Genomic DNA, 115,343 nt, shown 5'->3' on the forward strand with positions numbered 1-115,343 from the left:
AAAGCTTCACAGGAAGCCTTCGACCTCGACAAAGAAGATGCCAAAGTTCGTGACGCCTACGGCCGCAACCAGGCTGGTGCCCGCATGCTGCTGTCCCGTCGTCTGGTTGAGGCAGGTGCCCGTTTTGTCACCATGACTTATGGTGGCTGGGACATGCATGACCGGATCCAGACCGGAATCGAACGGAACCTGCCTTCCTTCGACCAGGCATTCTCCACACTGATTACAGACCTTTACGACCGCGGACTGCTGGACAGCACTCTGGTCTGCGTCTGCAGTGAATTTGGTCGTACTCCGAAAATCAATGGTACTGCCGGCCGCGACCACTGGCCGAAAGTATTCAGTCTGGTCATGGCTGGTGGCGGTATCAAAGGCGGTCAGGTATATGGTTCGTCTGATGCCATCGCCAGTGAACCGGAAGACAAACCACTGTCCGTTATGGACTGGGCTTCCACCATTTACCACTGCATGGGGATTGTCTCAGACAAAGAACTGATGGCTCCCGGCGATCGTCCCATCGAAATCGTTGATGGCGGCAAAGTCGTTAAAGAGCTGCTCGTCTGAGAGCAATCTAACCGGAATTAAAAGAACAGTCTGTTAGCACGGGTCTGACCCGTGCTAACATTCTCGTTCCAGCGGAAATAAAAACTGATTCTCGAACATTCACATTCCAAGGGGGGAACCGTGATGCTGCAGAATTTCAAGTCTGTCTGCACCGGCATTTTGACACTCGCACTCAGCGTACTACTCGTAGACTCCGCCTGGGCCACAGATCCCAGTCTGAACTATGTCCGTCCCCGAGGAGGACAACGGGGTACCGAGTTGGAACTCACCTTCATTGGTGCCCGTCTCTCTGATGCGGTCGAAATTCTGTCCTATAAAAAAGGATTCGAATTCAAAGACATCAAAGCGAATCCCAAAAACGCGAATGTCTGTACCGCGATCGTCAAAATCGCCCCTGACTGTGCCTTGGGTGAGCATACCTTTCAGGTTCGCACGAAAACGGGTGTCTCCGAATACAAAACATTCTGGGTCGGACCGTTCCCCGAAATCGCCGAAAAAGAACCTAACAGCGAATTCGAAACGCCTCAGCCCATTGAAATGAATCACACCGTGAGTGGTGTCGTTCAAAATGAAGACGTTGATCACTATGTCGTCACAGCCAAAAAAGGCGATCGTATCTCTGCAGAAATCGAGGGCATTCGTCTGGCGACCACACTTTTCGACCCTTACATCGCCATCCTGGACGAAAAACGTTTTGAACTCAAAGCCGAAGACGATCTCCCCCTGCTGAGAAATGATGCTGCGGTCTCGGTAATTGCCCCCGCTGATGGCAAATACACGATCCTGGTTCGTGACAGTTCATACGGCGGAAACGGTGCTGCATTCTACCGTCTGCACGTCGGTACTTATCCTCGTCCGACAGCCGTTTATCCCGCTGGCGGACAACTGGGAACCAAACAGAAAGTCACCTTCAAAGGTAATACCGTCGATAACCTGGTTCAGGAATTCCAGCTCCCTGATAAGCCCGATGCTGAGTTCGAACTGTTCGCCACCGATGCCGGGGGAACCGCTCCTTCCGGAAACGTATTCCGCCTGTTCCCTCATGGTAACTCCATGGAACAGGAGCCCAACAATGACTTCAAAACGGCATCTGCAGCAGCACTGCCCAATGCATTTAACGGGATCATCGAAACCGACGGCGATATTGATTACTTCAAATTTCAGGGCAAGAAAGACCAGACCCTGGAAATCGAATGCTACGCCCGTCGCATCCGTTCTCCACTGGATGCGGTTGTGAACCTTTATAACGCCAAATTCGGTCGCGTTGCCGGCAACGACGACTCACGTGGTCCCGACAGTTACTTCCGTTACAAGTTCCCCGCTGATGGAGATTACTACATCTCCATTACGGACCATCTTTCGCGTGGTGGAGCTGATTTTGTCTACCGCATTGAAATGCTGCCGGTCTCACCCAGCCTCGAACTGGGCATTCCCCGCAATGCCCGTTACTCCCAGGAGCGACAGCAGATTGTAGTCCCTCGGGGCAACCGTTTTGCAGCAGTCATCAGTGCCAGCCGTTCTAACTTTGGTGGCGAAATCGCTCTCGATTCTTCGAACTTCCCTAAGGGAGTTAAAGTTGTCGCCGAACCAATGGCAGCAAATCTGACAACAATGCCCGTGGTATTCGAGGCAGCCGCAGATGCTCCTGTTGAAGGAGAACTCATCGAACTCAAGGGACATCATGTTGATCCTAAGCAGAATATCTCGGGGTCTTCACCAACCGGGCCGACCTGGTTCGCGTGCGGAACAACCAGCTGTTGTGGATGAAAGACGTTGCACAGATTCCAGTCGCGGTTGTCGAGGAAGTGCCTTTCAAACTCGATATCGTTGAACCCAAAGCCCCGCTGGCACGCAACGGCTCGTTGCAACTTAAAGTTGTCGCTACTCGAAAAGAAGGTTTCGACGAAGCGATCACCCTCCAGTTCCCCTTCCGTCCGCCGGGAGTGGGTGCTTCCAGCCGGGTTACGATCCCTAAAGGTAAAAATGAAGCCTTCTACCCGATCAATGCCAACAGCAAGGCCGAGATTAAAAAATGGAAGGTCTTCGTCATTGGCTCTGCCAATCTGGGTGGTAATGCCTGGGTTTCCTCACAGCTGGCAAATCTGGAAGTTGCAGATTCCTACGTTGATCTGGATCTCGCTCGTACGGCCGTCGAACAGGGAAAAGAGACTGAGATCATCTGCAAGGTTGACCTCAAGACTCCCTTCGATGGAGATGCCAAAGTCAAACTGGTCGGTCTGCCCCCGAAAGTGACCACCGAAGACATCACTTTCAACAAAGAGAGCAAGGAACTGATCTTCAAAGTGAAAACGGATCCAGCTTCTCCTCAGGGACGACATAAGAGCCTGTTCTGTCAGGTCGAAGTTCCTGTGAACGGCGAAACCGTCGTACATACCGCCGGCCGCACCGAGTTGCGGATTGACAAGCCGCTTCCACCTAAAAAAGACGAACCGGCCAAGCCCCAGGCTGTAGCGAAAAAGGAAGAACCCAAAAAGGAAGAACCCAAGCGTTTGACTCGACTGGAGCAGCTCCGTCTCGAGGCTAAAAAACGACTGGAAGAAGGTACCAAGTAGTCTTCAACTTCAATCACTCAAACTCTGAATCAGATTCAGAGAATTATGTTTATATCACCTTGATCAACTAAGTCCTGTTGACCAGAAAAGGTTTTCGATTATGTGGCGTCATCAAACAATCACTCGCAGTTTTCTTGCCCTGGCCTTCCTGGCGGGTGGAATCTCTCTCGCAACTGCTGCAGACAAAACGGAACCGGTCAAAGCAGAGCCACCCAAGCCTGCTGAAGCAAAACCGACTCCGACTCCAGCACCGAAAGCTGAGGCAGCCAAGCCAGCGGAAACAAAGCCCGCAGAAACAAAGCCGGCCCCCGCGCAACCTGCCGCTCCTAAACCGGCTCCCCCAAAACCGGCCCCCAAGATGGTTCAACTGAATGTCTATCCTCAGGACATCCAGCTGACAACCAGCCGGGACCGGCAGTCGGTGATTGGACAGGCAGTCTATGACAACGGTCTGACCGAAGACGTCACGACGAAACTTCAGTTCAAACCAGTCCAAGAAGGCATCGTGCGTATCGAAAACAATATGATTTACCCAGCCGGCGATGGTGAGACCGATGTAGTTGCCACTTTCGGCGGTGCGAGTGTCAATCTGCACTCCAAGGTTACTAAAGCGAAAGAAGATCGTCCCATCAGTTTCACACTGGACGTTATGCCTACATTCATGCGGGCTGGCTGCAACACCGGTAGTTGTCACGGTGCAGCTCGCGGTAAAGATGGCTTCCGCCTCTCACTGTTCGGCTTTGATCCCAAGGGAGACTATCATCGTCTAACCCGTGAACTCAGCGGTCGTCGAATTAACCTGAGTATGCCTCAGGAAAGCCTGCTGCTTGAAAAAGCCATCGGCGCTGTCCCTCACACCGGCGGTAAACTCTACGAAAAAGACTCGGAATATTATAACGCGTCTTTACGCTGGCTGCAGGCAGGTGCTCCTTACGACGCGGGCGCAATCCCCACTGTTGATAAGGTTGAAATCTATCCCAAAGGTGGGGTAATGGACGGGAAAGGCACCACACAACAGGTGTCCGTTCTGGCCTACTATTCTGATGGCACGACCCGTGACGTAACGACTCTGTCTGCCTTCTCATCCAACAACGATAACTCAGCCACCATTACCAAAGATGGTAAGATCACCGCGAACAATCGGGGCGAAGCCTTTATTATGGCCCGCTTCGACACACACACCGTCGGATCTCACTTTGTGGTACTCCCCAAGGGCCTGGACTTCGAATGGCCCAATGTTCCGGAATACAACTATGTAGATACCCTGATCCACAACAAGCTGAAAAAACTGCGGGTTGTTCCCTCTGAAGTCTGTTCCGATGCAGAATTCCTGCGTCGTGCCAGCCTGGATATCTGTGGCGTGATGCCCACCATTGAAGAATTCAACACTTTCGTCGCTGACAAAGATCCCAAGAAACGGGAGAAACTGGTTGATCAGTTACTCAACCGTAAAGAGTTTGTCGAGATGTGGGTGATGAAATGGTCTGAGCTTCTGCAGATCCGCACAGTCAATAACCGCATCAGTTACAAGTCAGCATTACTGTATTACAACTGGCTGCAGGAACGGATCGCCAGCAACGTGCCCCTCGATAAAATGGTACAGGAACTACTCGGTTCGACCGGCGGTACTTTTGCTAACGCTGCGACCAACTATTACGAAAATGAACGTGACACTCTCAAAGTCGCTGAGAACGTGGCCCAGGTATTCATGGGCATGCGAATTCAATGTGCCCAGTGTCACAACCATCCGTTCGACCGCTGGACGATGGACGATTACTACAGCTTCGCTGCATTCTTCTCACAGGTGGGACGTAAAGGCAGTGAAGACCCCCGCGAATCCATTATCTACAACCGGGGCAGCGGCGAAGTTCGCCATCTGGTTGATAACCGGGTCATGCAGCCCAAATTCCTGGGTGGTGCGCAACCTGAAGTCAAAGGTAAAGACCGTCGCGTCGTGCTGGCCAACTGGCTCGCCTCCAATGAAAACCCATACTTTGCAACGAACCTGAGTAACATCGTCTGGGCACACTTCTTCGGTAAAGGCATTATCAATGAAGTGGATGACGTCCGCATCAGTAATCCTCCGGTCAACCCGGAACTGCTGGATGAACTCGCCAAACGGTTCACCGATTACAACTACGACTTCAAGAAGCTGGTTCGCGATATCTGTACTTCGAGAACTTACCAGCTTTCCACACAGACTAATCCATCCAATGAAAACGATCTGACAAACTTCTCACATGCACATCCACGTCGTTTGCGTGCTGAGGTTCTGCTGGACTGTATTTCCCAGGTCACGAGTGCTCCCAATAAATTCCGCGGCTTACCGCTGGGAGCTCGGGCGGTGCAGATCGCCGACGGAAACACAACCAACTACTTCCTGACCACCTTTGGTCGCGCCAAGCGTGACACTGTCTGTTCATGTGAAGTCCGGATGGAACCCAGTCTGTCACAGGCACTCCACCTGCTCAACGGCGATACCGTCAACAGTAAGATCGTGCAGGGTAAATTTGTAGAATCCCGAATCAAAGCCGGCAAGAAGCCACTGGAAATTGTGGATGAAATGTATATTTCCTGCCTGACACGTAAACCGACTGACAAGGAATATTCCACCCTGGTTCAGGTCCTGGATGAAAACAAAAAAGACGAACAGAACGCGTTGAATGACATCTTCTGGTCATTGTTGAATTCGCGTGAATTTATCTTTAACCACTAAATCCCTCCCGATTCCAGACTGAGACCATTAAGCCCGATTTTATATATGGCTGATATTATGAAAAACTTAATCACTGCATTCCGGTACCACCAGATCTGTAAAACTCTGCTTGCAGCCGGATTGACTGTCACCCTGATGTCATCTCCCCTGTCTGCGGAAGACAAAAAGAAGGATGACAAGGACAAGAAGCCGAAAGTCACCTATGACGAACACATCAAACCGATTTTTCGGGCGAAGTGTTTTGCCTGTCATAACACCGACAAGAAAGCTTCCGGCCTCGATCTGACCAACTATACCGGTCTGATGCAGGGTGGTGCCGCAGGTGAATCGATTGCGCCCGGCGACGCCGAAGGCAGCTATCTTTACATGCTGGTCACCCACGATTCCGAACCCTTCATGCCTCCCAAATCGGACAAGCTCCCCGATAAAGAACTGGCATTGATTCAGGAATGGATCAACATCGGTGCTCCGGAAAATGCCGGCAGTAAGGTCAGCATCAAAAAACCAAAGTTTGATTTCTCATTGCAGGGCGCATCTTCCGGGAAACCGGATGGACCGCCTCCCATGCCTCCACACTTGAACCTGGATCCGGTCGTGCACAGCAGTCTGCCTACCGCCATCACGGCTATGGCCACCAACCCCTGGTCCCCCCTGGCCGCTGTTGCCGGTCAGAAACAGGTTCTGCTCTACAACACCAAAACCCTGGAACTTCTGGGGGTACTCCCCTTCCCTGAAGGCGTACCTCATGTCCTGAAATTCAGCCGTAACGGCAGTCTCTTACTGGCCGGCGGCGGACATGCTGCTGCCAGTGGCCGCGTTGTGGTCTGGGATGTCAAAACCGGAAAGCGTCTCTTTGAAGTAGGCGACGAACTAGACTCTGTACTCTGTGCTGACATCAGCTCGGATCAGCGTTTTATCGCCCTGGGCAGCCCCAGCAAAGTCATTCGCGTTTATTCCACCAGCACAGGTGAACTCGCTTACGAAATCCGTAAACACACCGACTGGATGACCTCCCTGGCCTTCAGCCCCGATTCCGTCCTGCTCTGTTCCGGAGACCGGAACGGCGGCGCGTTTGTCTGGGAAGCAGCAACGGGAAATGAGTATCTGACACTCAAGGGACATAAAGGTGGAATCACCGGGATCACCTGGCGATCTGACTCCAACCTGGTCGCCACCAGTAGTGAAGATCAGTCTGTCAAACTCTGGGAAGTTCAAAACGGGAATAACATTAAATCCTGGAACGCCCATGGTGGCGGAACTTCCAGTGTGGAATTCGCCCGTGATGGCCGTCTGGCAACCACCGGCCGTGATAAGGTTACTAAACTCTGGGATCAGGCTGGAAAGCAGCTGCGTGCCTTCCCCGCTTTCGGAGATATTGGCGTCTGTGTCACAATCTGTGATGAAACCAATCAGGTCATCTCTTCTGACTGGACCGGTAAGATCAAAGTCTGGAACGCCGCCGATGGAAAAGAAGCAGGTGAATTGACAGCCAATCCTCTTCCATTATCAGAACGACTGTCGAAAGCCACAGCCAGCCTCAGTGCAGCGCAAGCCAATCATCAGAAGCTGGCAGCGGCCGCCCAGGCAGACCAGGCTGCAGTGACTAAGATTAACGCGGACATCGCTGCTTCTCAAAAACAGCAGACCGATCTACAGAATCAGTTAAATAGCCTGAACGGTAACCTGGCAGCCGCCCAGAAAGCCCTGGCAGGTGCACAGGCCGGTGCGACTGCTTCCACAAACAAGATTACCGAAATTGGAAAATCACTGCCGGCAATCAAGGAAGCACATGCAAAGGCTGACGCTGTGAGCAAACAGGCTGCTGGCGACAAAGAGCTTGCCGAAGCTGCTGCCAAACTGAAAGCGGCCGTCGATAATCGCACCGCAGCCATCGCAGCCGAGCAGAAAACACTGGCTACGCACCAGGCAGCTGTGAAAGATAATCAGCAGAAGGTTGCTCAGTACACGCCGCAAATCAAACAGACAACAGATGCTCTGAATGCGGCCAAGGCAAAAGTAGTTGCCCTGCAGAATTCATTGAAACCGGCGACTGATAAAGCGACCGCTTCTCAGAATGCAGCGAACTCCGCTGCCAGTGCTTTGGCTGCTGCTCAGAATGAAGTCAAACACTGGCAGGCAGAAATTGAGTTCTCCAAGAAACTCAATAACGCCCAGGCCAGTGCTGCCAAGTAAAATCCGGATTTGATCCCAGCCCTTCAATCCAGAGGTTGAAGGGCTTTTTTTACGTCAGTCCGATTGGAACTCCCTCACAGGTTCTGTTATTTTGGTCAGTCAATAGCATAGTGACTGAACTTCCAGCAGAACACGAGGAGCATCCCGGTATGGCTCAAAGTAATTCCCGATTCGCGGTTGTCGCCGCCCTGACAGGAAACGCACTGATCACGATCGCCAAAGGAACGACGTTTCTGATCACTGGTTCGGGAGCCATGCTGTCCGAGACGATTCACTCAGTGGCTGACTTTCTGAATCAGTTACTGCTGCTCATCGGTCTGGTTCGCGCTGACCGGGTACCCGACCGTCGTTATGAGTATGGCTACGCCGGTGAACGGTATGTATGGGCATTGATTTCTGCAGTCGGGATTTTTTTCCTGGGCTGTGGCGTGACGCTGTACCACGGTGTGCAGTCGCTGTTTCATCCACCGGAACTCGACTTTGGCGAAATGAAATGGGCCATCGCGGCGCTTCTGTTTGCCCTGGTCATCGACGGTGTCGTTTTCTTTCTTGCGCTCAAGACTGAGTGGAAAAACGCTCAGAAGGAGAAAAAGGCGTTTCATCAGTATCTGCGCAAGGAAGCAGACCCGGCCTCCGTCGCCGTCATTCTCGAAGATGGTGCTGCCTGCCTGGGGGTGATGATCGCCCTGATTTCAATCCTGCTTACCAAGATGACCGGGTCCCCCTACTGGGATGCCATCGGCTCTATCGGGATTGGTGTGCTACTGGGCGGCATTGCCGTCTGGTTGATTATCCGAAATCAGGAACTACTGGTCGGTCCCAGCATCCCACAAGAGACGAAAGAACAGGTACAACGCATCCTGAAGAACAATCCGTTGATTGATGATGTGCTGGACCTGCGATCCAGAATCCTCTCTATCGATAACTACCGCATTAAGGTCGATCTGAGTTTTGATCCCAAAGAATTGTCGAAACGTCTGAAGAAGAAAGCACTTGCCGCCTATCCTCAAATTCAGAGCGAACAGGACTTCGAAGAGTTTTGTCAGAAGTATACACGGGATATCCTCGATACCCTGGCTGAGGAAATCGACAAGATCGAAGCAGAAATCCAGCGACAGGTTCCTGAGGCCAAGCACCTCGATCTGGAAGCCAATTAAGCAGCCCGCCTCCCGTTCATGACGGAGGGATGCCAGTAAATCGCGTTTTGTCGGCAGCGAGGCAGAAAAACCTCCGATTTCGGGCGATTTCATCCCTCGGCCTGAGTCCCAAGCCTGTGATCAGTTTCAGAGGCGCCTATAATAGGTCTGTTACCCCTTTTTTCGTCTGAATTTTTGTTTGAGTATTGATTGATGTCTGAGCGTGTTGTCCTGGCGATGAGTGGTGGAGTCGACAGCTCCGCAGCCGCCCATCTTTTACTGGAACAGGGTTATGAGGTGATCGGTCTGTTCATGCGGTCCGGTGCCACCGAAGAGACGGCCTGCGCGATTGAGGATCCCCATAGTCTTCCGGTTCTGAACACGAAAGCACACAAGCAGGGCTGCTGTTCCGCCAGTGATGCCGCAGATGCCCGCCGGGTGGCTGATATGCTCGACATTCCGTTTCATGCGCTGAACTTCAAAGATGCGTTTGGGCGCATCAAAGATTACTTCGCTGATGAATACCTGGCCGGCCGCACTCCCAATCCATGTGTGATGTGCAACAACTGGCTCAAGTTCGGCAAACTCTGGGAATTCGCAGAATCAGTGGGCGCCTCCTACATCTCAACCGGGCATTATGCCCAGTTGAAGTCTGTCCCGGGAGAAGAACAGCCGGCCCTGGTGCGCGGCCTCGACCGCTCGAAAGATCAGTCCTACGTTCTGTTCGGTATCAATCGTGATCTACTCGACAAAATCATTTTTCCCGTAGGCGGCTTCGTCAAACCGGAAATCCGGGAGATGGCGGGTGAAGCAGGTCTGAGGACAGCCAATAAGCCCGACAGTCAGGAAATCTGTTTCATTCCCGACAACGATTATTTCGGCTTCCTGAACCGGTACCGTGGCAAGCAGGAAACGGCCGGCGAAATGGTTGACACCGCGGGGAATGTAGTCGGCCAGCATACCGGCTATGAAAATTACACCATCGGTCAGCGGAAGCGTTTGGGCGTCGCCTTTGGTTCGCCCCGTTATGTCATCAAAATCGAACCTGAGACGAAACGAGTCGTAATCGGTACGCGCGACGACCTGGCACGGAAATCACTGGAAGCCAATCGCAGTAACTGGTTGATTGACAGTCCCGGTTCCGAGCTTCGCTGTCAGGCCCAGATTCGCTATCAGCATAAAGAAGCTGACTGCACGGTACAGATTCTGGATGAAGAACGGTTTCGGGTCACCTTCGATAACCCGGAATACGGTGTCGCCCCGGGTCAGGCGGTTGTGCTGTATGATGCAGACCGCGTGATTGGTGGCGGCTGGATCATGTAACCCGGATCAGGCAGCGGCTTCCGCTTCCATCCGCTCACGGTTCTGACGCTTTTTCTTCCGGCTGCTGGAATGTTCGTCGGAATCTTCCATGCTGACGGAATCAGCCGCCTCTTCTCGATTGGAAATCCAGGTCAGCAGAGCAGGCAGAGTTACCAGGGAAATGAACAGGCAGCAGCCCACACCAATTACCAATACCAGACCGACGCTGTAAAGCCCACGGTGCGTGGCCACCATCATACTGCCGAAACCGATCATCGAAGTCAATGAGGTCATCACAATCGCGTTGATTGTACTGGGAGATGTTTTATAGGGGCCCTGTTTCATCCGGAAATCATGGACCACATGCACGCCGTCATCAACACCAATCCCGAGAATCAGAGGCAGCACGATCAGGTTGGCCGGATTCAGGTCGATTGAAGTCATCGCCAGAATCCCGAACATGACAAGGCCACCGACGACCGGGGGAATCATGGTCAACAGCATATGCAGCACACTGCTGCGTTCCAGCACAAAGGCCACACAGAAGCACATAATCAGAAACATGCCGATGGCAGCTTCAACACTGACCGGTGTCCCACGGTTATAAAGAATGAACCAGGTACAGACAGCCAGAATCGCCGGAGGCACCAGCGCCATTGTGGCATGACGACGGCTCAGATAATCGATCAGTAAAACGACACAGATGACTGCCAGAGCGTAAATCGAAGCGGTTTTATAACTGACTTTAATCTGTTGAGCCGCTTCGTAATTCTGCAGCGGGGTTCCCGTCACATCCGGATCGACAGAGCGTACCTCTTTAACAAACTCCTCCAGCGGTTCGATTTCCCAGATGTGATCGCGGGGATAAATCTGGATCAGCCATTTTCCTTCCGGACTCACGAAGCGTGAAGTCAACGAACGGGGCAGATCGGAAAAACGTACCGGCGAAGAATCGGAAGCACCACGGATGGCGCGGAACTGACCGAGAAGTGACGCAGTAGTCCGGTACTGAAATTCATCCAGGAAGCGGGACTGCTGGGCCAGCGTCAAAGATTCAAAGCGGTTGAGAAACTGATCCAGCATGCGGGCAGTCTGCTGCGCTGTTGGGCTCTGGTAGTTTGAGAGTAACACATAAAACTGTTCGAGTTTCCGCCCGATCGTCGAAGGATTGAGACGATTCACGGGAGGCACATTATTCGGCAGTCGTGACAGCTGTGCCCGATAGGACTGCACCAGCAGATTGGTTTCCTGTGAAGAATGTGCAGGCACGCGTGAGGCCAGTTCTTCCACATGATGCACGGAGGGCAGAGCTTCGAACTTCTTACGCAGCTCCCGTGCCTCTTCTGGACTGTTCGCTACGGAGACAGCGAACAGCAGCGAGTTCTGAGCATCGTTGAAAATCCGCTTTTGGACTTCGACTGACTCCAGCCCCGCTGCCTGCAGGTTCAACAGGTTGTAGTCATAAACAACGCGCGATTCCCATCCCTGATCTGATTTTTGAACCAGTTGGCTGGCACAGAAGGCCACCAGGGCCAGGGAGCTTAAAGCCACCATGCGGGGAAACCGCGTAATCATTTTCTGTAACCACTTCCCCTGGAAGGGAGTGGGCATCTGTTTGACTTCTACATTTTTATCTGCCTGTGAAAGCAGTGCCGGCAGCACCAGGAAGGTGGCGATTGCACATAAGATAATTCCACCACCACCGATGAAACCGAGTTCCGCAATTCCCAGGAAGGGAGTCAGTCCAGCACAGTAGAAAGCCAGAGCCGTCGTCACAGCAGCAGCCACAATCCCGGTCCCCACCGTGCGCGATGTTTTGAGCAGAGCCGGTTCCAGGTCTTCCCCTTTATGCCGCAATTCAATGTAGCGGGCGAGGTAATGGATACCAAAATCGATCCCCAGCCCGATCAGAATCACGGCAAAGGAAACCGAGAGAATATTCAGATGACCGATGGTGAGCGTCGTATAACCGAAGGCCCAGGCCATCCCGGCTGCCAGCATGAGCAGAGTCAGCAGGGGATGACGGATTCCACGAAAACCGAAGAATAGCAGCAGTCCTACCCCGAAACAGGAAATGATTGATGCATTGATCATATCCGACTGCGACTTACGCATTTCGTCATTTTCCAGAACCGGAATTCCAGTCAGACTGATTTTGGCTTCCGGATTCTCAGCAGCGACTTCGCCGATAATGGTCCGCATCTGTTCGATGGCCTGCGTGGCGCCGTCAAAGCCTGCTTCCTGATGCACTGGAAAGACCTTGAGAAAGCCCATCGTGCCGGATTCATTCAACAGGTAAATGATTTCACGAGACCGTTCGCGCATCCGTTCGTTCACAGCGACAATCGAAGGCCAGGGAGACTGAAAGTCATTCTGGTCTGACAGATAGCGTGCCATGCTGGATGTCAGAATCGCAGCGTGGGTAAACAGAGGCTCCAGGGATTGATCGCGTTCGGTGCCTCGATAGCTGGCAGACCGGGATTGGATCTGGTAACGCAGGCGATCATATAGCAGATCGACCTGGGTCAGATCCCAGCGACCATTGCGGTAAATCGGACCATATTCATCCAGCCGATTCAAACCAGCCTGCAACTGTCGCGGAGTTAAATATTGCAGTCCTTTAGAAGGTAAATCGCCTGGGTTAATCTGATAGAGCGGATTCTCAAACAGTTCGGGATGCTGCTCGATTCGCTGGCCCAGCGTCCGCAGGACAAATTTAATCGATTCCGGATTCTCTGCTTCGACGACACAGACCAGATCCGATGAACTGCCGAAACTCTCGGTGTAATTCATCCATTTCTGATGGAAGGCTGCCGTCGGATCGATCAGATCAGCCCGGTCGGTTTTGAATTCCAACCTGAAGACCGTCAGCAGAATACAGCCGACGGACACAACCAGTGCCAAAGCCAGACTGAGCCGGGCGTGCGTCACCACAAACTGGGTTGTCGCAGCCAGCGCCTCGCCGAGGAATGAGCGTTCCTGATTTTCAGGGGAGAGATTATCCACAGAACACTTCCGTGTGCACCTAAGTCGATCTCTCGTTCGATCTAAACAACCGGGCAGAAGTGAAGGGATCGATTAATTGAGAGCGTTGATCGTATTATGAAGCTATCGATTTTACAGCAATCTCCGTATTGCCGACAACCTGAATATATCCTGATTTGAGGTTGTAAGTTAATAGATAACCAAACTTTAATCCCATCAGGAATTCGGGTCGCAATAATGTGGATCAGGGAGGGACCTCCCGGTTTGAACACGATATTTTGCCCGATAACAGGAAGTTCATCGGCAATCTGGACTTTCAAAGATCAACATTCTCGGCGAATCCGAGGCTTCCCGGCTGATTTTTTCACAAGATCTGGAAACCCAGAAAAAGAAACAAAAAGCGCAAGTCTAATAAAAATGGTGAATTAGCTGCGGTCTCTTGAATCTGGGGAGCAGGCTTATCGGCATTTTGCTGAATCCCACTTGACCCCATTTTCGATTTTTCATAAAAAACCTGCCCCATCGCAATGGTCTGGCGGCTCGCCTTAGCTGTCAGACGTTGTTCACTTCAATGACTCTTTCCAATACCCCTCTCAAAGACTCTCTTTGTAGGACAAGCTCATGTTAAAACGCGTTATTCGTTCAATTCCCGTTGTGGGAGTTACATTGTTCTCGATGGCCGCTGGTTCCGCCCAGGCGCAATGGCTGCCTTTCAACAATTGTAATTCTTGTGCACCGCCGCCGGTGGTTCAGAACTGCTGTCCACAGCCTGTGGTCCAGTGTCCGATCCCGGTGACCCAGACCACCTACCGTCAGGTTCCTGTGACAGAGTATCGACCTGTTCAGCAGACCGTGATGAAACCTGTGGTCGAAACCAAGTACGTGGATCAGCAGGTCACCGCCTATCGCCAGGTTCTGGAACCTCGGACGGTCGATGTACCTTACACGTCTTATCAAAATGTCACTGAGTGCCAGCAGGTACAAAAAGACATGGGTCGCTGGGTGACTCAGCGTCAGTGTATCCCCAAAGTCGCTCCCTGCGAGTACGACAACCGCCCCAACCTACTGGGCTGGATGAACCGTACCGGGTATTCCATGCGAATGGCATTCACACCCCAATATCGAACCACCCGTCATTACGTACCAAACGTCGTGACTCAAAATGTACCGGTCACCCGTCAGGTTGCCGTACAGCAGACTCGGAAAGTCACTTACAATGTCGCTCGAATGGTGCCTTACACAACGACCCGGAAAGTCGCTGTGAACTCCACTCGCTACGTGAAAACCACTGTGACTGCAATGAAACCAGTGACCGTAATGCGATCCATCCCAACCACTCGGACGGCTTATGTCTATCCATCCAGCGATGGATTTGGTGGCACTGCGACCGCGCTGCTGCCCAGTGCCGATCCTTACATCTCTGCAGAAGCACCACAGACGATTCACCAGCGTTCTGCCGAGAACAAAAAGAAGTACGATGATTCGTTCAAAGCGAACGGAGACAAGTACGAGCGTGATCCCGCTTCCGATCCTCGCCGGTCGAGCCTGGACAACGATTCGTCCTTACGTCGCTCTTCTTACCAGGTACCACAGGAATCTACTGCCCCGGCATTCCCCCCCACACGCCGGGCTGGTTATGAACCTGATACTTCCGACAGACCACTGCCTTCGATCGTGCGTGCCAGCGGCTGGACCCGCCGGGTCGCTCGTCCCGAGCAGACTGCTCCTGTAGCATCAGGCAGCGACATCTCTGTCGCACAGCGGACACCCTAACTCAAAGTTGGAAAGACATGAGCACTTTGAAGTGCATGGGCTCACTCGTCGAACTTCGTTCGACGAGTGTTTTTTTATGCGCCCAGCAGAAGTTCGCTTACTTCTGCTTCCCGACTTTGGCCCATGTATCACGCAGAGTGACGGTACGATTGAAGACGGGATTTCCTGTTGTCGAATCTTTTGTATCGACACAGAAATATCCCAGTCGTTCAAACTGGAAACGACTTCCCGGTTCAGCTTCTTTCAGCCCCGGTTCGAGTTTACAACCTGACAGGACCTGCAATGAGCGTGGATTCAGGTTCGATTTGTAGTCGACTCCTTCGGGCAGATCTTCCGGATCGGGCTGATCGAACAGGTGGTCATACAGTCTGACTTCTGCATCCAGGGCATGCGCTTCTGAGACCCAGTGAATCGTCGCTTTGACTTTCCGGCCGTCAGGAGCATCGCCGCCTCTGGTTTTCGGATCATAGGTACAACGAAGTTCAACCACTTCACCATCGTCATCTTTGATGACATCAGTGCAGGTCACAAAGTAGGCGTATCGCAGGCGAACCTCTTTACCCGGTGACAGGCGGAAGAACTTCTTCGGCGGGTCTTCCATAAAGTCGTCACGCTCGATGTAAATCACCTTCGAGAAGGGTACTTTGCGGGTTCCCGCTGATTCATCATTCGGATTGTTGATCGCATCCAGTTCTTCGGAAGTATCATCCGGATAATTGTCGATCACAACGCGCAAAGGTTTCAAGACTCCCATCACACGGGGGGCGACCTGATTCAGGTGATCCCGCATGCAGTTTTCCAGAACGACCTTATCGGTCATCGAGTTGTACTTGGTTACCCCGATTGTTTTACAGAACTCACGCAACGCTTCGGGGGTGACGCCGCGACGCCGCATCCCGCAAATAGTGGGCATCCGAGGGTCATCCCATCCGGAAACGTATTTGCCCTGTACCAGTTCGAGCAGTTTGCGTTTGCTCATCACGGTATAGGTCATGTTGAGGCGGGCGAACTCGATCTGCTGTGGATGAAAGACTTCCAGTTCATCCAGGATCCAGTCATAGAGCGGACGGTGATCTTCAAACTCGAGCGTACAGATCGAATGTGTGATCTTCTCGATTGAATCCGAAATACAGTGCGTATAGTCGTACATCGGATAAATACACCATTTATCCCCGGTCCGATGATGGTGCACATGACGAACCCGGTAAATCACGGGGTCCCGCATGTGAAAGTTCGGCGAAGCGAGATCAATTTTCGCACGGAGTACATACTCGCCTTCTTTGAACTCGCCATTCTTCATCCGTTCGAACAGATCCAGATTTTCTTCAACGGAGCGGGAACGTCCGGGACTGGGCTTGCCGGGCTCGGTCGCGGTTCCGCGATATTCGCGCATCTTATCTGCAGGCAGATCACAGGCGTAGGCCTTCCCCTTCTTGATCAGGGTGACTGCAAAATCATAAAGCTGATCGAAGTAATCAGAGGCGTAAAATTCGCGATCGTCCCAGTCGAAGCCGAGCCAGCGCACGTCTTCCTTGATCGAGTCGACGTATTCCACATCCTCTTTCTCAGGGTTCGTATCATCAAACCGCAGGTTGCATTTACCGCCCGGGTTTTCATTGGCGATACCGAAGTTAAGACAAATCGACTTGGCATGCCCAATATGCAGGTAGCCGTTCGGCTCGGGGGGGAATCGCGTATGGACGCGACCATCGTGCTTGCCCGATTTGTTATCTTCCTGAATGATCGTACGAATAAAATCCGTTGGCGTTTTTTCTTCGGGAGTTGACATCCCCTACTCCTTAAATGATTGCATCAATCACAGGACCAGCCTGTTACTATTTTCAGCTGTTTTTATTCACTTTGAACTTTGTGTATTGTGAATAAAATACGCTTGATACAACTCTGTTTTCCCAGAATTGACAAGCAGTCAAACATGCCGATCCCGGTTGCTTTTCCACTCACCGAAACCCGTAAAGCATGAATAATCTGTCCTATACCGATCCCCTCATCTTCTACAAAATTGTGCAGCAGTTTGTCCAAAGCATTAGAACTAAAATCATTTGTTTGTACTAATTTTCGACAGAACTTTAGCAATAATGGAATTATCTCTTTAGAGTTCTCAACTAAATCTAAAAGAGGCTTAACTAACAGAGGATTTTCCGGTGTCTCCAAGCGAGCCACACATGAAACATCGTTGATTATTTTATTTAACTCTTTTAATTCTTTATCACTATATCCATGAATTAATACAGCGTCCCCCTGACGGTAGAAAATAGGAATTCCAAGCAACATTGAGGATGTATAAGAATCAAATTTTTTAATCCGCTTTTTGAGTGCTTTGGAATCATATTCCATTTGATCATCGGCGACAAAGAACTCATCAAAATCCAGAATATCGCTGGCAATTTTGAGGCGGTCTTCCATACCGGTAATGACCTGACCAATTTTTTGTTTTGTTGTCTCGTCGTCCGCATCCTGTACCAGCCCGGCTTTCACCAGGTAGGGACTGCACATCGAAACTTTTTCATCCAGAGTCAGCTGATTCATCCAGTGTGACTGAAAGCTGAGCAGCTTATCCGGATCGAGTCCAGCCGACGCCTTGACCACCCGGTCCAGAGTGAAGTTCTCTACAATCGTATCGAGAGACATGATCTCTGTTTTATCATCCAAAGACCAGCCAAGTCGGGCCAGTGCGTTCAGGATTGCTTCCGGCAGGTAGCCGATCTTTTCGTAATACTCGACCATCACAGGATCCAGCCCTTCCGCATTGGCCAGACCGATGCGGGGAAAGACTGCGTCTGCTTTGTCGAACATCTTTTTGAACTGGGGACTCTTACGATATTTGTCCAGTTTGCGTTTGCTGAGTTTCTCTTTTCCACCAGGCGCCGCTACGAACGGAATGTGTGCGAACTGAGGCCGTTCATAACCCAGCGCCTGGTAAATCAACACCTGCACCGGCGTGTTGGAGAGATGCTCCTCGGCGCGAATCACATGTGTGATCTGCATCTGGGCATCATCGACCACCGTTGCCAGGTTATACAGGGGTGTACCATTGGCTCGCAGAATGACCGGGTCGGGCATCAGGCCGGCGTCGAATTCAACATGTCCACGAACTGCATCATCAATCTGGATTTTCTGATCCCGGGGAACCAGCAGGCGTACAACAGCAGGACGCCCTTCAGCGGCAAACTGTTCCTTCTGGCTGTCTGTCAGTTCCAGTGATCTGCGGATATTCAGATAGTTGCGTTTTTCACTCTGTGCGGCTTCCCGATCGGCCTGAATCTGCTCCGGCGTGTCGTAGCAGTAGTAAGCCTTTCCGTCGGCCAGCAACTGATCGACGGCAGCCCGATACAGGTCATTTCGCTCGGACTGGAAGTAAGGACCAAAGTCACCACCGACTTCCGGACCTTCATCCCAGTTGAGACCCAGCCACTTGAACGCCTGCAGAATTGGATCCAGGGCGGCTGCGATGTTGCGCTCCTGGTCGGTATCGTCAATTCGTAGAATAAACTGACCGCCGTTATGCCGGGCCCAGAGCCAGTTGAACAGGGCCGTACGCATCCCACCAATGTGCATATAACCGGTGGGACTGGGTGCAAAACGGGTTCGAACGGTACTCATAAACGGGCTCTTATTTCTCTATCAAACTGACGGGCTGACCGACGGGAATTCCAGCGTTCCCGCTGCTGGACAAGGACACAGCCGGAAGATGGCAGGTAACAGTCCTGACCGGGTCCGGCTGATCATAAAACACCCACATGCATTCGACAAGTATATTCGAAGAGACAACTTAGCGCAATTTCACGTTTTCTGGCGATTCCGGGTTCCTTGAACGGTCTTGACGGTACTTCCCCGGCGACCTAGCATTTCTGCATGAAACGCTTTCTGCTCTTCCTTTTATTGCTGCTGCTGATCCTGGGTGGGACCGCCGGGGGCCTGTATTGGTCCTCTGCTCAGGTACCGGAGTTCTACCAGGCGGCTCTTCAGCAACAGGTGGCCCCGGAAATCCGGCAGCAGGAAGCCAAGGATTTTGTCCAGCACTCGATGCAGATTGTCAACGACGTCCGCAACCAGGAACCACTCTGGTCGCAGGAGTTCAGCGAACAGGAAGTCAACGCCTGGCTGGCCGAAGAACTGCATCAGAAATACAACGAATGGGTGCCGGAAGGCATCACCGATCCACGGGTCCACTTCGAACAGGACCAGGTCATCGTTGGCTTTCATCTGACCTTAAAAAAATGGTCTGGAATTATCAGTCTCAAATTCAAACCCTGGCTGATGAAGGAAAACCGTCTGGTACTCGAACTGGAACAGGCCCGGGCGGGTCTGCTGCCGATCCCCATCGATGAAGCGATTACCAAACTGACTCAGGAAGCCCGTGCCGAAGGCTGGCAGATTGAATGGAGCCAGATGAACGAGCATGACGTTTTGATCGTACATCTGGACCGCCAGGATTCCGATCTCCCCGACCTGACGTCTCTCAAAGTTGAACCGGGGCTGTTTCAAATCGCCGGTAAAGCAAACCACGCACAGCAGCAATGAGCGTGTGAGCCGTTAGAGCTTCGCGATCAAAAGAATGCCGTATAATTGAGACTCCACCTGTTTTCCGAATCCTGCTTTTTTAAAGTGAGCCGTCCTGCCAGTTCCTCACCGGTGAGCAATGCCACCAACTGATCTTCGCTCCGTTCCAGCAGAGTGAAAGTTCCCCGATCCCAGCGGCTGACCTCCCCGCGATCGCCACTGACGGGCCCCTCGTATTCCAGATAAACCAGTCGATGATCGGGTAACGCCTCCGCAGTCAAATCAAGTGACGTTTCATCCGACGCCGGGTCGATCTCCGGCGGCTGGGGGAGACGCCAGGTTTTGAGCACATCCCCTTCTTCCAGCATCAGATCCCAGTGCAGTTCGGGATGATTGTGTCTGAGAATCACGTACTGCTGCATTATTTCTCACTTCCGGTCAGAGACTCTTTGATTAGCTGATCCCACGATTCAAAATAGCGGGTGATGGAAAATTTCTCACTTGCCTGAAGACTCATAAGAGCAAGCTCCTTTAGCGATTTTTCATCCGCCATGAGCGATCTCATCAGATCTTCGAGCGCGTGAATGGAAGTCAATTCATGTTGATTTTTCGTAGGTAAAAGTAACGCTTTTAGTTCACGCATGGAAAGATCAGCCAGACTTCCCTGACAGTCGAATCCGATGCAGGGTAACCCGCGTGACATTGCCTGCAACAGTGCATTGGGAAAACCTTCATAACGGGAAGGGAGCACAAACAGATCCCCCTGATCGAGGGCCAGTTCGGGATCGGCCACCCAGCCGGGTAGTTCGATCTGCTCCTGCAGCCCCCGCTGATCAATCGTGGCTTGCAGTGTCTCACGCAGGGGGCCTTCTCCCAGAATGCGTAATTTCCAATCCGGAAAATCATCTGCCAGATTAGAAAAGGCATCGATCAACATATCAAAGCCTTTTTCATGAGAGAGCCGGCCCATGCCCAGTACCACATGTGAAGCAGGCCGTGCTTTGACAATCTCTTCCGTCACCTTGGGAATTCCCGCCGAGCGCGGTGCAGGCACTGCGTTCGGAATGACTTCGATACGGGTTGAAGGGAACCAGGGGCGACAAAAGTCGGCCACCCCCTGCGTCTGCACTACGACGGCTGCTGCACGGGGATATGTTTTCTTACGCAGGAATGACCAGACGCGGCCCATCAGATGATAGCGCGGGTCCGAGCGTTCGGAGACAATCACGGGATAAGCTGCTTTCCCGACTGCCAACAGCGTCAGCACATTCATCCGATCCGTCAGGCTGATGACCACGTCGGGTCTGGAACGGGCAATTTCAGCGCGAAGTTTTCGAACCCGTTGCCGGTTATTCACCACTGCCTGCAGGAGATTTCCCGAATCACGCATCAGTCCCAGCGCAATGCGCTGAACTTCCGGTGCGAGCTGAAAGGTATCGGTCTCTGCGGAATCGAGGGTCAACAGTGTGACCTGATCTCCCTCTGCAGCCCAATAATTGGCCATCATCGCAGCCACCCCCTCTGCACCGCCCAGACTGAGCGAAGGAATCGTGATGGTGATCCGTCGAGACAATGCAGAATTCGCCTTTCATCTAAGGTACTGGCAGACAGTAAGATACGAAAGAAAACGACAATGGAAATCAGCGTGTACTGCAGACTATCGCATCTCTTCAGTTGCGGCAAGCGGCACTTATGCTCCCAATCCAGTCTACACGGAATTGATCTACACCTGATAGCCGATATCTGCTAAATTTCGGCTCCTCTCTGCCCCCGAGGCTCTGCTTCGCAACGGCACTCTCCTTTCTCCCTTCGATTTCCCGTCATACGCAATACCACGGATGGTACTATGGCTTCCAAATCCAAAAAGAAAACTTCGTTCGTCAAATCCTGGAAATTACGTGGCCTGGCTTTACTGCTGATCGGTCTGCTCGGCGGCGGTGCATTTCACTTCGACGTCGTCAAGCCTGCCCAGCTGACAAAGTGGGTCAAACAGATCATCTCAACCACGGCTTCCAGCTCCACACCGGCTGACTGGAATTCAACTGAGATTGATCTGCCCCGTTCGAATGACACGATTCGGATTGCCAGTTTCAATATTCAGGTTTTTGGCGTCAGTAAGATGTCAAAACCCGAGGTCCCCCAGATCCTGGCCCGGATCATTCAGCAGTTCGATGTCGTGGCGGTTCAGGAAATCCGATCCAAGGATCTCTCCTTTCTGGATGAATTCCTGGCGATTCTGAATTCGGGAGAGCGGCGCTATGCTTATATTATTGGCGCGCCGCAGGGAAGAACCATCAGCAAAGAACAGTACGCCTACTTTTACGATACCGCCCGGGTCATGGTGAATCACAAATGGACGTACACCGTGATCGATAAATATGACAAACTGCATCGTCCTCCGTATGTAGCCCACTTCCAGACTCTGAGCCCATCAAGCGAAAATCCTTTTACCTTTACCTTGATCAACATTCATACCGATCCGGATGAAACCGACCAGGAACTGAATGTTCTCGACGATGTGTACCGGGTCGTCGCCAACGATGGCAGCCAGGAGGACGATGTAATCCTGCTGGGAGACCTGAATGTGGATGATCAGAACCTGGGCGAATTGGGACGGGTCGGAGACCTGATGTGGACCGTCTCGAAAACTCCCACCAATACTCGCCAGTCAAAGCAGTATGACAATATCCTGTTCAGCCAGCACCGCTCGCAGGAATTCACCGGCATTTCGGGGGTGTATGATTTCAAAACCCGCTTCAAACTCACCGAGGAAGAAGCACTGCTGGTCTCCGACCATCTCCCGGTCTGGGCCGAGTTCCAGATCACCGAAAATGGGGGAATCCGTCAGGCTGGTGTTCAGGGTACGCAGCCTCGTTAAACGGAAGCAGCACGCTCCGCCGGTGCCTGCAGAGTTAACAGGCTGATCTCGGGGCGGCAGAACCAGCGCAAGGGGTGTATGCCCGAAACGCCGCGACTGACATGCAGGAGCGTTGAACCACGAAAAAAAGTTCCACTCGTGTAGCGGGTTCCGTGCAGACTGGGCGCAAAGATTGGACCGAGAGGTGGGATGCGAACCTGACCCCCATGTGTGTGCCCCGAGAGCACCAGATCGTATCCCTGGCGGGCTGCCCAGTGATAATTGTCGGGCGTGTGACTGACCAGCAGTGTAAAGTCGGACTCGACGTCGATGCCTGCTCCATCAGCAGACCGCTTTAAAGCAGGCAATCCCCCCATCCAGGGAGCTTCGGTTCCCGTCATATAAAGCGAATGCCCCGCGTGCTCCAGACACACCGGTTCGAGAGTCAAATCAATCCAGCCCAGTTCCGTTAATGACTGTCGAATCTGCTGACTGTCCTGATTCCAGTCATGATTTCCAAGAATGAAGAAACAACCCAGAGGTGCCTGCAGGGAACCCAGCGTCTCCTGCAGCCAGTCGAGACAGATCATTTCATCCAGCAGATCGCCGGAAAAAATAATCAGATCGGGTTGGGCTTCCTGGCCGATATGGCAGAGCTCGATAAAGTATTCGTGTTTCAATGTGCCTGAATAATGCAAATCACTGAGATGCAGGATCTTCAATCCATCCCACGATGGGGGCAGACGGGGCAACTGAAATGTTTTCCGCGTGAATTCCACACTGAAGATTTCATTGAATGGTAGTCCCGCCAGGTAATGATAAGGCCCCTCACCGATCAGATCGTCCTGCAGACGCTCGCGCATCTGAATCAGTTCCGCTGACTGGGCTGTCTGTTGTCGGGGTGGCCGATAGCACTGGTGGCGGACCGCGGAATACATCAGGCCTGCGAACCCCAGAGCACAGGGAATCAATATGGGCTTCCACCAGCCAGGCAACTGATTCCATTCTCCTCCGGTCAAGACACCGGGATCTGAAAGTCCCACTGTGAAAAACAGGACTATCGGGAACAGGACGATGAGCAGTTCCAGCACGTGCCGCAAGCGTTTGAGATGAACCTCATGTATCTTCATCGCATGCGTGCGATTGATGACCGAAGTCCAGAGCTCAGCATGTCCGATCGACAGCATCAGCAAGATCAGTCCATTAGTGATTACGTCCATGTTGCGTTCACTGTTCGCTCAAAGCGGGCCCCAAAATAAATACGTATGCGCAAGCGAATCATAGAGAATCGATACCGGAATGCAAATGCTTACGGAACAGCAATCCAGTGTTCCGGTGTGTTAAGCGTGGTATAATTCACCGTCAACCGTTAATCTGCTGACTGGAATCTGAACAAGCTTTAATACTGGATGATTGGAAACGTGCCCCGATGGGATACCGCGGACTGCGTGAATGCGTCACTGACCTCGAACGGACGGGGCAACTGATTCGAATCGAGCAGGAAATCGATGCTAACCTGGAAGCAGCGGAAATCCAGCGCCGCGTTTACCAGGCAGGTGGACCTGCGGTTTACTTTGCAAATGTACGCGGATGTCGTTTTCCAATGGTCAGCAATCTGTTTGGTACCATTGAGCGCACCCGCTATATTTTTCGCGATGCGCTCCGCGCCGTGAATCATCTGGTAGAACTCAAGGTCGATCCGACCCAGTTCTGGAAACAACCCTGGCGGTATCGTGACGTTCCCTTTTCCTTGCTGCATATGCTGCCTCGCAGTTGTTCGCGAGGCCCGATCATGCAGAACCGGATTCAACTTGAAGACCTGCCGCAACTCAAAAGCTGGCCCGATGACGGCGGCCCGTTTGTCACTCTGCCCCAGGTATATACAGAATCCCCACATCGCGGCGGACTGATGAATTCCAACCTCGGCATGTACCGTATTCAACTGGCCGGGAATGACTATCAACCGAACCGTCAGATCGGCCTGCATTACCAGATTCATCGCAGCATCGGCGTGCATCATGCGGAAGCGATCGAGAAAGGTGAGCCCCTCAAAGTGAATGTGTTTGTCGGCGGTGCTCCTGCAATGACTCTCTCTGCTGTCATGCCTTTACCGGAAGGACTCTCCGAGCTCACCTTTGCCGGCGTCCTGAGTAAACGGGCGATTCGCATGGTCCGTAATCCGGGGGGACTACCGATTTACGCGGACGCTGATTTCTGTATTTCCGGCTGGGTCGATCCCGAACAACTACTGCCCGAAGGTCCGTTTGGAGACCACCTGGGTTACTACAGCCTCAAGCATCCTTTTCCGGTGATGAATGTAGAAGCGGTCTATCATCGTAATGACGCGATCTGGCCTTTCACTGTGGTGGGTCGTCCTCCCCAGGAAGATACTGCTTTTGGGGCGATCATTCATGAAATCACCGGGCCAGCGATCCCGTCGGTAATTCCGGGTGTGCATCAGGTACACGCTGTAGATGCGGCCGGCGTGCATCCCCTGTTACTTGCGGTCGGCAGCGAACGCTATACCCCCTACGATCAACAGCGCAAACCCCAGGAAATTCTGACGAACGCCAATGCGATCCTGGGACAGGGGCAATTGAGCCTGGCGAAATACCTGATGATCGTCGCCCGTGAGGACAATCCGGAACTGGATGCGGAAGAGATTGACGACTTCCTCTCGCATCTGCTTGAGCGGATTGACTGGCGGCGGGATCTGCATTTCCAGACCTGCACGACGATCGACACGCTCGATTATTCCGGCACCGGCTTTAACATGGGATCGAAGGTCGTCATGGCTGCGGCAGGACCTGTGACTCGTGAACTGGCTACCGAAATTCCCGGAGACTTCTCACTGCCGGACGGGTTTACCGCACCGCGTGTGTGTCATCCCGGAATCCTGGCGGTTCATGCCCCCCGTTTTGTAAAGGGGAATCAGGACCTGCGACAGTTCTGTGCAGTTCTGGACACCTCTCATCCGCTGAATCGCTTCCCGCTGGTGGTGCTTGTTGATGACAGCGATTTCACTGCAGCCAGTCTGAATAACTTTCTGTGGACCGTCTTCACCCGCTCCAATCCGGCATCTGATATTGATGGTATTGACGCCTTCACCGAGCAGAAGCACTGGGGATGCCGAGGTGCTCTCGTCATTGATGCCCGCATTAAACCGCATCATGCCCCTCCCCTGATCGAAGATCCCGAGATCACCCGGCGCGTCGATCAGTTGGGAGCGCCCGGCGGTCCGCTGCACGGAATCATCTAAAGGTTTCCGGAAAAATATTGCTGTGGGAATCGGAAACGGTTTCGACAGGAACACAAGCGAACGTTTACAATTTCTGATCAGTCCTTTGACTCACCAGTTTCCTGCACCGGAGTGAACCAGTTCCATGATGTACCCGAACCATATTCTGCGCGCCAGCCTGGCAGCCCTTGTTTCCGTTCTCCTGTTCTCGGTTCCCGTCCAGGGACAAAAACAGAAAAAGAAACAAAAGCCCTTCCAATGGGTGAACGAACTGAAACAGGAAATCCCCGGTGTCAAGCATGCCACGTTTCGCAGTCCGTCGATGAATGTGGATGTCGGCTACTGCATTTACCTGCCTCCGCAGTACCGGAACGCCGAATATAAAACGAAACGTTTTCCCGTAGTCTACTATCTGCACGGTGGTCGTCCCGGCAGCGAAACCAAAAGCGTGAAACTGGCTCAGTATATCGATAAGCAAATCTCTACAGGCAAGGTAGACCCCATGATCTATGTCTTCGTAAACGGGGGACCGGTGAGTCATTACAACCTGCCGGACCGCAAGCACGCCATGGGGGCAGACGTCTTCGTCAAAGAACTGATACCGCATATCGATGCCACCTATCGCACCATTGCCGATCGCAAAGGCCGTGCGATTGAAGGATTTTCCCAGGGAGGCCGGGGAACGACGCGTATCATGTTCAAACATCCGGAACTCTTCTGTTCCGCGGCACCGGGTGGTGCTGGCCAGGCGACGGAAAAACGTATCTCAGAGAACAATGGACGCGAAAATGAGAACCTGGTCTTTGTCCCTGGGGATAACACTTATGATCTGGCCCGTAAATATGCGAAGGATTCTCAACCCCCACTGCGTATTTTGATTCACGTTGGTACGAAGGGCTTCAATTACGAGAATAATCTTGCCTACATGGAGTTTCTAAAATCACTCAAGATCCCCTTCGAGGCATTGATTGTCCCTGATGTTCCACACAGTGCGCAGCAGATCTACCAGAAGGAAGGACTGAAACTGATGCAGTTCCATGCGAAGAATTTTCGTCAGGCGGCGCAGTAGAAGTCCTGAACGGGAACTGGCTGCAGTCAGATTTCAAGACCGCGGCAGGCGTTTGAGCAGGCGGCGGGCCTTACTTTTCCAGCGGACAAATTTCCGTGCGATACCGCGGGGGCTGGCGTTAATATCCAGCAGCATGCCCTGCAGTGTCTTGCGGGCGGCCTGATGATCGCCGGCTTCTGCTTCGAGTGTAGCCAGCAGATAAAGTGCCTCAGGCTGACGCCAGCGTTTGGCATGACGGGCCAGTTCCTCACGTGCCTGCTCTGCAGAGTCCAGCTCACAAACAGTTTTACAGTACATGAGCGAGACATCGCCGAACTTGTATTCGGGGTCCGCTTCCAGAATCTGTTTACAGCGCTGCTGGGCTGTTTCGAAGTCTTTGAACTTCATCTCGATTTGTGCTGCGCCCCACAAGGCCTGCAGGTTATCGGGTTCTTTCGCGAGTGCCTGTTGATAGGCTTCCAGACTTTTCTGATTGACGCCGGCGTCTTTCAGAGCGTCCCCCCAGCGGACAAACTGGTACGGATTCCCAATCTGCATAGCAGCCGTTTCCAGTTCATTCAGCCGTCGTTGCCGAAAAAAAGGCCGGGCAAATTCCGGCAGCTGAAACTGATTGGAGGGTAACCAGCGCAGGAAGAAATAGATCAGTGCGCCAAAAGGGGGAAAAAACAGGATCACCCAGAACCACAAGAACCGATCCGGATCTTTGCGCAGACAGTCGATCAGCATCCAGACCCAGAACACCATTACAACGATGCCAATCACGCTCTCCATGAATGACCAGAGAGGCGAAGGAGCTCCATACAATGCCGGATCATTTAGATAGGGATCCGGTGGAGGCGTTGATACAGGTTCTTGTTGGGCAAACATCAGCACGCTTTATTTTAAGTTCGATCTTTTGAAATCCGGTTTACTGCAGCCCCGGTACATCTCCGAGCCAGGAGGTATAATACATCGCCCGGGGTACGGTGGATTCGAGCAGCGCCTGTTTACGGTTTTCCACCTGCCCCGCTTCAGCAGTGCTGAGCAGAATATCTGCCAGCGAAGCCGGATGCGTGTATCGTATCACACGAACTTTCTCGAGTCCCGTTTTTTTCTGCAAATGGGCAATCGCATCTTCCTGATAGCCGATTTCATCGATCAGGCCATTCGCTTTGGCATCGGTGGCGGTATAAATCTGTCCGGTCGCCAGTTTCTTGACCTGCTCATAATCCAGATCTTTGCGGTTGTCGGCAATGATGTTGATGAATCGCTGATACGACTCATCCAGAATATGGTCCCAGACATCTCGTTCCCGTTTGGTCATGTTCCGAAACGGATTCAACGCATCTTTGAACTCTCCCGTTTTCAGCGGATCGGAAACGATGCCGACCTTATCTGCCAGGCCACTTAAATCGAAGCGGGGGATGATCACACCTAAAGATCCCGTCCACGTAGTCGGCTCGGCAAAAATCACTCCGTCGGTTCCGGCCCCCATTGAGACATAGTATCCACCCGAAGCAGCCATCCGTTTCATCGAAACTGCAATCGGCTTTTTTTCGCGCAGTTCGACCAGGCGATGATAAATCTGATGGCTGTCTGCGACCAGACCGCCGGGGCTGTCGACTTCAAGCAGCACGGCTTTGACCTGGTCATCTTTGTCAGCCTGCTCGATTGCTCTGAGAATCCGTTCCGTGAACGGCGGCATGATCGTTCCTGAAATGGTTACGATGGCGATTTTCTGCTCAGCGAACTGATCGCCACTCTCAAACTGCTCAGAAGGTCCATCGCTGGAGGCGAAGAACTCCTGGTACATGGCGTAGAAACCCAGGTTAAACAGGACGGACACCAGTAACAGCAGCAATAGAATCCGAGCGAGCCAGTTCCTGCGGGGAGGTTTAGGCGGTGGTGGAGGTCCCTGATGCGGATCGGATTCGAGCCGGGGAGCCTCTCCTGCGGGCTTTGGGTCTGTCATTTGATCTAACTCCTTGATTTCATGTGGTTTGCTGCCGAGACACAGTACAGAATCCTCGCTGAATTACTCTGTATTCAGGTGAAAATCACTGAATTGCCCCGCTGTCAAAATAGCAAACCTGCAGACCATGGCAAGACTGCAATGAGCTTGTCGATAAAAACGGTCATCCGGGTTGTCGCGAAGATCCCGCCAGAATCTGATTCTACAATCGCCATAGGCATCAAAACCGGAGCAGCTTAACGACGATAGAAACACGCAGCAGGGATTATTCTGCATGATTGTGTCGATTATGCGGAACCAACCATTTGAAAGCAATATTCCGATTAATGAAGTCTTGTCGATACAGGAATTCATTCAACCGGGAACTTTATTGAACACCCGCCAGCGACCTTAGTCGCCCCGGAGTTCAAAACTCAGGAACCAGGAGATTTCAGGAGATGAAAGCAGGAACTCGCTTCTCCGCTCGCGTATTGATTTTCAGCGCGATTTCTGGCTTAGTGCTGACGAATTCGAATTTACTGACTGCGGACGACACCGCCGTTCAGATCAATTCTTTTAAGCCGCGCAGCGCCAGAACAGAGCGGAACCCACAAAATACACTCAAAAATGCGATTCAACGTGAAATGCACTCTGCACGTCACGTGAGCGAGCCACGGGTTCGTTTTCCGCAGAAGAACACTAAAATTCAACAGGTGAATCACCAGCCTGGTGAAATTCAACAGGTCGGATTCACTTTGGATCCTCGTTCGTTATTCCAGAAAAAGAGTAGCAGCAAGGAACAGCAGAAGCCCGAACAGAAACGACAGATCGTTGTGCCTGGCAGCGGACAACCTTCCGCTCCTCAGTACAAGACAGCCGTTCCACAGACCACAGCGAAACCGGGACAGAGTGAGATCCAGCGTCAGCTGGAAGCTTTGTACCGTCGTGACGGTCGACAGATGCCTCCGATGTCGGTGCAGTCTCTTCCCAAAACCGCAAACGGCGGATCTGCAGCAGGTCGTGGAACCGTCAATCAGCAGCCTGCCGCTCAGGCTCAGAGCACACCAGCTCGGACATCTGCCGCACCTCAGAACGTAGTCGTAATGCCTCAACAGCAGGTACCACCGGCTCCCGAAGAGCGGAAATGGTATGACAAGTTTCTGCCTGGCAAAACCAAGCAGACTCCCAAACGACTGCCTCAATCGAATCAGGTTGCTAAAAAAGCACCCGTCGATTCACCGGCTGTCGAAGAAGTTCAAACCTCAGCAGCTCCTGAGCTGCCTCCCGCACCGGCTCCTGAGTCTGTCGTAACCACGCCGATTGCAGACGATGAAGCGAAGTTCACGAAATCCATGGTTCCTTCACAGGAAGAACTGGATGAAGAAGCTCGCGAGGAGCTGGAAGAAGCAGCAGAGGAAGCAGCCGAACGCCTGGAAGAGCAGAAAATTGCTGCTGAAAAGGCAGAAAAGATGCTGAAAGAAAAAGCCGCTGAACTGCCCCTCATCGTAGAAGAGAAAACGGTAGAAGTGGTAGAAGAAAAAGTTGCTAAAAACCCGGAAGATGATTTCAACAATCTGTTTCCCGAAATGTCGGAAGAAGAAGCAGACGGTATGAAGAAACCGGTTGAGAAAACTTCTACACCACAGACCCCATTCAGTGGTCTGGTTCTCGAAGAAAACAATAAAGAAGTGGCTCCGGAAAAGGCTGAAACCAAGACCGAGCCTGTGATGGAGAAAGCAGCTGAAGTGGCCCAGGAAACACCAGCTAAAGAGGTGAATCCCTTCGAGCCTCAACCACAGCCTGCTGCTCCGGAAACGAAAACTGAAGAGAAGAATCCGTTTGCAGTGCCTGCTCCCCAGATCGCAGAGACTGAAAAAGCAGCACAGCCGAAGACTCCTCAGGTAGAAGACAATCCCTTTAAAGCAGAACCAGAACCCAAACTGGAAACTCCTGCTCCGCAACCTGAAAAACAGGTCGCCAAGACTGAGCAGGACAGCACTGTCGAAAAGAAAATGGCTATGATCGCCAGCCGGGGAAATATCAAAGGGTTGAAAGGCTTCTGTCCAGTCGCCCTGCGAGACAACCGACTGCTCGTCGATGCCCGTCCGGAATTCAGTTCCTCATACAAATCCATGAACTATCAGTTCGCCTCACTCGAGAACAAACTGAAGTTCGACCGGGAGCCTGCTAAATACGCACCGGCTGCCGGCGGAAGCGACATTGTTCTCCTGGTCGACAATCAGGATGACAAAGAGGGAACACTGGATTTTGCATCCTGGTACAAGGGCCGACTCTACCTCTTCAGTAGCCAGAAGAATATGGATGTGTTTATGAAAACACCAGCCCTGTATGTTGGTGTCGAATAAAAAGTGAGCTTTGTTCCTGCTGCTCCTGGTAAGCCTCCGATAATCTTTCCGATTATCGGGGGCTTTCTTTGTTGAGCGGCCAGACAATTCAGCGGGCCGCGCGTCCGGAAAACCAGCGGGACGCGATCAGTGCTTCGCCGGCGATCAGCAGCTTCCTCCAGCGGGGAAGCCCGGCCCGGGTGGTATAGACCTGATAATCCAGTCTCTCAATCTCGTTCAGAATACCGCCGTAGATCTGATGCATGGCTTTGAGGATGCGTCGTCCTTCGGGTGAAATGTATTCAAACAGCCGTTCTGAATTCTGATAATAGACGCGGGCCCGATCCACCTCGAACTGCATCAGCTCGCGAAAACGCTGGTCATACACACGGGCCTGAATATCAGACTGACGGTAATCGAAGCGGTGCAGATCTTCCTGAGGCAGATAGACACGCCCCAGGTCAGCATCTTCCGCCAGGTCTCTGAGAATATTGGTCAACTGAAATGCCAGGCCACATTCGATGCTGGCCTCCACAGCACGATCATCGTGAAATCCCCAGATGTGAATACAGCACAATCCTACGACTCCCGCCACGTGATAACAGTAATCCGCCAGATCATCAAAGGTCTGGAAAGTAACGGGCTGCAGATCGGATTCCACGCCTGTGATCACGTCAAAAAAATAGTGGACGGGAATCTCATACTGCTGGATCATGTCAACGACAGCCGGCAGGCAGGGATGAAACTCCTCACTCTGATCCAGTGGCTGCTGGTCCAATGCACGCTGTAATTCCTGACGCCAGCGTCTCAGTGCGGCTCCTCGTTCTTCAAGCGAGAGTTCCGGACTGTCGCCCAGATCATCGACCAGTCGCATGTAAGCATACAAGACACACATCGCACGGAACTGTTCTTTGCGAAGTGCCAGAAACGAGTAATAGAAATTCCCCGCGGTCTGTTTTGCCAGTTGCTGGCAGTAGGCATAGGAATTTTCCAGGTTAGTCGTCATGACACCTCGGCGACCGCTATCTTGATTTCAGGGAGTTCAGGGTGGAATCGACATCATAACCGCCACCTCGTCAAATTCAAATCGGCAACGCCCCGGTGCAAGTTTGTGTGATACACCAGAATTAAACAGTTTGAGATTGTCAGCCGGAGAAACAGAAAACGGGGAAAATCAGCAGCCATCCCCGCCCCCCCGGTTCTCAGTCTTTCCCTGAAGAAATCCTCTTGATTTTACCGTAGCTCCGCGAAAAATAGACAAACAGAGCCCGCGGCCCCCTCTTACTCCCGAGCATCCGCCTGGTAGCTTCTGTTCAGTCATTTTTGATACGAAGTGATGCACACAGAAAGTTAATGCAATTTACTTGCATTTAACATTGACTTCTGCAAAACATTTGCAACAATGATCGTATTGTTTCATCAAGTGTTATCTTTATATTACGCTCTGGAGTCCTCACATGCGAAAAGCCAGTAACACCCGCCGCGGCTTTACCTTGATTGAACTGCTGGTGGTGATCGCCATTATTGCCATCCTGATCGCCCTGCTCCTCCCTGCCGTGCAACAGGCCCGCGAAGCGGCCCGCCGCAGCCAGTGTAAGAATAATCTCAAGCAGATCGGACTGGCCCTGCATAATTATCACGAAACGCATGGACTGTTCCCTTCCGGCTGGATTGGAGTTCAGCCCGGTGTGGGTCCCAATGTCGAATACGGCAGTGGCTGGGGCTGGGGCACCATGATCCTGCCTTATCTCGATCAAAGCCCGCTGTATAATCAGATCAACTTTAATCTGGCGATTAACGATCCCGCTCAAACTCCCGGCATCATTGATGTCTCCCTATCGGTTTATCGCTGCCCCTCTGATCCCTCCTCACAAACTTTCGAACTGGAGGAAGAAGGCAGCCCCGGGACCGTGCTCGCGACACTCGCCACCGGAAACTACGTCGGTGTCTTTGGTGATGAAGAACTCGACAGCTGCGAATTAGTCCCTCCCGGTTCCACCTGTAAAAGTACCGGCGTATTCTATCAGAACAGTAATACCCGTTTCCGCGACATCACTGACGGAACCTCACAGACCGTTTTTGTGGGCGAACGCAAAACGGATGCCGATCAGGGCTGGCACTCGACCTGGGTGGGCGTCGTTCCCGAGGGTGAAGAGACCTTTGCCCGGCCGCTGGGAGCCACCGACCATCCCCCGAATGATCCTGCAGCCCACTTTGACGATTTCAGCAGCCATCATACAGGCGGAGCCCAGTTCCTGTTTGGAGACGGCCGCGTACGCTTCATCTCAGAAAATATCGATGAAGGCGTCTATCGATCACTCTCCAGCATCCGCGGTGGTGAGATCACCAACTTCGAATAAAACTTATTGAAACCATACATGACAGTGTGCGAACTGAACGGTCTGACAGGGCTTTCCCTGTCAGACCGTTTTTTATTCTGATGATCAAGCCAGTCTCCTTTGCAGTGAACGTGTCTCCCGGCTACCCTTGAGAAGTCAGATACAGACTACGAGCCAAGACTTCTCCCCGGGAGGATTACGTGATGCGACTGCTTCAAACCCCGCTTGTGTGCACTCTAATCCTGTTGCTCTCTTGGTGGAGCAGCCCCGCGAATGCGGATCTGGCCCTGCTGCAGATTCCGGATAAACCAGCTTCCGCTGCATCAGCAACCGAGAACTCAGAACTCTGCCAGATCATACTCAAGCTTGCCGAAAACCAGTCAGACCAGCAGCAGGTCGTACCGGGCATGCTGCGAATTCGGGACGCTCAGGGAAATCTGATCCCACTTCCGGAACTGCTGAATCGGGGAACCGGAGTGAACTCTCGCCCGGAATCTGAACGAGCCGGGATTCACAGCTGGTTCGTGATCCCCGGCGAAGTTCAGTTATCCGTCCCTCGTTCCCGACTGACGCTGGAAACCTTCTCCGGTCTCGCCACAGAACTCACTCGAACAGAAATCGATCTCACAGGGGAGTCCTCCGCGGAAATCACTCTCAAATTGAAACGATTCGCAGATCTCTCACCGGAATGGAAAACGGCCAACACCCATCTGCACCTGATGAAGCTCAGCCGCGAGGAGTGTGACCGCTATCTACAGCAGATCCCCGCTGCGGATCGACTGGACCTCGTATTTGTCTCCTATCTGGAACGCGCGATTGCCGACAAGACCTACATTTCGAATCGCTACTCCCAGCAGGATCTGCAGGAATTATCCCGGTCGGCCGGAGTGCAGTTTGGCTGGGGAGAGGAGCATCGTCACAACAGCACCGGCTACGACGAGGGATACGGGCACGTGATGCTGCTCGATATCCAGCGGTTGATTCAGCCCGTGAGTATTGGTCCCGGGATTATGAAACAGGGGACGGATGGCATTCCGCTGGCACGGGGAATTCGCTCGGCACTGGCTGACCAGGAGACCGTTGTCTGGTGCCATAATGCCTGGGGTCTGGAATCGACGCCGAATTTCCTGGCAGGTCGCGTGCATGCACTCAACATCTATGATGGAGGGACACGCAGTACCTACGAAGACAGCTTCTATCGCTATCTGAACACAGGCTGTCAGGTTCCTTTTTCCACCGGCACCGACTGGTTCCAATATGATTTCTCACGCGTCTACGCCCGCCTTCAGCAGCCGCTCACTCCGTCCTCGTGGCTGGAGAGCCTGAGGTCAGGGCGAACCTTCATTACCAATGGTCCCCTGCTCGATCTGCATATCAACGGGAAAACGGTCGGCGATCAGCTTGAACTCTCACCGGGAAAGAATCGCGTGACAATTCAGGCTACGGGACGGGGACGGATTGATTTCCAGAAGCTGGAACTGATTCACAACGGCAAAGTCATCCAGACCCAGAGTACAAAACCCGTCGAAAAACACTTCGAGGCACGCCTCGACTTGAATCTGGAAATTGACGAACCGGGCTGGATCGCGGTTCGTACACCTTCCCCTTCTGTTCCCCAGGATCCCCAGCGGCAACAACAGACGCCGCTCAATGAATATGGGCGTGAGCTGTTTGCCCATAGCAGCCCGATTTATCTGAAATGGAACGGACAAGTACACTTTGATCTGACACAGGCCAGAGCGCTTCTGACAGAGATGCAGCAGAACCGGAAAAAGATCGCCAATCAGTTTCTTTTCGCTGATCCGCAGGAACGGGCGGCTGTGCTGGATGTGTATTCGGACGCCATCGAGGGACTGCAAAACAGACTCAATTCCCCCTAAACTCATCCCCAACATCGCTTGAGCCAGCCAGCTGTTTTTTTAGAATAGGCAATCTGGCAGGAATCGTACTCTCACCTGCTGCTTCAGCTTTAGAAAGTGTTTTAGATATGAATCGATTCAATCTCGCTCTGGCGATGATCATTACCGTGGCTCACAGTTCTCAGGTTTTTGCACATCCGGGCCATGGCACCAGCCAGCCTGCCAATCCGCATGGCATTCTGCATTACCTCACAGAGCCGGTTCACCTGGTCCCCTTTGCAGCGATCGCTCTGTTCGCCGCCGCTGTGGTGATTGGTAAAAAAGTAGTGCAGCGTTCACGCATCCAAAAGCAGAAGGCTGTTCGCTCTACTGACCTGTCTAAGTAAGTCAGATCGATTCCGCTTCACTGGACCGCTTCCTGCGCCCGCTTGAGATAACTCTGAATGGCCCGCTGATAGGTTTCTTCGGCTGCGGGCCGTTCGCGCTCTGCGATTTTCTGATGACGGTTCTTCCAGAGTAATTTGATTGTCTCCGCACACCAGAGTGCGCTTTCCCTTGAAGCGCGAATCGGACGTTGATCCACAATCACATTCACCGGATTGGTATGCAACTGGGGAAACTGACGCAACGCAATCCAGCTACTCTGTGACACGGGAACCGTGAACTTCAGGTCATGCACCTGACCATCGGCGGGAACTTTCTTTCGCGCGACCACCTCGCCGTTCCTCACGATTTCCACCAGCCGCTCGCCCCCGGTGACGTATTCGGAATTACGCGGTGCGTGCAGGACACGCGTGTCTCCCACAGCCCGTTTTCCCTCGGGTGGATCCAGCAGACCATAGGCGACCGCTCGAGGAGTCTCTGCGGCAAACGCGACCTTCGCAGTGATTTCTACCGGTCCCGGTTCTTTCAACTGGACTTCCTCAAAGTCGGGGGATTGGCCACCAACCTGAAATTCCAGTGCGTGCGCATAGCCGTCTGAGACATAGGACCGCCCCTGTTGAATTCCCCGACACCACTCCGTGAAATCGACTTCGTCGACATCTCCCATATTTACATAGACGCGTCCCTGACCGACCCGACGACTGCTCATACAGGGAAAGTCGGTTTCTCCGCTGACTTTGAGGGATAGCCGCAATTCAAAATGTGGTACCAGGTATTCCACTCCGGAATCCGTTCGGTATCCATGGCACTCACAAAATCGCAGACACCTTCAGCGGTGCTGACACAGATTTCCATGGCACCTCCGCCGTTCATCTCGGGTACTGCCAGATTCGGTAATTCATCGGCAGCCTGTTCCAGTGCGCGTGTCAGCTCCGGTCTATTAAGCTGGCCATCACCGTCTTCGTCAATCGACGCGAACGTTTTTGGTAACAGACCAAGGCTGGCCTCCTCTGCGTTGATCGATTCAGACTGATCCCGATCCAGTTCATTAATCATTCTGATCGCCGCCTGGGGTGGGTTCACCCGCAGTGCCGAATGGGGGTAGCCGGTGACGCCCCCCTGCTCCTTACACCATCTTAAGACAGGCACCGTCCAGCTGGGCCAGCCTTTGACCGTTCCCAGGGTGCCGGGATAGGTCTGATTCTGCAGATTCAAGAGACAGACATGACCCAGGGCGGCCGATCCGAAGCCGCTGATCTCCAGGTCGTATTTCAAAATCGTCAATGGTTCACTGACACGATCGGCTGAGGAAGAAAAAAACTGTCTTTGCACATCAAAGCAAGGCCCCCAGGTCAGCACGCAGCCGACGTTCAACCCTTCCCCTTTGACCTGCTTGAACATATCCAGCGGAGTGACGCCCTTGGTCGGATTATCGTAGTGGGCACAACCAGCCGCGTGAATATGGTGGTCTCCGGAATAGAATCCATAATCGCGCGGATTCAACCAGCGCTGCAGATTGACTTTTACGGTCTGCGGTTCTGAGGCAGAAACAGTAATCTTTCGAGTCAGTCGCTGGTATTCGGGACCGCGGCTATATTCCATTTCCAGTTCACCCGCTGGCAAGAGAACCGTTTCGCCGTCCTGACGGTAAATCTGAGGCTGAAAAAGAAATCGGGAGCCAGTCGTTTGGCCTGCAGTGGGTAAACCCGCTTCTGTTGATCGCGGAACTGCAGTCGCGCCGCAGTCGGTTTGCCATCGAAATCCCGGATCGCGAGTTTCACGGGAATCGCCTTTTTTACGGTAAACAAAATCGGAACTTCCCCGCGAAATCCGATGTCCTGAGTGCCGGCCCCGACATCAAAGCCAAGGGTTGCTTCCCGTTTGCCCGATTCATGGCAATAAATCAAAGCGAGTACATATTCGCATTCCAGCCCACTCAGACGAACCGTCATGGGACTGGCCTGGAACAGTTCGACTTCCAGAAAGCGATCCGAGGCCGACTGTTTATTCTCGTTCTGATTGAGTTCGGTTTGCGCCTGCCGTTTCAAACTGTTCAACGCGGCTCCCGAATAGACGGCACCTGCCTGCGGACTGGAAATCTGCAACTGACGGGTCACCGTACTCTGATTGATCACCTTGATCAGAAAAGGCGTAAAGCCCCCCTGCTGGAGCACTGCTTGTGCAGGCCCCCGGGCGACTTTGGTTCGGACTTCGGGATTCAGCGAGACCACACATAGGACTTCGGGGTCAAGCAGTTTCTGAATCTGTCGTGCGTCGCGCTGTTCGCTGGCGGCAGTCAGTTTTTGCACCAGTTCGTCAGACAGCGGGGCTCCCAGATAATCCAGGGCAGAGATCAGTCGTTTAACATTGGCCCCCAGCGGCTGACCTTCGACATCAATCACCTCCACGGATTCGGCTGCCAGCAGGGAATCCTTGCCTGGTACAACCAGCAACAAAACAGTCAGCAGCGCAGCAGGCAGCAATCGCAAAACCATGATGGCCCTTTCTCGAGTTTGAAAGTCCGCTCTCGAAGCTTATTCGACTGAGAATTTATGGATGGTCGTCTGTTCGTAGACTTCACCTGGCTTGAGGATCGTATTGGGAAACTCAGGCTGATTCGGAGAGTTCGGGAAATGCTGTGCTTCCAGACAGAAGCCGCCATGTTTGGGAAACCCGCCGCTGGCCGGAGTGCCGTCCAGAAAATTACCGGTGTAAAACTGCACGCCAGGTTCTGTCGTATAGACTTCCATCACGCGTCCCGATACTGGATCTTTTGCCCGGGCGGTCAGAGCAGGCTGTTTTTCGGCCGGATTAACGACCCAGCAATGGTCATAGCCCCCCTCGACCTGGTCAATGCGTTCGCCGATCTTGTGAGTGGAAGTAAAGTCCATCGGCGTCCCTTTGACCGGAGCCAGTTCGCCGGTGGGAATCGCTTCGTCTGATACCGGGAGATATTTGTCACAGTTTAACAACAGTTCGTGATCCAGAACCGTTCCGTCACCGGCTCCCGACAGATTCCAGTAGCAGTGATTGGTCACATTAATAGGAGTGGCTTTGTCTGTCGTCGCCGTGTAGTCGATCTTGAGCTCATTTTCGTTGTTGAGGGTATAGACGACTTTCAGAGTCAGTTTGCCCGGATACCCCTCTTCACCATCCGGACTGACCAGGCTCAGACGAACGCCTACTACGTCTTTCTCGGAAAATTTTTCTGCCGCCCAGACCTTTTTATCGAATCCTGATTCGCCACCGTGCAGGTGACTGGGTGGGTTGTTCTGGGCGAGCTGATATGTTTTGCCATCCAGTTCGAATTTGCCGTCTTTAATCCGGTTCGCATAACGGCCACAGATGGCGCCGAAGTAAGGACCTTTCTTTTCATATCCGGCCAGGGAATCAAAGCCGAGTGTGATGTTTTCCGTTTTACCGTCCCGGTCCGGCAGATAGATGGCGGTCACAATCGCACCAAGGTTGATGATGCTGACACTCGTCCCTTTCTTATTGGAGAGCAGAAACTGGGTAATATCCTGTCCGTCGGCGGTGGTCCCGTAAGGTTCACTTTGTACGGCCAGCTGAAATTCACTTCCGGCATTCATTTCGGCATCCTTAGCTTGTTCTTGATCTGCAGCAGTTTGAGAAGGGTCAGCAGGCGGAGTTTTCTCCCCGGCACAACCTGCCAGCAGAATCAGGGCACTCAACAGTCCGCTGCAGCATTTCCATCGATTCATCACTGTGTTCTCTCCTCAGACCCGGTTATCTGGACCAGTTTAATCCTGCTCAATTACTTCAGACCAGAATAACAAATCCATGCGTAAATGTAATGCAGAAACAGGATTTGTTCGTCTGGTCCCTGATTGACTGAATCGAGTTCAGATGGATGAAGGGCGACTCGCAAAGGAGAGTCAGCAGCACAACAGTTGCTGCCTACCTGTCAGGCCTGAGCCTTCCCTTTCAAAGGTGCCTCGGACCTGGGATGTCCTGGGGAAAAATATTGTTGATTCCCGCTCAATAGACAGCGGAATTTTAAAGAATGTTATGTATTGGCAACTGGACACTAAAATTAGGTTAATAATTCAAGACACTAGAGTTAACGGGCACTATAAACCAATATCATTTAACTACTTAGGGAATAATCCCCTGAAAGATCTGATTCCTCCCCAAAATGGGGATTTGACAGGTATAATTAAAGACAGGCGCGTTGTTCTGGGAAAACTTTGGATTCCGTTACAAAATCTTTAGTAAATTCCATCAATCCTCCTCCCTCTGACGTAATAAGAACAAAGCGTGTCATTTAACGCGGAGAGGGGAGGTAGACATGCAGTTACAAATGGTCGATAAGAAAATAGAGCAACGAGAATCTCTGGCTTCGGGCGGTGTCACCAGTGACGCACGCCTCGTAGAAGCTGCTCGTAAAGGCGATGACAGCGCATTCGGCGAACTGGTCCTGCGCTATGAACGCCGACTGATTCGTGTACTGATTCAGTTTGTCAAAAGCCCCGAGCTGGCTGAAGATCTGGCTCAAGATACGTTTCTGAAGAGCTACGAGCGGCTTGATCAGTTCGATACATCCAGGAGATTTGGTCCCTGGTTGTTCCGGATTGGAGTTAATCAGGCATTGGACTATCTGCGTAAACAAAAACGAAGAGGCTGGTGGTTGTTATTCAGTGACAGCCCCTCGGATACTCCGTTCGATCCTTCTGTTCCTGACCCCAGGAACAAGATCGACATCAATCAGGAAGTTCAAGCCATCCTGGAAGAGATTCCCGAAAAGTACCGTACCGTGCTCGTACTACGAGATCTGGAGAATTTCTCCACTTCTGAGATTGCTGCCATTCTGGATCGGAAAGAAGCAACCATCCGCTGGCGGCTGGCAGAAGCCAGAAATCGTTTTCAGAAATTATGGTCTCATCGGCAAAACGTTGAAAATTCCATGTCGGGCAAGGAATAATAAGACATGTATTGCACACAATGTAACGGTCTGAAATCGCGCGTCGCTCTGGCAGTCGGCAACGACCTGTCGGGCGAAGAGCTAGAGCTACTGGAAAAGCAGCTGAAAAACTGTGACCAGTGCCGCGCACAATATGAAGAGCTACAGAAAAGTTATTCTGCACTGCAGCAACAGTTAGACAGTGCACCAGTCCCTTCACTCCAGGACAGTGTCTGGCCCCAGGTTTCGGCCAAGATTGCAGCACGACGGAGGAGAAACCGACCAACCCGGTTTAACTTTCTACTTCCGACGCTGACAACCGTAGCCTGCTGTCTGGCGCTGCTGCTGGTCACGGGACAACCCCGTTATGATCTCGGTCCGCACGATGCTGCAGAATCGATTCATCCGTCAGCACCGGTAGGGTGGATGGGTAACGACTCGCACTTAAGCCCGGTCGATAACCCGATCCGTGATTTCCACGATCAACAGTGGGGCGCGTCGAATCAGACCATCGACAACAGCAACAATCCCTACGGTTATAATTTACCACGGCTGAAACACGACAGCTCGAGTCCTTATCAGCTGCACTCCGTGAAATTCTAACTTCGACTCATCTTTACTGAACTCAGGCTGGTCAATCGACCAGCCTTTTTTTTATGATATCCAGACTAGCCGCTGAACTGCGGCTGACGAGTGACTTCAATCAGTTTCGGATATCTACGCCTCCCATGTCGATCACGGTCTCACTTGCCTCAGCGGAAGAGCTTCCCGAAGCCTCCGCCTTTATCTTTGCCGATGCTCCGGAGACCGAGCGTGAAATACAAATCCAGGAGTTTCAGAAAACCATCTCGGCTGGGCAGGAAGGACAGAACCAGGTCCTACTGGCCCATGAAGCTGGACTGCTGCTCGGGGTCGGAATCCTGGTCTTTTCCGATCCCGCCACTGCCTGTCTCTGGCCCCCCTTTACTTCACGGAAGGACTGTGCCGATGAGATCCTGAAGGAAATGGCCCGGCGAATCGATGATTCCGGGGTCAGTATCGGCCAGGTGCTGATCGACCCGGCACAACTTCACACCCGTCGCCTGCTGACACGAAACGGGTTTCCGCACCTCACGAATCTTCAGTTCATGCGGCACCCGCTGAGCAACCTGCCGTCGACAGAGTCGCTGAAAGAGAAACAGATTGAACCGGTCCGTTTCGATGCCGTGCAGAACCGTCAGCGATTTCTCGATATGCTGGAATTGACGCACCAGGAATCTCACGACTGCCCTGCCCTGAATCAGGTACGCACGGCTGAGGAATCGCTGGAATCGCACCGCAGTTCAGGGGACTCGGACCAGGCCCACTGGTACCTGTTTCAAAGGGGAGAAACCGACCTGGGCATTTTACTCCTGTCTGAACATCAGTCCGATTTGAGTTGGGAAGTCGTTTACATGGGGGTCGCTCCGAACCAGCGGGGACAGGGTACAGGTTCCGCGATGATCCAATTCGGACTGGAGCAGGCACGAGCTCACAATCAGTCTGCGTTAACTCTCGCCGTGGATCACAAAAATTCCTATGCGATAAAGATTTATGAAGAGTTGGGTTTTGTCAGACAAAACACATTAAGCGTCCACGCGCGACTTCGTTCCCAATTCCCGGGAAAAAAACCAAAATTTAATTAACACGTTTTCGACAGCGTGAAGCGGGGCTTCCAAAAATATTTTCTCCGCGGGATGTCATTTTCTACTGGTAAAACAGTGTTTGATTTCGGTCTGAAAATTCTCAAAAAATTCCGCGCTGTTTCCGTTTGACTCTCCAGCAATTCAGGCTAGTATCAGAACCACTGAATGAGTAAACGCAGTGTCGCCGAAGTCAATGCCTGAGAACTTTACGATGCTGTTAACAATGGAGCTTTATAGCGCATCATTTCCAAATAAACCTCACTACCATACACGACTTTGAGAGAGCAGGATTTGGCTCTTTCTACCATTATGGACGGAGACGGTGCGCGCGGGGGGGAGGGTGCAAGATGCAACCCACGTCTTTGGCAGTGGAGGGTACGTTTTGCGATTCTGCAAATCGACCAACGGAAGCCAAGCTGGGGCCAGCAACAACCGGGTCAGAGGAGCAATCAATTTATCGGTTGCTCGCACAACAAGTCGGTGAACGTGGTTTCCAGAACTGGTTCGCAGGAAAAGTCAGACTCAAACTGGATGGCAATCTGCTGATTGTCGGCGTTGCCAGTCCGTTTCTGCTCACCTGGATGCAGAAAAAATTCGCCTCGAAAATCTATGCCACCGCGATTGCCTGCGTGGGACCTTCTGCTGAATACCGTCTGGAAGTCGATCCGGAACTGGCTGCCGTGACCAGTTCTTCTGAAGAGAGCCAGCAGAAATCTGGCAGCATGTCGGCTTCGTCTGGTAACGTTCCATTTGTTGAGCGGAAGGCATCTGCTCCATCCGTGAGTTCCCAGAACTCGCACTCAGTGGCGCGGCAGTCAAACCCGTTTCGTGGCAGACGCTTCGCGGACCTGTCTACCTTCGTCAAAGGTAAGTCGAACCAACTGGCTTACATTGCAGCGACCCAGGCCAGCGATGAACCGGGCGCACTTTACAACCCGCTGTTCATTCATGGCGGCGTCGGCATTGGAAAAACGCATCTGCTGGAAGGCTTCTACCGCAGAGTTCGTCAGCTGTATCCCGCGCTGAATGTGGTTTACCTGACGGCGGAAGCGTTCGGTAACTATTTCTCCAAGGCACTGCAGGAACGCTCGCTGCCCGGCTTTCGTCAGCGGTTCCGTAATGTCGATGTTTTGATTATCGATGACATCGACTTCTTCGAATCAAAGCGCAACTTCCAGGAAGAGTTGCTGCACACGATCAAACATCTGGAAAGCCATGGACGACAACTGGTCTTCTCTTCAGACCGTCACCCTCGACTGCTGACCAAGATGAGTGAAGAATTGACGACTCGCTTCCTGTCCGGCCTGGTCTGTCGCATTGAAGCTCCCGAGAAGGAACTCCGTCTGGAAATCGCCCGTCAGCGGGCTCATAAATTGAAGACACCAATTACCGAAGGGGCACTTGCTTACGTAGCCCGCCGCTTTACCAGCAACGTTCGGGAACTCGAAGGTGCGGTCAACTGCCTGCAGACCTGCCACCTGATGACTGGTCAGAAAGTGACCACCAGCATGGCCCGTCAGGTTCTGGCGGACCTGGAACGGGATTGCATTCGCATCATCAAGCTGGATGACATCAACCAGATTGTCTGTTCCACATTTGGTGTTTCTGAGGCAGACCTGAAATCGTCACGTCGCGCCCGAAATATCAGCCAGCCCCGGATGCTGGCCATGTTCCTGGCACGCAAACTGACACAGGCGGCTTACAGCGAAATCGGTGACTACTTCGGCGGACGCAATCACAGCACTGTCATGTCCGCCGAGAAGCAGGTTCGCAAATGGCTGGAGAGCCACTCTTCCATTCAGGTTGCTCTCCAGGAATGGCCAACCGAAGAGATCATCGAATCTCTGGAACAACAGTTACTCGCCAGCTGATTCAGCGATACTGATTCAGAGCGAACTTAATATTGTCTCTGTGGATCTGAGAACTGATATTGAGAGTTTGTCGGCTGACTTCCCCACTGGAAAGGCGAAGCCGACTGCTGATTGAAATTTTGTGTTCCGTTCAAGTTACCCTGATAGCCGGATCGCAAATCAGCGGCCGTTTCTGATGCATTCTGGAGACGCACGTTTGCCGGAGCCGCCACCGGGTTGTTGGAGAACATCTCCGATTGAGGCAAAGCCGAGGACATCGGCTGTCCCTGTGCAGGAAAGCGTTGCGGCATCGAGGCATGATAAACATTGCCCTTCCCGGCAGGCTGACCCGAGTATTCATAGCCGGCCTGTCTGACACCTCCCTGTGACATGCCCTGCCCCATTTGTGGCTGGAGGCCGTTCGGGCCATTCGTTCCATAGGCATTCTGGAAAGGAACCTGGGCTGAAGCAGGAATGACGCCTCCAGATCCCATCTGAGAACTCATCAGGGGCGAGTTATTTCCCTGCAGCTGTCCCGGAGCGGCATCACTCATGGGAAACATCTGACCGGGGCCCATATTCATGCCAGTGCGGGCCACTTCCCGCATCAGGTCCTGATCGTTCTGTGGAGGATTCTGTCCGGCTTCCGGAGCGCCGCTCTGTGTCGAACGGTAATCGGGAAACTGGCCTGGAGTCGACTGATACTGATTTCCGTACAGCTGTTGTCCCGGCTGGGGACCACGAACGGGCATCATCTGTTGAGGCGCTGACTGCATTGGCTGATAGCCGGGTGGTACATTCCGGTACTGTCCCTGCAACTGATTTGGAGGATACCCCTGATAGTTCTGTTGAGGCAAGGACTGATTGGAGTATGGTCTGGCAGCCATCTGCTGCTGTGGCTGTTGACGATTCTGAAGTTGCTGCTCTTTATCGGCCCAGTACTGTGAGGCTTCTGCTGCCTGGCTCAAAGCCGGATCATTGGCGGGGGGCCATGCCTGAATCTGCCCTGGTTCGACGGCTGGCTGATTTGCATACTGGTTGACCGGCTGAGGTGCATCAACGGGTTGCTGCTGCGGCATCTGAGATTGTGCGGCCTGGAACTGTGGTGACTGCATCTGGGGCATCTGCAGCTGAGAGTTCTGCAGAGGAGCTGCTGGTGCATGCGATCCCGTTACCTGACGCATCTGTGTCATCGCAGGATTCGGACTGATCGCAGGCAGCTGCTGGGTAGACTGTCGTGCCTGAATCGCCTTTTCGCGTTCGCGTCGCATCATCTCTGCAATCTGTTGTGTGGGATTCATCGCTGCGGCATCGGGGGAGTTCAAAGGCTGCTGTTCCGGATTGCCATTGTTCGCATATTGGACGGGCTGCCCGGGAGCGGACTGCATCTGTCCGACCGGTTGAATTCCTGCGTGATTACGTTCTGCACTCTGCTGATTACCGGGATACTGCGAAAGTTGATCTGGATACTGTGGGACTGGATTTTGTCCGCCGGTGGCTGATCCTGGATTCACCCCGGGGAACAAGCGGGCAAATTTCTCCCGCGCCTGGGCTTCTCCACTGGTCTTACGAAACATGGCCAGTGCCTGATCGTAGCGTCCGGTGCGTCCGTAATACCAGCCCAGGTGATCGAGTGACCGGGCATGTGCTGGCTGATACTTCAGCGCTTCTTCCAGATACTTTTCGCCATAATCGTCGCGTCCCTGCAGCATATAGGAATAGCCGATATCGCTCAGCAGGTCTGCGTTGGAGGGATCCAGCTTCAAAGCCTGCAGGTAGTAGGCTTCGGCCGCAGGAAAGTTCTGTTTTTTGTCTTCGATGATCGCCAGTCGATGCAGGGCTTCAAAATGCTCGGGATTCATGGCCAGGACACGTTGGTAATAGCCTTGCGCCTTTTCCAGGTTGCCAGAACGATCTGCTTCATAGGCCTGATTCAATTCCCGCTGCAGACTCGATGCATCGGTTTGCGGTGCTGCGGACTGAGAAGCTGCAGCCTGCAGATCGCTGAGTGGTAATGCCTGGGCCTCTACTTTGGCGGCGGTCTGTACGATCTGCTGCTCCGAACCTTTCAGCGCAGCCAGTTGTTCCGGTGTCACTCCCGAATTCAGTTCATCACGCAGTCGATGTCTCCGTGCCTTGGAACGTTCTTGCGCCATCGCTTCTCTCAGCTTCTTCTGCATGGCAGATTCTTCTTCCTTTTCCGGAGAGCGTTCAACGAGCGCTTTACGAGGAGAATCTGAACGACTGGCGAACGGACCAGACTGGCAGCCCGTCCACAGGAAGCCCATGCACGTAAGTGTGAGAATCTGTTGAAACATTCGAGTTTTCATCGGAGATCAACCTTGTTTCCGCGAGTGCAGATCGCTTTGTCTCGTTCAATTCAAGATAGAATGAAAATAGACTGCGATTCACCAGATCTCCTCTTCGGCATTGAGTGAGTTCAATCATCCGAAACAATGCGCTGACTGAAGCCAGGCACCAGAGACTGGTGGAACAGTTATGAAATGAGTATTTGTGACAGGGAGGTCAAGAATGAGAGAAAGGACTCTATTGGAGTATCAGGCGCGGATTCTAAAAGGAAACCAGAAACATGTCGATACGAATATCCACACATTTTCGAAATCGAGGACAGGAATAACAACAGAAAACGGCTTCACTTAAAGCACTGTGATATAAATAGTTAAAACGCCACAAACCAGATTGATCTGTGGCGTTTAAACAAGTGTGTATAAGATTTCAGGATTCTCAGCAGGCGTGGATTTTAGAAACCACCGAGACCACCGCCGCCGCCACCAAAACCGCCACCGCCGCCGAATCCACCACCGCCACCAAATCCTCCACCAAAACCACCGCGAGTGGAGATGAAGCGATAGTAGTCGATTTCCGCTTCACGAGAGTTCAGCGAACGGGAATAAGGAGTGGCGACAACCGTACGTTGGTCGGCGTCTTGATTTCCAAGATCGGTCAGGATCCGCGCGACCAGTTGCCGACGATACGCGTCCAGCTCTGGCGCGTAGTTGTTATCACTGCGTTCCACAATGACCGGGTAAGGGGTGCTTCGCATGCGGGCACCAATTTCCAGAATATGATCCTTACCATTCGTGGTCAGCTCGGCACTGTTTTCGACGAATTCGTTCCGGTTGATGATGAAGTCAACCGCTTCGGCATTCGATTCCATGGTGTGATAATGCGCACGGTTGACACTTCCCAGAGGATAGACCTCCGGAATTGCCAGGGAGCGCTTATGGAATCCCCAGTTGCCGCCTCCACCCCAGCGGCAGCAACCAGCTACCAGCATCAGACAGCTGGCAGTAAGGATCCATTTTTGTATTATCGTGAAACGGGCCATCATGTCCCTCGGTACTTACGACTTAATATCTGGTGATGAACGACAGCGGTGAATGCTGACGGTCCATCATTATGTTGCAGGCTGATTTGCTACTGGTAAATGTGCCTGCCCATTCACCTCAAATTTATTTTCCCTGACCAATCCAGGGAAATCCGGATCGGCTGTCCTGCGGTTCTGCGGACTGTTGTCTCATGCGGGTATCAATGTAACCGGTCGGCTGAATCTGGCTGTCCATCTCGGGAGCCGAATTCTGGAAGCGATCCTTGATCATCTGAGTGAACCGACGCTGTCCCGGTTGTTGACCCTGGTTTCTTCGTAAAAACCCAGGCGACTGTGCCTGTGGTCCGCTGACACCGGGAGCCGGTGGTGGCGGTAAGGGCTGATGCGACTGGATCGGACTCGGTGACTGAGCCGGCTGCTGAGGCTGGGTGGGAAAACCACCGCCCTGCTGCGGAATCGGTTGTGTCACAGGTCCCTGCTGATAAGTGCCTGTCTGTTCCGGCGGATAGTAAGGAGAAGCAGGAGACGGATTGAACGGCTGGTACCCCACTTCAATTCCCTGTCCGGCCCCTCGACCGTAGGGCTGCAACTGATAGACGGCACGATCGGGAGCACCTTCGGTCATGTTATATTTATAGAATTCTTTGTCGTGGGGAACGGTAACTTCATGCCCGGGATAAGGGGGAACTTCATCCTCTTCCATCGGATGCACCAGTTGTGGCGTTACGGTGATCAGGAGCTCAGACTCACCCTGAGTCGATTTCTTGGAACTGAACAGGTACGCTCCGACCAGAGGAATTTCTCCCAGCCAGGGAATTCGTGTCACCCCCGTAGAAGTGTCGTGACCGAACAGACCAGCCAGTACGATGGTCTGACCTTCACGGAGTTCAACCGTGGTCTGTGCACGCCGTGAGTTCAGTCCCGGGATCCCCTGTACCGAGTTGTTATCATTCACCTGGCTGTATTCAGGGACAATCCGCATGCGGATCAGGTCCTTATCGAGCACGATCGGTGTCACGACGATTGAAGTACCAAAACCGCGGAAGGTAGTTGATGTTCCCTGTGCTCCTCCGACTCCAACAATGGTCGGCACTGCAAATTCACCCCCAGCCAGGAAGCTGGCCGAGTGACCGCTTAATACAGTCAGCGTCGGTCGGGCCATAATCTTGGTGGTACCGTTCTCGGCCAGAGCGTTGATCAATACATTGACTTCGCCGGCTTCGAAGATACCGGTCAGCGTTGAAGGGACACCGCCCATCGTTGATCCCAGAAACTGACGACCGCCGTCGAACAGTACGCTCAAGTCAACTCCCAGCTGACGCATCATCGTGCGATTGATCTGGGCAATGGTCACATGAATCATGACCTGGAACTCACCGGGAATCTCCAGCATGTTCACAATCAGCGAAGATCCATAGAGGTTATTTCCGTAGCTGTTAAGCGCGTCGCCGTAACCCCCTCCCCCATAATAACCGGGCCCGACACCGGAAGGCTGTGGTCCGCCCAGGTTTCCTTCGTAGTTGATAACTTCACCACGGATCACATTCATAATGTTCGCCGCTTCGGTGGGATCAGAAGCCTGACCTTTCACGATGATCTTACGTGACAGGGGAATCAGATAAACCTTACTATTGGGAAACAGCACGGCGATTTTGCGTTCGAGCTTACCGTAATCGATCCGTCGCTGCCCTTCCAGGCTGGGATCTTGAATCGTGTGAACCAGGTAAGTGATCGGTGTTTCATCATTTTCGAACCAGAGAGTCAGAGTGGTTGTTCCCAACTCCAGACCCACGATCGAAACTTCGGTCGGGGAATAAGTCACGAATTCAATGATCGAAGGATCAGCAATTGCGTAACGACGAATGCGAGAATTTGTGATAACCAGTTGGCTGCGACGAATGATGATTTCCATCTCGTCGAAGATGCCGGGAGTGGAACGAATCTGAGTCGGCAGCGGCTTGCGGGTAATCCGCCCGGTATCCTGCACCATCTGAATCTGTGGTCCCGCATTAGGTGCATGCGCATCCTGAATCGGAATCACACCCTGCGGTTGATGGGCAACGGGTACCTGTTGTGGGTACGACGGTTGTTGATACGATTGAGCAGGGGGAGCGGAAACCTGCATGGGAGCAGGAGCATATTGATTCGCAGGCTGATACTGGTTTGCGGGAGCATACTGGTTTACGGGCTGCCTGGGTGGCAGCGGGCGCATGGATGGCCCCTGGGCAAACGCAGTATGAGCGATCGACGAAAAAGTGATGAAGAACAACGCAGCCCAGTTCATGACAAGCTGAGCACGTCGCTTTTCATCATTTCGAAATGCCGATCCATGGCAATTCTGTTTGTACATCCGCAGTCGCTCCCCTATTGCCTGCAAAGAGGAAAAAGGTATTTGCGTTTTACGTGACTTCTCGGCCCGGAATTAATTACCTGCGAGTTCTTGTAACCAGGTTGAAGAATCAGTAAGAACTTTATCTTTATCCAGCAAGTTATCCTTAACTTACTTTCTGCTTATGATTTACTCTCTATTCCACCGTCTCACGTACTTCCGAGGATACGCGACTTCGGTCTGCCAATCGACGTAACAGCAGACGTAATTCGGGTGGATAGAGTCCATATTGTATTGTTTGTATCGGCTGATCACGAAATTGGGATTAGAACGGTTCCTGTTAAATTTCCTGATCTCACAGAAAGTTTGAGTGAAAACCCTTAGATCACAGTCCATAAAAAAAGGCCCGGGATTCGCCACCCGGGCCTGATATCAAAACATAATCAGTTACTCTAAGTTGTCGTTTTGTCGAGACTTACCAACGGTAATTGGTATCGCGGTTGTAAGTGGGTGCTCCCGGATTGTACCAGGGACGACGGTAGCTGTATGACGGAAAGTAGTAGTGGCCGTATTCATTAGAGCGGTAGAAACCGGGGCCAAAGTGCCGTGTATACGGATCCCCCCCACTTCCCATCAATGCCTGATTCTGTTGCCCCGTATTGACTTCGCCATGACCGCCATACCACGTCTGGCCGGCCTGAATCCCTACCTGAGGGCTTGTCATCCCGTAGGTTCCGCCGGCTCCCTGTGTCGCACTATAGTAATAAGGACTCCCCACCTGAGGTACCTGGTTGTTGGGCAACCAGTACTGATTGCCTCCTTTAACATAAGGGCCTCCCGAATATCCTGGCACGGGATGAGTCAACGCATCCGGATCCGCGGGGGGATAATTCCCCTGCTGTTGCTGCTGTACCTGGGGAGGTACCTGAGGCTGCTGCTGTTGTGGCAGATTGTGATAAGGAGCAGGCGTATTATAAGGTGAAGGCACATTCGCAGCCGGATCGGGCTGCGGAGCGACTCCCCGCGGTGGGGGAGGTGGGGGCAATGTCCCTGCTTTCCCCAGATCGGCGCCGGGAATAAGTGAATCATCTGCAAATAAGGGGCTGGCGCAAATGCAGATCATCAATATCAGAGATGATATTTTCGCATGTGGTTTCATAAGTCTCTTCTACCTCATGTATCTAGTTAAAAACACCATCAATGATGATGATCGCTCGTCAGCAGGCACGTCCGTAAAGAGACGTGCCTGAAAGATCTATGTTCAATTTATGAATGAGCGCCAAAAACTCCAGTTCATTCCCAGACTTCCCGGTTGAGAAATACACTCTGGAACTGAACAGCATTCCGAGTCCGCTGAATTGATCATGGCGCATCACACCAGCGGGGAGCTTTTCGCGATGACACTCAAACCTACACCATTTTTTGAAGCCTGAACGGGAATCTCTATAAATCGAGGCGTTCCCGCCCCGGTTTCGGCAGAATCTGCCGGTTCAGTTTGACTGGATACTCTAACCCGATTTGAAAATATTCAGGTTGTAGCGCGCGTATGTGATCTACCCGCTGTGAATTTTGGGATGAACCTGAAGGTACGGCCGCTACGAAATCCGATAAAGTAAATACCAGCGCCATCAGTTTGCGCTGACGAAATCACCCAATTATTACGGTTTCAGATAAACAGGGACTCTGTTTTTCATACAGAGGAATTTCAGCTATGTCGACCACTTTTCTCGCTCTGGCAATCGCGGCCGCTGTCGGCGGTGACCCATCGCTCCCCAACCAGACCTATGGTGCTTACGGTATGACTGAAGTTCCCTACGATGCGGGTACCCCTATGACCAGCGCCGGAGTCACGGGCGGCATCTTCGGGGATCCACTTTACCCGTTCGATTCGCAATACCCCTGGCAGCACGGCTATTTCCAGGAAATATCCCCTTATAGTGGCTATCACTACTTCAAGCCATATAACTACCGGCACGTACTGTCTCAGACCCAGACTGCCAACGGCTGGGGAATTACACCACAGCTGGCTTACTCGCAGCACTTCTGGAATCGATACCACGAACAGGCAACCTGGAAGAACTACGCTCTGCCTCCCCGCGAGGAAGACATCGAAGAAATCCAGAAACGCAAACGGGAGTTCCAGGAAAAGCGTATCGATGAGAAGAGCTCTACCTCTTACTATCAACCACAGCGGGGCATGGTGCCGGTGCAGTACCAGCAGCAAAGTAACAACTACCAGCCACAGAATAATTACCAGCCCCAGAGCGGATATCAGCCTCAACCGCGCAACTTCCCGCAGTCGTCTTCTCAGTATCAGCAGCCACAGTACGAGCAATCTCAGTACCCACAGCAGCAGTACCAGCAACAGCAATATCAGCAACAACCTCAGCAGATGCAGCCGAAGTATCCTGCAAATGCTCCCGGCTACAACCAGAACCCGGTTTACATTAACCGCTGATCAGAGGCTTCAACCCCGGGTTCAACTCTGTACCGGTTCTGAATTGAGAACACGCAGCACCTGCTCCGTCGTGACAGGCTGAATCAGTCCCCGTTCGGTTATGATGCCCCGAATGAACTTTGCCGGTGTCACATCAAACGCAGGGTTGTATACATCAACTCCTTCTGGCGCAGTCTGTTTGCCAAATCCGTTGGTGATCTCTTCCGGCTGCCGTTCCTCAATCGGAATCTCGGCACCGCTTTCCAGGCTTAAGTCGAACGTACTTGACGGCGCGGCGATATAAAAAGGAATATCGTGCAGGCTTGCCAGCAGCGCGACGGAATACGTGCCAATCTTATTCGCGGAATCACCATTAGCGGCGATCCGGTCTGCTCCGGTCACCACGGCCTGGATCTTGCCTTCTTTCATGACCCAGCCCGCCATCGAGTCACTGATGAGAGTCACGGGGACATTCCGCTGCATCAGTTCCCAGGTCGTCAGTCGCGCGCCCTGTAATAACGGACGGGTCTCGTCAGCGTAAACGTGAATCCCCTTCCCCTGCCTGGCCGCTTCGAAGAAGACCGCCAGGGCCGTCCCTCCACCCGAAGTTGCCAGACCGCCGGCATTGCAGTGTGTCAGCACACCATCACCGGGAGAGAGCAGCGCCGCTCCTACTTCACCGATTTTATGACACATCTCCAGGTCTTCGACTTCAATCCGCCGTGCTTCTTCCAGCAGCAACGCATGCATTTCACCGCTGTCCAGATCCGCTGAATCCGCAGCCAGCTTCTGCAATCGATCAAGTGCCCAGAACAGGTTCACCGCCGTCGGCCGGCTCCCAGCCAGATACTCGGCAACGATTTTCAGTCGTTGATCAAATTCCGCACGCGAGGTGCCTGCTTCCGTTTGCAAACCCACGACGACACCATAGGCGGCTGCGATCCCGATCGCTGGTGCACCGCGTACGCGCAACTTCTTGATCGCTTCCCAAACCGTTTCGACATCTCGACATTCAATTTCTTTATACTCGGTCGGCAGCAGGGTCTGATCGATCATCTTCAGATATCCATCTGTCCCACCCACCCAGTAAAGTGTGGCGACATCGGAAGCGGCCTCGTGCTCGGTATTCATATTCATTCGTCTTCTATTTGATGTGAGAAATCAATTGGCTTAAGGATGCGTCTGAAGTGCATTCTAATCGAAATCACCTCAAACAAAAAACCCTGTGGTTTCACGAGCTTTTCCATTGATTCTGGTAATCTGTGTCTGGTATGCTCAAAACACTCTCCTTTTTAAAGATCCTTAAATATCACAGGATTTTTCCTTCCTGCCTAACTGAATAACAGCTGAATTCAAGGAATCAACGCTATGCTTCTGACTGCCCGTAAAATCTTTACCCTCTCTCTGCTGACCATCGCCGGTCTGATGGTTTCCGTGACTGCACCTCTGAGCGCTGAAGAACACTGCGAAAGCGATTTCGTCAGCATCTTCAATGGTAAGAATCTGGATGGCTGGCAAGGTGCGACCGACGGGTACTTCGTCAAAGATGGCATGCTGATCAGCAAGAAAGAAAGTGGCGGAAATCTCTTCACCGATAAAGAATACTCCAACTTCGTGCTGCGTTTTGACTTCAAACTCGACGCCGGTGCCAACAACGGGATCGGTTTCCACGTTCCTCTGAAACCGAAAACCAGCCCTGCTTATGCCGGTAAAGAACTTCAGATCCTGGATAACACCGCTGAAAAATATGCCAAGCTGCAGGACTATCAGTACCACGGTTCGCTCTACGGAACAGCTGCTGCCAAGCGTGGCTATTTGAATCCTGTAGGAGAATGGAACACCCAGGAAGTTCTCGTGAATGGCAACCATGTCAAAGTGACCCTCAACGGCACTGTTATTCTGGACTACGACATGGGAGACGCCAAGAAGAATGGCACGATCGATCACAAAGATCACCCCGGTCTCAAACGGGACAAAGGCTATATCTGTCTGTGCGGCCATGGCGCCGAAATCGAGTTCAAAGATTTCCGTATCAAAGAACTGAAATAGTCGCTCTCCAGACGGAATCAGATCCTTCACACAACGACAACAGGAAAAGTACGTATGAGCTCTGAACAGCAACCGGCTTCCAGCGAAGTCACGCGCAGAAGTTTCCTCCGCACCGGCGGTGCCGCAGCCGCCGGTCTGGCCTGGACCGCAAAAAGTTATGCCAGCATCCTGGGCGCCAACGATCGAATTCGCATCGGCTTTCTCGGTGCGGGTGGCATGGCCAACGCCCACATGAATACGTTCAACGCGATCAAAGATAAGAATAATCTCGAAGCGATCGCCGTTGCCGACTGCTGGCAGACCCGCGCAGAAGAAGGCAAAACCAAAACCGGCGCACAACACGCATTCGGTGACTACCAGAAAGTGCTCGAGATCAAGGACATCGACTATGTCACGATCGCAACGCCGGAACACTGGCACTCCCAGATGACCATTGATGCCCTCGACGCCGGCAAAGCCGTCTACTGTGAAAAACCGATGACGCACAGCATCCCCGAAGCTCAGGCTGTCATCAAAAAGCAGAAAGAGACGAAGCTGCCGATTCAGGTTGGTGTGCAGGGCATGTCTGACGATTCTTACTCTTCCGCGGCTAAGGCCATCGAAGAGGGAGTACTCGGTCAGGTGGTGCAGGCCCAGATCGAATACGTGCGTCGTTACGGCGAACAGGGTCCCTGGCGTCGTCCCGGTCTGAAAGACAATGAACCCAAACCGGCCGATCTTGACTGGAACGCCTGGCTCGGTAAAGCACCGAAGATCGACTGGAACCCGCACCACTACTTCGAGTGGCGGAACTATGGACAGTATTCGGGCGGGATCTGCACCGACCTGTTCATTCACCGTATCACCCGCATCATGAAGGCCTGTAACCTTCTCTATCCACGACGTGTCGTTGGGATGGGCGGAATCTGGCAGTGGAATGATGGTCGCAACCTGCCGGACAACTTCGAGATGATCTGCGAGTACCCGCGGGGCATGACCGTTTACGTGCTGGGTACCATGAGTAACCGGGTGGGCATCGATCACCTGATCCGTGGTTATCGCGGCACGCTCTACTTCACCCGTGAAGGCTGGGTTGCCAAAGACAAAGACGGCAAAGTGCTTGCGGAACACAAAAAGTCGGGTGCAGAAGATACGAAGCTGCATCATACAAACCTGCAAAATCATCTGCGGAATGGCGAACCACTCAACTGCCCGACTGAACTCGGACTGGCTGGTGTTGTCGCCGTCAACATGGCCAACGAATCATGGCGGTCCGGACAGATGATGGGCTGGGATACCGAAAACGAGAAGATGGCTCCTGCCAATACTCTGGAACTCAGCCACTTCCCGGAAACCACCTGATCGCTAACCCAGCGACACTGGATTTCACCCACGCCCTGGCAACAGGGCGTTTTTTATTTGCTGAATGCCGCATCACCATTTTTAAAACGCATCGCATTCTACGCGAAGGCACCAGCGGCTCAAGCTGAAGTTGTTGCACTGTTCAGTTAGAAAACAGGGTAAAGATCCGGTACTCAGCACGAATTTATTGGGAGTTGAAACGACAATTCATTAAAATCAAGGGAGTTCTATTGAAAGCAGATCGGCATGTTTCGCTTCAAAACCATGATCTCTCTCTGCATTCTTCTCGGCACCGGACTGGGCTGTTTTCATGCGCACGAGTACTGGATTGCGCATGTCCGTTACTGGGAATTTTCAAAGGTCATCAGCGGCAGTGAGAACACCATCTGCTTCTGGATGATTTTCGGCAGCGCGCTGTCCGCCGCCCTGATTGCCAGTTGGAAAGAGCGTACCTCCCTCTGGCTGGCACTTTCTGGAATTACAGTCGGATGGATGTTCGCAGCATGTACCGGTCCGATGTTTCGATTCAAAAAAGGAGAATACCTGGACCTGCTCCCAGCCGATATTGTCTGGGAACAATTGAGTCGACAGGCCCTGGGAATGCTCCTCGGTGCGTTCCTCTTCCTCTACTGGCCTGAAATTGGTCGATTCCTGAATTCCCTGAATGGAAAACATTCCGACGCGCTTACAGCGCCCCGCTCCCCGTCAGAATCACACGGATCGTCTTGAAGAGGATCTTAATGTCATTCCAGATGCAGCAGTTCTGTAGATACATCAGGTCCAGAGAGACCTTTCTGCGGAAGCTCTCCACGTTGTTGTCGTAGCCGTTGACGATCTGAGCAACTCCGGTCAACCCGGGCTTCAGCCCCAGCCGATCGATGTAGCCTGGAATTTCTTTGTTTAAGCCTTCGATGAACTCTGGCCGTTCCGGCCGTGGCCCCACCAGTGACATCTCGCCTTTGAGTACGTTCCAGAGTTGCGGCAGTTCATCGAGTCGCGTCTTTCGCATGAAGCGTCCCAGCTTCGTCACGCGTGGATCTCCTTTAACAGCGAACTGTGCGCCGTTCTTTTCTGCATCCACACTCATCGTACGGAACTTGTACAACGTGAACGGCATTCCGTAACCGCGCTCATCGCGACGGTCATTGCCGGCAACACGACGATCCCGGGACAGGTTCAGATCTGCCAGATCAACCTGTTCCTGACGTCGATCGTTTCGATTTTTCTTCCGGTAATTCAGACCAACGCGAGTCTGTTTGAAGATGGCGGGGCCGGGTGACGAGAGCTTGACCAGTACGATCAGCGTGAGCAGTAACGGCGACAGGATCACCAGCATCGTCGCTGATACGATGATATCCATCAACCGCTTGACCAGTCGGGTCCGCTCTGTGAGACACCGTACATCCACGCGCGGCTCTTCCAGATGCAGCCGGGTCAGCCATCCCGTGGAACGCCACAGTTCCACATCCAGATAGCCCTTCACCAGATCCGAAAGTTCTCCGGGTGGGATCGTACCTTTGACCGGAGTTTTTGATTGATTTGCCAGCACTGAACTCATGGGGAAACGCTTTCTGCTACCGGGAGATTTTGAGCAGGCCGTGACTTGTTACCTCATAAGCAACTGGCTGGCTTTAACTTCCTGCCCGTGCTTTCGCCGTCGGCCCGTTCGCGAATAACTACGTTCACTTAAAAATTAGCTCCCGATTGTCCCCCATGTTTCCCGGGAAGCACAGAATTTACGAGTCCATCCCCTTTCGCTTTCAGCTTTGTCAGATCCTAATAAAAAAACGGTCACAGGAGAAATAATGATCATCTCTCCTGTGACCGTTGTAGCGATTTTTATGACTGTGGAATTGATCAGTTCCGTCTACAGAGAGGAATCTCCCTTGATCTGGCTGGACAGACCACCGGCGGCGGGCAGATACATTTTCTCTGCATAGTCCATCACCATCCGGTCCGCATTGAACCGCCAGCCCAGTGTCCGGATCGCCCGTTTCATGCGGTGAATCCAGCCTAAAGGCAGGTCATCGTAGTTTCGATCGTAGTACAACGGAATGACTTCATCACGCAGCACCCGCATCAGGTTCACACCATCGCGGTCATCCTGAATCTCCTGATTGACGTGTGTCCGACCTTCGCCGATCGCAAAACCGTTGCTGCCATCGAAGGCTTCCGCCCACCAGCCATCCAGGATGGAACAGTTTAAGCCACCGTTCAACACCACCTTCTGACCACTGGTACCCGATGCTTCCAGAGGACGCCGCGGGTTATTCAACCAGACGTCAACACCCTGTACCAGGTGACGTCCCAGGTTGATGTCATAATCTTCCAGCAGCACGATCTTCCCACGGAACGGCGGTTCCTGGGTCAGCTTGAAGATCCGCTGAATAATCTGCTTACCCCGCTCATCAGCCGGGTGTGCTTTACCGGCAAAGATGAACTGCACGGGCCGCTCGGAATCTTCGATGATCTTCAGGAAGTTTTCCATGTCCTTCATCACCAGGTCCGCACGTTTATAAGGCGCGAACCGACGGGCAAAACCGATCAGCAGCGCGTCCGGGTTCAGTGCATTTCGCAGATGGCCAACTTCTTCTTCCGAAGTCCCACGCCGCCGTGCCTGGATTTCCAGCTGATCGCGGGCGTAAATGATCAGACGATTTTTCAACGCCTGATGTGTCTCCCACAAATCCCCGGGGGTAATCTCTTCAATACCCGCCCAGACGCTGGCTTCACCGGTTCGATAGTACCACTTGGTCGGCAAGACACGGTCGTAAATCACACGCATGGGAGCTGCCAGCCAGGTCGGCATGTGCACCCCGTTGGTGATATGTCCGATGGGAATTTCTTCTTCACTCCGCCACGGCCAGAGTGATGCCCACATCCGGCGGCTCACAACTCCGTGCAGGTTCGAAACCGCATTCGCCAGTCGGCTTAGCTTGAATGCGAGCACGGTCATACAGAAGGTCTCACCTTCATTCTGTGGATCGACGCGTCCCAGTCCCATCAACGCATGATGGTCGAGACCTAGCTGATCTCCCAGCGGTCCCACATGTTCTTCCACCAGGCCTGCATCAAACCGGTCGTGTCCGGCTGGTACGGGGGTATGTGTGGTGAAGACACAAGATGCCGCCACATCACGCAGAGCGTCGTCGAACGAGAAACCATCTTCGTGCATCCGACCACGGATCCGCTCCAGCGGTGCAAAAGCGGAGTGACCTTCATTCATGTGAATCACACTCGGACTGATTCCAATCGCCGCCAGGGCCCGCACACCGCCGATGCCCAGCATGATTTCCTGACGGATACGCGTCCGCTGATCGCCGCCATACAGACGCGCGGTCAGGTTTCGATCTTCTTCACTGTTTTCCGGCACATCGGTATCGAGCAGGTACAGCTTGATACGACCGACGTCAATTCGCCAGACCTTCGCAAAAATCTCACCCGAACGGGTCGCCACGGAAATCATCACCGGTTTACCATCAGGAGTGTAAGCGGGAGAGATCGGCAGATTTTTGGTCTTGGCTTCCGTGTACGATTCCTGCTGCCAGCCCTCTTTGTCGATGTGCTGTGAAAAATAACCTTCGCCGTAGAACAAACCGACGGCAACCAGGGGAAGTCCCAGGTCAGAGCAGCTTTTCAGATGGTCACCCGCGAGCACCCCCAGACCGCCGGAATAGATATGCAGCGATTCATGTATCCCGAATTCCGCGGAAAAATAAGCCGCACAGCGGTGCCCCAGAATGGTCGCGTTGGTCGACCCCCAGGTCTCCGAACGCTCCATATACTCCCGCCAGCGACGATAAGCCACGTTCACGCGGGAGTGCAGACTCAGGCTGCTCAGTTTCTTTTCCAGTTGTTCAGGGCTGTATTCTTCCAGCAGCAGCACCGGATTATGGTTTAAATCCGCCCATCGATCCGGGTCAATCAGATGAAAAATCTGAGTAACGTCAGGCTGCCAACTCCACCACAGGTTACCGGCCAGGTCACATAGCTTCTCATACACAGTTTTCTTGCTTGGCATTGAAGATCCATCCAATCGATTTCGATTTATGCGAGTCCGTCATCCTCCAGAACGATCCCGGGACTGATTGACTGCTGCCCCCGGAGTCATCGCGTAACTGCGATCTCTGGATTATGATAGAAAAAGTAGTCCGTTCAAAAAAGGTATTCAAAGTATAATGATCTCAACGTCGTCTGGGAGCCTTAACAACCAATCTTTCAACAGGTTAACGCGATCTGAAAATGAAGGACCTCAACCTGTCTCTCCCAGCCAACCCAGACTAACCCCTGCACCCCGATTTCCGGTTTGCTACAATGCTTTCAATATCAGCCCTGGATCATATTTCGATTCGCTTCAGGCTGATGAAAAGCGAACACATTGTAATCAGGTCCGCCGGATTTGAAAGATTTTAATATGAATATTCAGCGCATCTCAGACCTGCCTTCCCTTCCCCAACGCACGACCGACTCGCATAAAGGAACCTTCGGCAAAGTTCTGATCATCGCCGGCAGTCCCGGCATGACTGGCGCCGCCTGTCTGTCCGGCATGGCTGCGCTGCGGGGCGGCTCGGGGCTGGTCTTCATCGCGACTCCTGTTTCGGTTCAATCCATTGTGGCCTCAGTCAATCCCTGCTACCTCACTATTCCGCTCAAGATGGACTCCGAAGATCAGCTCACTCCCGAGTCCCGCTCAAATCTGCTCGACCAGTTGTCCGGTTTCGACGCCGTCGCCATCGGTCCCGGCTGTGGTCAACGTCCCTGGGTCCGCGATCTGACGCTGCACCTGTATGAGAAACTCACAGAACCATTAATTGTCGATGCCGACGGCTTGAACTCACTCGCCGCAGCAGACTCACCTCTCCCCGATCCGGCCGGCCCCCGAATTCTGACGCCACACCCCGGCGAATTTTCGCGACTCACCAACGTCAGTATCAAAGAGATTACTGCTAACCGGGAAACTCATGCGCTGGAATTCGCCCGGCAGCGCAAGGTCATCCTACTCCTCAAAGGCGCAGGCACCATCATCACCGATGGCTCCCGCATCGCCGTTAATCCAACCGGTAACGCAGGCATGGCGACCGGAGGCACAGGCGATGTCCTCACCGGATTGACCACATCCCTTGCCGGTCAGGGACTTCCCCCTTTTGACGCCGCCCAACTGGGAGCGTACCTGCACGGCCTCGCCGGTGACCTGGCTGCTGACGATCTGACGCAACCCGCCATGATCGCCGCTGACCTGATCGACTACCTCCCCGATGCCTGGCACGAAATCCTCGCCAATCAGACGAGTGAGTGAGCGATTGCCGTCGGCCACCGCGCATCATACAGATCGCCACGCAACCGAAAAGCGAAACATCGGACACCAGTAAACACGCACCGGGCCTATTTTGTCTTCTGCGAGACTTCCTGTGCCACAGGCATCGGATACTGGGGCGAATTCGCGTCCGGCTTCCGTTTCAGCAGTTCCGATAACTGGAAGCTGAAATACTTCTGATTCGCAGCCGGCTGACCGTCGGTGCTGGCATTCGCGACCCACAGCTTCGTCGATTTCGGCTCAAACAAAACGTTGTGCAGGTTCGACTTCATCGCCACCGGACGGCTCATCAGCTCGATTGCAGACTCAGCGGTGAAATTGCCATAGCCATTCTTCACCCGCTTCGAGAGTTCCTGGTAGCGGTCTCCCGCAGACAGCAGTGCCGCATCTTTGACGGGGTTCGGCAGCAGCGGATGAAATTCGCCAGGTTGAATCACCTGCATCTTTTCCCAGCTGGTCGCCATCCCGACCGAGCGATTCGTTTTGCCGTCCGCGATCACGTAATAATATTCACACGTGCGATAGTTGTCTTTGAAGACCGCAATCGCTTCGTCCAGATCTTTAGCTGTCTCCAGAACTTCACGAACCAGAAACGCCATCGGTACTCCGGCCCAGTGCCCGAGTCCGCGGCCGCCCATCTCACCAATCGAAACTGACTTCATATTCATTCCGGTGACCGAACCGATGAATCCCGCATAGGTCACATTCACAAATGGAATGCCTCCTTTCGGCTCTGCGACGACCAGCACCGCATGATCCTGCAGTCCCCAGTCACACGCATAGTCCAGCACACGACCGTGATACAGGGTGCCATCCTTCGTCGCAGTGTTCGCCAGTGAAAATCCGCTGCAGTGGAACATCTCCGGGATGAAGTTCGTCGCCCGTACATCCTCGTAAGCGATTTCCGCCCCCGCTGCCAGCCCCTGCATTTCGTCGACATACTTCTGAGGCGTATATGGTTTCTGGATCTGAATCACCGTTTCAATCGCCTGGCGGGGCTTAAGTTTCACCAGACCGAAATCCACAAGCGTCGTATCCCCCTTCTCATTCAACAGGTTATACATGTTCTTGCGGATGTGCTCCTTCAGCAGAACTCCCTGCTGGTAACCCATTTCGTAATGCGTCCCTTTGAGATGCAACACCAGGTAGCCATCCACTTTTTCCAGCCAGCCATCACCACAGCGGGCAATCGTCTGAGCCGCAGCGGGTCGTGCTGACAGACAGATCAGGGCCAGAAACAGAAGAAAACTGATACCTGTTAAATGGCGCGGATTACGAAGCATGAGAAGATCCTTTGTTCTTGTCACAATGATCGGAAGTGGTTGATGAGAAGTGAATTCCGGTCTGCCTCATTATGCCAGAATCACTCAGTCTTACAAAATCTATTTTCTCAAACTCAATTAAAAAATGAACATAAACTCAGTTTTCAGGCCTTGATCACAAATCAAAGCCCCTTGGACTTGCAAACGGCTACCGGAATGTGTGAAGATTAACCCACACAAAGCCCTGTAAGTTACCGTTGATACCTTACAGTTCAGGCTGGGGTTTCAAAAACTCCTCAGCAACAGCTGAGTCGCTGTCGGGCTTGATTTACGTCTCATCCTAAGCTCCCTTGTTAGCAATCCCTATGTTTCGAGTTCTGGGTAACACCGTTGTCCGCTACTGGCAAGTCTTTCTTGTCTTCTGGATTCTGGCAGTCGCCGGTGTCTCTTACGTTGCGCCCGAGTGGTCCAGTGTTGTGCAAAACGGGGAATTTGCCTTCATGCCCGCCGACTCGCCCAGTCTGCAGGGTGAGAAACTCTTTAAACGCGCCTTTCCCGATGACCTGCTGGCCAGCAGCATCGTGCTCGTTGTCCGTCGCGAACATGGCGACCAGGGACTCCGCCCCAAAGACCTGAAATTCATTGAGGATACCCTCAAACCCCGGCTTGAAGAAATTGCGGAAGAACAGGGCGGTTTTGCAACCGAACGCAAAGACAACAACAGTCAGACCCTGACATCGAACATCTCCCGCATCCGCACTTATACCGATAAATCGATCGGCGACCTGCTGCAGAGTGAAGACAACAAAGCGTCGCTGGTCATCGTGGAACTCTCGACCGAATTTCTCGATCAGAGCAACGCGCAGACCGTCGAGAGTATCGAAAACCTGATTCAGAATGACGAAGCATTCAAACAGACGATCGAGCCCGGACTGGATATCTCGTTGAGCGGTATCGCCACCGTTGGACGCGATATGATCCGCGCTGCCAACCAGAGCGCCGAAGCCACCGAACTCTGGACCGTGTTGCTCGTGATCCTGCTCCTGATCATCATCTATCGCGCACCGATCCTGGCACTCATCCCGCTGTTTACCGTCTTTGTTTCCGTACAGATTGCCCTCTCCGTACTGGCGATCCTGGGAGACTGGGGCTGGGTCGGACTCTTCTCCGGCATTGAAGTTTACGTGACCGTCATCCTCTACGGGGCCGGCGTCGATTACTGTCTGTTCCTCATTGCCCGCCATCGCGAGGAACTCGAAAAAGAATGTACATTTAAAGAAGCGATTTCCAACTCGATCGCCACCGTCGGTGCGGCTCTCGCCGCCAGTGCAGGTACCACCATGTGCGGTATCGGCATGATGGTCTTCGCCCAGTTCGGTAAATTTCAGCAGGCCGGTGTCGCCATGGCCCTCAGCCTGTCCTTCGTTCTGATGGCCTCCCTGACCCTCACGCCTGCCCTGCTCTGCCTGGCGGGACGCTTCGCTTACTGGCCTCAAAGCTTCAATGAACGTGTCGCCATTTCCGCAGGCTGGCTCACCCCGTCCAGCGTCATGGCCCGCCTCATGCAGCGCAACTGGGCCGGCTCTGTCTGGGAAACGGTCTCGCAGGGACTGCTCAAGAACCCCGGTAAAATCTGGCTCACCACCTTCCTGGTCCTGTTCCCCTTCGCATTGATCAGCCTCGCCTGTTATGGCAACCTGAGCTACGGTCTGCTTTCGGAATTGCCCAGTGAAGACCCCAGCGTCATCGGCACCAAGGCCGTCCAGGGACACTATCCTGCCGGTGCCACCGGACCTTTGACCCTGCTGTTCGAGAATCCCGACATCAACTTCTCCGACGCGGAAGGCCGCGATGCCATCGAGAAACTCACCGCTTCCCTGCTCGACCAGAAAGACGAGCTCGGCATCGCTGACATCCGCAACATGACCAAGCCGTTCGGCATCGGTGCCGCCGACGAAATGGAGAAGGCCAGAAACCTCACCGGCCTCAAAAAGATTGGCGCCCTGAGCCGGATCAAGCTCATCAAAAATTATTACGTCAGTTCGGAACCCGAACTCGAAAATCATGTCACCCGCATGGACCTGATCCTCGAGAAAGATCCCTTCTCGCACGACAGCATGAAACAGCTCGAACGCGTGAAGACCGCCGTCAACAAAGGTCTGCCCGATAAACTCAAAGGAAACACCGACCTGTATTACATCGGTGCCACCGCCAGTATCAGCGACCTGAAAAATGTGACCGACCAGGACCAGGCCCGCATCGATGTCCTCGTGCTCGCCAGCGTCTTTATCATCCTGGTCATCCTGCTGAGACGACCTGCAATCTCCGCGTACCTCATCGTGAGTGTCTTCTTCAGTTACCTCGTCACACTCGGCATCACCTTCGCCGTCTTCTGGGCACTCGACCCGCAGAACTTTGCCGGCCTCGACTGGAAAGTGCCCATGTTCCTCTTCACGATCCTCATCGCGGTCGGCGAAGACTATAATATCTACCTCATCACCCGCATCGATGAAGAACAGAAACGCCTCGCCCCCGTTGAAGGCGTCATCTCCGCCCTCAAGAGTACCGGCGGAATCATCTCCAGTTGCGGGATCATCATGGCTGGAACCTTCTCCTCGCTGATGGCAGGTACCCTGGTCGGTATGCAGCAGCTGGGCTTCGCCCTCGCCTTCGGCGTTCTGCTCGATACTTTCATCATCCGCCCCATCATTGTTCCCGCTTACCTGATCATGCTCTATCGTGGCTACTTCGGCTCCTGGGGCAAGTACCTCGGCGCCGCCCAGTTCCTGGAAACCAATCCCCGCCCCGAACTCGATACCTCCCACACCAAATAATTCCGCCTGGCGATAATCCAAACAAGATAACCCGTGACGGCGTTTCAAATGAAACATCCCCCTGAGCGGCAAGGCGCTAGCCGCCGGTAACCACGGTTGACTAAGATCCAGAAACCGCTCCCAAAACCGGGAGATCCCGAATACAATCCGAACCGCACGCAGCGACCTGGAATCCGTCAGCATAAAATCATGAGCGTTTCCCACAACCTCGCCCTCCCTGACCTGACAATATCACCACTGAACCTCCCGCACTCACCGCTGAACAGACTCCCCTTGATTCGCCTCTCCCGAATCGTATGCTACTCCCTCTGGCTCGCGCGCGAGGCAGGTCGGCGAGCACCGGAACACGCAACACCAGTGCCCCGTTTCCACCTGAATCAACGCTGCTTTTCACTCTGTCTCCACTGGAACAATTGGAACCCATGCGAAATGTTCTCCCCACTTTGTTCACGGCACACCAGGACAAACCCCGGCCACACCAGGACAAAATCTACGACACAAGAGGACAAAATCCGGCCACATCGGGACAAAATTCTGTCTTGACTTCCCGCCGCCGTTCAACACAATCAGCCTCACGATCAAAACAAAATGCAGCGGCAGTACCTGTGTGCCAACCCGCCTCGCGAAACGCCATTCGCTTCAACATCCAATGGACCTCCATAAACGGTGACTCCTCAGCGGCAAGGTGCCAGGTAGCGTTTATTTAATAGTTTTCTACGTGATCATAAGGTCGACAGCGTTAGCTATGTAAGTATCCACCGTGGCCGAGGGTATGCTGTTACACTTGTTTTCAGGACTTCAACAGCAGAAAAGAAATTTAGCCGCAGGGCGTTAGCCCCGGTTGAAACGTCTTTGGTATATATCATCCGAATTAAGAAACGCTACCTGGCCGCCGGTAACCATCGTGAATACGAATACAGAAACCGATGACAAACGCCATTTCACCCACAAATCCGGATGGGCCCGAATGCAATTCGGGCCGAGCGCAGCGAGCAGGAAACTGACAGAGCAAGAGCACAAACCACAGCAGAAAAACCAACCCCTGTTAAACGCAGGGGCGGTACCCATGTGTCCGCCCACCTGGCGACCTGCCACCAGTATCAACGTCCAAAGAGAAGCACTGTCCGCCCCACCTACCCTGAGCGGCACGGCGGTAGCCGCCGGTACCAGAACCAGCGTCAGCCTTTCTCCCCGCAACAACTCCTTCGACCCCGCACAATCGAAAACAGCGCAGGAAATCATACCGATCGGCGTCAACGCGCATAGAGGAAGCGTAACCAACGCACATCAACCAGTAACCGACTCGTAATCAGGGCCGCTAATTTCAGCTGCCACGCAATCTGCACTTCTTTGCAACGGGTTCATATCGATCGGGCAATGATCAGGATGCGAAATGTATCAATCAGACAATCAATGCAGATCCATATGTATTCTATAAATCATTTTTTAATTAACTAATCTCATATATTATTTTGTACGTAATTCAATGATATGTTATTGATTTATACGCATCACCCGTGTAGTTATATACTAAAGTAAGCCTGTCTATTTGATCTCATCTATTTTCACTTCTGTTCTTTTATCTGAAGGTGCCCCATGACTCGATCGAGCAATTCACGGCGTGGATTCACATTAATTGAACTTCTGGTAGTGATTGCAATCATTGCCATTTTAATTGCGTTGCTGCTACCGGCTGTCCAACAGGCCCGCGAAGCTGCCCGCAGAACTCAATGCCGAAACAACCTGAAACAAATTGGTCTCGCCTTACACAACTATCACAGCACGTTCAAACAGTTTCCACCTTCCGCCATCTATCGTTATCCAAACATCGACAACGGCGGAACACAGCCTCTGAACTATTCCTGGATCACAATGATTCTGCCTTATTTTGACCAGGCCCCCCTCTACAATCAGATCAATTTTTCTGTGCCCCTCTGGCCGCAGACTGATAACAGTGGAAAGCGGATCGCCTCCACGTTACTACCACAACTACTCTGTCCCAGCGATCCTGGCTATGGCGGTGCAAATAAACATAATATTGCCTGGACGAACTACGCCGGATCGGAAGGCTACGACTGGCATCGCAGACCCGGTCACCGTCTCAGTGGTATTTTTGAAATCCTGACTCCCGTAGGAGTACGTGACGTCGTCGATGGCACTTCCAATACCATTATGGTGGGCGAAGTCTCTGCACACGGTTACAAAGATGGAGCGATTCGCACAAGTGGGACGGGTACGGCACGACGGGGAAACGATGGCGTATTTCGAGCCTCGTTACTGGCAACCAACTCCAATGGAGATGTCAATGCAGGCCCCCTGCTTGACCCGGAAGGAACACCCCGTGGTGGAAGTCCTGCAACGGCGACATGGTGGAGATCAGCTCCCTACGCCTTCCAGCCCACCTACCTGGCTGCCTGGGGCCCCAACGCCAACTGGCCCGGCTCGGGAAGTGTCCACGAAGGCGGCGCGTTTTACCTGATGGCTGACGGAGCAGTGCGATTTATCTCGGAAAGTATCGACACGACACCCTGGCCCGATACCACTTCCATTGGCTTGAGTGATCCCAGGTCCGGTGGTATCTGGATGGCACTAAACACTCACAATGGCGGTGAAGTCATCGGAGAATTCTGAGACCGAACTCCACACCGTACGTTCTCAACGATCCCCGAGCGTCATTCTTAATGACACAGGCCCGTTTGATAGTGCGGGCTGGTGTCTTCAACATCCCTTTATAGAAAGAGTGTGAGATGAAGTGGTTTGCATGGTGTCTCTGCGCTACGGCACTAATGGCCCCGGTTTTTTATGGCTGCAGCGACGAACTGACTGAAGAGGAAGAAAAACAGTCCATTGAAGAGATGAAGCAGGAAGGGGAGAAAATGGAAGAACTCCTGCCGGCTAAAATTGATTAAACATGGGCTTATCAGGCTCTCCTTACCTTTCATGAGCACCGCCTATCAGGGCGGTGCTTTTTCTGTCATGCTCGATTCAGAGAAAGTTTCATGAACCAGGATCAAAATCAGCAGAATGATTCACAGCCGGAGTCCGGTTCTCAGGCGAAACGCAATCCCATCGAACGCGTCATTGTCTGGGGAGCAATTCTAATCTTACTCGTCATCCTGGTCATCGAATATCGTGCGAAACAGCGATACGATGCGTCGATTTCCGCACTGCAAAAGGTCGCCAACGGGCTGCGCGATGTTTCCATCGACGAGGCCCGCGGATTACTTGTCGGATTCAGCCAGCAGGAAGGCCCCCAGCCAAATGCAGCAGGCTTGAATACCTATCACTATCGATGGTTCAGCCTCTTTAAAGGTGATTCGTATCAATTGACGCTGGTCGAAAACGAAGACCATACGCTGAAATCGTTTGACGGCCCTGCCTTTGCTGAAGATCCAGATGTCCTGGCCAGGAAATTAAAAGAAGCCAATTCGGATGATGTTGATTCCACTCCGCCACTCATTGGAAATGCCCGCCCTCAGGATCCGCCTGCCCAGGCCGCTCCACGAGATCAGGCTTCCGACAAACAGCAGGATCAGGCCGAAAAGAAATCCGTCAGCGATGATTACCTGAATTGACCCGAGGAAATATCTGTTTATCGACCCGCCAATCCACAGGATCTGCACCTCAGCGTGGCGTATGAATAATCAACTCCGGCAGCGCCGCTGACCGCGAACCAGGCACCGGCGGATTATCAGCCGGCCGGAACGTAAACACGGCCGAGAACTTGGGCTGATCGGTAAAGTTCCGCGTCGCCGCATGAAAAGTTCGGCAGTGAAAAAACAGCACATCCCCGGGATGCAGTTCTGCCAGCACACCGGTCTCAATCAGAGCCTGATTCTCCGGCAGGTCCGGACGCAGAAAGATCCGCTCGTCCAGACGCTCGGGACCGAATTCCATCCGGTGTGTTCCGGGAATCACCTTCAGACAGCCGTTCTCCCGGTTCTCTTCCCCCAGTGCCACCCAGACACTGATCAGCTCTTTCCGCTCGAACGACCAGAAACGGATATCCTGGTGCCACAACGTATCGCTGCTGAACTGCGGCTGCTTGGTCATGATGCAGTTATGGTGCGCCAGCGGCATGACGTAGTCGTCCCCCAGCAGCGGAGTCAGACGATTGACAATCGCCGGGTGGTTCACCAGATCGGTAAAACTCATCCCCCGGCTGTGAGCCTGTTTCAGCCGCCGCACGGTCTCCCCGCCAATCACCTGCCGCGAAGCGGGTGAACCGGGATACTCGACATCCGCCTCATACTCGACCGGCTCCACAACCTGCGCCAGTCCCTCTTGCGTCGCCGCCAGCATCTCCTGCCGCAGCGATTCGGGACAGAGATTCCGAAAAATCAGATAGCCGTCCTGCTCGAATTTCTCAACTTCTTCCGCAGACAGCCGCTCCTGAGACAGGGACTGTGATGGTGATGCCATGGTTTCCAACTCTGATCATAAAGACACGCACCGGCCACCGGATCAATCACGCCAGATCCGGCCCGGCTCATGCCGTTATCATACAATTCCGATTTGGAAAATTAAAGTAGTGAAATTAAGTTATCTGCCGATCGGCACTCAAGCGCCGTCGCCCCCAGACCTTAACGTTCGAAGTCGACTACCGTCGACTCTACCCGGCCACCCCAGAATTGAGTAATCGCTGCAAACCGGGAACGTTTCGCCAGGAAATCGTAGCGTTCCTTATCTGCATTCACTTCTTAGACATAGCGCACTTTCAAGCGACCCGAGGGTAACTTGAGCGACCAGATCTGCTCCGACGTCGGTTGACTGTCCAGGGGGACCGTCAAGTCAAAGGCAATCCGGTCCCCCTCCCGCAGCACAAATTCGTCCCCTGGGGCAATCACCAGATATCCCGCTCTCCACTGATCTACCAGCTCCCCGCCCTCATCCATGAACTGTAGCCCTGTCACTTCGGGGTAAGGCAACAGCAGCCGTTCACGACTGGAGTGAAACGCCAACCGAAACACCGGGTTCCCCGCGCCTGAGCTCACCAGTTCCAGATCCAGTTTCAAATCCTGCTGTGAAACAGAAATGTCATTCTTCCTTATAAAAAATCCGATGAATAGTACCCTGGGATCGCTAATAAATCGGGTGGCCCCGCATGCAATTCGGGGTGAGCGCAGCGAACAGGAAACTGACAGAGTACCACGGTCAGAATGCGAATAGACCTGCCCTGTGATTATTTTGAGAGGATATAAAACCATCCCTCATGGTTCTTAAAAAAACCAACGCGGGACTGACGACAGTAGCCTATCACCTCATCAATCTGCCAAAGCCTTTCCCTGACAAAGGGAATCAGATCATGCTCTGTACCGTCGTAATCTTCATCAGAACAGATGAGATACAACGGATCTCTCACCTGGAGACTGGTGAGCCTCTCAATGAGTGCGTTTGACTCTTTCGCTGCACCCGTCAATTCCTCACATGAAGTACGATCAAAGTATCGCAGATCCCGCAGGTCGTCAAGAATCCGTCGACGACGGCCGGGCGACTCCAGCATCCACAGAAAACGATCTACTTTTGCTTTCTGAATGAACCGCTGAAAGATTTCTGTTTCTAGCTGTCGATTCACAGAATGGTGCGTCCTGTCATTCGTGTAACGTACTTCATGACTTGCGAGAGAAATGGAATCTCCGTGACTCACCCGTTGTCCCTGTGCACAATCAACTCCAGTTCGGTGCGGGGCTCCAGAATTCGCGGGATCACAAAATCCGGTTTGAGCGTCAGACCGGACAGCTCTGACAGGGGACACCATTCGAAGACTTCGAGTTCGTTCTCCTCCGTCCCCGCCAGTTCCTCGCCGTGCCAGGCGACTTCGTAATAGGTGCTCAGTTCGTGAAAGTTCCGTCCTTCCAGTTCGAAGAAGTTCTCCGCCGCAATCACCGGACGCAGTACTTCAAACCCCGGACCAATCTCTTCGGTCAGCTCCCGATGCATGGCGGTCAGCGAATCTTCATTCGTCTTGATCCGTCCCCCCGGCAGATACCACCACTGCCGATCCACGGGCCGACACAACAGCACCTCTTCTTCCCGACGCACAATCGCCGCCACCCGCAGATTCACGCGGTAGTTATTCAAATCCAGTGTAATATCGGTCATGAGAATTTATTTCTGACTCACTTCTCCAGCAGTTTCATCACATGTCGCCAGCCAAAGCGTTTGGCCAGCGTGAATGGTGTATCGCCTTCGGGGGTTTTTAACGTCGGGTCGGCACCTTCTTCCAGCAGAATTTTGACGACCACACCATTGCCTGCCAGCGATTCGCGGTGCAGCATCGTCCAGCCCTCGTCATCGGTTTCATACACCATCTCTTTGGATTGCTGCAAGGCTTCCCGCAGAGAATCTCCCATGTTGATACACATCGGATGTTCCAGCATATTCAGCTTCCGCTCTTCCGGGTCGATCACCGGCTTCTTGCCCAGCAGTCGCCCCAGAAAACCGACCGGCTCAGTAGGCACATACACCACCTCGATCTCATCGGGCTCGCTGAACTCCATGCCCCATGCTTTGTCGTGTGCCCGTCGCTGACTGGCAGGCAGCCGCGAACGGATCAGGTTGACGGTAAACCCGCCATAAGCCCGCCCCCGGATGGAAAAGATCCAGTCCGAAAGTGCTGACAGCGGCTCGCAGATCGGATCTCCGGCTTTGACACTGGTCACCCACTCGGGGTCATTATTCAGTGTGCCCATGAGCTCGCGACCATTACACTCCACATCACTCACCCACATGTGTTCCAGCTCAGGATCGTCGGGGGACATCCCCTCATCGGTGAAACCCACTTTCACTGCCGCGAAATCCAGCGCGGGTAAAATCCGCCGCCGTTCCCACGAAAGCTCCCGCCAGAAATACTTGAATGTCTTCCGCGCCTGCTGACTCGCAGCCAGCATCTCCGGATCATCCCCTTTGCTCATTGCAATGTTGTCTTCAAGCCCCATCGCAGATCACCCTCGCTTTTTCTGATTCGGAAACAGTGAAATCAACAAGTGCCGCCAGTCATGAAACCAATCCTGACACGATTTCACCTGCAAAGCAAGAAAATCTCACGAAAACCGGACTGACCACCAAACAATCGGGAACTCAATAGATGGCTCCGAATGCAATTCGGGATGAGTGCAGCGAACAGGAAACTGTCAGAGAATACGTGCTGCTAGAAACAGACATCGCAGTAGATGAATCCGTAGAGGCGGCGCCTGCAACGATCGATTCTCAGAGCAACTGATGACAATACACGAAACAGGTAGAATTCCCTCACATGAACTTCGTGCCCGGTTCACGTTCCGAACTCAGCAGCGAGGTAAACGCGTACGGATTCTCCAGCTCCAGCCGCCGTGCCAGGCGAAATCCCTGCGGAATAATCCAGAACGGCGTGTCCTCTGAAAACGGCACCATCGCATCAGAGAGATTATAAAACGTCTTCGCGCAACATTCTTCAAACGTGTACTGCGCTTCTCCCAATAGATCACCGCTGCGTTCTGCAGCTTGTGTCTTTTCGCGAATCCGGCGATGCAGTTCATGCCCCCGGCACCAGCTCTCGGAATCGCGACTCATCAGATACAGCTCTCCCAGCGTACCTCTATCCTCACAATGCCGCAGAAAAAAAGCGAGCATCTCTTCCAGGCAGCGGGCTGTTTTATCTCGACTCATATTGATCCAGCGACGGTTTCAGTGATTCGGCCTCCTGTTTCAGGAAATCCCCTGCGAATGTACGCCGTTATCCACCTGCTGCGCCGCCAGCAACCAGCAGAGCGCCGCAGGCAACTCGGCCCGCCAGGGCGCAATCGCATGCCCCCCCTTGTACTGCTGATAATGCACCGTGGCCCCCTGATCCTGAAACGCGGCTGCTGCCCATTCCACGCCTTCGATCTGCGAAATCTCCTGGTACAGGCCTGACGGGGGATGCGTCACCTCGGTCTCGGTCTCCTGATCCCCCACGCTCAACCAGAACCGCGCATGATTCACAGGCAGCTCCAGTTCCTGCTGTGCGAGCCACCAGAACGAACCCGACTGGCACAACACCTGGCTGAACAGCCCGGGATACTGAAACGCGACATGCGCCGCAGCCAGACCGCTCAGGCTCAGACCACAGATGAGGTTCCCCTCAGTCCGCGCATTGGAACGGGCACACACCCAGGGAACGACGTCCTCCGCGAGAAATTGCGCATAACGCGGGTTCCAGAGATAATCCCGCTGGCGATCTTCACTGCTGACATGAGAAACGAAGGCCAGCGTCAGGGGAGGAATCTGCCCTCCCGCCATCAACTTACTGATCAGCGGCAGACAGTCCATATCGCGGAGATAATGTTCGGCGTCCAGAAACAGACAGAGTGGATGCACGCTGTCCCGCGGTCCCGGCACCAGCCAGAGGTTTCGGGAATAATCACCAGCAGCGGAAGTCATGACCTGAGGCGCAGGAGTCACGGTACTGCTCTTTCAACGGGATCCGCTTCACACCAACCTGCCTGTTACAAAAACGACAGTGTGGCTGAAGCCTGGGCGGATAACTGTCTGATTATCATGACAGAACTTCCCGGATTTGCAATAGTATTTGGCACGAGCCACGAGGCACTCAGACAGGCTGGCGACTGTCACGGCTCAGCAGTCAGGTCACTGCAAAACAGTTACCGGCGATAAGTGGCCACCCACTTCCCATCCGCATGAAAGATAATTTCATTTGCTTTCACATTCACTCCCACCGACTTCGCCCTGGAGTCGATAAACGCGATCCGCTGCCGATCCACATTCAGTCGATCGGGGGTCACCTCAATGTTAAACCCCGCGGTTTTGATGGTCGCCGTATCACCCGAGTAAGTAGCATCTAATTTCCAGCTGTCAGACTGCGCGGTCACCGAACGCCCACTGGCCAGCGTACCGCTACACATACCACCAGAGGTCGCCAGCATCACTGCCCCACCGACGGCCAGTGCCATCAGCAGTAAGCCCGCAAAAATTCTGATCCGTTTCAACCAGGAACTGGTTCCAGCCTGCTCTGTCATAGCGTCCCTTAAATGTGAACAAATTTACGGATTCAAATCGTACCCGCCCGTTAGACCGGGGTCAATCAGATTCCAGACTCAATCCCCTCAGCCGGATCTGCTCCGCTTCCACAACTGACCCAACCCCGCAGAATTACCATAAACCGTTTTATCATAAAGAGATAAACGGTCTGCAACTCATTCTAAACCTCGCAGATGAGAATCAGCGTCGTCTGGACCGCCAGCTATTCGATCAGACTTCGATTTTATTGGACAAATTCCAATGAAATTAGAATACCAAGAGCTTCCGCGTCAAAACGAATATCCAGGGAACCGCGGACGAGGTCTGACAGCTGAAATCAGCAACAGTTTTCCAGTCTCAGGCCGGGAGGTCCAGTGGCTCCAGCAGATATCTGCCGAACGGATTAGCAAAGCATTCTTCGTCCGCATTGATCCAGTCATCTTTTCGGGAGATGCGATAATAAGGCGCGTCTGCACTCGTCGAAAACGTATGCCCCTCTTCAAACACAGGCGACTCGCACATCTGGTAGTGATTGAACTCGGTCAACAGGAACGCGGCCTCGCGATTCTCTACGGTCGCAGGCACCGCTGCATCGGGCATCCCGAAGATGTGCATGCCGGTGCTGTAAAAATGCGTCTCACATCCCACCAGCATCACATGCGACTGCAACAGGTCCAGCGTATCTTCAGCAAAGTTTTTGGCCCGCCAGTCAGCCGCCGAATGGGCGACTCCCGAATTTTCGAATTTGACACCCAGCCCGCCACAATCCAGGCAGACATTGATCAAGGCATGCAGCCGGTACAACTCATTCAGCCCCGCATTGGGCCAGATCAGGTACAGCACACACTGATGCGTATCCAGCATCGCGATATCTTCACCGCTGATGCTTCCCTGCCCTCCCAGTTGAAAGGCGACGGAAATCTGGTCATCGTGCTCACCGAATTCACAATGCGCTGAGAATTTATGTTCGACCGACATCAAAATGGAACCGGCATAAAGGTACTTGCCCCCGGTCTCATTCATAACCAGCGGCAGCAGTTCCTCCGGTCCTTTAATTGACATCGGAATACAGACGATGGTATCCACCGATTGACTCCTCTCTGATTAAATTCCTCTGCCCGACTGCCTCGCGCGCAGACAGGAATTCAGCCGGAACATTCAGCCTGCGAGTTCAATCATCGTCGCTCCGAGTCCCGTCTGCAACTGGAAATGCTGCCTCGGTTTCCAGCCCTTCATAAAAAGTCTGTAACACGCGACGCTGTGCTCCACTCAAGCGCACCAGAGGTCTCCGGCTCTGAATAAAACGCAGCGCCTCTTCCACACTCGCAGACTGCCGGATATACAACAACAGCGCCGCGGTAAACAGCCCCGTCCGACCATGGCCTTCAGCACAGTGAATCAATACAGGTCCCTGCAACGCCGCGACCTGGGGAATCCATTCAGATAACACAGCAACCGACGGTGCTTCTCGATCCAGAATGGGAAAGCAGTGATAGCCGCGCAATCGCTGCGCCCGTGGTTCACTCTGCTCACACGTGAGATCAATCACATGCACAATCTCCGCCGGCAGCTCATGGGACAACAGACGCCGACTGACAAACAGATTCTCCGTCAACTGATTCCAGGGCGGCTCCGGCCTCAACAGCCGCGCCCCATGCCAGACCCCGTTCAGATACAGCAGGTAGGGAAACAACAGACACCGATTGAACAACGGCACCAGCCCCGCTTCCGATTTGTTAAACACCCGGGGACCGAGACCAAAATACCCCGCCGCCACCAGCGCAAAGCTGAACGCAGGCCAGAGCAGCAGCCACCACAACCCCTGGTACATCCCGGCGGCCAGCAACAGCAGCACCGCAATCAGCAGCAGTAGAAAACCGATTCTCATAACTAATTCCATGCATGGTCCATTCAGCCCTTACCGATTAGATTGATTCTCAAAATCAAAATTCAGTGGTCTGGACAGGGACAGCACAGAAATCCCGTGCTTCTTTTCATAATAAATCAGATAGGAGAGAAACAGAGCACAAGCGTAACAAAACAGCGCGATATAGAGGGGATTCTCTTCATATTCAAACAGAAAAACTTCACGCGCAGGATCACCATTATACCGAAACCGGACTTGATCAGGAATTTCATTCAGCAGATAAGGTTGAGTTTCCGCATGAACTATCGCATACGGATCTGTGATGAGAATCGTAAAATCCCCCCAGCCTTTCCCCATGCTTTGGACCTCTTTGCGATCAATAACAGTCCCGGTCACGACAGGCGCAGCAGAAACGACCGCTTCGTGAAGCCAGCAGAGAAACATATAAGAGCCAAAGATAAATCCCAGGACCACCAAAACTGGGAAAGTAACTCGAGTAAAATAGATCATGTTTCATTCCTGAAAAGCAAAGCTTTAACCGGGATCGATTTATACTCCCGAAACCACCGGCATTTCGTTTTCCTGTTTCTGAAACTCGTAAGGCACCATCACTCTACTCTTCAACCTTCTTCCGCCGCCAGGGAGAGATGTAATCATTGACCTCTGCGCCCCGGCTGAGCAGATAGTCCCGCACTGTATCGTGTCCTTTTTCATTCGCGTAGCTGTAAGCACTCGCCCCCGCTTCCGTGACGGCGTTGATCTCCACGCCCTGCTCCAGCAGATACTCCAACCGCTCCTGGCTCTGACCATTATTTAACGCAGCCAGCATTAACGTGGTCAGTCCTTCCGGAGTTCGATCCAGCGGACTGGCCCCACCTCGACCAGTGTCTGCAGCGTTTCCAGGGTCGACCACATTGCTGCAATCAGCGTGCATGTCTCCCCTTCTCCATCGCGATGCGTCAGGTCCGCCCCAGCTTCAATCAGGCAGGGGATCACATTCACGCGCGAGTTACGGGTCGCAGCCGTCAAGGGCGTCACCCCCAGTTCGCTGGCCCGATTCGGATCAGCTCCCTCAGACAACAGAAAACGAACCATCTCCAGCTGCCCCGCAAACGCTGCGTTGGACAGCGCCGTCAGACCGGTGCGGAACGGCGTATTGATGTCAACGCCTTTGTCCAGAAACCGCTGGGCTTCCTTCAGACTCCCATGCCCGGCCGCATTAAATAAATCCTTTGCCATTAGCTCGCTTTCCCTTCCCCTTTCACACCGTAACCGGTCCAGGTTCGACCCCGTCAAACACAGCTGAATCACACAAGCTCATGCCGTTGTCTCCCAGGCGTAACGGATAAAAGTTCCTCGCTCCTCGATCAGAATTTCCTGTTCATACCATTCGCAGGCAAGCGGGATTGCAGAAGCAGTCCCCTCAGGAACAACCCCGGCATAACGTTGCAGATAAATGCGAACCGCGTCTGCATACTCAAAGTCCTGAAATGCAATCGGTTGAGCAGGAAACGGTGACTCACGCGGCTCGAATGCTCCTGATTCAATCGTCGCCTGGAAAAAGGCACCCCAGTCAGGAAACTGTTTTGCGTTCGCAATCGCGATCACCAGAAATTCTTCCGAACTGGACGACTCAAATTCATACGGATCCAGGCTCAGAATCTTCATGGCTTCTGGTCCTCGCATCGCAGCCGGTCCAGTTGTTCGATCACCTCAAACACAAACCGCGTCTTCTCATCATTAAAAGCGACCCGCTCACCGATGGTCTTCATGGCCCAGCCCCGGGCACTGCCGCCGTCCTGACCGAACTCCTCTGACATCGCCGTCCAGTCACAGACCATCTCGATCAGATCCACGTCGGTCATCTCATTCGGATCGTCGTGGAATTCCGGATGATGCCGGTTGTGGCTCACATGATGCCGCACCGCCGCCTGCGTGCGGGCTTCCATTCCATCCGGATAAGTAAACGGAATGTTCCGCCACCGACAGCGATGATATTCGGTCAGCCAGATATAAGGCACACGTTCCGCGTCCTCAAACTTGGACGCATCATGCACTTCACCCCGCGCCAGCAGTTCCTCTCCGCACGCCCACTCCGACGCCAGCAGCGCCAGATTCCGCCGCACCCGCTCAATATGCGCCCGCGTCCGGCGTTCATAGAAAGTCACCATCTCCGGCGTCGGCTCTTGCAATGCTCACTCCATTCTGACAGTTTTCCAGCTTCAAAAAAGCAGGTCCGTTTAAGTTCATCTAAGATGATAGTGGCTGACCCACATCCAACCAACAGGAAGATGAAAAAATGGGTAAGCCCGAATGCAATTCGGGCCGAGCGCAGCGAGCAGGAAACTGACTACACTCACTTCCCCAGTAACCGGTCATGCCGCTTACGGATCTGGGACGTACTGCCGGGAAACTGAAATCGCCCCAGAACGACATCTTCAAGTGCCGCACGCACCTGCTTCGCACACCGCACCGGGTCCATCCTGCCCACGCCGGTTCCCAGCCCGGGGATCGACACCGTTTTGACCTGCTCGCGCACCGGCTGTCCTGCATAGTTGCCCGCGGGAATCAACCCTTCTCGAATCAAGAGAAAGATCGCCCGCGCCGCCAGATAAGCATTGATCGTCGAGTCCACCGGCAGCGGCACCCGCATCGTGGGAGCAGCAATCAGCCAGGGGATCTCTGCATCACCGGTCTCCACCAGCGTCGCGGCCCCCACCAGCAGTTCGCCGGCATGGTCGGTGCGAATCTGTGCCTGTACTCGATCCTGCAGATGTGTTCCAAAGCGTTCCAGGTAGAGCCGATCGATGCCGCCATCCATGAAGACGAAACTGCTCGCCGGACTCACAATCGCATCTGCTGCGATATCGAAGATAGAACCATGCTGCACCTCCACAAACGTCAGATCACCACACCACCGCTGCCAGGCCGCGTACAGCCGCTCATCAATGACAGACAAACGAATCTGCAGTCGAAACGAATCAGACACCGGTAAATTCATCAACGATCATCCTCAAAAAGTAGGGGAGGACCCATGTGTCCTCCCGCCTGGCGACAATCTTTCTGGTGCAATCTTCCCTGGCAATTCATAAATGCGTCCCCACTATGAGCGGCAAAGCGCTAGCCGCCGGTAAAAAGGTCAACGCTGACATCAGAAACCGGTGGCTAGCGCCATTCCGCTCACATTCCCGGGTGGGCCCGAATGTAATTCGGGCCGAGCGCAGCGAGCAGGAAACTGACCGTGTTGCACTCAGATTTCTTAATTGTACAAGATTGATAGAGTCGCTACGGATCGCCCCATATCCTTAACAGCACGCATACTCTGACGGTTTCCTGTTGTCTTCGACAACCTCGAATTGCCAGTTCCCAACGGACACCAGAAACTAACATCATGTTCGCCACACACCTCTGCGCAACAAAAAAGCACCCCTGTCCGCAAACAGGAGTGCTTCATTTTTATCACTTAATAACTAATGCGTTACGGCAGTTCGGTCGCCCCCATCAGGTAGCGATCGCACTCACGGGCGGCGCCGCGGCCTTCGTTGATCGCCCAGACGATCAGGCTCTGACCACGTCGGCAGTCGCCGGCGGCGAAGACGCCGTCGATGTTTGTGGTGTACTGCTCATGCTCGGCTTTGAAGTTCGAACGGGCGTCGGTTTCCAGACTCAGTTGCTCGCTGATGATATGCTCGGGGCCTAAGAACCCGAGTGCCAGGAAGACCAGGTCGCATTCGAGCTCCTGTTCCGAACCGGGAACCACGCTGAACGGAGGACCGTTTTCAACCGGCTTGGACCAGTCGACTTCGCAGATCTTGATCGCTTTGAGATTGCCTTTGCCGTCGCCCACGAATTCGAGGGTCGACATCTGGAACATCCGCGGATCTTTACCGAACGCGGCAGCCGCTTCTTCGTGACCGTAGTCCACGCGGAAGATCTTCGGCCACTGAGGCCAGGGGTTGTTCGCGGCCCGCTCCATCGGAGGCTGAGGCACGATTTCCAGGTTGATCAGGCTTTCGCAGTTCTGACGCATCGCGGTACCCAAGCAGTCGTTACCGGTATCACCACCGCCGATCACGACAACTTTCTTGCCTTCAGCGTTGATGAAACCCTCAACCGGAGAGTTCTCGTAATGCTTGCTTTCCAGACCTGACTCCAGCAGGCTCTTCGTGTTCTTCGACAGGTATTCCATCGCGAAGTGCACACCCTTCAGATCACGGCCCGGAATGGGCAGATCGCGAGGCTTGGTCGCACCGGTGCAGAGCACGACGGCATCGAAATCTTTCATCAGTTGATCCGCGGTGATGTCCACGCCGATCGAAGTGTTGGTGATGAATTCCACCCCTTCGTCAGCCAGCAGATCGACACGACGCTGTACGATCCACTTCTCCAGCTTCATGTTGGGAATGCCGTACATCAACAGACCACCAATGCGGTCGTCACGTTCGTAAACGGTTACGCTATGACCGGCGGTATTCAGCTGAGCGGCGGCAGCCAGGCCGGCAGGACCGGAACCGACGACAGCGACTTTCTTGCCGGTACGTGTTTTAGGAGGACTCGGCTGGACCCAACCCTGATCGAAGGCGTGATCGATGATCGAGTTCTCGATGTTCTTGATCGTCACTGGAGGTTCGTGAATCCCCAGTACGCAGGCCCCTTCACAAGGTGCAGGACAGACCCGACCAGTGAATTCCGGGAAGTTGTTTGTCTTGTGCAGACTGTCGAGTGCTTCCTGCCAGCGACCGTTGTAGATGTGGTCGTTCCACTCGGGGATCAGGTTGTTAATCGGACAACCCGAGGCCATGCCTGCCAGGGTTTTCCCGGTGTGGCAGAAGGGAATCCCACAGTCCATGCAGCGAGCGCCCTGGTTGCTGAGCTCTTCATCGGTCAGATGATCGTGGAACTCATTCCAGTCCAGAATCCGCAGTTCCGGTTTTCTGTCGGCACCCAGTTCTCGCGTAAATTCCATGAAGCCAGTTGGCTTACCCATAGTTCTATCTCACTCTAAAAATGTGTTAGCTCTTATACAGAAGAAGCAATATGCTCCTGGGAAGGCGTTCCTGTCACGCGGTTCAGACGCGACAGGAACACAGTTTGTCACTAGACGCTGGCGGCAGCTTCCGCTTCTTCAGCTGCCATTTCCAGCAAAGCCCGCTTGTAATCCACAGGCATGACTTTCTTGAACAGTTCCAGTTCGTTTTCCCAGTTATCCAGAATCGCTTTGGCCACGGTCGAACCGGTGAACTTGCGATGATTGTCAATCAGCTCTTTCAGCTCGGCAATATCCTCGGCATCTTCCAGCCGTTCCAGTTCCACGGTTTCCAGATTGCTGTTCTGCAGCAGATGACCTTCGGGGTCGTAGACATAAGCCACACCACCCGACATCCCGGCTGCAAAGTTGCGTCCGGTCTCACCGAGAACAACAGCCCGACCGCCGGTCATGTATTCACAACCGTGATCGCCGATTCCTTCCACAACCGCTTTCGCTCCGGAGTTACGCACACAGAAACGTTCTGCAGCCTGACCGCGAATGTAAACTTCACCTTCGGTCGCTCCATACAGGTTCACGTTACCGACGATGATGTTATCTTCCGGCTTGAAGGTCGAATTCTCGGGTGGATAGATAATGATCCGTCCGCCGCTGAGACCTTTACCAACATAGTCGTTGGCATCGCCTTCGTGCTCGATGGTAATCCCGTGTGCCAGCCAGGCCCCCAGGGACTGGCCTGCGGAACCCTTACTGTTGATGTGAATCGTTTCATCGGGCAGACCTTCTGCACCATGATGCTTGGAAACCTCGTGGCTCAGCATCGTACCGAAGGTCCGGTCCGTATTCTTGAGTTTCACATCGATGGTGACCGACTCACCATTCTGGATCGCAGGCTGTGCCTCGCTGATCAGCAGGTTGTCGATCACGACTTCCAGACCGTGCTGCTGGTCCATCGTGCAATAAGTACCCACGTTTTCGTGTGGCTTTTCAGCCAGTCGCAGAATCGGAGTCAGGTCCAGGTGCTTCGCTTTCCAGTGAGCAACCCCTTCATCCAGTTCCAGTACGTCGCTGCGTCCGACCATCTCGTTGATGGTGCGGAATCCGAGTTCAGCCATGATTTCACGGGCCTCTTCTGCCAGCAGGAAGAAGTAGTTGACCACGTGCTCGGGCTGACCGGCGAACTTCTTACGCAGTTCCGGATTCTGAGTCGCAATCCCGACCGGGCAGGTATTCAGGTGACATTTACGCATCATGATACAGCCCATCGTGATCAGCGGTCCGGTGGAGAAGCCGTACTCTTCGGCTCCCAGCAGAGTCGCAATAATGATATCGCGACCGGTTTTCAGCTGACCGTCAGTCTGCAGACGCACACGGCTGCGGAGATCGTTGAGCACCAGCGTCTGGTGGGTTTCCGAAATCCCCAGTTCCCAGGGCAGACCGGCGTGCTTCACACTGGTCAGCGGAGAGGCCCCGGTACCACCGGAGGCTCCCGAGATCAGGATGTTGTCGGCATGACCTTTGGCCACACCCGAAGCAATCGTACCCACGCCGACTTCCGATACCAGCTTCACGCTGATCCGGGCCGAGGGGTTACTGTTCTTCAGGTCGTAAATCAGCTGCGACAGGTCTTCGATCGAGTAAATGTCGTGGTGCGGAGGAGGACTGATCAGCCCGACCCCCGGAGTGGAGTGACGTACCGAAGCAATGATCTTATTGACCTTATGCCCGGGCAGTTCGCCCCCTTCTCCCGGCTTCGCACCTTGAGAAATCTTGATCTGCAGTTCGTCAGCGTTGGTCAGATACCAGCTGGTCACACCAAACCGCCCGGAAGCGATCTGCTTAATGGCCGACCGTTTGGAATCGCCGTTATCCAGCGGCTTGAAGCGCGAATAATCTTCGCCCCCTTCACCGGTGTTACTCTTGCCACCCAGGCGGTTCATGGCGATCGCCAGGGCTTCGTGAGATTCAGCCGAGATCGAACCGTAGCTCATCGCACCGGTACAGAATCGCTTGACGATTTCCGTCACCGGTTCGACTTCGTCCAGCGGAATCGGTTCCCGCTTTTTGAAGGCCAGCAGACCACGCAGGTGACACTGCCGGGTTGTCTCTTCATTAACGGCTTTCGCGAACTGCTTGTAAGCACTCTTATCGCCCGAGCTCGCAGCGGCCTGCAGGTTGGCAATGTTTTCCGGTGACCAGGAGTGCTTTTCTCCGTTGGCCCGCCAGTGGTACACACCGGGGTTAGGCAGAACGGGCAGACGCTTCTGATCCCGCTGGGGGTAGCCGATGTTGTGACGCATTTCGCATTCTTTGGCAACCACGTCAAAACCGATTCCCTTGATCCGGCTGGCAGTTCCCGAGAAGCAGGCTTCGATGATTTCCTGGTTCAGACCAACGGCTTCGAAGATCTGGGCGCCCTTGTAACTCTGCAGGGTCGAGATGCCCATCTTGGCCATCACTTTCAGCATCCCTTTACAGACACCTTTGCGATAGGCAGAGACGATGGAACTACGATCCCACTTGGCAGCTTCCAGTTCGCCCACTTCCAGCGAGTGCCAGAGGGCTTCGAAGGCCATGTAGGGGTTGATTGCATCGGCACCGTAGCCGAACAGCAGACAGTGGTGATGCACTTCGCGGGCTTCGCCGGTTTCCAGCACGATCCCGATCTGCGTACGCTGTTCGTTGCGAACCAGGTGATGGTGAATCGCACCACAGGAAACCAGGGTCGGCAGAGCGACACGATCTTTACAGACGGCCCGGTCCGAAACCACGATCAGGCTGAAGCCATCGGCGATCGCCTGTGAGGCTTCTTCCCGAATCCGATCCAGGGCAGCCCGGAAACCGGCTTCCCCTTCTGACTTGGGATAAGTCACGTCGATCGTTTTGGTTTTCCAGCCCCGGTAATCCATCTTCTTGATGGCGGCCAGTTGCTCGTTGGTGATGATCGGCTCGGGAATGAGCAGTCGATGACACTGGTCTTCGGTCGATTCCAGCAGGTTGCCTTCCGGACCGATGTAACATTCCAGCGACATGATGACTTCCTCGCGGATCGAGTCGATCGCGGGGTTCGTCACCTGGGCGAACAGCTGATGGAAGTAATCGTAAATCAGGCGTGGCTGATCGCTGAGGCAGGCCAGGGCCGCATCGTTCCCCATGGAACCGATGGGATCCTTCTTGGATTTGATCAGCGGAATCAACATGAACTTCAGCGTTTCGAATGTGAAACCAAAGGCCTGCAGACGAGACAGCAGCTCTTCGGTCGGAACCGAATCGATCTTATCAGCAGGTGGCAGGTCCTGCAGACGCAGACGCTGATTCTGGAGCCATTCCTGGTAAGGACGCTTCGTGGCGTACTTTTCTTTGATCTCTTCATCGGGGATCATGCGGCCTTCTTCGAAATCAACCAGGAACATTTTTCCGGGCTGCAGACGACCTTTTTCCTTAACCAGTTTCGGATCGACTTCCAGGGTTCCCACTTCGCTGGCCATGATGACACGATCGTCGTGAGTCACGTAGTAACGGCTCGGACGCAGACCGTTCCGGTCCAGCACGGCGCCGATACATTTACCATCGGTGAAGGAAACTGATGCCGGCCCGTCCCATGGTTCCTGCAAGGCGGAGTAATATTCATAGAACGCACGCTTGGCGACGGAAATGGAATGATGGTTCTGCCAGGCTTCTGGAATCATCATCATCATCACTTCCGGCAGCGGACGACCGGACATCAGCAGCAGTTCCAGTGCGTTGTCGAAGTTACCCGAGTCTGAGCAGTGAGGCTCGATGATCGGGAACAGCTTGTTCAGATCGTCGCCGAACAGCTCGCTGGACATCATTCCCTGGCGGGCAAACATCCAGTTGGCGTTCCCACGCAGTGTATTGATTTCCCCGTTATGAGCCATGAAGCGGCACGGCTGTGCCCGGTCCCAGCTGGGGAAGGTGTTGGTTGAGAAGCGGGAGTGCACCATCGCCAGGTGGCTGGTAAAGTCTTCCGCCTGCAGGTCGGGGTAGAACGGCATCACCTGGTCGGGAGTCAGCATCCCTTTATAAACCAGGATGTTGCTGGACAGCGAACAGAAGTAGAACATCAGTCCCTGGGGCAGGCTGCTGCCTTCACGCAACTGGCGGCTGGAAGCCTTCAGGATGATGTACAGCTGACGTTCGAGGTGATCGTGATCGGCGACCTTGTGATTTGAAGTGGAGATAAAGACCTGCTCCATGTGCGGCAGAGCACGCAGCGCGGAGGGACCGATGTCGGCCTTGGTCGGTTCCACGGGCAGTTCACGCCAGCCCAGGACAACCAGTCCCTGGGCATTGACGGTCTCTTCCACGACCTTTTTACAGTGTTCCCGCTGTGATTCATCGGTCGGCAGGAAGACATTTCCCATACCGTAATGACCAGAGGGAGGCAGATCGAGGTTCAGATCTTCCTTCACCACGCGTTGCAGGAAGTCGTGAGGCATGGAAACCAGAATCCCGGCACCATCGCCCGTATTTTCTTCGCAGCCACAGGCGCCACGGTGAGTCATATGACGCAGCATTTCATCGGCGTCGACCACAATCTGGTGTGACCGTTTGCCTTTGATATGGGCGACGAAACCCACACCACAGCTGTCATGCTCGAATTCCGGATCGTAGAGCCCATGAGCTTCCGGGAAACGCCCCACTTGAAACAGGGAGTTTTGTGCTTTGTTTTCGGAATCAGTTCCACGTCGAACGGTTCGACTCGTCATCTTACTTCACCATTCAAACTAATGTTTTCAAAATCGATGCCACCCGGGCACCTTCAGTTTATCGCGAACAAGCTTCGCACTCAGTAATCTGTTTCAGCAGACGACGCTCCCCTGGAGGAAACCATGTCTGCCTGACCCGGCCGAAACCGGAACGTTTTCTGTCAAAGATCTACCATCGGTAATTCTGAATCTTCTTAAAGGGAGAGTCTGCTCCCGACTCAGAAAAGCTGGATCCATCCCAACCAGAAACAACCTGCAGAGAAAACTGCCAGTTTACTCTCGCGCTATTAACGGACCGAATGAAAATGCATCCATACTGGAAGAATTCTCTCCCGTTGATGCAGATCCCTCGGTCGTTTCTCGATGAGCGCTTGAGAAATTCGCGGGGTTTTCATGCAGGACTTCTATGAATTTCGATACCACATCATCGGGTACCGACTTCTGTTTTCTCTGAATGATTCCGATCGGACGGAACCATTCCACCTGTTCCAGGCGTACGATTTTTAATGACTGATCCTGAACTTCACGGCTGACGGTCGGCAGAGGCAGGATCGCAATTCCCGCTTCGGCTTCCACTGCCCGCTTGATGTTCTCAATATTGTCAAATTCATGGATCAGCTGTACGTGCACACCGGCTTTTTTCAGCCAGCGATCCATTTTCTGTCGAACGACTAATTCTGATGTGAATGCCACGAAGGGCTCATTTTCAATGTCCCCAACCTCACAACTGACCTGATCTGCCAGCCGGTGACCGGGGTAAACCACCAGTACCATCGGCTGTTCCTGCCAGAGGATGCTGGTGAGATCTTTGTCTTCCTTGGGGAAAGAAACCAGCCCCAGATCGGCCTGGTTCTCGCTGACCCGCTGATAGACTTCGTCCGGATGCAGATAATCGAGGTTGATCATCACTTCCGGATACAGGTGCTGGAACTGCTCAACATAGTCGTGCATCTGGGCCAGACCCACCGAGTAAATGGCGGCAATCCGCACCCGGTTCTTTGTCTGACCGATCGCCCGACGAACCTGTTCCTCGACCTGCTCGAAGGATCTCAGCAACTGCTGGCAGCCATCAAAATAAATCGAACCAGCGGGCGTCAATTCAAACGGACGCTTCGAACGATCAATCAGCTGCGCTCCCAGCCGCTTCTCTAATGCATGCACGGCCTGACTGGCTGCCGACTGAGATACACGACGAACCTCAGCAGCTTTGGAAAAGCTGCCGTGCACGACGACATCACAGAACAGTTCGGCATTACGCAGGTGCATGGGAGAGAATCGAGAGCCTTTTATAAGGAAAACTAATAATAGCTGCTTCGAACTATTTAAATTTCGAATACGGCACAGTGTAGAGTTGCTGAAGGCAATAAGTCAAGCGTCTGCTCATATGAAAAACGGGGACCACGGACTTACGCAATGTCCGAAAACTGTAATCATATAAATATATTATACTTACGCTTACAGCCTCTGAAACGTCCCAGAATTGGGACGACAGCGGGCTGATATCAGGTCTGCCAGCTTCGGCTCAGATATCAGGAGATTCCGATACAGAATGGCCTCCCACATCTGTCAGACACTTATGCCAGACACCGGTTCTATTAAAATTACTTATACTGATCGAAACCGCCTGTAATCTGCTGAAAATAACCTATGTTTCAGCTGAGAACCCTCCCGCAGCGCCGCGGGAATCCCTCATTATTATTAAACCCCCTCACGCAATTCTGCGTTCCTCGAATCACCAAATCTGCAATAACAGACCCAGCTGCGAACCTGTTCAAAACAGACTCGCGTGGTTAATATCGAGACTGACTACTGTAAAGGGATGCAGTATTCCCTGTTCCACGTCCGCCACCTCTCTTCATCCAACACAAGGAATTTTGATGAGAAAACTTATCCCGCTATTCACACTCCTCCTCATGGGAACTCTACCTCTGCTCTCCGGGTGTGGTTCCTCACCCCAGCAGGCCGGTCCACCAGAGGGTCCTGCAGGATCGATGCAGTACCTGATGCAGGGCGTTGCGGATCAGAAAATGGAAGTGGTCTGGGAATTTCTGCCCGCCAGCTACCAGAGCGATGTGAATGGCCTGGCTCACCAGTTCGCGGATAAAATGGATCCGGAAATTTACAATGAGATGTTCGCCATCGCGCAACGAGTGGCCAAACTTCTGCAGGATAAAAAAGAGTACATTCTCAAAAACGAAATGCTTGAGAGCCCTAAGACCGCACCGGAAGAAGTCGCGAAATACTATGATCCCGGTGTCGATATTCTGGCTTCCCTGGCCAACAGTGACCTGTCGACCATCGAGAAACTCAAAACCTTTGATGGCGGCAAATTCCTGTCGACCAGCGGCTCTCAGATTGCCAAAGACTTCGCCACCATCTCGGGCCTGATGCCTCAGAAAGAAGGCGACCCTGGTTTTACCGAAAAGCTGAAGCAGGCCAAAGTCACCCTCGTCTCCGAAGAAGGAGATCAGGCCACGATCAAAATTGAAGTTCCGGGTGAAACAACCAAGGAAGAAGTCATGGTCAAAGTGGAAGACAAATGGATTCCCCAGACCCTGGCCAAAAACTGGAAATCCAAAATCGAGAGCGCACAACAAAGCCTGGACAAATTAAAGCCGGAAGACATGGCTGCTCAAAAAACCCAGGCAATGGCAGGTTTCAAGCAGCTGAACGCCACCCTGGCCCAGTTGGAAAATGCGAAAACGGAAAAAGAATTCAATGAACAGTTCACCAATCAGGTCAGACCATTGGCTCAAATGGCGCCAATGCTCCTGATGCTGGGGGCTGCAGCCGTTATGGAACAGGGATTCTCCGATGCAGCTGCCGCCCGAGGTGGAGTCATGGCAGAAAGCCCCGGCGAAGCCAAACCGATTAATCCCAACACGATGATCAGCATCGTCGTCAACAAAAAGCTCTCTCCAGGCGAACAGGATCCGATCATTGATGAGATCCTGCAGTCAGCCAACGACACCGAATCCCTGCAGGTGATTCCAACTGTCGATGGAGAGATCACCACCTTCAAGGTTTACCCGGTCGAAGACATCGAAGCGTTTTCGAAGAAGATCAAGTTCGGTAAGCCCTCCAAGGTCGACACAGATTCCCGCTCGATCACCGTGGAACTGGAGTAACCGGTAAACTCCCCATTCCGATCGAGGCAATAAAAAAGGCCACTTCCTGTGAACATAGGAAGTGGCCTTAAGTTTTGCTGGTTTGCGCAGCAATCATTGTATCTCTGAGGAGACTTACGCAGCTTCAGAAAAATCTTCGTCGCTGTCGTCGCAGGCTTCTACGGTAGAATCCAGCTCGTCTTCTTCCTCTTCATAAACGAGGAAGTAGATCTCGTTCATGGCTTCTTCCAGGTAGGAACGAATATTTTCGCTGTCTGTAGATTCAATCAGTGATTCCAGTGCAGCGACTACACGGTCGACTTCTTCACTGGTGATTTCTTCGAACTCTTCATTTTCTTCTGACATCATTACCTCCATGTCGTGTGTTTGACTACGTTAAGCAGGAAAAGCACGAAGTTTATTATCGGTCTTCCCCACCTAAAGCATTAGCACGGCCCTGTGCATTTTTTACCAGCTGAAACGTCAGTTGAGCCGATCCTCGACTACGCCCGAAACGTCACAGCGCCACTGATTTTGTCGGAAAAGAAGTGAAACGAATCACGATTTCTTTTTCTTTTTCGAGTCCTTTTTCTTTGCGCTCGTCTTCTTTTTTGATTTCTTCTTTTTCTTCGCTTTTTCGACGGTATTGTCACCAAAAATGCGGTCCCAGCCCTTCGTAAAATCCTCGCTTGACCCTGTGTGGACCGTATAACCCGTCACTTGAACGTCCTCCCATTGAAAAAATGAATCGAAAACAGCGGTTGTACTATCTAAATTATTTATGAAACCAGAATTTGTGGCAAGCCTGAAATCCGGCCTCCCCGATCCCAGACCCCTGTTTTCAGCAGAATTGGCTCTTCCCATGACTGACAACCAGAAATTGCCCTGCTATGCCGTCATTTTTCGCTCCCTGCGAACGCAGGACGAAGCAGGCTATGCTGAGATGGCCATCCGTATGGAAGAACAGGCACGTCAGCAGCCCGGCTTTCTGGAACTGACCTCGTTTCGTGCCCCCGACGGAACGGGAGTCACAATCTCCTACTGGAACAGCCTGGAAGCCATCCGGGGCTGGAAGCAGCATCCAGAACATATTACAGCACAACAACTTGGGAAAGACAAATGGTACGCCCACTATACGGTCGAAATTGCGAAAATCGAGTCAGTGTACCACTTTCCCAGCCCGGATGAGCCCGGCCGGTAATCCCGGCTATTCCTCTTTTTTCTCAGCCGGTTTCTTGTCGTCCTTTTTCTTTTCCGCTTCCTCTGCCTGACGCTGTTTCTGCATTTCGTTCTTCGACTTCTTCGATTTTTCCAGCTGGAAGAAAGATTTGCCAATCGTCCGGGGAAACTCGTTATTGGACAGCTGTGTATCTGCAGTCTCCCGGTGCGGGTCCAGGGTCAGGCTTTTGAGGGGTTTCTCTGTCAGAATCAGCTTGGAAACACTCTGGTTGTTGTACCGCCAGATCTCCGCCGGAATCCGCAACATCCGGCTGGAGTCGTCGTCGAAGGTCAGCTTGAGAATCACGGGCATCACCAGTCCGCCATGGTTCTTCAAATCGACGAGGTAAAAGTAATTCTGTGTTTCCAGCAGCTTCTTCTCATCGGCGTCCAGTTCCTTGAGATGGGATTCAAATTTCTTGCGGTCCGCATCGGTCACGTCGAGCTCATCGTATTCGTTGTAGAAATCCTTCAGCTCCGGAAACTTTTCGGTCCGTTTAGGCAGCTTTTTATTCCGCATCTCCGACAGCGACTCGGGCTCCTCATCGCGACGCTTCTTCCGCCGAACCTTATCCACGTAGGGATCACCGGTCTCCAGCTGATACTGCCGCACGTTCTCGATTGCCATGTCGGTATGGTCGGTTGTGTAGAACCAGCCCCGCCAGAACCAGTCCAGATCGACGCCGGACGCGTCTTCCATGGTGCGGAAGAAGTCCGCAGGCGTCGGCCGTTTGAACATCCAGCGCCGGGAATACTCCTTGAACGCGTAATCGAACAGCTCACGACCGAGCACGGTTTCCCGCAACACATTCAGCGCGGTCGCCGGCTTGCCATAGGCATTATTACCAAACTGCAGGATCGACTCCGAGTTCGTCATGATCGGCACCTGGTAACCACTCTTCATGTAATCCACCATGTCGCGGGGTTCTCCGCGGCGGGACGGATATTCGTCTTCCCACTCCTGCTCGGTCAGGAACTGCAGGAACGTCGTGATGCCTTCATCCATCCACGTCCACTGACGCTCGTCACTGTTGACGATCATCGGGAAATAGTTGTGTCCGACTTCGTGAATGATGACCGAGATCAACCCGTACTTGGTCCGCTTGGAATAAGTACCATCTTTTTCGGGACGGGGACCGTTAAAGCAGATCATCGGATATTCCATCCCCCCCACCGGGCCGTTCACTGAAATCGCCACCGGGTAGGGATAGGGAAAGGTATACTTCGAAAAGACATTCAGCGTATGAATAATGGCGTGCGTCGAATACCTGCTCCAGAGCGGCTCCCCTTCGTTGGGGTAATAAGACATCGCCATAATCGGCTCAGTCTTACCTTCCAGCTGATGCCCCTGGGCATCCCAGATGAATTTACGCGAGCTGGCAAACGCGAAATCGCGGACGTTGTCCGCCTTGAAAACCCAGGTCTTCTTGCCCTTCGGCTTTGATTTCTCGTTCGCTTTCGCTTCTTCTGGAGTGATGATAAACATCGGCTTTTTCGCGGTTTTGGCCTCTGTCAGACGCGTGCGCTGCGTCTCGGTCAGCACCTCTTCCGGATTCTGTAGTACCCCGGAGGACGCGACCACATGATCGTCGGGCACCGTGATCCGCGTCAGAAAGTCACCAAATTCCAGCGTGAATTCTCCGCGTCCCAGGAACTGCTTATGCTGCCAGCCCGTGTTGTCGGTGTAAGCCGCCATGCGCGGATACCAGTGGGCGATCTCATACAGAAAGTTCTTATCGTCTTTGAAATATTCGTAACCGGTACGCGCGGGGCGGCTCTCGGAATCGTTGATCAGGTAACTCCAGTCCACCGAAAACTGTGTGCTCTCGCCGGTCTTCAACGGCCGGGGGAGATCGATCCGCATCATGGTTTTGATAATCTGATACGGCAGCTTGTTCCCCTCGGCATCCAGGACCGCAGTCACCTTCATGCTGCCGTCAAATGTCTCCTTGGCCATCAACTGCTGCATCGACTTGTAGCCCACTTTCCCCAAAGGAGAATCCGTTCCGGTCAGGTGTGCATCTGAGTCGAAAGAGAGAATGTTGGTATCGAGCTGCAGCCAGAGATAGCTCAGCGTATCGGGCGAGTTGTTCGTGTAAGTGATCTTTTCCGAACCGATGATTTTCTGCAGCTTGTCGTCCAGCTCCACGTCGATCTCATAATCCGCCTGCTGCTGCCAGTACTTTTCTCCCGGTGCGCCGGATGCATTCCGAAACCCGTTCGGCGTAGGCAGCACTTCATCCAGCTGTCGGAATTTGTCTTCCTGCTTGAATTTATCGTTACTGACGGCCTGCCCGTAGAGCGTCGATCCGGAGAGGAGCAACAGGGTCAACAGGCAGAAACGGGAAGTCACCAGGAGCCGGGCGGACAGATTGCGGAGAGCGTTCATGGAGATAATCACTGTTCGTCTTGAAGTCTAAGCGTCGGGAATGCGAGCAAAATCAGATTGAGAATCAACCCATTTTAACCCGGTTTCACTGTCGAAATGCAAGCCATTTCCCGTTTCCGGGCCGACTTTCGCTGGTTGTCTTACGCAGAAAAGCAGAATTCAGCGGGCCAGAAATGAGAGAATCCCCTCCCAAGGCTGCATGTAAGTCAGAAAGGGGAGCCCGTCCACCGTCGCCTCCCGCTGGCGGGTCACACCATCGACGGCGTTCGCTTCACGGACCATCACTTCCAGAATCCGCAACTGTTCCTCCCGCTGCCAGCGAAACAGGGTCGCACTCTGATCTTTCAACAACGCGACCGACGCCGCCAGGGCCAACGCCCCCCAGTTACTCGTTCCCGCCACAATGTTCCAGTCCGTAGCCACCCGGCACGGAATCAGCCCTGCATGCGCCGAAGCGATCCGGCGGGCCAGTTCTTCCCAGGCAATCGCCCCCATGCCGATCTCATTTCCGCCATCCCCGACCCCAATCGACTTCGCTTCCGGAAAAAAGTCGGGCAGACGTTCAAACAACTGGTGCAGAGGCGCCGTATGAGAATCAATGATCTCTCCCCGCATGTTGTGACAGCGATCATGGTGGTCGCAGGGGACTTTTTCGTGAAATGCGGTCGGCTCCAAACCAGCCACCCGCTCCTGTCGGCCCCAGGAGTCCGGGGTATGGCTGGGGCCGACCCGTTCCACCGCTACCAGATGGCTGACCTTCCGGGTCGCATAAAACCGGGTCACCCAGCCGGGGTCATCCCCCTCAATCACATCGATCTGGCTCTCCGGATAAGCAAATGCCCGCGCCGTCGCTGCCACCACGGGTGCACACAACGCATCGGTCACAATGGATGTATGGATGCCACACTCCTGCAGAACCATCGCCAGCAGAATCGATCCCGGCGGCCCATCCGTCTCTGCAGACGGGATTTCCGCAGCGGGAATATAAAAACCGGTGGTAATTGCCACATGGGTGCCTGCCTGCACCAGGTCCTCGGCGGCATGGAGTAAATGATCAGTGCACAAAGGCCCAAACCGGGCTTCCGAATCAATGAGCCCCCGTTTACCCGGATCCCTGCGGATCAGGCGATCAAATTCTCGAATCAGTTCCGTTTGCGGGTTGCCCATTCCGGCCCATCTACTTCCACTGATATGTGGACAACAGGGAGAGAGAACGCGTCACTTAAACTCAGTCAAACTCTATGCATGCAGGAATCAGCGGAAGTCTCGCCCGAGACCGCCGATCCCACAGTTTACACTGGTTCCTCAGGAAACGACAGGCCGTGCCGATTGAAAAAGCCAGGCAAAGAAAATACCATATTACAGCTGTGATTCCCGCGATTGGGACCAGCGACGAAATGACCTTCCTGCTTGTGAGAAAAGACCCTCTACAGGGATTCGCTGGTTGTCAGAACGTCTGGGCATCGCCAGAATTACTAAGGTAATCAGGTCGCAAGACCTCCCACCCCGCTTAAGCAAACCTGTCTGAGACATAATGGCGGTTTTAAACCGCTCAACCGGGTATTTTCATTGAACTTGAAGACCATCAGTGTGGCTGCTTCGCAAGCGGATTATCGGGATCCGTGAGCAGACGGGGTTACCCCCGAGTGTTACCCGATCAGAAATCAGTCTTGTAATATAAAGTGAGGATTCACTTCTGTGAGATTTGGGTTAAGTCGTCTAAGCTTGTTGCTCCTCTTTCCGTTGTTCAGTCTGACCGGGTGCGAACAGCCTCAGGTCAACTTCGTCTTTTCCGAAAAGACCAACGAACTCGTTCCGGAAGCCGCCAAACCGGTGAAAGAAGCATTGGTCAGACAGTTTGGCAATCCCTTTGAACTCACTCAGTTTGAAGGGCTCCCCACCGACTTCGGCGACGTTGAAGGCTCCGTCAAAACCGTCCAGGCCAGCTCCGGCGAAGAGAAGTTGATCCGCTTCCAGGTCGAAGGCCTGCAGGACGCCTACCCCAAGCTGCTCGGACTCCCCCTGGAATGGACCTCGGGCAAGGGGCAGGGACAGATCTCCCGCATCAAAGAATACAACTACGAAACCGGCACCATCGCCGTGGACAAGACCGCAGACATCGATCCCCAGCCCGGCGATACCTTCCTGGTGGAATGCACGCGGCTGCAGTTCGGTCGCGATCTCTACAACCGCCACTGCATGCACTGTCACGGCATGAGCGGTGAAGGCACAGGACCGACTTCGCGCTACCTCAATCCCCCACCCCGCGACTTCCGCCAGGGCATCTACAAATACACGTCGACCAAACCGACGGCCAAAGCACAGAACGCCGACCTGGAACGCACCGTCAAGGAAGGTATCGCGGGCACCTATATGCCCTCCTTCAAACTGCTCACCGATGATGAAGTCTCCGCCATCGTAAACTACGTCGTCTGGCTTTCCATCCGCGGAGAGACCGAAAAGAAAATCGTTGATGAACTCTTCTTCGACTATTCCAAGAAAGTGGTCGCTGAACGCACCAGCGAAGATGGCGGCGAATCTCGCGAAGACGTCATGGAAGAGCTCAAGGAATACATGGAACTCGACTTCCCGGATACGCTCGAATTCGCAACCTCGAGCGTCGCGGAAGCCTGGGAAGAAGCCAACATGGAGGACGCTGTGGTCGTGCCCGAAACGCCACGGGTTCCCGATACCCCCGAATCACGCGAACGGGGCCGCAAACTCTATCTCGGCGATAAAACCAAGTGCGCTACCTGCCACGGCCCTCAGGGACGCGGCAACGGAACGGCGACCCAGGACTTCTGGACCAATCCGGCCACGAATGAGAAATATCCCAACCGCGGACTGCACGACATCTGGGGCAACCAGTTACCGCCCCGCGATCTGCACCGTGGTATCTACCGGGGCGGACGTCGCCCGATCGACGTCTACCGCCGGATGTACTCCGGCATTAAGGGAACACCGATGCCGGCCTTCGGCGGGCCGCTTTCGGATGAAGAATTATGGGACCTGGTCAATTACGTGATGAGCCTGCCTTATTCCAGCAAATAAGTTCAGACCCCAACCTGACCGGATCAACTGTTTCAACGACTGATAATGAAAACGAATCATATCCTCAACCAGAAAACCAGAGGGGAGACCTGTAGTGGGTAAAGGATGGTGTTTATTTTTTCTGTTCTGGCCAGTGGCGGCTGTCGTATCTTGTGCGATGGCTCCCATGGTGGGCTGGTCGTTTCCCTACGATAACGCCCAGGCAGCCAGTAACCTCGGAATCCGCATCGACGGGCTGTTCTACCTGATCCTGTTCGTGACCGCGGTCGTTTTCGTTGGTACACAGGCAGTACTCGTTTATGCTCTCTGGCGTGGTTCCAGTAATCGCGACGAACGGGCTACCTACACCCACGGCAACCACAAACTGGAACTGATCTGGTCCATCATCCCCGGTGTGATCCTGCTGTTCCTCGCCCTGTATCAGATGAACCTCTGGGCCGATTTCCGTATCAAGAAATACTTTCCCGAAGCAGCCGTCAAAGCACCGATCGCGGAAGTCACCGCGCGTCAGTTCGAATGGCGTTTCCGTTACCCCGCCATCGGCAAGGAACTGCAACCCAAACCGCAGTCCGACGATCTGTATTCCGTCAACGAACTGCACGTCCCCTTCGGCAAGCCGGTCATGATTCAGCTCCGCAGCGAAGACGTTCAGCACTCGTTCTTCCTGCCCGCCCTGCGAATCAAACAGGACGCCCTGCCCGGCCTGCAGATCCCGGTCTGGTTCGAAGCCAACAAAGAAGGCGTCTACGACCTGGTCTGTGCCGAACTCTGTGGCTGGGGGCACTACAAGATGAAAGCCCACGTGATCGTGGAATCAGAAGCAGACTACCAGAACTATCTGAAAAATCTCACCCAACAGCAGTTTTACGACGGGCTGGGCAAGATTGCCGCCAACGAGAATGATTCTGAGAGTGAGGCAACCGAGAAATGAGCGTTGTGCACCCATCCCCCACCGGCCTGCAACCGATCCTGAAGCCTCAGGCACATCATGCGCCCGGTAATTTCTTTACGAAGTATATCTTCTCCACCGACCACAAGATCATCGCCATTCAGTTCCTGTTCACAACACTGCTGATGCTGATCGTCGGGGGTGCCCTCGCGCTGGCCGTCCGCTGGCAGCTCGCCTTCCCCTGGGAATCGATGCCCATCGTCGGCCCCTGGCTCTTCTCCGCCGAAGCAGGACAGATCTCGCCTGAGTTCTACACCATGCTCTTCACGATGCATGCCACCGTGATGATCTTCCTCGTCATCATCCCGATCCTCGCCGGAACCTTCGGCAACCTGCTCATCCCGCTGATGATCGGTGCCGACGATATGGCGTTCCCCAAACTCAATATGCTCAGCTACTGGTTCATCTGGCCCGCCATTATCTGTTTCGGTATGAGCTTCGCCTACGCCGGTGGGCCGGCAGCAGGCTGGACCGCTTACCCGGTTCTGGCCGACCTCCCCCAGGCAGCCCCCGGATCCGGAACCGCTCAGACCCTCTGGCTGCTGGGCGTCACTTTTGTCGGCTTCTCATCCATGATGGGGTCGATCAACTACATGACCACCATCATCAACATGCGGGCCCCCGGCATGACGTTCTTCCGTCTGCCTCTGACCATCTGGGGTCTGTTCATCACCGCGATTCTGCAAGCCTTCGCTCTGCCCGTATTGACCGCAGGCGGCTTCATGCAGGTCACCGATCGTCTGCTGGGCACCTGTTTCTTCTACCCCTCGGGACTGATCATCAACAACGCTGATCCGACCATCGGCGGAGGACAGCCCCTGCTCTGGCAGCACCTGTTCTGGTTCTATTCGCACCCCGCCGTTTATATCATGTTACTCCCCGTGATGGGCATGATCTCGGATATGCTCAGCTGTATGGTCCGTAAGCCGATCTTCGGTTACCGACCGATGATCTTCTCCATGTCCGCGATCGCCAGCCTGGGCTTCATCGTCTGGGGACACCACATGTTTACCAGCGGTATGAACCCCGCCGTCGGGATGGCCTTCATGGTCGCCACTATGATGATCGCCCTCCCCTCTGCCGTGAAAACTTTCAACTGGACCGCCACCGTATGGGGCGGCAAAGTCGAATTCAATACCGTCACCCTCAACTGCATCGGCTTCCTGTCGATGTTCGTGGTCGGCGGTCTCAGCGGAATCTTCATGGCGGCAATCCCCGTGGACGTCTACTTCCACGATACCTACTTCATCGTGGCCCACTTCCACTATGTACTCTTTGGTGCCACGCTGTTCGGCGTCTTTGCGGGAATCCATTTCTGGTTCCCCAAAATGTTCGGACGCATGATGAACGAAAAACTGGGCAAAACCCACTTCCTGCTGACCTTCATCGGTGCCAACGGAACCTTCTTCCCGATGCACTTCCTGGGAATGCAGGGCATGCCCCGCCGCTATGCCGATCCCTATCTGCACGGCTACCTCGAACACCTGCTCCCCATGAACCAGTTCATGACCATCTCGGCCATCCTCATGGGGTCGGCCCAGATCCTGCTGTTCATCAATATTTTCTACAGCATGTTCTTCGGTCCCAAAGCCGGACGGAACCCCTGGAATGCAACCACCCTGGAATGGACCGCACCGTCACCACCGCCTCACGGCAACTTTGACGAACCGCCCATCGTCTTCCATGGGCCCAATGAATACGCCGTGCATAACGGCGACAAAGATTTCCTGCTGCAGACCGAGAAAGAGTGTGAACCACCCAAACCGTCTGACACAGAACCAGAGAACAACACTGACAACGATCAGGAAACTTCCAGTTAACCCGCTAACGAAGTGTTAAATAGTTTTATGAACCAGCAACAATACCATCCGTGGCTCTTTCGCATCGCACTGGCGACCACCGTCGCTACGCTGCCACTGATGATTATGGGCGGACACGTTACTACCGAAGGCTACGGCATGGCCGTCGATGGCTGGCCCGGATCCGACGGACAGAACATGTTTACGTACCCCGTCTTCGGGCTCCCCACGGATAAGTTTTTTGAGCATGTGCACCGACTGCTGGGAACACTGGTGGGCTTCCTGTCCATCATCCTGGTGATCGTCGCCTTCAAAGTGCAACCGCAAAAATGGATTCGCAAGGTTGCGATCGCTGTCCTGATCTGCGTGATCATCCAAGGCATTCTGGGTGGTACACGCGTGACAGAAAACAGCGTCGGACTGGCGATGTCACACGGACTGTTCGCCGCCTGCGTCTTCACCCTGATGGCATTCCTCACCATGGCAACCGGCAAACGCTGGATCGAAAACAGCAACGATCCTCCCGAGCTTGCCCCAGGCTACGGACGCCGCCTGGCGATCACGGTCCCGCTAGTCGTCCTCTTTCAGTATTTCCTGGGAGGCTTCCTGAGCCACTTCAAAGTCGGCCTGCATCCCCACATGAGCTTTGCCTTGGTGGTCCTGGTTTTTGTGATTATCGAATTCCGCACGGCCCGCAAGACAGGAATTAAATGGCTGAAACGCCCTGCCATGGGTATGCTGCATCTGGGAATCTTCCAGATCATGCTCGGCATCGGCGCCTGGCTGACCCGGTTCGGACTCCCCGCTGCCGGAATTATCGGTGAACCCGGCTCCCTGCAACAGTCGCTGTTCCGCACCGCGCACCTGATCACGGGGATTCTGTTCCTGATGACCACCACCCTGTATTCAGTCCGGGTCTTCCGGCTGCACCAGTTAAATAAAAATCGTTCGTCAGAGCAAACTCTCTCTGCTACTGATTCCTTACCTGAGACTGAAGGTAATGCCTGAAAATGTCTACGACTCAACAATCTTATATCGCCGTTGAAGAACCGAAAGCCGCAGCCCGGCCCATCAGCCTGGCACGGCTCGCCGATTACCTCGAACTGACGAAGCCCCGCATTTCGACAATGGCGTTGATCTCCGTTGCCCTGGGTTACACCCTGGGGAGCGCCCATTCCTGGTCGCTGCTCCCGCTGATCCACGCCCTGTTCGGCATCGGACTGGTCGCCGTAGGCTGTAACTCACTCAATCAGCTGCTGGAAATCAAAAGCGATCAACTGATGCCCCGCACCACAGGTCGCCCGCTTCCCTCCGGACGACTCTCCGTCTCCGAAGTGCTGGTGTTCGGCATCCTCTGTGCCCTGATCGGCATCTTCTATCTCGCATTGATGGTCAATCTGCTGACCGCGTTTCTGTCCATGCTGACGCTGGTGCTCTACGTTGTGGTTTACACGCCGCTCAAACGCTGCACCTCGTTCTGTACCACCATCGGAGCCATCCCCGGCGCCATGCCCCCGATCCTGGGCTGGACCGCTGCCGGCGGAAATCTGAATACCGCGTCCTTCTCCATTTTTGCCATCATGTTCCTCTGGCAGTTCCCGCACTTCCTGGCGATCGCCTGGCTGTACCGCCATCAGTATCACCAGGCCGGGCTCAAAATGCTGCCCGCCGCTGATCCCCGACCACGCATGATTGGCTGGATGTGCGTGATTTATGCCACCCTCCTGATTCCCGTCAGCCTCCTGCCACAGTACGTCTCTCTGGCCGGCAGCGTCTATTCCGGCGTCGCGCTGGTGCTGGGAATCGCTTACCTGATCTTCTCGATCCGCTTCCTGGGCAATGAAACCCGTAAGACCGCCCGGGAGCTGATCTGGTGTTCGCTGATCTATCTCCCCGTGCTGCTGATCACCCTCACCTGGGATCGCCTGCAGCTGTTTAACTGAGAACGTTCAGCATCACTGTTTTGAAGACCACGACCGTTTAACTGCCTGCGAAGCAAAGTGAAAGACGACAATGAGTCACGAAAGTAATTCGCCACAATACCGCATGGGACTTCCCATTCCACATTCCAAACTGGGCATGTGGCTCTTTCTGGCGACCGAGATCATGTTCTTTTCCGCGTTCATCGGGGCCTACATCGTCCTGCGTGCCGGCTCTCCCGGTTGGCCCACCGACCCCGACGTGACCCACCTGCGGATCTGGGCCGGCGGACTGAATACCTTCGTCCTGATTCTCTCCAGTTACTTCGTCGTCATGGCCCTCGAAGGGATGAAGGCCCAAAACTTCTCCAAGGCACGCAAATACCTGCTGCTGACCTTCGTTCTGGGTTGTCTCTTCCTGGGAATCAAATCCTACGAGTACTCAGGCAAATTCAAATACGATATTCTCCCCGGACACATTCCCGAAACGCCTCAAATGGCCATCGACAAATCGATGCGGGAAATGAAGCAGGTCATCGACAACCGCGCCATCGCCCTGTCAGGCGTCAAGGATCCGGAAAAAACCGAACCCACCGAAGACGCGGAATCGGTCGAAGAAGCCGGTGTCACCGATGAAAAAACCGAAGCCATCGTTCCCCCGGTCGAAGAGCTCCGCCAACAGCTGCAGACAGAACTCTCAGCCGAAGACACACCGGCAGCCCGCAAAAAAGAACTCCAGGCCTACTTCGATCTCGAGACTGAATACCGCAAACTGAATAACCAGGCACTCGAAGAATCGATCACCGTTCCCGAAATGAACAAAGCCCTGGATACCCTGAGAGAAAACCCCGAATACGGTTCTCTCCTGGCCCCCGTGCATCATCTGCAACCCATTATTTATGGCAACCTCTTCGCTTCCGTCTACTTCCTGCTCACCGGCTTTCACGCACTGCATGTCATCATCGGCATGCTCCTGTTCGCGATTGTCCTCGTCCAGGGAAAACGACTCTGCGAAAAGTGGAATGACTATGTCGAAAACATCGGCCTCTACTGGCACTTCGTCGACCTGGTCTGGATCTTCCTGTTCCCGTTGATTTACATCCTTTGATCATCCAGCGATCTCCTTCAAGTTCGGAAAGACCGAAGTAAGATGTCCCAAGAACCAGCTCATCCCGCCTCCAGCATCTACACGAAGATCTTCTACGCCCTCTGCTTCTGCACCGTGCTCTCGATTCTTTTCGATATCATCGATCTGCGTGAGAAAAATGTGGTCGGCATCAAGGGTGTCATCCTGCTGGCGTTCCTCGTGCTCGCCGTCGCCTGTGCCAAAGCTCTGTTCGTGCTGATCTACTTCATGCACCTCAAGTTTGAAGGCAAATGGAAATACGTTCTGCTCAGCCCGACGATCATCCTCGCCATGGGGCTGACCATCGCCATGACCCCCGATATCGGCATTCATTACTACACCAGTGAAGCCCCCCAGATTGATTACCTGGAACAGGCACAGCAGGCCTCAGCCGACACTGCGCCCGACCAGCCCGAAACGAGTCATGTTGAGTAACACGCCCCCGCAGGAAACCGCCCGCGCGTCGCGGATTGTCGTGCAGGATATCTCGCACCATTACGGGCAACGCCGCGCCTTGAACCAGCTCAGTTTCGAAGTCCACACCGGCGAAATCTTCGGTCTGCTGGGTCCGAACGGCGGCGGAAAAACCACACTCTTTCGCCTGCTCTCGACCCTGCTCCCCCTGCAGGCCGGATCTGCGGAAATCGCGGGACTCGACCTGGCCACCCGATCGCAGGAAATCCGTAACCTGATCGGCGTCACTTTTCAGTCACCCAGCCTGGACGGCAAACTCACGGTCCAGGAAAACCTCAAACACCAGGCTCACCTGTATGGCATCTCCGGAGCCCTCATGCGGGACCGCATCGCCAATGCCCTGTCCCGCCTGGGTCTGACCGACCGCAAAGGGGATCTGGCGGAATCCCTCTCGGGCGGCCTCAAGCGGCGCGTGGAAATCGCCAAGGGCCTGCTGCACTCTCCCCGTGTACTCCTGCTCGATGAACCCAGCACCGGCCTCGACCCCGGCGCCCGGCATGATCTCTGGAAATACCTCAAACAACTCCAGCAGGAGAACGGCGTCACCATCCTGATCACCACACACCTCATGGAAGAAGCAGAACACTGTGACCGCCTGGGAATTTTAAACCGGGGCGAACTCGTCACCTGTGGTACTCCCGACGAATTGCGGGCTTCGGTTGGCGGCGACTGTCTGACCATCCAGGCCGAGCATCCCGACGAACTCGCCCGACTCATCACTGAGAAGTTCGGCGTTTCCCCACAGCGCATCAACGCCAGCCTCCGACTGGAACACCCCCGCGGACACGAATTCCTCAAAGATCTGATCGACGCCTTTCCCGACCAGGTCACTTCCGTTTCCCTGGGCAAACCGACGCTGGAAGATGTCTTCATCCATGAAACCGGTCACCAGTTCTGGCAGGCGGAGGAATCGGAATGAATCAGAACATGCCCGCTGTCCACAAACCCGCGTTCGTCCTGCCGATCCTGACACTCGCCCACCGCGAGGTCGTCCGCTTTGTCAGACAGCGCACCCGCGTCATCGGGGCTCTGATCCAACCGGTCCTGTTCTGGATCCTCTTCGGAGCCGGACTCCGCGGCTCGTTCCAGGCCCCCGCCTGGGCGCCCGCCGGCATGACCTACCAGGAATACTTCTTCCCCGGCGTCGCCGTGATGATTTTGATGTTCACCGCCATCTTCTCCACGATCTCAATCATTGAAGACCGCAAAGAAGGCTTCCTGCAGGGCGTACTCGTCGCGCCGGTTCCCCGCACCTCGATCGTCCTGGGCAAGCTGCTGGGCGGCACGATTCTGGCCGTTTTACAAGCTGTCCTGTTCCTTTTCCTGGGACCTTTGCTGAATCTCGTCGGACTGGCTCCCGACTTTGAAACAGGTGTCACCCTCGCTGGTCTGATCCCTCTGATTCTGTTTCTGTTCCTGCTCGGCTTCAGTCTGACCGCTTTAGGCTACCTCATCGCCTGGCCCATGGAATCGACTCAGGGCTTTCACGCCATCATGTCGGTCTTCCTGATGCCCATGTGGCTGCTCTCAGGCTCCTTTTTCCCCGCGGGCGATTCGGGCTGGCTCTCGTGGATCATTCGCGCCAACCCCTTAACCTACGGCGTCACCGGTCTCCGTCGGATTCTGTCATCTGCAGAAACGCTCCCGACAGCCCCCGGCAATCCGTCAATGATTGTCTGCCTGACCGTCACCGCCGTCGTGTGTATAATCTATGTAGTTCTTGCCATCTGGATGACCGGAAAGCGGGCCACCCGTAACGCCCGTTGAATCACACCGACCATCAAACGAGATTTGAAGTATTCAAAATGACTGAAACACCAAACAAACCTCCCCGCCGCATTCCCCTGATTCTGACGATTTCACTCTGGGTTCTCGTCGCCGTCAGTGCCTTCGCCACCTGGCAGCTCAAGAAGCAGAGCGACCTGGCCCTCGAACAGCGCAAAGCCGAACAGGCAGCCCAGGCTGAGGCGGAAAAAAACATGGAAGAGACTGAAGAGGTCAGTGTCAAAGGTCCCATCTGGCCCCAAGCAGGTATCGAAGATTTCAAGCTCACCGAACGCAGTGGCAAAACCATCACGAAGAAAGACCTGCTGGGAAAACCCTGGGTCGCCTGCTTCGTCTTCACCCGCTGCGCCGGTCCCTGCCCCCGCGTCTCCGGTCAGTTCTACCAGCTGCAGAAAGATCTCAAAGACCTCGACTTCCGCCTGGTCACGATTACGGTCGACCCCAATCATGACACTCCCGAAGTCCTCTCTCAATACGCCGAGCTGATGGGCGCCGATCCCGAGAAATGGCTCTTCCTCACCGGCGACCAGAAAGAGATCTTCCACCTCATCGAAAAAAGTTTTCTGATGCCTGTGGAGGAAAATGTCGGTCCTGCCCGCAAGCCTGGCTTTGAAGTCATTCACACCACCAACGTGATGCTCGTTGGCCCCGATGGCCGCGTACTCCAGAAGTTCAACGCCGTCAACGACGCCGAAATGGCCGAGCTCCGCCGCGAAGTCCGCAAGCTCGTCAAAGCAGAATCGAAAGACAAAACAGACTCTGAGAAGAAAGCAGAAGCACCAGCCAAAGAAGAACCCAAGCCAGTCGCAAAGCCTCCGGCCAAAGCGGGTATGATCTCTTTGAGCACCTTACTGTTCCCTCTGCTGCTGGCACAGTCTGAAACCGAATCCGCCCCCGCTGCCCCTGCGGAGCCGGTCGTAGTCGAAACGGAAACCGTCGAGACTGTTACCGCAGCAAGCCCAGCAGGTCAGGCTCCCGACTGGGTCATGCAACTCCCTACCATCAACGCGGCCCTGAATGGTCTGGCCACGATTCTACTGATGGTCGGCTACGGATTCATCCGCAAAGGGGAACGGGAGAAACACAAGAAAACGATGCTCACCGCGTTTGGCACATCGGTCCTGTTTCTGGTCTTCTATCTGATCTACCACTTTGCCCTGCAGAGTTACACCGGCGATGCCTCCCGTAAATTTCAGGGAGAAGGCCTGATTCGCCCCGTGTATTATTTCATTCTGATCACCCACGTGGTCCTGGCCGCCGCGGTGCCTGTTCTCGCCTGGATGACCATCCGCCGCGGACTCAAACAGCAGTGGGAAGCACACCGCCGCATCGCCAAAATCACATTTCCGATCTGGCTGTATGTCTCCATCACCGGCGTGGTGATCTATTTTATGCTTTATCATCTGCCCGGGGCCGCCTGATCAAACCAGTAATCATTTGGCACAGCCCCGCCGGTCTGTTATCCTGATAATATTGAAGACGTTCCCGTTAACCGAGTTTCAGCATCATGTGCAAACGATTTCGATTTCTGCGATCCTGTTTTCTGGCCACAGCCCTGCTTGGCCTGTTCTCTAGTCCTGCGCTGATTCGCCCGGCTCAAGCCTGCCCGATGTGCAAGGAGTTGAACGAAACCGATGATCGCAAACCCCGGGCCTACATGTACAGCATCGCTTTCATGCTTGCCATGCCCGCCATGATCTTCAGCGGCTTCGGCGTTGCCTTCTACAAAATGAACCGCCGGGAACAGGATGCACTCCACAATTACGAAAACAACCGGGACCCGCAGCAGTCTGCCGCAGATCCCGGTTCGAATTCGATAATGGATTCAGATCGCTCGCACGATTAGTTCAAAGGCTGGCGACGCGGAGTATTCCAGACGGTCGCAGCCGATGGTGCAGGACGGAAAGCCCCTCTCGCGGCAGCACTCCGTGAAGCAGAATCATCATAGGCGGATGTCGCCGGAGTCGCATTCAGCGAAGGAATCGTCTGCCAGTCGGAACCGGAATTAGATGTCAGCTGTGGTACCTGCAGCATGGCAGGACTGGGAGGCAGAGCCGGACCAGAAATCGGATAAGTTCCCACACTGGCAGTACTCGCGTATGAAGTTGTGGCACCCGTTCCCCAGGAAGCAGCCGGCTGTGCAGTCACAGTAGGTGCCAGAGTCGGGTAGGCGCCCAGATCCAGCGACGTAGAAGACATCGGAGTCGGTGTCGGCACGGTCGAAGGTGTCGGTGTGGATGGAATTACGGTTGGCGAAGGACTGATCATCGAAGGCAGTCCGTTCATACCATTCACACAGTCCGTGCAGGTTGACTGAGGAGCCATCACCTGAACCCGTTTGCGAACCTGGTAAGGCTGACGCACGTAAGTGGTTTCCTGACGATAGCAGGTCTGAGGAATCTGTTTGGTCACCATCTTGGGAACCCAGACTCGCTGCCAGCCACCTTCATCCACGGTCACCTGACGATAGGTCGTTACAGGCACGTTCCGTGTCTGAGGAATCATACGGTATTCGGTACAGATAATGTCCTGGTAACAGATCTGCGGCGGAGGCGGAGTACACACACCCGGGCAGCAGGAAGTGACAGGAGCACAACGACGGAAATAACGCCGGGCCAGTTTGCGACAACGATGTCCACAACGGCTGTGCTGCGGATAATAACAACCCATGCCACCACGGTTGAACAATCTGCGAAACAGATGCGCGTCGGCTTCGTTACTATCAGCAAAAATCAGAAACAGTGATGCGACTACAATGACATTTCGAATCCAGGGGGACATCGAAAAACTCCTTTTTTGACTAAGTGTGCTGAAAGGCACTCCTTGATTTCGTTCCTGTTTCAGACTCACTGAAACCTGGGTTCCCCGAATGAGGTTCCCGAACGAATAACCCACCGTTCTTCTTTATCGGCATAATCGTTAAAGTCGCTTTATTTTAAATTTCCGGAATTCCAAAATTCATTTACTCCCGGTACCGGTGACATTTACCCCCGTTTTTGAGAAGATAGGGAGATTGAATCCGGGCAGCACCGCCATGCCCGTACCTAACATCATTCTATTTCTACACTTAACACACTAGAACACCCCCAAAGGAACCCCCATGGCAGACACACAACTGGCTCATATGGTCTATTTCACCCTCAATGACGGCTCTCCGGAAGCAATTCAGACCATGGTGGACGCCTGTCACAAATATCTCAAAGACCATCCCGGCGTCGTCTATTTTTCCGCCGGCCAGCGGGGTCCCGAGTTCCAGCGGGAAGTGAATAATCAGGAATTTCACGTCGCTCTGAACGTAGTCTTCGACAGCAAGGAATCGCACGATATCTACCAGACCGCTCCCGATCACCTGAAATTCATCGAAGAGAACAAAGCCTCCTGGGCCAAAGTCCAGGTCTGTGACAGCTACGTCACCAGCTGATCCATGACGTGCATCTCGCTCACAGCAGGGGAACCACCAGCGGCGTCTGGTATTCCGGATGGGGCACCACTTTGACCCGGGTCTGATAGACCTCGCTCAAACGCGCTTCCGTCAGAACCTCCGCCGCGGTTCCCAACGCAGCGATCTCGCCCCCGGCCAGCAGCACAATCTGGTCGGCAAAACAGCTGGCCAGGTTCAGATCGTGAATCGTCAGCAGCACCGTCAACTCCCGCTCGTGTGCCAGATCGCGGATCAGTGACAGCACTTCCACCTGGTATTTCAGATCGAGGCCCGTTGTCGGCTCATCCAGGCAGAGCACCTTGGTCTGCTGCACCAGCGCCCGGGCAATCAGCGTCCGCCGCCATTCCCCGCCGGAGATCTCGGTAATCTTCTTCGCCCGCAGTTCTGTTAATCCGGCCTGCGCCAGCGCCGTCTCGACATGCTCCGCATCTTCTCCGCTAAACGGCTGCACCCAGCCCCGATGTGCCGAGCGTCCCAGTTGCACGGTCTCCTCAATCGTCATCGGCCATTGAGGCATCTCCAACTGTGGTGCCAGTGCCAGTTTCTGGGCCATCTCCCGTCGAGACAGTCGCTGCACATCCTGACCTTCCACCAGGATCGTCCCCTGCTGCACTGAGATCAACTGAAACAGCGCACGCAGCAGTGTCGTCTTCCCCGACCCGTTGGGTCCGAGCAGTACCAGCACCTTGCCCGGCTCTACCGCCAGTGAGACCTGGTGCAGAACTTCCTGGTTGGGATAGCCGCACGTCACATTCTCCAGTTGAATTTCAGGCATGGGAGACCTTTCACATCGACTGTCGGCCGCGGCTGATCAGCAGGAATAGAAAAAACGGGCAGCCCATTAAGGCAGTCACCACACCTACCGGGATCTCCGTCGGTGCAATCACGGTCCGTGCCAGCGTGTCGGCAATCACCAGTAGCGTCGCCCCGAGTAACGCACTGCCCGGAATCAACAGTCCGTGTCTAGGGCCCAGAAGAATCCGCGTCATGTGCGGTGCCATCAGCCCCAGAAATCCGATCACCCCCGACACGGACACACAGGCCGCCGTACACAACGTGGCTGCCGCTAAAATCAACAACCGCACCTTGCCGCTTGGCAGCCCCAGTGACATCGCCGTCTCATCCCCGAACGACAACAGATCCAAAGGCCGCGACAACATCCATATCAGACCGCCGCTCACCAGGATCACCGGACCGGCAATCGCGATTTCATTCCAGTGTCTGCCTGAAAAGCTCCCGAGCAGCCAGTTGAAAATGGTATTCAGCATCTCATGATTCAGAAACATGATCAGCGAAACCAGCGCTCCGGTAAAACTGCTGAGTGCCATCCCCGCCAGAATCAACGTCAACAGCGGCGCACTTCGTCCCAGGTTACTGAGCGAGGCAATCACAAACACAGCCCCGACAATCAGCATCGCCCCGCCAAACGCCGCCAGGATCAGCCAGGGCACCTGACCGGTGCTCGTGATGACCGTCACACTTCCCGCCAGACAAAGCAGAGCCAGTGTCGCCCCCAAAGCGGCACCGCTCGAAGCACCAATCACAAACGGATCAGCCAGCGGATTTCGAAACACTCCCTGAAACGCAGCGCCCGCAATCGCCAGCCCCGCACCGACACAAGCCGCCAGCACCACTCGCGGTAGTCGGATCTGCCATAGAATCGTCTCGATCTGCGCGCCGGCTGCGGCCCCTGTCAGACCCTGCCAGATCTCGGACAGCGACAACTGCACCGCACCAAAATGAATCCCCACCAGCAGCGCCAGCAGCAGCCCTCCCAGGAACGGGAGTATCCGCCAGACAGCAAAACGGGGTTGCGTGGGTCTCACCTGCAGAATCCACTCTCAAGCTTAAGGATCGGGAAATGCCTCAGGGTACAACGCCTGTGCCAGTTTTTGAAGTCCCTGCACCACCCGCGGGCCGGGCCGGGAAATCACATCGTCTTCAATCAGATACACGCGTCCCCCTTTCACCGCTGCCATGTCCGACCACCCCGGACGCTGACGCAGTTTTTCGAGCACCTGCTGCGCGTCCGCGGGCCCCTCTTTCATTCGCGGCATGACAATCACTTCCGGGTTCCGCAGAATCAAAGTCTCTTCACTCACCTGGGGATAAGCTGGTTCCACATCCGCGAACACATTCTCTCCCCCGGCCAGCGTGATCAGCTCGCCGATAAACGAATGCGGGCCGGCAGTCATCAACGGCTGATCCCAGACCCGGTAAAAAACTTTGGGCCGCTCCTCTTTCTGAAACGGTTTGATCTGCTTCTGTACTCCAGCGATCTCATCCTTCAACCGGGCGATCAATTTCTGTCCCTGTCGAGAATGCCCGGTCGCCTGCCCGATTCCCAGCATCGCTTTTTCGATATCCGCCACCGACTGCGACTCCAGGGCCAGCACCGGAATCTTAAGTGTCTCCAGTTGCGCCGCCAGCTGTCGATGATAATCCCCGCCGGTCACAATCAGGTCCGGCTGTAACTCCACCAGCGCTTCCAGGCTGATGCTGCCCGGGTTCGCCAGCGCAATCTGTTTCAGTTCCTCAGTCTCCGGCGGATAATTGCACAAAGATGTGCAGCCCACCATCTGCTCACCCGCCCCCAGTGCAAACAGCGTCTCCGTATGCGACGGAAGCAGCGAAATAATCCGCCGCGGCTGTTTCGCCAGCGTGACATCCCGCCCCTGGTAATCTTTCACCGTCACCGGGAACGACTGCGCCTCCGCAACGACGTCGACTGCAGTCGCCTCCGAAGCAGGCGGCAGCTCAGACGCAGGTGCCTGCGCCCCCTGCTCTGTCTGTGATGCAACCGAACCCGCTTCCTGCGTACCACAGCCCACCAACCAGGCCAGCGTCAGTAACAACAGGATCAGTTTCAATTCGAATTGATGTTTCATATCAGTGTCTGTTTCTATTTCTTCGCGCGGGGAACAGCCCCACTAGCCCCTATCGTAGATCAGCCCGGAATGTCCGACAACGAACATTCCGCAGCTGACTACGTTTTCAGTCATCTTTTCCTATGAATCACACGTTCAGACGCGTGACAGCCACTGGGCCCGCAGTTGCTGCGCCGCCGCGACCATATTCTCCAGCGAAGGTTTGACTTCCTCCCATTTGCGGGTTTTCAGACCGCAATCCGGATTCACCCACAACTGGCGGGGCTGCAAAACTTCGAGAGCCTTCTCCAGCAGGTACTCGATCGACTCCACGGTTGGCACCCGGGGCGAATGAATGTCATATACGCCGGGTCCAATCTCATTCGGATACTGATACTGCACGAACGCATCCAGCAGCTCCATATTGCTCCGCGAAGTCTCAATCGAAATCACATCTGCGTCCAGAGCCCCGATTGCTTCGATGATATCGTTGAATTCCGAATAGCACATGTGTGTGTGGATCTGCGTTTCGTCTTCCACGCCTGCCGAAGCCAGCCGGAAACAGTCCACCGCCCACTGCAGATACGCGTCCCAGTCGGCCTGCCTGAGTGGCAGACCTTCGCGGATCGCCGGTTCATCGATCTGAATCACCCGGATGCCGCTCGCTTCCAGATCGAGTACTTCATCCCGGATCGCCAGTCCGATCTGCTGACAGGTTTCGCTCCGCGGCTGATCGTCTCTCACAAACGACCATTGCAGAATCGTCACCGGCCCGGTGAGCATCCCCTTCATCAGCTTCTCGGTACAGGACTGCGCATAAGCAGTCCACTTCACCGTCATCGGCTCCTTACGCAGCACATCACCAAAGATCACGGGCGGCTTCACACACCGCGAGCCATAACTCTGCACCCAGCCATGCTTCGTCGCGATGAAGCCTTCCAGCTGTTCGCCGAAGTACTCGACCATGTCATTCCGCTCCGCTTCGCCATGCACGAGCACATCCAGACCGATCTCTTCCTGGCAGCGAATATCACTGGCAATGCAGTTCTTGAGAAACTCCTCATACGCTGCTTCTTTCAGTTCCCCTTTCTTGAACGCGGCCCGCGCCTTGCGGATGTCATCCGTCTGCGGGAACGAACCGATGGTCGTCGTCGGAAACAAAGGCAGCTGCAGTTCGTGCGTCTGGATCGTCTGCCGCGCCGGATAAGGAGACTGCCGTCGCAGCATCTCTTCCGTCACCCCGGCACAGCGTTCCTTGACCTCCGCACGATGGACGCGCTCGGACTTCCGTCGGGATTCCATCTTCTCATCGTACCAGGCCAGTTCCGCAGCCACTGATTTCCGTCCGCCATTGATGGCTCGCGTGATCAGGTTGATCTCCTCCAGCTTCTGCTGCGCGTAAGCCAGCCACTGGCGAACCTCGGGATCCAGTCCCGACTCCAGCGACAGATCGACGGGCGTATGCAGCAGCGAACAGGAAGGACCGATCAAAACGCGATCTGTCCCCAGCCGTTCCACGACGGTTTCCACCAGCGAAATCGATCGGCTGACATCGTTCTTCCAGATGTTCCGCCCGTCGGCGACTCCCAGCGAGAGTGAAAGTTCTTCCGGCAGTTGGGCCAGCACGTCTTCCAGCTGTTCTGGTGCCCGCACCAGATCGATGTGCAGCGCTTCGACCGGCAGCGACACCGCCGTCGACAGGTTCTCTTTCAGGTCACCAAAATACGTGGCCAGCACAATTTTGAGCTGGTTTCCATTAATCGACAGTCGATCGTAGGCCCGTTGAAACGCCGCCTGCTGGGCTTCCGTCAGATCGAGCACCAGGCACGGTTCGTCAATCTGCACCCACTCCGCCCCGGCAGCCGCCAGTTCCGCCAGCACTTCTGCATACACGGGCAACAGTGCATCGAGCAGGCTTAAGGGATCGATATCCGCCTCCCAGGTCTTCCCCAACAGCAGAAACGAAACCGGCCCCAGCAGTACGGGACGCGTCTCGATTCCCAGCGCCTTCGCTTCCAGGTACTCCGTGATCGGCTTCCGCGAAGCGAGCTGGAACTGCAGATCCCCCTCAAACTCAGGGACCAGGTAATGGTAGTTCGTATCGAACCATTTGGTCATCTCCAGTGCCGCGACACCTTCGGTTGAGGCGGTCACCGACTGCCCCCCTTTGCCACCCCGCGCCATCGCGAAGTAAGTCGCCAGGTCAACTTCTTCCCCTGACCATTCAAACCGCCGGGGAATCGCACCGACCAGCGCCGCGGTATCCAGTACCTGGTCGTAAAGCGAAAATCGTTGGAGGGAATGTGCGCGATTCCCGCCTGCTGCTGTCGTTTCCAGTTAGTTTCACGCAGTTCACGACAGACATTGTGTAATTCCGCTTCCGAAATTTTTCCGGACCAGAATTTTTCAACGGCCCGTTTCAGTTCTCGTTGTGCGCCGATACGGGGAAATCCAAGATTGGTAGCAATAGCCATCTGCTGGCTCCTTTCAAAGTGTATTGATAATGATTGTGTTGGTATGCATTCCGCCACCGCGCGTACCGCGAGCGCACGTGACATCGGTGCGTACCGTCAGCGGCGACGTGTCTGTGAAAGTTTTGAAAGCAGCGCGCACGTTGTGCGCAGACCTTCCCTGAGTTCACAGACCGTGAAAAAACAAAAAGCGATCGAGATCAGACACAGCGCGCTGATCTTTGACGGAGCACTGCAGACAGGAACCACGCCGGCACGATTACCGGCGCAACCTCAAGGCGCGCAGGCAGAAACCGAACAGGGATCTGACAGGGGTTACAGGCATTAACACTCGCGCAGGATCGAACACGCAATCGAGAACGAGGGCCGCACACTCAACTCGCGGTGCGCGCAACAGCAGTGCCAGTCTTAGACCAGGCGCATGTCAGACTCTGCATCATCTGCGTCTCCAACCCGTCTGTATTCGGGCGAGACATACAGTCGGTCACACCAGTGGACGCGCTGCATGTAGAGAGTCATAGCTGTTTTCCTGTGAAAACGAAACAAAGACAGGAAGTGAAACGCAGCGTTCAACGTTTCATCAATTCCAACGGACAGCGAGCTTAACAGTCGACACAAGATTCGTCAACTTGAAAATCAGTCAAAACGATCAGTCGGTGTGAGAACCGAATCTGACATGAAGACACGCGAAAGAGAAACTGGTGCCGGCTCATTTCCATCGTTATTCAATTCTATTTTTTATTTTAAAGGTTCGTTAGTTAGAGATTTTTTTAACTGATCAGATTCCAAGTAACCACGGATAATTTGATCAATTTTATCACCACTAAAACCAGTTTCTTCTAAGAGAATAATAGCAAAGATTAACCGCATTAGAATTATTGTTTGCGTTCGTCGTGCATGTGTAAATTCTTCACCAGCATCTCCCAAGCAGTGGGCATATTCGTTTCGTCTGCTTGCAACCAGTTCGGCAAATTTATTCATAGTCTTTGGCTTGGTTTTGGATTCATTCGTCAACCATTTTGCTAATTCAATATTCTTAGTAAATAACTGTCGCAAACGATCAGCCAAACTTGGTTCATGCGAATATTTCAACTTTCCATTAATCCATTTGCCAAGTCCCCTTCTTTCACCATTTCTTTGAGCACCAATATCTGCACATGATTTAATTTCAGTGCATAACTTAACAATTTTTTTAACACATGAAATATGCTCCTCTGATGGTATTGATTGATCAGAAAATCGAATCCGATGATAACCTTCTAAAGCCTGAACCAATTGCATAAAACGCTGATCAGCGTAAGCCTTTTTATCAAAAGAACTAAAATATAACCATATTGGCATATCAATATCTTCAAGAGTATCTGACCAAGCTTGAAAATATTTCTGAGGGTCGTCTGCGACAGCCTTCCAAGCAAAAAGCATTTTCGTAAAGTGGATTGGCGTTATATCAGAACGAGGCCTAATCATTCGAAAAAACTTAAGAGGGTATTCATAATTTGAATCAACAGGATTACGCATTTCATTTTTGTATACTTGCAAATCGTATGAATAAACTTCTTTTTGCACTGCAAATTGAATAAATTTTTCAATGTTTAATAAATGATCGTTTAAAGAAGTTTGCCCTGTATTTTTGAAGTCTTCCAATGGTAGTTTTGTTTTTTTCGTTCTAATAACGATACGCGCTGAATGTGATATTGTTCCTGCTTTTTGTGCATATTCGACTGAAGGTGGTTTGTAAATATATTCTATTTCCGCAGTTATATTTTCATTATCAATAATTGTAATTATATCTGGACGGGAATAACGAAAATCGATGATATTGTTTTCATGATCGTGCTTAGCTTTAAATGCATTTAATCCATGCCAATCCTCAAAATTACTAATTCCAAATTTGATTTTATCGAAACATAATTCTTCATATGTACTTAAATGTGCTCCTTCAATAATTCGATTAACAGCATAAGAGTAATCATTGGTTTGAACCCCTGAAGCTCTATTATAATTGTATTTATGTGCAAATAAAAAACATGACACCAAAGTATATATTTGACCTCGCCTAGAGCTCCCCAAGATGATCAAATCGTATTTTGTATCAGCATTACTTAGCGTATTGAACGGTATGTTTGAGAGACTAAAATCCTCAAGGCTATCTTCTGTATTCAATACAAAATCTTCGGCTTCTTTACCAATCAGAGTACCTCTTATTGTTTTTTGTGGTGTTTCAGGCAACCACCATTCTCCCTCAACTTTAATGTCCTCAAAAACGGATTTGACATCTTTTAACTCGGCCATACATCCAATCTCTCATTAATAAAGTCGAAAAGCATATTCGACTCATCGAGTTAAATATTTTTAAAAGGGACAAGAGGTCTGACATAAGAAATCCTGGGATTATTAAAGGGCCAACAAAGGGGTCGGGTCTCTTCTTCAAGAGTCGCTGACCCTTTTTTATCCCTTCCTGTTACTTTTACATCTCTTCATCCATTGTTTGCTGGGCCAATTCAACTCGCCTTGAGTGGTCTTTGTCAGCAACTAATTCTTTTACTCCAGCGCATACTTCATCCCAACCGCTCCTAAAAGTATAAGCTTTTTTAAATTCATCTGATGACTGAAGATAGTGATGCCATTTTTCTATATTGTACCCAAAGTCCTCCCCCGTTTCTTCTTTAAGGCTCTGTAATGCTTGTCTCATTGCTTCAATTCGATCTTCTTCCTTAGCTATGTCGCCTGGTACTCCACAAAGCGCACCTCCCAAATCCAAGACGTCCACTTGCAAACTTGTCATTCGCCCCAGACCATATGTCCGCATTACCAACCTCATAACTTAAAGAATAATTATCAGAGCCCCCTTTTCTCTTCTCGAAGGGAATTCCTCGCAGGAGATAAAATTATTCAGTAACCATTACTTGTTTCGGGCCGACATTCAAAGAGCTCTGATGGTGTGAACTACCCACTGATCAATTTAAATATTCGATAATAATCAAATCCATTTCCTTTAGGAGGCAATAATCCAGCCAATCCAGATATGTCT

At 53.5% G+C, this 115,343-nt stretch carries 94 protein-coding genes and 2 pseudogenes (2 of these 96 cut by a window edge); 45 read left to right on the plus strand and 51 right to left on the minus strand.

Annotated elements, in window-relative coordinates; translation table 11 throughout:
• The 7 genes from F1728_RS09665 to mnmA form a co-directional block, all read left to right on the plus strand.
• Window positions 1-564 carry the 3' end of a DUF1501 domain-containing protein gene (locus tag F1728_RS09665; RefSeq protein WP_155363920.1) on the plus strand. Its footprint begins 735 nt before the window's first position, so the window shows 564 of its 1,299 coding nt (coding positions 736-1,299); its start codon lies off the left edge, out of view; it ends in the stop codon at window positions 562-564.
• Between the two features lie 123 nt (window positions 565-687).
• Window positions 688-2,331, plus strand: a complete 1,644-nt coding sequence (locus tag F1728_RS09670; RefSeq protein WP_155363921.1) for a pre-peptidase C-terminal domain-containing protein — start codon at window positions 688-690, stop codon at window positions 2,329-2,331.
• Window positions 2,328-3,137 (plus strand): hypothetical protein, encoded by an 810-nt coding sequence (locus F1728_RS09675; RefSeq protein ID WP_155363922.1) that lies wholly within the window; start codon window positions 2,328-2,330, stop codon window positions 3,135-3,137. Before F1728_RS09670 ends, F1728_RS09675 begins: the two co-directional genes overlap by 4 nt.
• A 100-nt stretch (window positions 3,138-3,237) precedes the next feature.
• Window positions 3,238-5,853 carry a DUF1549 domain-containing protein gene (locus F1728_RS09680; RefSeq protein ID WP_155363923.1) on the plus strand — a complete coding sequence of 872 codons (2,616 nt, stop codon included), beginning with the start codon at window positions 3,238-3,240 and terminating at the stop codon, window positions 5,851-5,853.
• Window positions 5,854-5,910: 57 nt separating this feature from the next.
• The gene (locus tag F1728_RS09685) at window positions 5,911-8,046 is read left to right on the plus strand and encodes a c-type cytochrome domain-containing protein (RefSeq protein ID WP_194242752.1); all 2,136 of its coding nucleotides are present in this window, start codon (window positions 5,911-5,913) and stop codon (window positions 8,044-8,046) included.
• Between the two features lie 149 nt (window positions 8,047-8,195).
• A complete protein-coding gene (locus F1728_RS09690) occupies window positions 8,196-9,203 on the plus strand; it encodes a cation diffusion facilitator family transporter (protein ID WP_155363925.1) in 1,008 nt (335 codons plus the stop codon).
• A gap of 192 nt (window positions 9,204-9,395) precedes the next feature.
• The gene (mnmA, locus tag F1728_RS09695) at window positions 9,396-10,505 is read left to right on the plus strand and encodes a tRNA 2-thiouridine(34) synthase MnmA (protein WP_155363926.1); all 1,110 of its coding nucleotides are present in this window, start codon (window positions 9,396-9,398) and stop codon (window positions 10,503-10,505) included.
• 6 nt (window positions 10,506-10,511) lie between these two features.
• On the opposite strand, the gene F1728_RS09700 is transcribed toward mnmA, so the two are convergent.
• Window positions 10,512-13,490 (minus strand): MMPL family transporter, encoded by a 2,979-nt coding sequence (locus tag F1728_RS09700; protein WP_155363927.1) that lies wholly within the window; start codon window positions 13,488-13,490, stop codon window positions 10,512-10,514.
• A 600-nt stretch (window positions 13,491-14,090) separates the two neighbouring features.
• Here F1728_RS09700 and F1728_RS09705 point away from each other — a divergent pair.
• Complete coding sequence (locus tag F1728_RS09705; RefSeq protein WP_155363928.1) at window positions 14,091-15,242, plus strand: hypothetical protein; 1,152 nt, start codon at window positions 14,091-14,093, stop codon at window positions 15,240-15,242.
• A gap of 97 nt (window positions 15,243-15,339) precedes the next feature.
• Here F1728_RS09705 and F1728_RS09710 read toward each other — a convergent pair whose 3' ends face one another.
• Window positions 15,340-17,031 (minus strand): glutamine--tRNA ligase/YqeY domain fusion protein, encoded by a 1,692-nt coding sequence (locus tag F1728_RS09710; protein WP_155363929.1) that lies wholly within the window; start codon window positions 17,029-17,031, stop codon window positions 15,340-15,342.
• Window positions 17,032-17,093: 62 nt separating this feature from the next.
• A complete protein-coding gene (gene gltX, locus F1728_RS09720) occupies window positions 17,094-18,863 on the minus strand; it encodes a glutamate--tRNA ligase (RefSeq protein WP_228030600.1) in 1,770 nt (589 codons plus the stop codon).
• Window positions 18,864-19,115: 252 nt separating this feature from the next.
• Between gltX and F1728_RS09725 the strand changes: the two genes are divergently transcribed.
• Window positions 19,116-19,784, plus strand: a complete 669-nt coding sequence (locus F1728_RS09725; RefSeq protein WP_155363930.1) for a hypothetical protein — start codon at window positions 19,116-19,118, stop codon at window positions 19,782-19,784.
• Between the two features lie 26 nt (window positions 19,785-19,810).
• On the opposite strand, the gene F1728_RS09730 is transcribed toward F1728_RS09725, so the two are convergent.
• Window positions 19,811-20,185 (minus strand): DNA polymerase ligase N-terminal domain-containing protein, encoded by a 375-nt coding sequence (locus F1728_RS09730; protein WP_155363931.1) that lies wholly within the window; start codon window positions 20,183-20,185, stop codon window positions 19,811-19,813.
• The gene (locus F1728_RS09735; protein WP_155363932.1) at window positions 20,185-21,336 is read right to left on the minus strand and encodes a glycosyltransferase family 4 protein; all 1,152 of its coding nucleotides are present in this window, start codon (window positions 21,334-21,336) and stop codon (window positions 20,185-20,187) included. The genes F1728_RS09730 and F1728_RS09735 overlap by 1 nt, the downstream gene beginning before the upstream one ends.
• A gap of 273 nt (window positions 21,337-21,609) precedes the next feature.
• On the opposite strand from F1728_RS09735, the gene F1728_RS09740 reads away from it, so the two are divergent.
• The gene (locus tag F1728_RS09740) at window positions 21,610-22,641 is read left to right on the plus strand and encodes an endonuclease/exonuclease/phosphatase family protein (RefSeq protein WP_155363933.1); all 1,032 of its coding nucleotides are present in this window, start codon (window positions 21,610-21,612) and stop codon (window positions 22,639-22,641) included.
• Here F1728_RS09740 and F1728_RS09745 read toward each other — a convergent pair.
• Entirely contained in the window at window positions 22,638-23,840 is a 1,203-nt protein-coding gene (locus F1728_RS09745) for a metallophosphoesterase (RefSeq protein ID WP_155363934.1), read from the minus strand. The genes F1728_RS09740 and F1728_RS09745 overlap by 4 nt on opposite strands.
• 209 nt (window positions 23,841-24,049) lie before the next feature.
• Between F1728_RS09745 and F1728_RS09750 the strand changes: the two genes are divergently transcribed.
• Both F1728_RS09750 and F1728_RS09755 read left to right on the plus strand, forming a co-directional pair.
• A complete protein-coding gene (locus F1728_RS09750; RefSeq protein ID WP_155363935.1) occupies window positions 24,050-25,879 on the plus strand; it encodes a UbiD family decarboxylase in 1,830 nt (609 codons plus the stop codon).
• Between the two features lie 124 nt (window positions 25,880-26,003).
• Window positions 26,004-26,927, plus strand: coding sequence for an alpha/beta hydrolase (locus F1728_RS09755; protein ID WP_155363936.1), 924 nt, complete (start codon window positions 26,004-26,006; stop codon window positions 26,925-26,927).
• Between the two features lie 33 nt (window positions 26,928-26,960).
• Here the strand turns inward: F1728_RS09755 and F1728_RS09760 are convergent, their stop codons facing one another.
• Both F1728_RS09760 and sppA read right to left on the minus strand, forming a co-directional pair.
• Complete coding sequence (locus tag F1728_RS09760) at window positions 26,961-27,794, minus strand: tetratricopeptide repeat protein (RefSeq protein WP_155363937.1); 834 nt, start codon at window positions 27,792-27,794, stop codon at window positions 26,961-26,963.
• Between the two features lie 40 nt (window positions 27,795-27,834).
• Complete coding sequence (gene sppA / locus F1728_RS09765) at window positions 27,835-28,878, minus strand: signal peptide peptidase SppA (protein WP_155363938.1); 1,044 nt, start codon at window positions 28,876-28,878, stop codon at window positions 27,835-27,837.
• Window positions 28,879-29,315: 437 nt separating this feature from the next.
• Between sppA and F1728_RS09770 the strand changes: the two genes are divergently transcribed.
• The gene (locus tag F1728_RS09770) at window positions 29,316-31,223 is read left to right on the plus strand and encodes a hypothetical protein (protein WP_155363939.1); all 1,908 of its coding nucleotides are present in this window, start codon (window positions 29,316-29,318) and stop codon (window positions 31,221-31,223) included.
• Window positions 31,224-31,311: 88 nt separating this feature from the next.
• Here F1728_RS09770 and F1728_RS09775 read toward each other — a convergent pair whose 3' ends face one another.
• Window positions 31,312-32,208: a phytoene/squalene synthase family protein gene (locus F1728_RS09775; protein WP_155363940.1), complete on the minus strand. Its 897-nt coding sequence runs from the start codon at window positions 32,206-32,208 to the stop codon at window positions 31,312-31,314.
• 451 nt (window positions 32,209-32,659) lie between these two features.
• Between F1728_RS09775 and F1728_RS09780 the strand changes: the two genes are divergently transcribed.
• The 3 genes from F1728_RS09780 to F1728_RS09790 all read left to right on the plus strand — a co-directional run bounded on the left by F1728_RS09780 (window position 32,660) and on the right by F1728_RS09790 (window position 35,786).
• A complete protein-coding gene (locus F1728_RS09780) occupies window positions 32,660-33,562 on the plus strand; it encodes a DUF1559 domain-containing protein (RefSeq protein WP_155363941.1) in 903 nt (300 codons plus the stop codon).
• Window positions 33,563-33,744: 182 nt separating this feature from the next.
• Entirely contained in the window at window positions 33,745-35,421 is a 1,677-nt protein-coding gene (locus tag F1728_RS09785; protein WP_155363942.1) for a CehA/McbA family metallohydrolase, read from the plus strand.
• A gap of 107 nt (window positions 35,422-35,528) precedes the next feature.
• The gene (locus tag F1728_RS09790; RefSeq protein WP_145181072.1) at window positions 35,529-35,786 is read left to right on the plus strand and encodes a hypothetical protein; all 258 of its coding nucleotides are present in this window, start codon (window positions 35,529-35,531) and stop codon (window positions 35,784-35,786) included.
• Between the two features lie 17 nt (window positions 35,787-35,803).
• Here the strand turns inward: F1728_RS09790 and F1728_RS32545 are convergent.
• The 3 genes and pseudogenes from F1728_RS32545 to F1728_RS09810 form a co-directional block, all read right to left on the minus strand.
• Window positions 35,804-37,386 (minus strand): annotated as a pseudogene (locus F1728_RS32545) (CehA/McbA family metallohydrolase).
• The gene (locus tag F1728_RS09805; RefSeq protein ID WP_155363945.1) at window positions 37,350-38,279 is read right to left on the minus strand and encodes a hypothetical protein; all 930 of its coding nucleotides are present in this window, start codon (window positions 38,277-38,279) and stop codon (window positions 37,350-37,352) included. Before F1728_RS09805 ends, F1728_RS32545 begins: the two are co-directional and overlap by 37 nt.
• Before the next feature lie 39 nt (window positions 38,280-38,318).
• A complete protein-coding gene (locus tag F1728_RS09810) occupies window positions 38,319-39,506 on the minus strand; it encodes an aldose epimerase family protein (protein WP_155363946.1) in 1,188 nt (395 codons plus the stop codon).
• A 587-nt stretch (window positions 39,507-40,093) separates the two neighbouring features.
• On the opposite strand from F1728_RS09810, the gene F1728_RS09815 reads away from it, so the two are divergent.
• The 4 genes from F1728_RS09815 to dnaA all read left to right on the plus strand — a co-directional run bounded on the left by F1728_RS09815 (window position 40,094) and on the right by dnaA (window position 44,240).
• Complete coding sequence (locus tag F1728_RS09815) at window positions 40,094-40,726, plus strand: RNA polymerase sigma factor (RefSeq protein WP_155363947.1); 633 nt, start codon at window positions 40,094-40,096, stop codon at window positions 40,724-40,726.
• A gap of 6 nt (window positions 40,727-40,732) precedes the next feature.
• A complete protein-coding gene (locus tag F1728_RS09820) occupies window positions 40,733-41,308 on the plus strand; it encodes a hypothetical protein (protein ID WP_145037034.1) in 576 nt (191 codons plus the stop codon).
• Window positions 41,309-41,361: 53 nt separating this feature from the next.
• Entirely contained in the window at window positions 41,362-42,369 is a 1,008-nt protein-coding gene (locus F1728_RS09825) for a GNAT family N-acetyltransferase (RefSeq protein WP_155363948.1), read from the plus strand.
• 347 nt (window positions 42,370-42,716) lie between these two features.
• On the plus strand, window positions 42,717-44,240 hold the full coding sequence (gene dnaA / locus F1728_RS09830) for a chromosomal replication initiator protein DnaA (protein ID WP_155363949.1): 1,524 nt from the start codon (window positions 42,717-42,719) through the stop codon (window positions 44,238-44,240).
• A 26-nt stretch (window positions 44,241-44,266) separates the two neighbouring features.
• Here the strand turns inward: dnaA and F1728_RS09835 are convergent, their stop codons facing one another.
• The 4 genes from F1728_RS09835 to F1728_RS09850 form a co-directional block, all read right to left on the minus strand.
• On the minus strand, window positions 44,267-46,549 hold the full coding sequence (locus F1728_RS09835) for a tetratricopeptide repeat protein (protein WP_155363950.1): 2,283 nt from the start codon (window positions 46,547-46,549) through the stop codon (window positions 44,267-44,269).
• 431 nt (window positions 46,550-46,980) lie between these two features.
• Entirely contained in the window at window positions 46,981-47,571 is a 591-nt protein-coding gene (locus F1728_RS31220) for a hypothetical protein (protein WP_194242753.1), read from the minus strand.
• 121 nt (window positions 47,572-47,692) lie between these two features.
• The gene (locus F1728_RS09845; protein WP_155363951.1) at window positions 47,693-49,918 is read right to left on the minus strand and encodes a type II and III secretion system protein family protein; all 2,226 of its coding nucleotides are present in this window, start codon (window positions 49,916-49,918) and stop codon (window positions 47,693-47,695) included.
• A gap of 454 nt (window positions 49,919-50,372) precedes the next feature.
• Entirely contained in the window at window positions 50,373-51,020 is a 648-nt protein-coding gene (locus F1728_RS09850; RefSeq protein ID WP_155363952.1) for a hypothetical protein, read from the minus strand.
• 588 nt (window positions 51,021-51,608) lie between these two features.
• Between F1728_RS09850 and F1728_RS09855 the strand changes: the two genes are divergently transcribed.
• On the plus strand, window positions 51,609-52,355 hold the full coding sequence (locus F1728_RS09855) for a hypothetical protein (protein WP_155363953.1): 747 nt from the start codon (window positions 51,609-51,611) through the stop codon (window positions 52,353-52,355).
• Between the two features lie 21 nt (window positions 52,356-52,376).
• Here the strand turns inward: F1728_RS09855 and mtnA are convergent, their stop codons facing one another.
• The gene (mtnA, locus tag F1728_RS09860) at window positions 52,377-53,471 is read right to left on the minus strand and encodes an S-methyl-5-thioribose-1-phosphate isomerase (protein WP_228030603.1); all 1,095 of its coding nucleotides are present in this window, start codon (window positions 53,469-53,471) and stop codon (window positions 52,377-52,379) included.
• Window positions 53,472-53,702: 231 nt separating this feature from the next.
• On the opposite strand from mtnA, the gene F1728_RS09865 reads away from it, so the two are divergent.
• From F1728_RS09865 to F1728_RS09875, 3 genes are all read left to right on the plus strand, one after another.
• Window positions 53,703-54,383, plus strand: coding sequence for a 3-keto-disaccharide hydrolase (locus F1728_RS09865; RefSeq protein WP_228030605.1), 681 nt, complete (start codon window positions 53,703-53,705; stop codon window positions 54,381-54,383).
• Window positions 54,384-54,437: 54 nt separating this feature from the next.
• Window positions 54,438-55,724, plus strand: coding sequence for a Gfo/Idh/MocA family protein (locus F1728_RS09870; protein ID WP_155363954.1), 1,287 nt, complete (start codon window positions 54,438-54,440; stop codon window positions 55,722-55,724).
• A 246-nt stretch (window positions 55,725-55,970) separates the two neighbouring features.
• The gene (locus F1728_RS09875) at window positions 55,971-56,453 is read left to right on the plus strand and encodes a hypothetical protein (RefSeq protein ID WP_155363955.1); all 483 of its coding nucleotides are present in this window, start codon (window positions 55,971-55,973) and stop codon (window positions 56,451-56,453) included.
• On the opposite strand, the gene F1728_RS09880 is transcribed toward F1728_RS09875, so the two are convergent.
• Together F1728_RS09880 and glgP are read right to left on the minus strand one after the other, a co-directional pair.
• Window positions 56,410-57,282 carry a sugar transferase gene (locus tag F1728_RS09880; RefSeq protein WP_155363956.1) on the minus strand — a complete coding sequence of 291 codons (873 nt, stop codon included), beginning with the start codon at window positions 57,280-57,282 and terminating at the stop codon, window positions 56,410-56,412. The genes F1728_RS09875 and F1728_RS09880 overlap by 44 nt on opposite strands.
• 309 nt (window positions 57,283-57,591) lie before the next feature.
• Window positions 57,592-59,745, minus strand: a complete 2,154-nt coding sequence (glgP, locus tag F1728_RS09885; protein ID WP_145181059.1) for an alpha-glucan family phosphorylase — start codon at window positions 59,743-59,745, stop codon at window positions 57,592-57,594.
• Between the two features lie 393 nt (window positions 59,746-60,138).
• Here glgP and F1728_RS09890 point away from each other — a divergent pair, with 393 nt between their 5' ends.
• On the plus strand, window positions 60,139-61,020 hold the full coding sequence (locus F1728_RS09890) for an NAD(P)H-hydrate dehydratase (RefSeq protein WP_228030607.1): 882 nt from the start codon (window positions 60,139-60,141) through the stop codon (window positions 61,018-61,020).
• Window positions 61,021-61,106: 86 nt separating this feature from the next.
• Here F1728_RS09890 and F1728_RS09895 read toward each other — a convergent pair whose 3' ends face one another.
• Window positions 61,107-62,321, minus strand: coding sequence for a C45 family autoproteolytic acyltransferase/hydolase (locus F1728_RS09895; protein WP_155363958.1), 1,215 nt, complete (start codon window positions 62,319-62,321; stop codon window positions 61,107-61,109).
• A 344-nt stretch (window positions 62,322-62,665) separates the two neighbouring features.
• Here F1728_RS09895 and F1728_RS09900 point away from each other — a divergent pair, with 344 nt between their 5' ends.
• The 5 genes from F1728_RS09900 (at window position 62,666) to F1728_RS09920 (ending at window position 68,709) form a co-directional block, all read left to right on the plus strand.
• Window positions 62,666-65,134 (plus strand): MMPL family transporter, encoded by a 2,469-nt coding sequence (locus tag F1728_RS09900; protein WP_155363959.1) that lies wholly within the window; start codon window positions 62,666-62,668, stop codon window positions 65,132-65,134.
• 1,066 nt (window positions 65,135-66,200) lie between these two features.
• Entirely contained in the window at window positions 66,201-66,443 is a 243-nt protein-coding gene (locus F1728_RS09905; protein ID WP_155363960.1) for a hypothetical protein, read from the plus strand.
• Window positions 66,444-66,730: 287 nt separating this feature from the next.
• Window positions 66,731-67,765, plus strand: coding sequence for a DUF1559 domain-containing protein (locus F1728_RS09910; RefSeq protein WP_155363961.1), 1,035 nt, complete (start codon window positions 66,731-66,733; stop codon window positions 67,763-67,765).
• A gap of 116 nt (window positions 67,766-67,881) precedes the next feature.
• On the plus strand, window positions 67,882-68,043 hold the full coding sequence (locus F1728_RS09915; RefSeq protein WP_155363962.1) for a hypothetical protein: 162 nt from the start codon (window positions 67,882-67,884) through the stop codon (window positions 68,041-68,043).
• 90 nt (window positions 68,044-68,133) lie between these two features.
• A complete protein-coding gene (locus F1728_RS09920) occupies window positions 68,134-68,709 on the plus strand; it encodes a hypothetical protein (RefSeq protein ID WP_155363963.1) in 576 nt (191 codons plus the stop codon).
• A 49-nt stretch (window positions 68,710-68,758) separates the two neighbouring features.
• On the opposite strand, the gene F1728_RS09925 is transcribed toward F1728_RS09920, so the two are convergent.
• The 19 genes from F1728_RS09925 to F1728_RS10015 all read right to left on the minus strand — a co-directional run bounded on the left by F1728_RS09925 (window position 68,759) and on the right by F1728_RS10015 (window position 86,981).
• Complete coding sequence (locus F1728_RS09925; protein ID WP_145181055.1) at window positions 68,759-69,556, minus strand: phytanoyl-CoA dioxygenase family protein; 798 nt, start codon at window positions 69,554-69,556, stop codon at window positions 68,759-68,761.
• A 278-nt stretch (window positions 69,557-69,834) separates the two neighbouring features.
• A complete protein-coding gene (locus tag F1728_RS09930) occupies window positions 69,835-70,128 on the minus strand; it encodes a hypothetical protein (RefSeq protein ID WP_155363964.1) in 294 nt (97 codons plus the stop codon).
• Window positions 70,129-70,316: 188 nt separating this feature from the next.
• Window positions 70,317-70,709 (minus strand): hypothetical protein, encoded by a 393-nt coding sequence (locus F1728_RS09935; protein WP_155363965.1) that lies wholly within the window; start codon window positions 70,707-70,709, stop codon window positions 70,317-70,319.
• Window positions 70,710-70,777: 68 nt separating this feature from the next.
• On the minus strand, window positions 70,778-71,236 hold the full coding sequence (locus F1728_RS09940; protein WP_155363966.1) for an NUDIX hydrolase: 459 nt from the start codon (window positions 71,234-71,236) through the stop codon (window positions 70,778-70,780).
• Between the two features lie 17 nt (window positions 71,237-71,253).
• The gene (locus tag F1728_RS09945) at window positions 71,254-72,072 is read right to left on the minus strand and encodes a DUF2314 domain-containing protein (RefSeq protein WP_155363967.1); all 819 of its coding nucleotides are present in this window, start codon (window positions 72,070-72,072) and stop codon (window positions 71,254-71,256) included.
• A 313-nt stretch (window positions 72,073-72,385) separates the two neighbouring features.
• Window positions 72,386-72,781, minus strand: a complete 396-nt coding sequence (locus tag F1728_RS09950) for a hypothetical protein (protein WP_155363968.1) — start codon at window positions 72,779-72,781, stop codon at window positions 72,386-72,388.
• A gap of 39 nt (window positions 72,782-72,820) precedes the next feature.
• On the minus strand, window positions 72,821-73,555 hold the full coding sequence (locus F1728_RS09955; RefSeq protein ID WP_155363969.1) for an alpha/beta hydrolase: 735 nt from the start codon (window positions 73,553-73,555) through the stop codon (window positions 72,821-72,823).
• Window positions 73,556-73,755: 200 nt separating this feature from the next.
• Window positions 73,756-74,130, minus strand: a complete 375-nt coding sequence (locus tag F1728_RS09960) for a hypothetical protein (RefSeq protein ID WP_155363970.1) — start codon at window positions 74,128-74,130, stop codon at window positions 73,756-73,758.
• Between the two features lie 358 nt (window positions 74,131-74,488).
• Window positions 74,489-75,217: a DUF4261 domain-containing protein gene (locus tag F1728_RS09965; protein WP_155363971.1), complete on the minus strand. Its 729-nt coding sequence runs from the start codon at window positions 75,215-75,217 to the stop codon at window positions 74,489-74,491.
• Window positions 75,218-75,302: 85 nt separating this feature from the next.
• Complete coding sequence (locus F1728_RS09970) at window positions 75,303-76,019, minus strand: dual specificity protein phosphatase family protein (protein ID WP_194242754.1); 717 nt, start codon at window positions 76,017-76,019, stop codon at window positions 75,303-75,305.
• 30 nt (window positions 76,020-76,049) lie between these two features.
• A complete protein-coding gene (locus F1728_RS09975) occupies window positions 76,050-76,508 on the minus strand; it encodes a hypothetical protein (protein ID WP_155363973.1) in 459 nt (152 codons plus the stop codon).
• 103 nt (window positions 76,509-76,611) lie between these two features.
• Complete coding sequence (locus F1728_RS09980) at window positions 76,612-76,827, minus strand: hypothetical protein (protein ID WP_194242755.1); 216 nt, start codon at window positions 76,825-76,827, stop codon at window positions 76,612-76,614.
• Window positions 76,828-76,835: 8 nt separating this feature from the next.
• Window positions 76,836-77,237: an ankyrin repeat domain-containing protein gene (locus tag F1728_RS09985; RefSeq protein WP_155363975.1), complete on the minus strand. Its 402-nt coding sequence runs from the start codon at window positions 77,235-77,237 to the stop codon at window positions 76,836-76,838.
• Window positions 77,238-77,315: 78 nt separating this feature from the next.
• Window positions 77,316-77,666, minus strand: coding sequence for a hypothetical protein (locus F1728_RS09990; RefSeq protein ID WP_194242756.1), 351 nt, complete (start codon window positions 77,664-77,666; stop codon window positions 77,316-77,318).
• The gene (locus tag F1728_RS09995) at window positions 77,663-78,190 is read right to left on the minus strand and encodes a DUF5662 family protein (protein ID WP_228030609.1); all 528 of its coding nucleotides are present in this window, start codon (window positions 78,188-78,190) and stop codon (window positions 77,663-77,665) included. Before F1728_RS09995 ends, F1728_RS09990 begins: the two co-directional genes overlap by 4 nt.
• Window positions 78,191-78,354: 164 nt before the next feature.
• Window positions 78,355-78,999, minus strand: a complete 645-nt coding sequence (locus F1728_RS10000; protein ID WP_155363977.1) for a macro domain-containing protein — start codon at window positions 78,997-78,999, stop codon at window positions 78,355-78,357.
• A 477-nt stretch (window positions 79,000-79,476) separates the two neighbouring features.
• Complete coding sequence (locus F1728_RS10005; protein WP_155363978.1) at window positions 79,477-80,985, minus strand: glutamate synthase subunit beta; 1,509 nt, start codon at window positions 80,983-80,985, stop codon at window positions 79,477-79,479.
• A 110-nt stretch (window positions 80,986-81,095) separates the two neighbouring features.
• Window positions 81,096-85,715: a glutamate synthase large subunit gene (gene gltB / locus F1728_RS10010; RefSeq protein WP_228030611.1), complete on the minus strand. Its 4,620-nt coding sequence runs from the start codon at window positions 85,713-85,715 to the stop codon at window positions 81,096-81,098.
• Between the two features lie 273 nt (window positions 85,716-85,988).
• Window positions 85,989-86,981 (minus strand): LysR family transcriptional regulator, encoded by a 993-nt coding sequence (locus F1728_RS10015; protein WP_155363979.1) that lies wholly within the window; start codon window positions 86,979-86,981, stop codon window positions 85,989-85,991.
• Window positions 86,982-87,592: 611 nt separating this feature from the next.
• Between F1728_RS10015 and F1728_RS10020 the strand changes: the two genes are divergently transcribed.
• A complete protein-coding gene (locus tag F1728_RS10020) occupies window positions 87,593-88,843 on the plus strand; it encodes a hypothetical protein (RefSeq protein ID WP_155363980.1) in 1,251 nt (416 codons plus the stop codon).
• A 114-nt stretch (window positions 88,844-88,957) separates the two neighbouring features.
• On the opposite strand, the gene F1728_RS10025 is transcribed toward F1728_RS10020, so the two are convergent.
• Window positions 88,958-89,188, minus strand: a complete 231-nt coding sequence (locus F1728_RS10025) for a hypothetical protein (RefSeq protein WP_155363981.1) — start codon at window positions 89,186-89,188, stop codon at window positions 88,958-88,960.
• Between the two features lie 192 nt (window positions 89,189-89,380).
• Entirely contained in the window at window positions 89,381-89,686 is a 306-nt protein-coding gene (locus tag F1728_RS10030; protein ID WP_155363982.1) for a hypothetical protein, read from the minus strand.
• Here F1728_RS10030 and F1728_RS10035 point away from each other — a divergent pair.
• The gene (locus F1728_RS10035; protein ID WP_155363983.1) at window positions 89,685-90,023 is read left to right on the plus strand and encodes an antibiotic biosynthesis monooxygenase family protein; all 339 of its coding nucleotides are present in this window, start codon (window positions 89,685-89,687) and stop codon (window positions 90,021-90,023) included. The genes F1728_RS10030 and F1728_RS10035 overlap by 2 nt on opposite strands.
• A 6-nt stretch (window positions 90,024-90,029) precedes the next feature.
• Here the strand turns inward: F1728_RS10035 and F1728_RS10040 are convergent, their stop codons facing one another.
• Together F1728_RS10040 and F1728_RS10045 are read right to left on the minus strand one after the other, a co-directional pair.
• A complete protein-coding gene (locus F1728_RS10040; RefSeq protein ID WP_155363984.1) occupies window positions 90,030-92,429 on the minus strand; it encodes a M1 family metallopeptidase in 2,400 nt (799 codons plus the stop codon).
• A gap of 159 nt (window positions 92,430-92,588) precedes the next feature.
• Window positions 92,589-93,596, minus strand: coding sequence for a glutamate cyclase domain-containing protein (locus F1728_RS10045; protein ID WP_155363985.1), 1,008 nt, complete (start codon window positions 93,594-93,596; stop codon window positions 92,589-92,591).
• A 531-nt stretch (window positions 93,597-94,127) separates the two neighbouring features.
• Here F1728_RS10045 and F1728_RS10050 point away from each other — a divergent pair.
• The 11 genes from F1728_RS10050 (at window position 94,128) to F1728_RS10100 (ending at window position 105,378) form a co-directional block, all read left to right on the plus strand.
• The gene (locus tag F1728_RS10050) at window positions 94,128-95,480 is read left to right on the plus strand and encodes a cytochrome c (protein WP_155363986.1); all 1,353 of its coding nucleotides are present in this window, start codon (window positions 94,128-94,130) and stop codon (window positions 95,478-95,480) included.
• 94 nt (window positions 95,481-95,574) lie between these two features.
• Entirely contained in the window at window positions 95,575-96,411 is an 837-nt protein-coding gene (gene coxB, locus F1728_RS10055; RefSeq protein ID WP_155363987.1) for a cytochrome c oxidase subunit II, read from the plus strand.
• Window positions 96,408-98,249 carry a cytochrome c oxidase subunit I gene (locus F1728_RS10060; protein WP_228030614.1) on the plus strand — a complete coding sequence of 614 codons (1,842 nt, stop codon included), beginning with the start codon at window positions 96,408-96,410 and terminating at the stop codon, window positions 98,247-98,249. The genes coxB and F1728_RS10060 overlap by 4 nt, the downstream gene beginning before the upstream one ends.
• A 27-nt stretch (window positions 98,250-98,276) precedes the next feature.
• Window positions 98,277-99,236 carry a COX15/CtaA family protein gene (locus F1728_RS10065; protein WP_155363988.1) on the plus strand — a complete coding sequence of 320 codons (960 nt, stop codon included), beginning with the start codon at window positions 98,277-98,279 and terminating at the stop codon, window positions 99,234-99,236.
• A gap of 2 nt (window positions 99,237-99,238) precedes the next feature.
• Window positions 99,239-100,171, plus strand: a complete 933-nt coding sequence (gene cyoE / locus F1728_RS10070) for a heme o synthase (protein WP_149341784.1) — start codon at window positions 99,239-99,241, stop codon at window positions 100,169-100,171.
• 70 nt (window positions 100,172-100,241) lie between these two features.
• Window positions 100,242-101,255, plus strand: a complete 1,014-nt coding sequence (locus F1728_RS10075; protein ID WP_228030616.1) for a cytochrome c oxidase subunit 3 — start codon at window positions 100,242-100,244, stop codon at window positions 101,253-101,255.
• 42 nt (window positions 101,256-101,297) lie between these two features.
• Window positions 101,298-101,708, plus strand: coding sequence for a cytochrome C oxidase subunit IV family protein (locus F1728_RS10080; protein WP_155363989.1), 411 nt, complete (start codon window positions 101,298-101,300; stop codon window positions 101,706-101,708).
• Window positions 101,698-102,666, plus strand: a complete 969-nt coding sequence (locus tag F1728_RS10085; RefSeq protein WP_155363990.1) for an ABC transporter ATP-binding protein — start codon at window positions 101,698-101,700, stop codon at window positions 102,664-102,666. The genes F1728_RS10080 and F1728_RS10085 overlap by 11 nt, the downstream gene beginning before the upstream one ends.
• Window positions 102,663-103,514 carry an ABC transporter permease gene (locus tag F1728_RS10090; RefSeq protein ID WP_228030618.1) on the plus strand — a complete coding sequence of 284 codons (852 nt, stop codon included), beginning with the start codon at window positions 102,663-102,665 and terminating at the stop codon, window positions 103,512-103,514. The genes F1728_RS10085 and F1728_RS10090 overlap by 4 nt, the downstream gene beginning before the upstream one ends.
• A 38-nt stretch (window positions 103,515-103,552) precedes the next feature.
• Complete coding sequence (locus F1728_RS10095) at window positions 103,553-104,953, plus strand: DUF420 domain-containing protein (protein WP_155363991.1); 1,401 nt, start codon at window positions 103,553-103,555, stop codon at window positions 104,951-104,953.
• Window positions 104,954-105,039: 86 nt separating this feature from the next.
• Complete coding sequence (locus tag F1728_RS10100) at window positions 105,040-105,378, plus strand: hypothetical protein (protein ID WP_155363992.1); 339 nt, start codon at window positions 105,040-105,042, stop codon at window positions 105,376-105,378.
• Here the strand turns inward: F1728_RS10100 and F1728_RS10105 are convergent.
• Entirely contained in the window at window positions 105,375-106,313 is a 939-nt protein-coding gene (locus F1728_RS10105; RefSeq protein ID WP_155363993.1) for a hypothetical protein, read from the minus strand. The two genes, F1728_RS10100 and F1728_RS10105, sit on opposite strands and share 4 nt — an antisense overlap.
• Window positions 106,314-106,632: 319 nt before the next feature.
• Here F1728_RS10105 and F1728_RS10110 point away from each other — a divergent pair, with 319 nt between their 5' ends.
• On the plus strand, window positions 106,633-106,953 hold the full coding sequence (locus F1728_RS10110) for a Dabb family protein (protein ID WP_145036942.1): 321 nt from the start codon (window positions 106,633-106,635) through the stop codon (window positions 106,951-106,953).
• A gap of 19 nt (window positions 106,954-106,972) precedes the next feature.
• On the opposite strand, the gene F1728_RS10115 is transcribed toward F1728_RS10110, so the two are convergent.
• The 4 genes and pseudogenes from F1728_RS10115 to metE all read right to left on the minus strand — a co-directional run bounded on the left by F1728_RS10115 (window position 106,973) and on the right by metE (window position 112,315).
• Complete coding sequence (locus F1728_RS10115) at window positions 106,973-107,749, minus strand: ABC transporter ATP-binding protein (RefSeq protein WP_155363994.1); 777 nt, start codon at window positions 107,747-107,749, stop codon at window positions 106,973-106,975.
• Window positions 107,750-107,759: 10 nt separating this feature from the next.
• Window positions 107,760-108,800: a FecCD family ABC transporter permease gene (locus tag F1728_RS10120; protein ID WP_228030621.1), complete on the minus strand. Its 1,041-nt coding sequence runs from the start codon at window positions 108,798-108,800 to the stop codon at window positions 107,760-107,762.
• Between the two features lie 21 nt (window positions 108,801-108,821).
• Window positions 108,822-109,862: an ABC transporter substrate-binding protein gene (locus F1728_RS10125; RefSeq protein ID WP_155363995.1), complete on the minus strand. Its 1,041-nt coding sequence runs from the start codon at window positions 109,860-109,862 to the stop codon at window positions 108,822-108,824.
• A gap of 135 nt (window positions 109,863-109,997) precedes the next feature.
• Window positions 109,998-112,315: pseudogene (gene metE / locus F1728_RS10130) on the minus strand (5-methyltetrahydropteroyltriglutamate--homocysteine S-methyltransferase).
• Between the two features lie 43 nt (window positions 112,316-112,358).
• Between metE and F1728_RS10135 the strand changes: the two are divergent.
• Window positions 112,359-112,640 carry a hypothetical protein gene (locus F1728_RS10135; protein WP_155363996.1) on the plus strand — a complete coding sequence of 94 codons (282 nt, stop codon included), beginning with the start codon at window positions 112,359-112,361 and terminating at the stop codon, window positions 112,638-112,640.
• A 410-nt stretch (window positions 112,641-113,050) separates the two neighbouring features.
• Here the strand turns inward: F1728_RS10135 and F1728_RS10140 are convergent, their stop codons facing one another.
• The 3 genes from F1728_RS10140 to F1728_RS10150 form a co-directional block, all read right to left on the minus strand.
• Window positions 113,051-114,604, minus strand: coding sequence for an ApeA N-terminal domain 1-containing protein (locus F1728_RS10140; protein ID WP_155363997.1), 1,554 nt, complete (start codon window positions 114,602-114,604; stop codon window positions 113,051-113,053).
• A 175-nt stretch (window positions 114,605-114,779) separates the two neighbouring features.
• On the minus strand, window positions 114,780-115,097 hold the full coding sequence (locus tag F1728_RS10145) for a hypothetical protein (RefSeq protein ID WP_155363998.1): 318 nt from the start codon (window positions 115,095-115,097) through the stop codon (window positions 114,780-114,782).
• 172 nt (window positions 115,098-115,269) lie between these two features.
• Window positions 115,270-115,343, minus strand: the end of a protein-coding gene (locus tag F1728_RS10150; RefSeq protein WP_155363999.1) for a hypothetical protein. Its footprint extends 571 nt past the window's final position; the window shows 74 of its 645 coding nt (coding positions 572-645); its start codon lies beyond the right edge, outside the window — the gene reads right to left on this strand; the stop codon is at window positions 115,270-115,272.

Source organism: Gimesia benthica, assembly GCF_009720525.1.
Classification (GTDB): Bacteria; Planctomycetota; Planctomycetia; order Planctomycetales; family Planctomycetaceae; genus Gimesia; species Gimesia benthica.

Coding starts and splice junctions, on each gene's coding strand:
- F1728_RS10035 (WP_155363983.1), top strand. CDS start 89,685: ATGACTGACAACCAGAAATTGCCCTGCTATGCCGTCATTTTTCGCTCC.
- F1728_RS10030 (WP_155363982.1), bottom strand. CDS start 89,686: ATGGGAAGAGCCAATTCTGCTGAAAACAGGGGTCTGGGATCGGGGAGG.
- gltB (WP_228030611.1), bottom strand. CDS start 85,715: ATGACGAGTCGAACCGTTCGACGTGGAACTGATTCCGAAAACAAAGCA.
- F1728_RS09875 (WP_155363955.1), top strand. CDS start 55,971: ATGTTTCGCTTCAAAACCATGATCTCTCTCTGCATTCTTCTCGGCACC.
- F1728_RS09730 (WP_155363931.1), bottom strand. CDS start 20,185: ATGCAGCAGTACGTGATTCTCAGACACAATCATCCCGAACTGCACTGG.
- F1728_RS09755 (WP_155363936.1), top strand. CDS start 26,004: ATGATGTACCCGAACCATATTCTGCGCGCCAGCCTGGCAGCCCTTGTT.
- F1728_RS10060 (WP_228030614.1), top strand. CDS start 96,408: ATGAGCGTTGTGCACCCATCCCCCACCGGCCTGCAACCGATCCTGAAG.
- F1728_RS09770 (WP_155363939.1), top strand. CDS start 29,316: ATGAAAGCAGGAACTCGCTTCTCCGCTCGCGTATTGATTTTCAGCGCG.
- F1728_RS09950 (WP_155363968.1), bottom strand. CDS start 72,781: ATGAGTCGAGATAAAACAGCCCGCTGCCTGGAAGAGATGCTCGCTTTT.
- sppA (WP_155363938.1), bottom strand. CDS start 28,878: ATGACAGACCCAAAGCCCGCAGGAGAGGCTCCCCGGCTCGAATCCGAT.
- F1728_RS09745 (WP_155363934.1), bottom strand. CDS start 23,840: ATGGACGTAATCACTAATGGACTGATCTTGCTGATGCTGTCGATCGGA.
- mtnA (WP_228030603.1), bottom strand. CDS start 53,471: ATGAATATGAATACCGAGCACGAGGCCGCTTCCGATGTCGCCACACTT.
- F1728_RS10145 (WP_155363998.1), bottom strand. CDS start 115,097: ATGACAAGTTTGCAAGTGGACGTCTTGGATTTGGGAGGTGCGCTTTGT.
- F1728_RS09855 (WP_155363953.1), top strand. CDS start 51,609: ATGTCGACCACTTTTCTCGCTCTGGCAATCGCGGCCGCTGTCGGCGGT.
- F1728_RS09680 (WP_155363923.1), top strand. CDS start 3,238: ATGTGGCGTCATCAAACAATCACTCGCAGTTTTCTTGCCCTGGCCTTC.
- F1728_RS10100 (WP_155363992.1), top strand. CDS start 105,040: ATGTGCAAACGATTTCGATTTCTGCGATCCTGTTTTCTGGCCACAGCC.
- F1728_RS10000 (WP_155363977.1), bottom strand. CDS start 78,999: ATGAATTTACCGGTGTCTGATTCGTTTCGACTGCAGATTCGTTTGTCT.
- F1728_RS09710 (WP_155363929.1), bottom strand. CDS start 17,031: ATGTCAACTCCCGAAGAAAAAACGCCAACGGATTTTATTCGTACGATC.
- F1728_RS09900 (WP_155363959.1), top strand. CDS start 62,666: ATGTTTCGAGTTCTGGGTAACACCGTTGTCCGCTACTGGCAAGTCTTT.
- F1728_RS09780 (WP_155363941.1), top strand. CDS start 32,660: ATGCGAAAAGCCAGTAACACCCGCCGCGGCTTTACCTTGATTGAACTG.
- F1728_RS10115 (WP_155363994.1), bottom strand. CDS start 107,749: ATGCCTGAAATTCAACTGGAGAATGTGACGTGCGGCTATCCCAACCAG.
- F1728_RS09905 (WP_155363960.1), top strand. CDS start 66,201: ATGTGTCCGCCCACCTGGCGACCTGCCACCAGTATCAACGTCCAAAGA.
- F1728_RS09960 (WP_155363970.1), bottom strand. CDS start 74,130: ATGACAGAGCAGGCTGGAACCAGTTCCTGGTTGAAACGGATCAGAATT.
- F1728_RS09760 (WP_155363937.1), bottom strand. CDS start 27,794: ATGTTTGCCCAACAAGAACCTGTATCAACGCCTCCACCGGATCCCTAT.
- F1728_RS10110 (WP_145036942.1), top strand. CDS start 106,633: ATGGCAGACACACAACTGGCTCATATGGTCTATTTCACCCTCAATGAC.
- cyoE (WP_149341784.1), top strand. CDS start 99,239: ATGTCTACGACTCAACAATCTTATATCGCCGTTGAAGAACCGAAAGCC.
- F1728_RS09685 (WP_194242752.1), top strand. CDS start 5,911: ATGAAAAACTTAATCACTGCATTCCGGTACCACCAGATCTGTAAAACT.
- F1728_RS09725 (WP_155363930.1), top strand. CDS start 19,116: ATGAAACGCTTTCTGCTCTTCCTTTTATTGCTGCTGCTGATCCTGGGT.
- F1728_RS09850 (WP_155363952.1), bottom strand. CDS start 51,020: ATGATCTGCATTTGCGCCAGCCCCTTATTTGCAGATGATTCACTTATT.
- F1728_RS09920 (WP_155363963.1), top strand. CDS start 68,134: ATGAACCAGGATCAAAATCAGCAGAATGATTCACAGCCGGAGTCCGGT.
- F1728_RS10005 (WP_155363978.1), bottom strand. CDS start 80,985: ATGGGTAAGCCAACTGGCTTCATGGAATTTACGCGAGAACTGGGTGCC.
- F1728_RS09705 (WP_155363928.1), top strand. CDS start 14,091: ATGTTAAAACGCGTTATTCGTTCAATTCCCGTTGTGGGAGTTACATTG.
- F1728_RS10140 (WP_155363997.1), bottom strand. CDS start 114,604: ATGGCCGAGTTAAAAGATGTCAAATCCGTTTTTGAGGACATTAAAGTT.
- F1728_RS09790 (WP_145181072.1), top strand. CDS start 35,529: ATGAATCGATTCAATCTCGCTCTGGCGATGATCATTACCGTGGCTCAC.
- F1728_RS10125 (WP_155363995.1), bottom strand. CDS start 109,862: ATGAAACATCAATTCGAATTGAAACTGATCCTGTTGTTACTGACGCTG.
- F1728_RS09820 (WP_145037034.1), top strand. CDS start 40,733: ATGTATTGCACACAATGTAACGGTCTGAAATCGCGCGTCGCTCTGGCA.
- F1728_RS09915 (WP_155363962.1), top strand. CDS start 67,882: ATGAAGTGGTTTGCATGGTGTCTCTGCGCTACGGCACTAATGGCCCCG.
- F1728_RS09910 (WP_155363961.1), top strand. CDS start 66,731: ATGACTCGATCGAGCAATTCACGGCGTGGATTCACATTAATTGAACTT.
- glgP (WP_145181059.1), bottom strand. CDS start 59,745: ATGCCAAGCAAGAAAACTGTGTATGAGAAGCTATGTGACCTGGCCGGT.
- F1728_RS10020 (WP_155363980.1), top strand. CDS start 87,593: ATGAGAAAACTTATCCCGCTATTCACACTCCTCCTCATGGGAACTCTA.
- F1728_RS09940 (WP_155363966.1), bottom strand. CDS start 71,236: ATGACCGATATTACACTGGATTTGAATAACTACCGCGTGAATCTGCGG.
- F1728_RS09835 (WP_155363950.1), bottom strand. CDS start 46,549: ATGAAAACTCGAATGTTTCAACAGATTCTCACACTTACGTGCATGGGC.
- F1728_RS31220 (WP_194242753.1), bottom strand. CDS start 47,571: ATGATGGCCCGTTTCACGATAATACAAAAATGGATCCTTACTGCCAGC.
- F1728_RS10065 (WP_155363988.1), top strand. CDS start 98,277: ATGAACCAGCAACAATACCATCCGTGGCTCTTTCGCATCGCACTGGCG.
- F1728_RS09980 (WP_194242755.1), bottom strand. CDS start 76,827: ATGCTGGCTGCGTTAAATAATGGTCAGAGCCAGGAGCGGTTGGAGTAT.
- F1728_RS09870 (WP_155363954.1), top strand. CDS start 54,438: ATGAGCTCTGAACAGCAACCGGCTTCCAGCGAAGTCACGCGCAGAAGT.
- F1728_RS09670 (WP_155363921.1), top strand. CDS start 688: ATGCTGCAGAATTTCAAGTCTGTCTGCACCGGCATTTTGACACTCGCA.
- gltX (WP_228030600.1), bottom strand. CDS start 18,863: ATGAGTACCGTTCGAACCCGTTTTGCACCCAGTCCCACCGGTTATATG.
- F1728_RS10085 (WP_155363990.1), top strand. CDS start 101,698: ATGTTGAGTAACACGCCCCCGCAGGAAACCGCCCGCGCGTCGCGGATT.
- F1728_RS09805 (WP_155363945.1), bottom strand. CDS start 38,279: ATGGTTTTGCGATTGCTGCCTGCTGCGCTGCTGACTGTTTTGTTGCTG.
- F1728_RS09865 (WP_228030605.1), top strand. CDS start 53,703: ATGCTTCTGACTGCCCGTAAAATCTTTACCCTCTCTCTGCTGACCATC.
- F1728_RS10015 (WP_155363979.1), bottom strand. CDS start 86,981: ATGCACCTGCGTAATGCCGAACTGTTCTGTGATGTCGTCGTGCACGGC.
- F1728_RS09895 (WP_155363958.1), bottom strand. CDS start 62,321: ATGCTTCGTAATCCGCGCCATTTAACAGGTATCAGTTTTCTTCTGTTT.
- F1728_RS09985 (WP_155363975.1), bottom strand. CDS start 77,237: ATGGCAAAGGATTTATTTAATGCGGCCGGGCATGGGAGTCTGAAGGAA.
- F1728_RS10040 (WP_155363984.1), bottom strand. CDS start 92,429: ATGAACGCTCTCCGCAATCTGTCCGCCCGGCTCCTGGTGACTTCCCGT.
- F1728_RS10045 (WP_155363985.1), bottom strand. CDS start 93,596: ATGGGCAACCCGCAAACGGAACTGATTCGAGAATTTGATCGCCTGATC.
- F1728_RS10090 (WP_228030618.1), top strand. CDS start 102,663: ATGAATCAGAACATGCCCGCTGTCCACAAACCCGCGTTCGTCCTGCCG.
- F1728_RS09740 (WP_155363933.1), top strand. CDS start 21,610: ATGGCTTCCAAATCCAAAAAGAAAACTTCGTTCGTCAAATCCTGGAAA.
- F1728_RS09675 (WP_155363922.1), top strand. CDS start 2,328: ATGAAAGACGTTGCACAGATTCCAGTCGCGGTTGTCGAGGAAGTGCCT.
- F1728_RS09815 (WP_155363947.1), top strand. CDS start 40,094: ATGCAGTTACAAATGGTCGATAAGAAAATAGAGCAACGAGAATCTCTG.
- F1728_RS09750 (WP_155363935.1), top strand. CDS start 24,050: ATGGGATACCGCGGACTGCGTGAATGCGTCACTGACCTCGAACGGACG.
- F1728_RS09810 (WP_155363946.1), bottom strand. CDS start 39,506: ATGAATCGATGGAAATGCTGCAGCGGACTGTTGAGTGCCCTGATTCTG.
- F1728_RS09825 (WP_155363948.1), top strand. CDS start 41,362: ATGATATCCAGACTAGCCGCTGAACTGCGGCTGACGAGTGACTTCAAT.
- F1728_RS09945 (WP_155363967.1), bottom strand. CDS start 72,072: ATGGGGCTTGAAGACAACATTGCAATGAGCAAAGGGGATGATCCGGAG.
- mnmA (WP_155363926.1), top strand. CDS start 9,396: ATGTCTGAGCGTGTTGTCCTGGCGATGAGTGGTGGAGTCGACAGCTCC.
- F1728_RS10025 (WP_155363981.1), bottom strand. CDS start 89,188: ATGTCAGAAGAAAATGAAGAGTTCGAAGAAATCACCAGTGAAGAAGTC.
- F1728_RS10080 (WP_155363989.1), top strand. CDS start 101,298: ATGTCCCAAGAACCAGCTCATCCCGCCTCCAGCATCTACACGAAGATC.
- F1728_RS09975 (WP_155363973.1), bottom strand. CDS start 76,508: ATGATCTATTTTACTCGAGTTACTTTCCCAGTTTTGGTGGTCCTGGGA.
- F1728_RS09925 (WP_145181055.1), bottom strand. CDS start 69,556: ATGGCATCACCATCACAGTCCCTGTCTCAGGAGCGGCTGTCTGCGGAA.
- F1728_RS09775 (WP_155363940.1), bottom strand. CDS start 32,208: ATGACGACTAACCTGGAAAATTCCTATGCCTACTGCCAGCAACTGGCA.
- F1728_RS09690 (WP_155363925.1), top strand. CDS start 8,196: ATGGCTCAAAGTAATTCCCGATTCGCGGTTGTCGCCGCCCTGACAGGA.
- F1728_RS09880 (WP_155363956.1), bottom strand. CDS start 57,282: ATGAGTTCAGTGCTGGCAAATCAATCAAAAACTCCGGTCAAAGGTACG.
- dnaA (WP_155363949.1), top strand. CDS start 42,717: ATGCAACCCACGTCTTTGGCAGTGGAGGGTACGTTTTGCGATTCTGCA.
- F1728_RS09970 (WP_194242754.1), bottom strand. CDS start 76,019: ATGAGAATCGGTTTTCTACTGCTGCTGATTGCGGTGCTGCTGTTGCTG.
- F1728_RS09990 (WP_194242756.1), bottom strand. CDS start 77,666: ATGAAGATTCTGAGCCTGGATCCGTATGAATTTGAGTCGTCCAGTTCG.
- F1728_RS09890 (WP_228030607.1), top strand. CDS start 60,139: ATGAATATTCAGCGCATCTCAGACCTGCCTTCCCTTCCCCAACGCACG.
- F1728_RS09785 (WP_155363942.1), top strand. CDS start 33,745: ATGCGACTGCTTCAAACCCCGCTTGTGTGCACTCTAATCCTGTTGCTC.
- F1728_RS10105 (WP_155363993.1), bottom strand. CDS start 106,313: ATGTCCCCCTGGATTCGAAATGTCATTGTAGTCGCATCACTGTTTCTG.
- F1728_RS10135 (WP_155363996.1), top strand. CDS start 112,359: ATGCATTCCGCCACCGCGCGTACCGCGAGCGCACGTGACATCGGTGCG.
- F1728_RS09845 (WP_155363951.1), bottom strand. CDS start 49,918: ATGTACAAACAGAATTGCCATGGATCGGCATTTCGAAATGATGAAAAG.
- F1728_RS10075 (WP_228030616.1), top strand. CDS start 100,242: ATGAGTCACGAAAGTAATTCGCCACAATACCGCATGGGACTTCCCATT.
- F1728_RS10095 (WP_155363991.1), top strand. CDS start 103,553: ATGACTGAAACACCAAACAAACCTCCCCGCCGCATTCCCCTGATTCTG.